Here is an 81,906-nt window from a genome sequence, read left to right on the forward strand (position 1 = left end):
TGAGTTTGCATGTGGTATTCCTGGTTCTGTAGGCGGTGCTTTATATATGAATGCTGGTGCATATGGTGGTGAGATCTCCTATGTATTAACAAAGGCACTTGCGATGACAGAAGCGGGAGAACTTATAACTCTTACAAAAGATGACTTTGAATTTGGATATCGTAAAAGCACATTTGCTAATAATCATTACATTATATTGGAAGGTACATTTGAGCTTGAAAAAGGTAATTACGCAGAGATTAAAGCGAAAATGGATGATCTGACATATAAAAGAGAATCTAAGCAACCGTTAGAATATCCTTCATGTGGTAGTGTTTTCAAACGTCCACCGAATCACTTTGCAGGAAAGTTAATTCAAGATTCTGGACTGCAAGGAAAGAGAATCGGTGGTGTAGAAGTTTCTACAAAACATGCTGGATTTATGGTCAATGTTGATAACGGAACAGCACAGGATTATATCGATTTAATTCATTTTGTGCAAAAAACAGTAGAAGAGAAGTTTGGTGTAAAGTTAGAAAGAGAAGTAAGAATTATTGGGGAAGATTTATAAAGTGAAACGCTATAGTCAGCGGTGATTCATTCGCGTGATGGGAAACTACTGCAAAGCCAGAAGTTACGACAGTTATCCTTTCACTTATTGATGTACCTTTATCAAGTGAATAGATACATGTTCATCTTTATTTGAGATGATAAAAAGTATTGAAAGGAAAAGTAGGAGTGAGGAATAATCCTTGCTTCTATTTTTTATACACAATTTCGACACAAAAAATCAGTATATTAGGACAATTTTGGAGGGTTATTCTATTTTTATGACGAATAAAGCTATGTATATAAAAAAGCCTAAATCATAAGAGGTATGATTTAGGCTCATGAAAGGATTAGTAAGCTAAGCTGAATAATCCTTTAATGTGTGATAAGTAACGAACGTTACTTGCTTCTTTCATTAATGATGCTGGTAAGCCTTTAAGTGGAGTTGAGCTTGCGCCAATAATAGCAACAGCATCTTTACGTCCTAGGCTTGCAAGTGTACCAGAGTTTACTGGTTTAAACTCTTCAAGAGCTTTTCCTTCTAGTGCTGCGTATAAGTTGTATCCAATTAGTTCACCCATTTGCCAAGCGATTTGTGCAGTTGGTGGGTATGGGCGGCCTTCTGGACCGAATACAACAGCGCTGTCTCCAGCAACGAATACATTTTTATGAGAAGTAGATTGTAAGTAGTCATCAACAGTTGCACGGCCACGGTTCACTTCAAGACCAGATTCGCCAATTAATGGGTTACCTTGTACGCCACCTGTCCAAACGAATGTGTTCGCAACAATCTTTTGACCGTCTTTTAAGTCGATTGTGTTACCTTCAACATTCGTTACAGGAAGACCTGTTAAGAATGTAACACCGCGTGCTTCTAAGCTAGTTGTCGCACGTTCAATTAAATCGTCTGGTAATACTGGAAGGATTTTTGGACCTGCTTCAACAAGAAGTAATTTTACTTCTTTTGGATTTACGCCGTAGCTTTTTGCAAGTTTAGGCATAATATCAGCAAGTTCACCCACTAGCTCAACGCCAGTTAATCCGCCACCGCCGATTAAGATTGTTGCATCAGCTTCATTTTTCGTTTTTGCGTATTCACGAATGCGATCTTCCACATGTTTAAAGATTTTGTTTGCATCGGCAGCAGATTTTAATACCATGCTGTTTTCTTCTAATCCTGGAATACCGAAGTAAGCAGTTTTACTTCCTAAAGCAACTACAAGTGCATCATAAGATAAAGTAGTGCCTCCAACTAGTTTTACTTCTTTTTTATCTACTGAGAAAGATTCAACTGTTGCAATTTTAAGATCGATATCTTTTCCTTTGAAAAGTTTTGTAAGCGGCATTGCAATTGCTTGCTCAGAAACATTACCTGCTGCTAAGCGGTGTAGTTCTGTGATGATTTGGTGTGTTGGATATTGGTTAATTACTGTAACTTGTGCTTCTGATTTGCTGTAATATTTGCGTACATTTAAAGCGGCAAGAAGCCCGCCATAACCAGCGCCTAAGATGACAATTTGTTTTGACATAGTATGATATCCCCCGTCTTTACTAATTGTTGTTATAAGATAAATTATTTATTATTGCGTTCTGCACTAATTTGAAGATAAGCATTTACAAAGCGGAACATTTTTTGTGCTTGTGGATCTTTTAGTAACTTTAATAAACCAAAAAGACCGATAACTTCAGTGCTTTCTTCAGCACGATCTTTTGCTTCAATAGCAGTTGCTGCCATTGTTTTTACAGTATCTTTTACAGGTTCTACAATCTCTTGAATTGCACCAACAGTGTCGCTTTTTAATACTTCATCATTTGCAACAGTTTGTGCGAAATCATAAGACTTAGTTAAAATGTTAACAAGCTCAGTTAATTTTGGAAGCTGTTCTACTAGCGTAGTTAATGATTGCTGCACTTCAGGTTTTAATAACTGGTCAAGTACATCTAGTTGTTCTTGGCTAGCAGAAATTTGTACAGATTCTTGTTCAGGCTTTGTTTGAGTGATAGTTTCTGGCATCTCCAATTCTCCTTTACGATAACAATACTCTTATTTTGTGGAATAAGTATCCCGAATATAGGTAAGAACAGCAAAAAAATGCAAAACTTTATACAAAGCTTCACAAAATGAGATCAATGCCTTTAAATTTCTAATTACAGTTGAAGAAATTTAAAATCATAAGGTCTTACCTATTATTTATGAACTTGTCCGATACATGACTTGTCCGCATAATAGAAAAGTTCCTTTATCGGCAAGTGTATAATATATATATCTTTTATTATATACTATATACACTTATGTTAACATAAAAAATGATTCGTAACTATATGGATTTGATTCCATAACTTAGTGATGACAACGGAAGAGAGCAGACATTTTATTTTAGAATTCTTTAAAATATAGTCGAATATAGAGAAGAAAGAGGAAAAATGAGTAAGTTTTGTTTATTTTTCTTTTTTTGATTATAGTTCGCGCGTTACATAAAAAGAATGAAGAGGCTTTTGACGCGAGTAAAATATGGAGAGAAGATTTAAGGATAGTTATATCATTTTATATTGATGTTAAAAATAAGAAGTGGTATGAAAAGATGAGTTTTTTGACACAAGATTATAGTTCAAGTAAAGGCGAAGAGCGGAACCTATCAAGTGCAAGCAACTGGTTAAAGGTCGTAAATGAAAAAGGGGATAGCTCATAAGGGAACGGCGACAATTCAAAATGCAGTTGTACTACGTGAAAGGAGCAAGGAAAAAACAGGCTCAGAATTAGCTATGAGCTAGAAAAAATCTGAAGCGCAAAATCATCTACACCTTACAAGAGATAAATGAGTGGATGGTTTTGGATGGAAACTATTATATAAGAAGTAAAACTCCCACCTCAAGATTTTAGGTGGGAGTTTTACTTTATTATTCTGCTTCAGAAACAACTGTGAAGCGTTCGTTTTCGTGTTTTGGATTTTCGATTTCATCAAGTGTTGCTACAGCGAAATCTTCATAACTTACATAGCTATCGCCTTTTGAGTTAACAAGAAGGTGATCTTTACCAGCTTTATAAGAACCAGTACGTTTTCCTAATGTGAATAGAGCAGAAGGGCTAATGAATGTCCAAGTGATATCATTTGTTTGTTGTAAAATTTCTAAGTTTTTGCCTTGGTTTTGAGCAGTTGGAAGATATTCTGCTGGGAAACCTGGTGTTTCAAATACTCGTGTTGTTTTTGCTTCGTCTACAAATAGACTACCAGCGCCGCCGACAACAATTAATTTTGTATGTGGTGCACCTTTCATTGCTTCAATTAATACGTTTCCGGCATCAACGTGAAGATGCTCTTTACCAGCTGGAGCGCCAAATGCGTTCACAACTACATCGAATACTTGAAGGTCATTGGAAGTAAGATCGAATACGTCTTTTTCTAATACTTTTACATTCTTGTCTGTAATTTTTGATGCACTTCGTACGATTGCAGTAACTTCATGACCGCGATCAAGTGCTTCTTTCATAATGCGACTTCCAGCTTTTCCGTTTGCTCCGATAATTCCAATTTTCATAAGAAATCCCTCCGAAATTTTATAAAATAAGTAGTAACGCTATATATCTAAAGGTGGATAGATAGTTTTATGCTCAGGTTGTTTTATCAATCTGATGTAATCATTATAGTTACAGCTTTATTGTTTGTCAATTCCATTGTATGAAAAATAATTATGCCCAGTTTGTTTAGAAAATAAACGATGTTATAAATAATTACACTATCATGTCATAAAACCTAACATTTTTTTGTCGAAACTTGTTGATTCTTAAAATTTTTTAGAATATAATTTTCTTATTGTTAAGAGAGGGGAAGTGATTTGATGGAAATGTTAGCGAGATTGATTACGGATATAAATAATGTTCTTTGGACATATATTATGATTGGGATGTTAATTAGTATTGGTATTTATTTTTCTTTACGAGTTAATTTTGTTCAAATTCGCTATTTTGGTGAAATGATTCGCTTACTAGGAGATGGAGCGAGTTCGAAAACACGTAAAGCACAAAAGGAAAAGAGTGGTGTTTCTTCGTTCCAAGCGTTTTGTATGAGTACAGCTTCTCGTGTAGGTACAGGTAATTTAGCAGGTGTAGCAATTGCAATTTCAACTGGTGGACCTGGGGCTGTGTTTTGGATGTGGCTGATTGCGGTAATTGGTGGTGCATCTGCTTTTGTAGAAAGTACATTAGCGCAAATTTATAAAGTGAAAGATGGAAATACGTTCCGTGGGGGACCGGCGTATTATATGGAAAAAGGGCTAAATAAGCGCTGGCTAGGTGCTATTTTCTCTATTTTAATTACAGTTAGTTTTGGTTTGATTTTTAATGCTGTACAGTCAAATACTGTAGCAGCAGCATTTGATGGCGCATTTCATACAGATAGTAGATTAGTCGGGGTTGTAATGGCTGGGCTGTTAGCAATTATTATTTTTGGTGGGGTAAAACGAATTGCTCGCGCCGTCGAAATGATTGTTCCTGTTATGGCACTTATTTATATAGGAGTTGCCCTGTTTGTAGTCATTACAAATATTACAGAGATTCCAAGCTTATTTAAAGAAATTATTTTACATGCTTTTGGGATTAAAGAAGTTGTTGGTGGTGGATTTGGAGCGGCTATTTTATTAGGGGTAAAACGTGGATTATTTTCAAATGAAGCTGGTATGGGGAGTGCGCCAAACGCAGCAGCAACTGCGAATGTAACACATCCAGTCAAACAAGGATTTATCCAAACATTAGGGGTATTTACAGATACATTGTTAATTTGTAGTTGTACAGCATTTATTATTTTATTATCAGATGTATCAGGATTAGCTCATACAAATGGTATCCAATTAACACAACAAGCATTAAGTCAACATATTGGACCTTGGGCATCTATTTTTGTAGCAGTCGCGATTTTCTTATTTGCATTTAGTTCACTTGTTGGGAATTACTATTATGGTGAAACAAATATTGAATTCTTAAATGGAAGTAAAGGGATATTAATCGTTTACCGAATTGCAGTGCTTGGTATGGTTATACTTGGTTCTGTAGCTACAATTCAAATTGTGTGGGATTTAGCAGATTTATTTATGGGAATTATGGCTGTTATTAACTTAGTGGCGATTGTATTTCTATCTAAGTTTGCCTTTACAGCATTATCAGACTATGTAAAACAAAAGAAACAAGGAAAAGACCCAGTGTTTCATGCAAGTTCGATTCCAGGGCTAGAAAATACAGAGTGCTGGGAAGATTCTAAAGTAGAAGGAAAAGAACAAACTATGTAATAAGGAGGTATCAGAGAAAATCTGATACCTTTTTTGTGGATTTATAAAAGACGAACATTAATAAGTTTTTTATGTTTATTGTAATTTTTTTCGGAAATATAAGGATGTGAATTTAAATTTATGTTAGAATGGTTAAGGCCTTTGTAAATAGGAGATAAATTGATTTTTATTGATATCATATTCGTTTTTATGTAAAAGATAAAAGTTCGGATTATTGATTATTTTGTATGGTCAGACGTTCAATGTTTAATAATTTACTAAAATGTTGAATAAGTTTTAAACGGAGGATTTTATATATGAAATTTGTTATGTTTCTTGTAGGATTACTTGTTGTATTTATACTTGGTTTTCTTATAAGTACAGATCGAAAGAAAATTAAGTATAAACCAATTGCGGTGATGCTTATGGTTCAATTGGCATTATCATATTTCCTATTAAGTACACAGATTGGGTATATTTTAGTAAAAGGAATTTCTGATGGATTTGGAGCATTGCTCACATATGCTGAATCTGGAATCGTTTTCGTATTTGGAGGTCTTGTGAATAAGGGGGAAACGACATTCTTCCTCACAGCGTTATTACCAATTGTATTCTTCGCTGTATTAATTGGGATTTTGCAACACTTTAAAATTTTACCGCTATTCATTCGTTCTGTTGGTTTTCTGTTGAGTAAAGTAAATGGTTTAGGAAAACTAGAATCATATAATGCAGTAGCAGCTGCAATCGTTGGTCAGGCGGAAGTATTTATTACGGTAAAAGATCAATTAAGTAAAATTCCAAAGCATCGTTTATACACACTTTGTGCATCTTCCATGTCAACAGTATCGATGTCAATTGTTGGTTCTTATATGAAAATGATTGAGCCAAAATATGTAGTAACAGCACTTGTACTAAACTTATTTAGCGGATTTATTATTATTCATATTATTAATCCGTATGATGTTACAGAAGAAGAAAACACGTTAAAATTAGAAAATAAAAAGAAGCAGTCATTCTTTGAAATGTTAGGCGAATATATTATGCTTGGCTTTACAATTGCAGTAACAGTAGCAGCGATGTTACTTGGTTTCGTTGCATTAATTACAGCAATTAATAGCTTGTTCGATGCGATTTTTGGAATTACATTCCAAGCTATTTTAGGATATATTTTCTCTCCTCTTGCATTTGTAATGGGTATTCCAAAATCGGAAGTGGTAACAGCGGGTCAAATTATGGCAACAAAATTAGTATCAAATGAGTTTGTTGCGATGCTTGATCTTGGCAAAGTGGGAGGGGAATTATCTGCTCGTACAGTCGGAATTCTCTCTGTATTTCTCGTATCTTTTGCAAACTTTTCATCCATTGGAATTATCGCAGGAGCCACGAAAGGAATCGACGAAAATCAATCAAATGTTGTGTCATCGTTTGGATTACGCCTTGTATATGGCGCAACCTTAGTAAGTATTTTATCAGCAATTATTGTTGGTGTAATGTTATAAAGGACAAAAGCAGTGAGCATAAACTCACTGCTTTTGTCTATAAGGGAAAAATTATGTTGCATTTCTGTTAGATAACGCTTACAATTTGTGTTGTAGGTGGTATCCATTTCAGACTTTGAGTAAGGTAGGGAAGAAGAGACCGCTATTTGTAAATTGCAATTTATGTAAACGCTTACTGATTTTGAGTTTTTTTATTTTTTAACATTAGTAGTCAGACGTCATTCGTTGGACAACCGATAACACATGGGAAGTGGGGATTCACATATGAAACTAGTAATGTTTCTAATTGGTTTACTGGTAGTATTTGTACTAGGCTTTCTTGTAAGTTCCGATCGTAAGAAAATTAAATATAAACCAATTGCAATTATGCTTGTCATTCAATTAGCGTTAGCCTATTTCTTACTAAATACAAAAATAGGATATGTGTTAGTAAAAGGAATTGCAGATGGTTTCGGCGCTATTTTAAAATATGCAGAAGAAGGGGTTAATTTTGTATTCGGTGGTCTAGCAAATGATGGACAAGCACCATTCTTTTTGACAGTACTATTACCAATTATTTTCTTAGCTGTATTAATTGGAATTTTGCAGCACATTAAAATTTTACCGATTATCATTCGTGCAGTCGGTTTCGTATTAAGTAAGATTAATGGTTTAGGAAAACTAGAATCATATAATGCAGTAGCAGCTGCAATTGTTGGTCAAGGTGAAGTGTTTATTACAGTAAAAGATCAATTAAGTAAATTACCGAAAAATCGTTTATATACACTTTGTGCATCTTCCATGTCAACAGTATCGATGTCAATCGTCGGTTCTTATATGAAAATGATTGATCCGAAATATGTAGTAACAGCACTTGTATTAAACTTATTTAGTGGATTCATTATCGTTCATATTATTAATCCATATGATGTAAAAGAAGAGGACGATATTTTAGAATTACAAGAAGATAAGAAACAAACATTCTTTGAAATGTTAGGCGAATATATTATGCTTGGTTTCTCTATCGCTGTAACAGTAGCGGCAATGTTAATCGGTTTCGTAGCATTAATTACAGCAATTAACGGTGTATTCGATTCGATTTTCGGAATCACATTCCAAAGCATTTTAGGATATATCTTCTCACCATTAGCATTTATTATGGGTATTCCAACATCAGAGATGCTAACAGCAGGACAAATTATGGCAACAAAATTAGTAACGAACGAATTCGTGGCAATGCTTGACCTTGGAAAAGTAGCTGGTGATTTATCAGCTCGTACAGTAGGTATTTTATCAATCTTCCTTGTATCATTTGCGAACTTCTCATCTATCGGAATTATCGCAGGTGCAACGAAGAGTATTGATGGCAAACAAGCGAACGTTGTATCATCATTCGGATTAAAACTTGTATATGGTGCAACATTAGTAAGTATCTTATCAGCGGTTATCGTTGGGGTTATGCTTTAATTCGTAAGAAAAGCAATGGGCGTGGGCTCATTGCTTTTTGGTTTGGCGTCTTCTCATTTAGATGTTTCGAACCTTTTGGAAAGCTTTGTGACATGTGCTTCCATAATATCTTGTAAATCAAGGTCGTATTTCTGTGAAAGAATAATAAGGTTCGCTAGTACATCTCCAAGTTCTTCTTTTAGTTCTCGTGCTAATTCTTCTTGTCCTTTTGTTTGTTCATCAGGGCGATCTCGTCCAATTTCAATGGCACGCACAACGCGGGACACTTCACCTACTTCTTCTGTTAAGAAATTTAAGCGAATAAAGGCATTATATTGTAACCAGTTTCGTTTTTCATAAAATTCCTCGATCCATCTTTGAAATTCAACTATATTCAATTCTTTCCCATCCCCTCAATATGTTGTACAATGTTTATTGTATCATAACAATATATAGCTTTGGGGTGTAGGTATGAGAAAGATTTGTGTATTTGCAGGTTCGAACTTAGGAGAGAGACCCGAATTTAAAGAGCAGGCTATTAAACTTGGACAAATGCTTGTCCAAAATAATTATGAGCTAGTATATGGCGGCTCACGTGTAGGGTTAATGGGAGAAGTAGCAAATGAAGTGTTACGTCTAGGTGGACATGTTACAGGTGTTATGCCTCGTGGATTATTTCGTGGAGAGATTGTTCATGAAGGATTAACAGAATTCATTGAAGTAGAAACAATGCATGAGCGCAAAGCGAAAATGGGAGAACTTGCAGATGCATTTATTGCGTTACCTGGTGGATATGGAACGTTTGAAGAATTATTTGAAGTGGTATGCTGGTCGCAAATTGGAATTCATGATAAACCAGTTGGCTTATTAAATGTGAAAGGTTTTTATGAGCCGATTTTGCAAATGGTAGATCGTGCAGCAGAAGAAGGATTTATGAATCCATCTAATAAAGAATTAATCGTTTCAGCAGATGATGCAGAAGAATTGTTGCGACATTTGAAACAGTATCAGCGCCCTGTAATGGGGAATAAGTGGAAACAATTATCATAAATAACGAATTCAAAAACGCATGTTTTTTAACATGCGTTTTTGAATAGAGAGATAAGATAGAAAGGGGAGGAGAGCTCTTCAGTAGAATCAATGAGAATATGAATCACAATGAAACGCCCCAAAAAATTTGGGAGCGTTTCATTGTGAAGTGTATTTTCATGACCTAGCGGCCGGCTCTTTGTGTCTAAGGTTCTTCCGTATGAGAAAGTAAAGAGCGCTTTCTGTACGAAAGAACCTTATCTGTCAGGGCTGGTCAGTCGGATCCGCGTTTCGTGTATTATTTGTTTAAGAATGCACGTAGCATCCAAGCGTGTTTTTCTAGTTCTGTGTAAATACCGAGTAGTAAGTCAGATGTTGTTTCGTCGTTTGCGTTTTCAGCAATTTCCATGCCTTTTTTGAGTTCGTCTAACATCATTTCATAGTCTTTCAAGATTGATTCAACCATCCCTTCTGCAGTTTCTCCATAAGAAGCTTCTTGAACAGAAGATAGTGTTAAGTATTCTTTCATTGTTGCTACTGGTTTGCCGCCGATTGCTAAAATACGTTCTGCGATTTCATCAATGTGTTCAGCTGCTTCTGTATAATATTGTTCGAATTTTTCATGTAGGACGAAGAATTGAGGTCCTTTTACGTACCAATGGAAGTTGTGTAGTTTTGTAAATAGTACGTTCCAGTCTGCTACTTGTTTGTTTAATACTTCGATTACTTGTGTATTCATATGATCAATCTCCTTTTTAATTATTATTTTATATCGATTACTAATTTATAATTATTATAATCTAGTAATTGGTATAAATCAAGCTTTTAAAACAATATTTTAAAAGATTTTTTGAATGAGATGCAATGTTATATAGGAATATACGTTTATTTTTCTTCTTGTGGTGGCATATATATAGAAAAAGGGGATGTAGAAAGGGGAATGGAGGAAGATGGAACTCCAGTTTCAAAATGTGTATCAGCAAGCTGGAAATTGGTACGTGCTGGATGCAGAGTTTCCTTGGGATATTCAACAAGTGAAAAGCGATGTTTTTTCACTCATTGATAAGTGTGAAATTCCTGTTATTTTTTGCGATACGTGTGAGACGAATGAAGTTCTTTTAATGTTAGGAGAAGAGGAAGAAGAATTTTTATTTCCTTTGAACGGATTTTATCATAAAGAAAAAAGACTCATTTTTATATGTAGGTGGGAACAATATGAACAAGTGCTCAAAACGTTGTTACATGAGTTTCGACACTCTATGCAGCATGAACAGAATGTTTTATATATAGATACAGAGGCATATGAACGACGATGGATAGAAAGAGATGCTCGTACATTTGCTGAACGAAAAATGAATGAGTATATAAGAAGGAAAATAAACTAAGGCATAGTGATAAAATCTACTATGCTTTCGTTTTACTTATTAAACTTTAGTAATTGACATTTTTAAAGTTTAGTTCTAAACTAATGATATGAAATGAGCGAGGTGATGGAATGAAAACAGAGGATAGACTTGGTTTGTTATTATGGTTCCGTTTATCGCGCTTTTATAACAAAAGTATTCGTGAAACAAATCAGCATTTAAAGAAATGGAGTTTGTCTGCTGCACAGTTTGATGTTTTGGCTCAAATTGGTGGACAAGAACGATTAACACAACAGGAACTTGGAAAGAAGTTATTTGTTACGAAAGGGAATATTACGCAGCTTTTAAGTAAGATGGAAAAGTTAGGATGGATTCAGCGGGAACGGGAAGGGACGACTAAATATCTTTCGTTAACAGAAAAGGGAAGAGCGTTATATCAAGAAACTGTTCCACCGCAAGAAACATTTCAAGCAGAACAATTTGGAAAGTTAAATCATAAGGAACAACAACAATTATTAGAACTACTTCGAAAGTTACAATAAAAAATTTTAAGAAAATATCTCGAATATGAGATAAAATGAGGTGAAGAATATGTTTCAAAAAATTGATCATAAAAATATGGGAAGAGCAAATCACGGTTGGTTAAATACACATTTTCATTTTTCATTTGCAGACTACTATAATCCAAATAATATGAACTTCGGTGTGCTTCGCGTTATAAATGATGATTTAGTAGCAGCACAAACAGGATTTGATATGCACCCACACCGTGATATGGAGATTATTTCTTACGTTGTAGATGGAGCGCTAACGCACCAAGATAGTATGGGAAACCGCGGTACAATTGAGCGTGGGCATGTTCAATATATGAGTGCTGGTACAGGGGTATTTCATAGTGAACATAATTTAGGAAATGAAACATTGCGTCTATTACAAATTTGGATTCTACCAGACTATGCTGGCCATAAGCCAAACTATGGAGAGTTTAAATTTGATTGGAATAAGCGTGAAAATACATGGTTCCATATGGTGTCCCCAGTTGATGGTGATGCACCAATTACCATTCACCAAGATGCAAATGTATATTCTTTATCATTAGAAGCAGGAAAAGAGATTCGTTTCCCTGTAAAGGAAGGACGTCAAGTTTATCTTGTACAAATTGAAGGAAGCGGTATTGTAAATGGTGAAACACTTGTCATGCGAGATGCAGCGGAAGTTGTTGAGGAGGACATCCGTATTCAAGCAAAAGAGCAATCACATTATTTGGCGATTGAGATGAAAAAACAATAAGAGATATGACTTATAAAAAGAAGTAGGGCATGAAAAAGATGCGCTACTTCTTTTATTTTCTGTTTGGTATGGAATTGTAAGAAAATTGTTTCTCAACATTTGGTGAAAGGATATATTTTCCTTTTTTTGAAATATATAAGGGTGTCAAAAAATTTTTGGGGAATGGGGAGTGCTCGTTTGAAAAAGAAAATTGTTTCGTCCGCATTAGCTCTATCTGTTATTGCTTTAGGATTTGGGGGATTAGGGACACCAAAAGCACAGGCAGAAGAACAAATTCAATATCACCAAAAATTTAAAACGCCTGCTTACATAGGTGAAGAATGGAAAGCACCAGAAGGAGTAGATAAAAAAGAATCTGTCTTTCAATATTTAGAGAGTAAGAAAGCAATGTTCAAATTAGCCGGAAATGTAGAAAAACATTTCAATATTGTTGGGGAAGAGAAAGATGAGAACTCGGGGACAACTCATGTGAAGCTAGTTGAGAAATATAATAACATTCCTGTATATGGGTCAGATCAAACGATCACATTTGATAAAGAAAATAATGTGAAGGCTTTTTTCGGACAAGTCATTCCGAATTTAGAGGATAAAAATATTCCAACTGCAACAAGTATTACGGATGAACAAGCTGTAAATATTGCAAAGGCAAATATTGAAAAAGAAATTGGAAAAGTGAGTCACTATGATGGTGTGAAAAAAGATTTATACGTGTATGAAAAAGACGGAAACTACTATCTTACTTATCTTGTAAAAGCATCTATTTCTAAACCAGCTCCAGGATATTGGCATTATTTTATTGATGCAACAAATGGAAACGTGATTGAGAAATATAATGCAATCGATCATATTACAGGCTTTGGATATGGTGTATTAGGAAACAAAGAATCATTTGAAATTGCTCAAGATGAGAAAACAGGTGCATATAACTTGTTTGATGGTAAACGTGGGCAAGGTGTTCATACATTTGACGCAAAAAATATGGATGAGAATTTATTTATGATTTTATCACAGTGGCTTGGTTATACAGGAGAGGAAATAGAGAGTAAATCCAAGTTCTTTGAGGATAAAGCTGCAGTTGACGCACATGTAAATGCCGGAAAAGTATATGATTATTATAAAAAGACTTTTAATCGCAATTCTTTCGACAATAAAGGTGCAAAGCTCATTTCTGCTGTTCACGTAGGTGAGGCTTGGAATAATGCAGCATGGAATGGTGTACAAATGGTATATGGTGATGGAGATGGAAAAACATTTATTCCATTATCTGCAGGATTAGATGTAATTGGTCATGAATTAACACATGCTGTAACAGAATATACAGCGAATTTAGTTTATCAAAATGAATCAGGTGCATTGAACGAATCGATATCGGATATTATGGGCGTTATGGTTGAGAAGAAAAGCTGGGATATAGGGGCTGATATTTACACGCCTGATATTGAAGGAGATGCTCTTCGTTCTCTGAAAGATCCAGCTTCGATTCCAAATCCGTTAAAACCAGGTGAAGGGTACCCAGATCATTATAGCAAACGTTATGTAGGGCCATATGATAACGGTGGCGTTCATATTAATAGTAGTATTAATAATAAAGCGGCATATTTAGTTTCTGAGGGCGGAGAGCATTACGGTGTAAAAGTAACTGGCATTGGCCGCGAAGCGACAGAAAAAATTTACTATCATGCGCTTACGAAATATTTAACTGCAAATGCTGATTTTAAAATGATGCGTCAAGCTGCCCTGCAAGCTGCTGAAGATTTATATGGTGAAAATTCTAAAGCGGTACAAGCTGTAGACAAAGCTTATGAGGCGGTAGGTGTAAAATAATAGGGGAAAAGACCTGACTCAGCTGAGTCAGGTCTTTTGTACATTAGTCACGAATGCCAAGAGCGATTTTTGCCATACGGGACATACGTTCTTTAGACCAAGGCGGATTCCAAACAACATTTACTTCTATTTCGTTTACTTCAGGTACATTTGTTGATAGTACTTTTTTTACATCGGATACAATTTGCCCAGCCATCGGGCAACCGATAGAAGTCATCGTCATGGTAATAACAACGTTATTTTGTTCGTCAGCGGTAACATCGTATACTAAACCAAGATTGATGATATCAACGCCTAATTCAGGATCAATCACAGCTTCCAAGTTTGCATATATCTTATCTTCAAATTCTTTTGACATGCAGCACACTCCTAATATTAGTGATAGTCATTCTCATTATAAAGGAAAAAAGATAAAGATGCAGTGAAATAGCTCACACTGTTTCATGGAACCCTTTCTATAATGGTGGTAAGTAGCAGAAAGGAGCATACATATAGATTATATGGGAAATAACGCGAGCTTGTGAATATCGCTACATATGTGGAGAATCTCGTGCGAGAGCATCTGCAGTAATAGAAAGTGTTTAAGAAAGTAAAAAAATCCAGGCTTCTTTAAAAGGAATACCTGGATAAGAGGGGAATTATTCTGTTTTAAATCGCGATACGAGCGTATCTAATTCTTCTACTGTTCGTTTCATTTGACTTGCTGTAGAAGTCATTTCATTCATAACAATTACTTTTCTTTCCGCTGATTTTGCAGTTTGAGTCGTTTCTGCTGATACTTCATTAGCGATAGAAGCAATGTTGTTAAGAGATGCATTCATTTCTTCGGCACTTGCTGCCATCTCTTCCGCTGTTGCAGAGATATCTTGTATTTGTGTAGAAACATGGTTTACTTGTTCCACAATTGTTGTAAAGGAATCTCCAGCTTTGCGAATGACATGAATTCCTTCTGAGGATTCTGTTTGTCCTCGTGACATCATAGAACTTGCTGCTTCTGTATCATTTTGAATTTGATGCAATAGCGTGTTAATATCAGTTGCAGCTGTTTTAGATTGTTCCGCAAGTTTGCGGACCTCATCTGCGACAACCGCAAATCCTTTTCCTTGTTCCCCAGCGCGAGCAGCCTCGATAGAAGCATTGAGAGCAAGTAAATTTGTTTGTTCCGCAATGTTAGAAATAGATTGCAATGCTGTATCGATATGTTTTGTATGAGTGATTAGACGTTCGACAACTTCTGATGTAGCATTGACTGCTTCATGAATTGTTGTCATTTGTGTAATCGATTTCTGAATAACGGCAGTACCGTTATTGGCATGATCTGAAGTAGTAACAGCTAACTCTGCAACAGAAGAAGCGGCTTCCGCAATGCGCTGCACATTAATGGACATATCATCCATAGCAGTAGAACTTTCTTCCATGCTAGAAGTTTGAGATTGAATACTTGTTTCTAATTCAGACATGGTCCGCTGAACTTTTAATGTAGCTTCTCGTGATGTATTCGTTTTTTCGAGCATATTTTCAGAAGCTGTTTGAACTTCCTTAGATGTTTTTTGTACTCGATGAATAATGTGCTGTAAATTTTCTAACAACTTATTAAAGGAAGTAGCAATTTCGCCAACTTCATCATTACTGTTTACTTGTAAACGACCTGTTAAGTCCCCTTCTTGAGATGCTAATTCTTTTAACTTTATATCAATTTGTTTAATTGGTTTAACCAGTTTATCAGAGAACCACCATGCAAGAATAATGGCAACAATACTACAGATAATAAGAGATAACAATACAACATATTCAATGATCGATGAGAATTGGTCGATTTTTTGAATAGATTGTTCACGTAGTTTTGCTTGTTCATTGCTATAGTTTGTGAAATCACCTATTACTTTATAGACAGTAGCATTTTCTGTTTCAGCAAGTTTAATCGCTTCTTCCCACTTCTCCTCTTTTGCAAGTGGAAAGACTTTTGTTGCAATAAACTCTCTCCATTTCGCCCCTAGTTGCATTGTATCTTTTAGCTGTTGAGTGGCATGAGAGTCCGCAAGAAGTTTGTCCTTTGTACTTTCAATGTATTTACTCATTTCATGAAATTTGTCGATTTCCACTTGATCATGTTGTAACAAATAACCACGTAGAGCAGAAAGTTGCACTTGATAAGCCTCTCCATGTTCCTTTAATTCTGTTGCTAAAGGGGAGATATCTGTTTGTAATGTCTCGGCTTTTTCGGATTGATCGGTAGCGAAAAATAAAATAAGAGCTAATGCAATACCGAATAAAGCACAAGTTGCTATCATCATGAATATCAATTTTTTGCGAATACTGATAAAACTCATATGATAAAACCTCCTTTTAATCATTCTATTAAGATTTTTTTATATAAGAATTTAAAAAGCTTTATTCCGTATCTTTTGGAATAAAGCGTTCTTTCCATTAGGAATTATAGCAGACAGTCATTCAAAGAGGAAAGCATAAGATATTTCTTTTCGAGATATATGTAAATCAATGATAAATAATAAAAAAGAGAGACAAATGAAAAGTCTCTCTTTCAATCTATTATGAAGTTGTTTTAAAATGTGCAACAAGTGCTTCAAGTTCCTCTACAGTAGCTTTCATCTCGGATGACTTTGTAGCGACTTCTTTCATTACATGAACTTGCTCGCCAGCTGAATTGGATGTTTGGGTTGTATCAGCTGCCACCTCATTTGAAATGGAGGCGATATTATTTAAGGATGCATTCATTTCTTCAGCACTTGCAGCCATTTCTTCAGCAGTAGCAGACATTTCTTGCATTTGTGTAGAAACGCCATTTATATGGTTAACAATTGCTGAAAAAGAAGAACCAGCAGTACGAATGACCGTAATTCCTTGAGATGCTTCTGACTGCCCTTGTGTCATCATATCATTTGCAGCTTGTGTATCATTTTGAATTTGACGTAATAAATGGTTAATATCAGTTGCTGCTGTTTTAGATTGTTCAGCCAGTTTACGAACTTCATCTGCGACAACCGCAAATCCTTTTCCTTGTTCCCCAGCACGAGCAGCTTCAATGGAAGCATTTAAAGCTAATAAGTTTGTTTGTTCCGCAATATTAGAAATGGATTGTACAGCTGTATCAATATGTTTTGTATGTGTAATTAGGCGTTCTACAACTTGTGATGTAGCATTGACTGCTTCATGTATTGTATTCATTTGTGAAATTGATTTTTCAATCACTTTGCCACCATCGTCTGCTTTTTCAGCGGTTGTCATTGCTAATTCTGCGACAGATGAAGCAGATTCCGCAATGCGCTGCACGCTTTTCGACATGTCGTCCATAGCAGTGGAGCTTTCTTCTATACTAGAAACTTGTGAACGAATACTATCATCAAGAGATACCATTGTATCTTGGATTTGTGAAGACGCATCCATAGAAGCAATGGTGCTAGAATACATGCTTAGCGATGCTTCTTTTACGTTCATAGATGTTTGTTGTACCTGTTGAATAATATGTTGTAAATTTGCGAGCATTTGATTGAAAGAATGAGCGATGTTGCCAATTTCATCTTTACTATTTACGTCTAATCTTGCTGTTAAATCACCATCTTTAGAAGCTAATTCTTTTAATTTAGAATCAATTTTTTGGATCGGTTTAACAAGCTGGCCGGAGAACCACCAAGCTAATAAGATAGAAATAATCGTACATGCAATAAGCGAGAAGAAAATAATATATTGGATGAATTCGGATGAAGTATGAATATCTTCAATTAATTGATTTTGTTTTTCTTTTTCTTTATTTGCATATTTCGTAAAGCGATCCAATAAATCATTGACGTAATCCGTTTGTTCTATTGCAATTTTGGAGGCCTCCTCCCATTTTCCTTCACGTGCAAGCGGAAGAACTTCATTATCAATCACACTGCGCCATTTTCCCCCCATTAAAATAGCTTCTTTCATCCCTTCTGACAGTTTTTTATCACTTGTCACTTCTTTGCGTGTATCTGCTAATTTTTTGCCTTCTCGATTAAATTTATCTAATCCTTTTTGATCATGAGATAGTAAGTATTCCTGCAGGCCAGCAACTTGTGCTTGAAACCAATCTCCTCTCTCTTTTAAAATAATAGCTCGTTTTGATACTTCGGATTTTAAGGTTTCAGCCTTGTGCGTCTCACTTATTGCATAGGAAAGAATAATAATGAGTGCAATACTAAATAAAGAACATATACCTAAAAACATGAAGAGAAGCTTTTTACGAATTCCGATCTGTTTCATAATTCCCCCACCTTTAAAACCGATTATTATAATTAATTGATATATATGAAAAAGAATTGAAACACTTTAAATGAAGAAGTGCTTCATATTCTAGTACAAGTATAGCAGATTATAGGGATTCAATACCTAATTTATGGGAATGTTCGTAAAATGTTTACATTTCTATAGTAAAAAATATAAATAAAAAACTATTGTATTTCTAGAACACATCATGTATACTTCTAATTAGTTGATATTGATAATCGTTATCAATGTCGATTGAAACATTACTCTTCGTTATGTTAGTCATACCCCTTTTGACTACGTAAAGTCAGAGACAAAATGTTGAAATACCTTGTGTCCTATTCTACAGAATTATGGTAATCTCCAACCTCAACTTATATGCGTTAAGCATGCAAAAAAGGATCCTATCCGTGAAGGGATAGGATCCTTTTTTGCATGATATAGTAACAAGGTTTTTCAATTTCCTTTCTACATACTTTGATTGAATGAACGTGTTTTAAGAAACTGCGGTGTGAAAATACCAATCAATATAAAAATGATGCCAAGCCACTGAAGTGGAGACACGACTTCATGAACAAGTGTGATAGAAGCGATGATTGCTGTTGGTAGTTCAGCAGCTCCTAAAATGGTACCGAGTCCGGTTCCTACTTTTGGAACACCGATTGAAAAACAAATGACTGGTACAATGACCCCGAAAAATCCAAGGAAGAAAGCATATTTCCACAATCCTGCTTGTAAGGTGCCATCGATTAAAAAGGCTGGTGGGAAGAATAGACAAATAATAAATGTCGCACTTGTTGTCATGAGAAAGCTTTTTGTATAAGGTGATACATGATTTGCTACACGTCCGCTTACAAATATATATAAGGAAAAAGAAAGAGCGGCCGATAATCCAAAGATAATGCCCTTTGTAGAGAAAGTTTGACCAAGACCTTCAAATACCCCACCAGCAAATAAGGTTCCAGTAAATAAAATGATAATGGAAATTACCTTTTCACGACTTGGAAATGCTTTGTTAGCAATTGCTTCAATGACTACCCCAATCCATGTAAATTGAAAGAGTAATACAACGGCGATAGAAGCTGGTAATTCTTCTACTGAAATAGCGTAAAAAATGCCAGTCATGCTCATTGTTGTTCCGACAGCTAGTAAGGAAAATATTTGTTTTTTTGAGATTTTATGACGTGAAAAGAAGAGGACGAGAAGTAAAAGTCCAATCCAGCCAAATATATATTGTCCACCTAATAGTTCGTGTGCGCAAAAACCATTCATAAAACCGAGTTTGAAAATTGTAGAAAGTACACCGTAACTACATGCTCCCAATAAAACTAATAATGAAAACTTAAATTTTTCCATACAAAATCTCCTTTCTAAATAAAAAAACGCCCGTTGTCCAAGTTAGGACAACGGGCGAACGAAACAGAGTAAAGCTCTGCAAAATTCCGCCTCTCATAAAGACATATGAGTTTGAATATGAAATTCTCTTTCTATTATGTTTCGAAGCGATTGTAGAGTCAAGGGATGCTACAAAGCTTTTGGAAACACAATCGAACATTTTACACCTTGAGGCGTATTTTGAATGCCGTAAGGGAATTGGTGCTTATCTAATATTTGTTTTACAATATACAAGCCTAAACCGCTTCCATGTACTAGACCATGTTTGCTAGGATTGGCACGATAAAACGGTTCAAATAGATGAGCTAATTTTTCCTCTTCAATTTGTGTACCTGTATTTAATACTTCTAAAGCATAAGCATTTGGCTTTTCATAAAGTTTTATATATACATGTTGATGATCGATTGTATAGTTAATCGCATTTGAAACAATATTAAAAATGGCTGTTTGAATAAATTTATGGTCAGCTAAAATTTGTACGTCTGGTTTGATATTAGATTGAACATTTAATTGCTTTACATTTACAAAATAATCTACCTTCTTCATAATATCTTCAAGTATGTTAGATAGGCAAATGATTTGTAGATTCGGTTTGAACTGAGGATTTTGTATTTTGGATAATTCCGACATTTCTTCCGTTAAATTGTTAATATCCTGCATCATCTCATAAGAACGTTTTAAATATTTATCGCGATCTTTATAAGCGCCGATTCCGTGAATCATCCCATCTAATTGCCCCATAACAGCTGTAATTGGTGTTTTTAATTCATGAGACAGCATGGACATAAATTCTTTACGCGATCTCTCGAGTTCTTGTTCTCTTTTCAGTTCGTTTCTTAAATCTTTATTTGTTTCATGTAATCTTTTAACAATTTGCTGTGCTCCAACAGCTAAAGTTTCTAAACCATAATTTTCTTTTTGCACATTTGTATTTGCAGATGGTTTATCAGCAAAATCGAGATTCATAATTTCTCGCAATGTTTCGCTCATATATTGAAATGGTTTCGCTATTAATGTTGTATAAATGAAAGAGCCAAGGAGTGAGACGGTCAACATTGTTAGCGCGATATGAGGAGCGAGCTGCTTGAATACCTCTGCAAGGCTCATATCATCTTTTGATTTGTCTTCTTGTTTTGTTGCATCTGAGTTAGCAGTTTGGCTAGCTTGTTGTTCAGAGTGTAAAGGTGATACATATTTACTATTTACATGAGAAGGGCTTTGCGCATTTTCTTTTGCCTCTTGATTATGATGTAAAACATGATTAAGTGCAGTATAGAGCGATTGAATATCTACACTAGAAGGTGGAAGGTTTGATAGACTTCCGGAAAATGCTTTATTTTGTTCGCTTTTATTTTGAACATCCTTTGCATTCGAAAACGCGTCCTGCGTTGTCTGTAATTCCTTTGAATGAATAGAATGCCTGTGATGCTCTTTATCATAGTTTGATAATAGAAAATAAATAACTTGATAAAGACATAGTGATAAAAGGATACAAAATAACATGGTTTTAATAAAAATATTTCTGGTGATGTTCCCTTTTTTAAGAGTCGATTTTGTAGCCAATGCCTTTCACCGTTTTAATATAAGGAATACATAATTTTTTCCTTAAATTTTTAATATGTGTATCAATTACCCTCACATCACCGTAATGTTCATAGCCCCATACTTTATTTAACAAATCACTTCTTGATAATACTTTCCCACGGTTTTGTAATAACGTATATATAATTTCAAACTCTTTTGTTGTAAGTTCCACTTGATCACCATTTACATATGCAGCATATGCAGTGGAATTTAGCATCAGTTCATGGAATTGTAGTATATTTGCATTTTCAACCTCTGTTGAAGCCGCTCTTCGCAATACTGCTTCAACTCGTTTGATAAAAATGGCATAATGAAAAGGCTTTGTAATGTAATCATCGACTCCTAGCTCAAAACCTTTAATTTCATTTTCTTCATTTTGTAGACCTGTCAGCATAATAATCGGTACGTCTGACTGACCACGGATAATTTTACAAATACTATATCCATCTATATCTGGTAACATTACATCTAACAGAACAAGATCGTATAAATTCTTTTGGAATAGAAGAATGCCTTCTGTTCCTGCACCTACAACATCAACTTCATAATTTTGTGCAGTCAAAAATTCTCGTATAAGCTCTTGTATATCTGGATTATCTTCAATCACTAGTATATGCGTCATAGTAACACCTCCTAAATAACGCTTTTTACTAAAATATTCAAATGCAACATTTATCCCGCTATTTTAGGGCAGTAAGGCTCACACTTCAAGGCTTAGTGAAAGCAAGAAGTTAGGTGAGAGGTGAACTACCCGTAAAAAGCCGATTGACGAAGCCTCATAATCAGTGGGGATGAAGCCCGCATTGATTAAAGGTTCACTTTATAATCAATTTCTATTGCTCGTATACATAATAAGCCCTCCGCTATTACAGTACAGTGAAAGTATGTAATATGTGGGAAGATATATGGGGTTAAAAAATTCATTCACGATAATTCTATTATAGTATGTAATAGGAAATTTATGAAACAATACAACTGTATAATTTTAATATTTGTTTTTATAAATGTTAATAGCCTTTTTTAATAAAGTTATTTTTATTATATATGTAAAGACAACTGCTTTGCTACTGTAAACAAAGAAATAAAGGAAATAAAAGAAGCCAAGATAAGTTCTTGGCTAATACAAGGGTTTTCTCTTGTTTCAGTATATAAACTAGTTTTTTACAATGACAGTGGCTTTTTCATGAATTTGTTCAAATAACCAATGAATATCGTTATTATACATACGAATGCAACCAAGCGTTGTAGATTTACCGATGGCTTGATTGTTATTTGTTCCATGGATCGCATATGTTGTTCCCCATGTGCCTGCCATATTTAATCCGAGCCAACGATCACCGAGCGGGTTACGTGGATCGCCACCTTTAATATGGCCAGTATAGTAAGGACGATTTTTAATTTTGTTAACAATAATAAAAGACCCTGTTGGAGTAGGTGTTGTCGATTTTCCAGTAGCGACAGTAAAGCTTCTTATTAATACTCCATTTTGATAGAATGCCATCTTATGTGTATTCGTGTTAACAATTAGTTGTTGAGATGGTGAAGCTGCTTTTACTTCAGTAGTTTTGAAAGGAAATGCCCAAACCGATATAGATAACACAACTAATAATAACTTCTTCATCATTATACTCCTCTTGCTCATTTTATCAGTTAAAATAATAAGTACGGATAAATTATTTATGACTGTACTACATACATTGAATTTGGAAAGTACGTAACGTTTGAATAATATTCTCATTTAAAGCTTCAAAAAAGGTAGTGATTTTCGTACTATTCTTGCGGTTATTTTTATTGATTAGCAATCTCTCGTTAAGTAGAAGTTCACCGCTTGTGCCAAAGCTTTGTACTTGAATAATCATTTCTTCTTCATTTTCACAAATAATAGGTAGAAGATAGTGAAATGCTTGAGTTGGAATAATATAACTTTTACCAATCATACTTTCTTGCCGAGAATTGATCCACTTTCTAGTAATAATTTTGATATTTCTTTTTGTAACAATAAAGGATAATGTTGTTGATTTTGTTAAATTTACATCAAATTCATTTGCTTCGCATATGTGTAGATTGAAAGTTGTTTCATGCGGCTGAGATTCAATTTCTGTATTGATAAAATTGTGCATGTTATACGCTTCCATTTCTATTCTCCTTTGCTCCTTTTTTTGGAATTATTTATATTTATTCAATTTAATATATTGCACATTCACTAGTTATACTTTTCAACAAATTCCGATATAATTTTACAATATGTATATGAAGCTAATATGAAGTTGAGATGAGTTTAATATGGTTTTTTATATAGAACGTTTTTTTAAAAAATAGAAAGGGTATTTATATAAAAATGGATAAAGTCTTGTAAATGAAGTGTTTATAAGAACGTGTATTTTTTGAAATAGTTTTTTATATAGAACAAATGGATGCGATTTAAGTTAGCGCGGATGTGATTTGGAAATATATAGAATGGAATTCGTGGAAATAAGTTGATGTATATCTTACAAAAATGTAATAAAAATGTAAGCTGTTATGATAGTTATTTCGACAATTTTTTTATACAATAATAGTAACAATGAGTACGTGATTCCTGTTGATAGGATTAGAAAAGGAGAGATGACATGGAATGGATTCATGAGTTATTTCAGCAATATGGCTACTATGTTGTACTTGTTGGATTACTATTAGAATATATTGCTCTTCCATTTCCAGGAGAGCCGACATTAGCTTATGCAGGATATTTAGCACATACAGGAGATTTAAACTTATTCGTGTTAATTACTTTATCATTTATTGGGACGAGTATTGGAATGACGATTCAATACTTTTTAGGAAATAAGCTTGGGATGCCTTTTGTACAAAAGTATGGAAAGTATGTCTTTTTAACACAAAGAAAAATTGATTTAACGAGAATGTGGTTTGATAAGTATGGATATTTCTTAATCTTTATTGGCTTCTTTATCCCAGGTGTACGTCACTTTACCGGATATTTTGGAGGAATTATTAATCTACCATTTCGTCGCTTTGCAATTACAATTTATTCAGGTGCTTTATTCTGGGTAATGTTCTTTTTAATTGGTGGCTATTGGTTAGGTGGAAATTTACATGATATCTTTGGTGCACTGGGACAACATAGTGGGAAGATCATTTTTGTGATTGCTTTGATTGTAGCAATTACCTTATGTATTCGTTTCCGTAAGCAATTGAAACGTGTATTTGTTCAAAATGAAAATTAATGTGAGGACCATTCCATGTTAAAACTTAGAAAAGGCAAGATATTTCTGAAATCCCCCGTATAGAGGATAAATAAGGATAGGTGAGCAGTAGCAATCATGCTCTACCTATCCTTTGTCGTAATTTGTTGGTAAATCGATATTCTATGTCGAATCGCCGATAAAATACGATTTGCGCCGATAAATGGAGAAGAATCGCCGATATATTTCAAGTTGCGCCGATATATTTTTATGAAAAGGGAAAAAACAAAAAGCTGGAAGAGGAATCTTCCAGCTTAAGAATTGCTCTCGATTCCTTCAGGAGGGTCTTGTAATAGGTTAAACACATCCGCTAAGCAAAATGCGATAAACCAAGTCCAAAGACCGTGGAAGAAAGCAGAGCTTAATTGAAGTGGTAATGTATAGTTTGTCATGGAGTAGGAGATACAGCCCCCTACAATTCCAATCATTGTTAGTAGCATTGTTTTTTGGGCGTTTTCTTCTGGATTGAAGAGGAAGTAAATATATCCGCCTAATATTGCAGCGCTTACAAGCGATTCTATTCCATTAAAAATGATATGTTCTCCAAGCTGAATGTTTGTCCAAAAGCAAATGGCAGCGCCGATCATCGCAAACAAGACAGCTATTGTATATCGTATATATTGATTCATATATTCATCTCCTTATGTAATAAGATGATTTGGAAGTCAACAAGGTAGGTATAATAGAAAGAAGTTCTTTTCAAAAAAGAATAATGAAGAATAACTAAGATGATTCGATAAGGTGTGTAAATAATAGTTATTTTGCAAAGTTGTATTTGAAATATACCTGACTTCTCGTTTCGTTTTGCTTATAAAAGTAAGAGAAACTCCCAAGTCTATACATTCTTTTTGTAAATCTTGCTCACTATATTATAACATATTTTCGCTTATAATAATAGAATTATCTGATTTTACGATAAGTGATAATAAAATAAAACCGCAAGGAAAGTAAATTCCTTGCGGTTTCTTATATGCGCTTGAAACGGCCAACGATTTCGACAGTTTCAGTAATATTCATAAATGCATGATTGTCTACGTGACGAATAATGCGTTTGATTTCTCCTAACTCATAGCGAGTTACGACAGTGTAAATGATTTTCTTCTTATGGTTGGTATAGCCGCCGACAGCGTCTACCATTGTTACACCACGGATGCCATGATGCAGTAGTGAGCTTTTGATTTCTTCGCCTTTTTCTGTAATTGTCATAATTGTTAATTTGATATGTTTCGTATGCACAGCATCAATTACTTTGCTGACAACAAAACGGCTAATCAACGTATACAATGTAATATCCCAACCGAAAATAAAGCCAGCAACAACAAGTAGAACGAGGTTGAACACGAAAATGATAGCTCCAATTGAGATATCTTTATATTTCGCTACAATCAACCCAACAATATCAAATCCACCAGTTGAAGAAGCGAATCGGAAAATAATTCCCGTTGCAGCTCCGCAGAGGACTCCGCCAAATACAGAAGAAAGCAAAATATCTTCTGATACTTGATGCACTGGAATAATGTTCATAGCGATCGACGATACTGCTACGAAATAAGCTGTTAAAAAGGTTGTTTTCTTACCTAAGTAAAAATGACTTAAAATAAGAAGTGGGACATTGAGTAGAAAGATAAGTGCACCAATATTGTAGTGCATTAAATAACCAATAATCATCCCTACTCCAGCAAATCCACCGCTAATCATATTGTGCGGGATAAAAAACATATTCATCGAAATTGCATACAAGATAGAAGCTACAAAAATAACAATCAATTGTATGATAAATTCTAAGTGAAATGTTTTAGCCGCTGGGAAGGATAAAAAGGCGGTATCGGGAACGTAATCGGCGTCTCCTAATTGACCCATAGTATGTTTCATCTCCATATTCATTTTTGATTACAAGAAGAGAATAAAGCTTTTTTCAGAAACTGGCAACCGTTTTAGTATAATACAAAAATTTTATAAATTTCTAAAAAAACAACCTATTCAATTGCATGTGTGAATATACTAAAGAAAGCGAATACAATGATGTTTTAGACTATTTTTGTGAGGGAATATACAAAACTTGTTTTGAAATTATAAGGAAATAGAGAATATTTGTTGAATGTGCTAAAATGACGTTACTAAGGATGTGAAGCGATGGACTTTTTATTGCAAGATATTGCTTTATATATATCTGTTGTAACGACAGCATTATGTTTATTAGAAGTTTTTCTCCTCACTAATATTTCTCGTTTTGTACGTCAACAAGCATCGAGCAGTAGACAAAGGGCTTCTGCATTTGTTGATACATGTGAGGAGAGTATAGATCATTTTCTGTTTTTTTCTATTTTTTATAAATACGGAATGGTTCATTCTGTTCGTAGACAGGAATCAAGCGATGAGAGTGAGGAAGCTGGTCCGTATACACCAATGTTTCGCTAATTCATTACGAAACATTGGAGGAATGAACATGTTAAAATCATATCGAGCTGTGCTCATTCGTTTATCATTGTTACTTGTTTTTGTTTTATCTGGTTGCAGTCATGCAAGTCCTATTGATGCAAACAGTACTGGAATTTGGGATCACTATTTTGTTTATCCCATTTCACTTATGCTTCAATTTGCCCATAACCATATAGCTGGCGGGAGTTTTGGGATTGCGATTATTTTTATTACGCTTTTGGTTCGCTTCGCAATGATTCCATTAGCTATTTCGCAATATCGCAGTCAAATGAAAATGAAACAAATGCAACCTAAGCTTCAAAAGTTGAAGGACAAATATGGTGATGTAAGCAAGGATATTGAAAAACAAAAAGAGTATCAAAAAGAAATGTCAGAACTAATGAAATCAGGCGGTTGGAATCCACTAGCTGGGTGCTGGCCACTCTTGATTCAATTGCCTATTTTTTCGGCGCTATATTATGCGATTAGCCGCACAGAAGAGATTCGTACCTCTTCGTTTTTATGGGTCAATTTAGGACATGCAGATCCGTACTATATATTACCGATTCTTGCAGCGTTCACAACATTTGTTCAAATGAAGGTGATGCAATCCAGTGTGACACCTAAAGACCAAGTTCAAATGCTCAAAATTCAGCAGTTTATGATGCCGGCATTGATCTTATTTATGGGATTTGCTGCACCATCAGGGCTTGTGTTGTACTGGGTTACTGGGAATACCTTTACAATGATGCAAACAATGATATTAAGAAAATTCATAGAACGTGAACAAGGCCAACTACAAAGCGCCTAGAGGAAAACGCCGCTCTAATTGAGAGCGGCGCTTTTGTATTGTACAGCTAGTATCTCTCTATGGCGATGAAATAAAAAGTATAGGAGAAAGTGCTTAAAAATGAATGGCATTGATTTGTTGAACTTGTTTTTTTGTTTACTTCGGCCTCTATAATCGAGATATTTACTATGTAGTAATACAAGGAATAGATAACATACTGTTTTATGGAGATTCGAAAAATAGGATAGCTTTTGTTATACTATAAGAAGAGATATTTTTATATATTATATCAGTAATATTATTGATTTTTTTGAAAAATCCAATATAATGAACAGTAACTACAAAATTCGACATCAAGAAGTGATGATGAGGACATGATTTATTTTTTACGATTCTCAGAGAGGGAGGCCTTAGGCTGTAAGCTTCCTAATACGAAAGAATGAATTACCACCTCTGAACTGCAGCAATGAATCAGTGAGTAATTGCTTGCCGGTGAAAGCCGTTATGGAAACTTGAGAAGTTGGTGAAGTGTATCGCTTTGCTAATTAAACAAGGGTGGAACCACGAATAAAACACTCGTCCCTTTTTGAGGGAGGAGTGTTTTTTATTTCATTTTGCATCACACTAGAATTGGAAGGAGGATACATAATATGCATCATGATGAGAAGAACAAAATTGGATTAACGGTGGCGTTATCCATCGTTGTTGGAACAATTATTGGTTCTGGTGTATTTATGAAACCAGGGAGTGTATTGGATTATACCGGTAGTTCCAATATGGCGATTGCTGCTTGGGTCATTGGAGGTTTATTAACTTTAGCTAGTGGTTTAACGGTAGCTGAAATTGGAGCGCAAATTCCAAAAAATGGTGGGTTGTATACATATTTAGAAGAAATTTATGGGAGTTTCTTAGGGTATTTATCGGGATGGATGCAAACAATTGTATATGGACCAGCTATTATTGGAACGTTAGGTTTGTACTTTAGTTCTTTAATCATTAACTTCTTTTATTTAGATACATCGTGGAATTTACCAATTGCAATTGGTACAGTCATATTCCTTGGCGCTGTAAATAGTGTTGGAACAAAGTATGGAGGCATTGTTCAAACGGTTACAACGGTGGGGAAACTGATTCCCGTCGTATTAATTGTTTTGTTAGGTTTTTGGAAAGGGAATAGTGATATTTTTAATGTAGTTGTGCCATTATCGGAAAATCAAAGTATTGGTATGGCGATTTTAGCAACTTTATTTGCTTATGATGGATGGATCTTGCTTGCTTCTATTGGCGGTGAAATGAAGAATCCAACAAAGTTATTACCAAAGGCGATGACGTTAGGGATATTAATTGTAACATTTGCTTATGTATTAATTAATTTGGCTTTATTAAAAGTATTGCCAGCTATGCAAATTGTAAATCTTGGTGAAAACGCGACTGCAACAGCTGCTGGGATGTTGTTAGGAGAATATGGCGGAAAAATTATTAGTATCGGTATTATTGTTTCCATTTTTGGATGTTTGAACGGAAAGATTTTAACATTTCCGCGTATTCCAATGTCCATGGCTGAACGTGGACAGCTTCCGTTTTCGAAATTTATCGCGAAAGAAAATGAAAAGTTTAAAACACCAGCTAATGCAATTACGTTTGAAATTATTTTAGGGATTATTTTAATGATTATAAGTGATCCAAATAAATTATCGGAGATTTCCGTATTTATTATTTATATTTTTTATGTGATGACATTTATTGGAGTTTTTATTTTACGAAAACGTAATGAAGGAAAAGAACGTGCTTATAGTGTACCGTTATTTCCAATTGTACCGATTGTTGCTATTTTCGGGTCGTTATTTGTAATTGGCAGTGCGATTATGAATGATCCTATAAGTTGTTTTTTGTCAATTGGAATCGTCGTGACAGGACTTCCTGTTTATTGGTATTTAAATAAGAAAAAAGAAATATAATCTTACAGAAGCAAGTGAAGGAATCGCTTGCTTCTTTTTTGTGAAAAATTTTCTCTTAAAAGATAAGGAATCTTCTCTTGCTTGCTTCTTTTATTTTGGTTACTATTATTGTGGTAACTTTATAGGAGACGAAAGAAAGTGAGGGGGAAAATTGAATTTTCGAGTATATATTTTAGCGATTGCAGCATTTGTAGTCGGAACGGTTGAATTAATAATTGGAGGAACACTCGACTTAGTTGCGAATGATTTAGGTGTCTCCATTCGTGCAGCAGGGCAACTGATTACTATTTTTTCTATTGTCTTTGCTCTTTCAGGGCCTTTGTTATTAGCGATGACGGGGAAGATTGAGCGAAAAACACTATACATCGGGTCATTATCTATTTTCTTAATTGGGAATCTTATTTCATCTTTAAGTATAAATTATGGAATGTTAATGTTTTCAAGGGTCATTTGTGCGGCAAGTGGATCACTGATTATTGCATTATCTGTCACATTAGCATCTAGTGTAGTAGAACCACATTTTCGTGCGCGAGCAATTGGAATCATTTTTATGGGGATTAGCGGATCGCTCGTTCTCGGCGTACCATTAGGTCTTGTTCTCGGAAATGCATATGGTTGGAGGGCACCCTTTGTATTGATTTCAGTGCTAACAGTTATTGCAATTGTAAGCATTTCTCTGTTCTTAACAAAAGTTCCTCCAGTAGCTGTTTTATCTATAAAAGAGCAAATTGCTACCTTGAAAAACAAAAAAATTGTAAGTGCACAGTTAACGTCATTCCTATTTTTAACAGGACATTTAACACTGTATGCATATTTAACACCGTTTTTAAAAGATATTATGCATGTTGAAGCAAACTGGATTAGTTTGTTTTACTTTATTTTTGGTATTGCAGCAGTTATTGGTGGTGGATTTGGCGGCTGGCTTGCAGATAAGTGGGGATCAAAGAAAAGTATCATTTCTATTATTATCGTCTTTGCATGTGCTCTCTTTATCTTACCGATGATGGCCTTCTCTTTCCCGCTATTTATTACGGTAATGGGACTATGGAGTATGTTAAGCTGGGCAATTTCTCCAGCTCAGCAAAGTTATTTAATTGAAATTGCACCACAATCAGCTGGTATCCAGCAAAGTTTAAATAATTCAGCGCTTCATTTAGGGATTGCGCTCGGTTCAACAGTAGGTGGCATTGTTATTGAAAAGTCATCTGTTATGTATAACGCTTGGGTGGGTGGTGGATTTATCATCTTAGCATTGCTATGTGCAATCTTCTCAATTACGAGAGACCAATCTACTCATGTAGCTAAAAAGGAATCTATCGTGTGATAGATTCTTTTTTATTTTGGAAGAAATAGAGGTTTTACTACGGTGTTATAGAAGGGTATTAATTATTGAGGTGAAAAATATGGATGATTCCATTATCGGTTTTTTCTTCACAGTATTACTGTTATTTATCGCTATATTTGTATTTAGATGGATTCGTTTTCTTTATCATAATTCGGAGAAGCAAGTTGAGCAAAATGAAAGGATTATTGCGTTGTTAAATGAAATAAAGAGGCAGAATGAGAAATAGCAAAGGGAGCCTAGCCTTTGCTATTTCTCATTTGATCGTTTATATAATCGCATAGAGTAGTTTTGTAATGAATAAGCGGATTTAGAAGAAAATTTAATTTCATTGTAAGTGACGTAAAAAAGTTTCAATAGGAGAAGGGATGGTTTTAACATTAACAACTTGTTATCCATTTGAATATATTGGTAATACTCCGGATAGATATATCATTGAAGCAAACTTATTATCTATTATTTAAAAAGATAAGGATATTTTCATTTTCTTATAATGAAAAAAGGAATGCTTTATTATGTGTACAAGCATTCCTTTTCATATGTTTAATACCTCAACTTCATTAAAATGCTTCGAATTTCCTCATCATTCATAAAGAGTTCATGATGTTTTTGGGTAATTTTAGCGAGTGCCACATCATGATAGAAAAATTCAGTAAAGAATTTTACAAATGGCTGAGACATTGTTTTCATTGCTTGCCAAGATTCTTGTTCGACACCAGCAAATAAAATTTCATGATCATCAACGATAAGGAGTAAATAACGCTCTAATGCATTTGGCTCTTCTGTTGGGATGAGAAAATGAATGTTCTTTAGTTCTGTTTCAGCTTTTCCTACTATAAGGCCTTCAATCTCAACACCTTGTTCCGCCTTCTGCTCCAGTAATGGAAGATATTCTAAGAAGGTGTCATTCCAAGCAGAAATACGGATAGATTTTTTTGCATCTTCAATTATCTGTTTACTTTGCACTTGAATAGAAGACTGCATTTTTAAGCTCCAAACACGGTCATCTATAAATGATTTTTTTGAAATATTTGTTTCAAGCTCTTTAATATTCGTTTGGAATTCTGCTGTTAGTTTTTCAATCGCGAGCTTGAGTGGTAATGCTGTATATAGCTTTTTCTTTTCTGAAACGGAATCCATTACCATTCCTTTATCGATTAGGCGTGCTAATATTTCATATATCTTTGCTTTTGGAACACCGGAATGTTTGACAATTGTTGTTGCATCTAATGGTTCATTGCTTGAGACTACGACTTCATAAGCTTGACTTTCATATTGTGAGAAACCAAATTTTTGTAACATAATGCCTCCCGAACAAATTAGATTCTATATTAAGAATAAAGAACGATTTGTATTTAGACAAGTACTCTTAAACAATCTCTTCTAGAGGGTATAGTGAAATATATACAAATAAGTATAAATTTTTGAAATTATATAGATTGAGGTTTTCTCATTATCTATTATACTTAATATATCGATTGATATAATTGAATTTCATCGAGAAGGGGATGTTTCAAAGGAATGTGGAGAAGTTTACGTTTGAAAATTACAGTCGTGTTTTCAGTGCTTATTACGATGCTGTTTGCAATTTTAGGGACAACTGTATATCAATTACAGCAAGAGAGCGCGCAAGATACACTCAATCAATATTCTCAAAATACAATGGATCTTGTCACTGAGCAACTTCATACATTTATACAAGGAATTGAAGAAGATATAGGGCATTATGGAACAAATAGCTTAGTGCAAGGAGCGTTGCAAAGTGGTCTAACTCCAGAAAGTGAGGATGCTATCTTAAAAGAGTTTTTACAATTCAAAAAGAATCATCCAGATATTTTAGATTTATATATTGGGACGAAAGATAAGAGAACGTTAAGCGCAAATCTTGCTGGGGGAGGAACATTACCAGAGGGATATGATCCAACTTCTAGACCGTGGTACAAAAATGCTGAAGCAGATACGAAATCAATTCATTGGGGGCAGCCCTTATATGAGATTGCAACAGGTAAATTAAGTATTGGGGTTTCAAAAGCGATTATTGGTGAGGATGGTTCTGTATTAGGGGTTGTAGCGATGGATGTATCGCTGGGAACGATTCAAAAATTACTACACAATATTCAATATAATTATGCTGGGGAAATGTTCATCATTAACGATAAAAACATTGCGCTTGTATATCCAAAAAAAGTAGGAAAAGATGTTTCAAAAGAGCCGCTTATCCAAAGTTTGAAAAAAGATACAACGAAATTTGCTGAATCTCAATTAGAAGGAAACGAGATAGTAGCTTATAGCCAATCATTTGATAAGATGAAATGGAAAATAGGAATCGTCTATCCTAAAGAAACAATTAATCGTGTATTATCTGAAACACGTAATACAGTAATTGGGATGACATGTATGAGTTTATTGGTTGCGATTACTGTATCTTTTTTATTCGCAAGAAAATTAGCAAGACCTTTGCAGTTATTAACAAAGCATGTCCAACGAGTAGCTGAAGGTGATTTAACATTGAAAATGGAAGTGATGAGTAAAGATGAGGTAGGAACGCTTACCACTCATTTTAATCGTATGGTTGAGCAGATGAATGAAATGGTAAGTAGCATTAAACATAATGTACAGACCGTTCAACAATCTACGCATCATCTTCGTTATTTAACGAATGAAACTGTTGCTGCAAGTAAAGAAGTTTCCGGGGCGATGGAAGATGTAACAGGCGGAGCATCAACACTCGCAAATGGTGTAGAGGAAGTTTCCACTCAACTTGGAAATATGAATGATTCGGTGGAACAAATGATTGAATCAGTAGAAGCGATTAAGGAAGTAACAAATAAGGCAGAACAAGCATCTAAACAAGGACTTGATACGATGCATCATTTAGTTCACGCAAGAGGACAATCATCATCTATTGTGGGTGGTACAGAAGAAGCCTCTTGTAAACTAGAGCGGAGAGTACAATCTATTCAAAATGTAGTAGAAATCATTAAAGAAATTTCGGATCAAACAAATTTACTTGCTTTAAATGCATCGATTGAAGCGGCGAGAGCAGGCGAACAAGGAAAAGGATTTGCAGTAGTCGCAGAAGAGGTGAGAAAGTTAGCGGAACAATCAAAAGGAGCAACAGAGGAAATCGCTATGATGATAAGAGATGTCCAGTTAGAAGTTGCGCGTGTTGTAGAAGTTGTAAGTAAATTGAAAGACATTGCAGATATACAAAATAAAGTTACAGAAGAAGCAGAAACAGAGTTCCGTATCATTATGTCCGTAGTAGATACGATTATTACTTCGGTTGAAAAAATTGTTAAGGAGGTAAAAAATATAGGGGATGAGCAAGAAGAAATTACAGAAGTTATGCAAACAATTGCAGGGACAAGTCAAGAAAGTGCCGCAGTTTCTGAGGAGGTAAATGCATCTACTGAATCGCAAGTGGCTCATTTAGAAAAAGTATCCGATACGATGCGAATGTTAGGCGAGGAAATGAAAGGTTTAGAAAAATTAGTAACACAGTTTAAAGTAGAAGAATAAGCGAAAGATTAGTAAATAAAGATATATTTCGGTACAATAAAAAAATATAAATATATATTTTATTAGGAGGAAAATGATCATGGCAATTGTTGATGTATCCATCATTCCAGTTGGAACAGGGGATCCAAGTGTAAGTGAATACGTAGCAGAAGTACAGAAAGTATTAGCAAAAAATGCAGATCGCGTGAAGTATCAATTGACACCAATGAATACAGTAATTGAAGGAGATCTTCCTGTCATTTTAGAAGTCATTCAACAAATGCATGAAGTGCCATATACGAAAGGTGCACAGCGTGTTGCAACAACAATTCGTATTGATGACCGTCGCGATAAAGAAAGTACAATGGAGAAGAAATTAAACTCTGTTCGATCAAAATTATAGAAAAAAGTAGCGGGTTTCGCTACTTTTTTTATATGTAGGGAAGATTAAGCGCCAAGAGAAGAGTTTAAAGTATGAGAAGGAGGAAAAGAGATGAACGAGAAGTTTAATGAGCAATTTGATGGCTTACTTGAAAAGTATACAGAATTACTGCTGGGGGAAAGTAGCGAAGAGAGAAAAGAACAAGTGAAAAAATGGGCACTGTACTCATACATTGCTAAAACAATGCCGGCTCTAGTGAAGCATTGGAATGAAACGTATCCAGAGGCAAAAGAAGAGATGGTAACATTAATTGCTGATATTAAGAAGGTAAATGAAGAACATCGTAGTCAAAAGTAATAAAAACTACTCATAGGGTGGTTTTTATTATTTTCTATCTTACATTTGAATTGGAAGGGTTTGTAAGTTCTCGTACTTATGATAAATTTGATGTAAAAGATAAAGGAAAGAGGGAACAAATTTATGGACCTAAGGCTGGTTTTACAGTCGTCCAAGCTAACATAGAATGAGAGAATATTGGAGGGAGTAAATTAGGAACTGAGAGAAAAGTAGCACGTACTATTAAGGAATAAAGGGGATAAATAGTATGAATAAGAAAGCCAAAAATTTAAAATATATTATGGTTATATTAGCTTGTATTGCAATTTTGGGTACAGTTTTACCAAGTGTATTAGACCCGAATGAAACATTAGCAGGTAAAATTTCAATTGTAGCTTTGGGTACAATAGGCACCTGTTTCCTACTATCTATCATTTATTTTTTTATAAAAAAGCTATTTTAAGAGGGAACAAACTTTAGAGTGAGTATTATTTCCAGTAGATTCTGGTAATATTTTTGCGAAGTATACGATCTTTTTGAATTATAAAGATATTTCTAGTGTATAGCTCCTTGGTTTTATAAATGAAACAGCATTTAGTGTTTCAAAAATGATTTAAAAAAGAAGTTGAAGAAAAATGTTGCTTCTTTTAAGCTATAAATGTTTTTGAAATAGTGAAAGAACCAACCTTAATACATATATGGGCCCTTTTTGAACTGTACCTTCTAAAATGGACAGTTTAGTAAAATAATTAAGCATCTAAAAGATAGTTTCGATATTGTATCGGAACTATTTTTTTGCAGTATTTGAGTAAAATCCTATATTTTGGACTTATTCAAATACAACTTCCCTTGGCGCATTTTGTATGAAGACTTTGGAATGGAGGAAAAGATTTGGGTGGAATTGTTATTTAACGATAACTGATAACCTATATGATATCCTCATCCTTTCAACGCAATAAACTACCGTAAATCTACCTATTTTCCTAGTTTTTTTTTAAATGTCGAAAAATTTCGGGGGATATTTAAAAGCGAGAATATAGGGTTTTTAACATTTTTATAGTATATTAGTAATTATCTAAATAATTATTTGTATCAAATAATTTCAAACAATGATATAATTTAGAAGAGGGGTAAAAAAACAGACAAAGTACAGTCATAGGGGTGAATTACATGGAACAATTAATGCGAAATTCGTTTCTTTTCTTGTCAAAAAATAAAGCGCTAACAAAACTTGCTAAAAAGTATGGTTTACGCTTTGGAGCAGGTCGCTTTGTCGCGGGAGAGACAATCGATTTAGCAGCAGCTACTATTAAAAAGTTAAACAAACAAGGGCTTTGCGTAACAATCGACTATTTAGGTGAATTCGTTGATAATGAGGCAGAAGCGAATGAAATGGCAAATCAATCAATTGAAGCAATTCGCGCAATTGGGCGTGAAAAGCTTGATTCCCAGCTTTCTTTAAAAATGACTTCTATGGGATTAGATATCTCGGATGATCTCGTAATGAATAATATGCGCCGTATTTTAGAGGCAGCAAAAGAAAATGGTGTATTTGTTACGATTGATATGGAAGACTATTCACGTTGTGGGAAAACAATTGAGGTCTTTAAGCAATTAAAATCTGAGTACGATAATATTGGGACTGTAATTCAAGCGTACTTATATCGTACAGAAAAAGACATTGAAGATTTAAATGCGTATAGTCCGAACTTACGTCTTGTAAAAGGAGCTTATAAGGAATCACCAGAGGTTGCATTCCCAGAAAAGAAAGATGTAGATGAGAACTATAAAAAAATTATTAAAATGCACTTATTAAATGGAAATTATACTGCAATTGCTTCGCATGATGACGCAATTATTGAATATACAAAGGAACTTGTGAAAGAACATAATATTTCACGTGATCAATTTGAATTTCAAATGCTATATGGAATTCGTACAGAACGTCAACTAGAGCTTGTGAAAGAAGGATACAAAATGCGCGTTTATGTACCGTATGGAAATGACTGGTATGGTTATTTTATGCGTCGTCTCGCAGAGCGTCCAGCAAATGTTGCGTTCGTTTTAAAAGGAATTATGAAAAAATAACCCAGGGAGAAAAAATCTCCTGGGTTATTTTAATTGTTCCAGTGCATAATGTGCCATCTTTTTTGTATCGGGATATAGCTCATGACGAGTAGAAGAAAGAACAACGGTAATAACACGTTTTCCTTCTTTTTCATCAACAGTTACGACCGTATATTTTCCTAAAGCAGACAAGCCACTTTTACTTCCAATTGCATATGGATCATCATATAATTCTTCTCGGCCATAGTTCGCTAGTTTCACAGTACGTTCTGAAGTATGTAGTGTTGTACGCGTTGAATTCATATATTGTAAAACAATTGGATATTTCAATGCTTCTTTTGTAAGGATGGCAATATCGTAAGGTGATACTTTATTACCAAGTGTATCGGCACCGCTTGCATTTTTAAAAGTTGCATGTTTTGTTCCGAGTTCTTTCGCTCTTGTATTCATCATTTTAACGAACTCTTCTTTTGACCCCGCAATATGTTCAGCAATAGATTCAGAAACAGGATCTGCACTAATGATAAGCATAAGTTTTAATGCTTCATCTCGTTTTAACTTTTCACCAGCGTGCAGCTTAATCTTCTTACTTTGACTTTCCGTTTTAATTGCATTTTCTGTAATTGTAATCTCTTCATCTTTTTTTACATTCTCTAACAACAGAATAGTTGTCATGATTTTTGCGATACTAGCGGGATAAGAACGTTCATGTTCTCGTTTTCCATATAAAATTTCACCAGTATCTGCGTCGATTGTAATGCCGTATTTTCCTGTAATAGGAGGTTGATCAGCTCTTATATTTTTTTGCCTTTGTGCATAAGAAAAGAAAATCATGCCGATAAATAGTGTGGAAATCATTACAATCATGATTATTGTTCGTTTCATCATCTTTCCCTCTTTTGTTACAAATAAATTGGGCAGAAAAAGCAGCCAATATTCATTATGCCACGTTTTCTGCCCAAAAATATAGCGTTATTTTTCACCCATGTTATGTTTTTTATATTGCTGATTGTTACCTTGGCGCCCTTTTTCAATACCGCGATCAGTAGGGCCGGCATTTCCTGTTACACTTGCTGCGCTTACGCCAGCTTTTGAAGGATCTTTCTTTAACTTTGCCATATATATTCCTCCCGTTTTGTCATATTCTATTAAAGAAACTATGCATTTGTAGCATAACCGAATAAAAGAAAAATATTTATTTCAGAAAATTTTATCATTAAATATATTGCGAAAATTTAAACAGTATCATATATTTATTAGTAGAGGCTCACTCATTGATTGCGACGTATGTCGAAAAATTGAATGAGCATTCATTCAAGAATAGGGGGAGAAATGGATGTTCCAAATTAAAAAGGCTGCTGTTCTCGGTTCTGGCGTAATGGGCTCAGGGATTGCGGCACATTTAGCCAATATCGGTATACCAACATTATTGCTTGACATTGTGCCACAGGCAATGACAAAAGAAGAGGAAGCAAAGGGACTTACACTAGAGCATACAAGTGTAAGAAATCGATTTAGTAATGGAGCTTTGCAAAAATTAGTGAAACAAAAACCAGCTCCTCTTGCTGTGAAGGATAACTTGGCGCTGATTGAAACGGGAAATTTAGAAGATGATTTTGAGCGTCTTGCTGAAGTAGACTGGATTATTGAAGTTGTTGTTGAAAATTTAGATATAAAAAAACAACTATTTGAAAAAGTAGATGCAGTTCGTAAACTTGGTACGATTGTAAGTTCTAATACATCCGGTATTTCCGTTGAAAAAATGGCAGAAGGTCGTTCGGACGACTTCAAAAAACACTTCTTAGGAACGCACTTCTTTAACCCACCACGATATTTAAAACTTCTAGAGATTATACCGACAAAAGATACAGACCCACAAGTGTTGAACTTCATGAAACAATTTGGCGAAGATGTTCTTGGAAAAGGCGTTGTTATCGCAAAAGATACACCGAATTTTATCGGAAACCGCATCGGAACGTACGGGTTACTTGTAACACTTCGTGAAATGATGGAGCGCGGATATAGCGTTGGCGAAGTGGATTCTGTAACAGGACCATTAATTGGACGACCAAAGAGTGCAACATTCCGTACATTAGATGTTGTCGGATTAGATACGTTTGTTCATGTTGCAAATAATGTATATGAAAATGTGCAGGAAGAAGAAAGAGATGTCTTTAAGGTGCCTACTTTCATGCATGAAATGCTCGATAAAAAATGGCTTGGAAGCAAAACGGGGCAAGGGTTCTTCTTAAAGAAAGGAAAAGAGATTTTAGAATTAAATCCTAAAACGATGGAATATGAAGAGCGTAAAAAATTAAAAGCTGCATCTGTAGAATTAAGTAAACAAGAAAAAGGATTAACAAATAAATTGAAAGCGCTTGTATATGCAAAAGACCGTGCAGGAGAGTTGTTATGGAATATTATTACACCAACTCTTTTATATTCTGCGAAACTTTATAAGGAAATCGCTGATGATATCGTAGCAATTGACCAAGCGATGAAATGGGGCTTCGGTTGGGAGCAAGGTCCATTTGAAATTTGGGATGCAATAGGAGTAGAAAAATCTGTTCAAAAGATGGAGGACAGCGGTAAGGTCGTTCCTGCATGGGTGAAAGAAATGTTACAGAATGGTTTTGCTACTTTCTATAAGCATGATAGCGGTGAAAGTTATTATTACGATAATGGAGAATACAAGCGAATTGAGCGAAATAAAAAAGCAATTTCTCTGAAACAATTAAAAGAAAAACATGGTGTTATTAAGAAAAATAGCGGAGCGAGTTTAATTGATTTAGGTGACGGTATTCTTTGCCTAGAATTCCATTCAAAGAGCAATGCAATCGGCATGGATATTACGCAAATGATTAACTACGCTGTTGATGAAGTAGAGAAAAATTATAAAGGGCTTGTGATTGGAAACCAATCGAAAAACTTCTGCGTTGGTGCAAACTTAGCGATGATTTTAATGGAAGCACAAGATGATAATTATTTTGAAATTGAGTGGGTTGTGAAAAGCTTCCAAGATGCAATGATGAAAATCAAATACTGTTCTAAGCCAGTAGTTGCAGCGCCTTACGGTATGACGCTTGGCGGCGGTACAGAGGTTTGCTTGCCGGCAGCTAGCATTCAAGCTTCTAGTGAAACATATATGGGATTAGTGGAAGTTGGTGTAGGCCTTATCCCTGGCGGAGGCGGTAATAAAGAGTTATATATAAAACATTTAAATAAAATGGCAAAAGGCATAGAATTTGATTTGCAAAAGGTTGCAAATAAAGTGTTTGAAACAGTAGCAATGGCGAAAGTTTCGACATCTGGACAAGAAGCAGTTTCTTATAATTTTTTAGGGGATAAAGACGGCATTAGTGTGAATGGCGATCACTTATTATATGATGCAAAACAAAAAGCTCTTGCACTGTATGAAGCGGGTTATAAACCGCCAGTTCGTAAAAAGGTTCCAGTTGTCGGTGAAACAGGATATGCAACGCTCGTACTAGGTGCAGAGGCAATGCATTTATCTGGTTATATTTCAGAATATGATCTCCATATTGCGAAAAAGCTTGCATACGTCATTGCAGGTGGAAAGGTACCTTATGGAACAGAAGTTGATGAGCAATATTTATTAGATATAGAGCGTGAAGCATTTATGAGTTTAATAAGTGAGATGAAATCACAAGCAAGAATGCAGCACATGCTTGTAAAAGGAAAGCCATTACGTAATTAATAACGAGGGGAGATATCTTTCATGAGAGAAGCTGTCATTGTTGCAGGAGCAAGAACTCCGGTTGGAAAAGCAAAAAAAGGTTCGTTAAAAACAGTTCGTCCAGATGATTTAGGAGCGTTAGTCGTAAAAGAAACGTTAAAACGTGCGAATTATGAAGGACCAATTGATGATTTAATTTTTGGATGTGCGATGCCAGAAGCTGAACAAGGCTTAAACATGGCACGGAATATCGGTGGGTTAGCAGGACTTTCTTATGATGTTCCAGCTATTACAATTAACCGCTACTGCTCTTCAGGCTTGCAAAGTATCGCCTACGGTGCAGAGCGCATTATGCTAGGACATTCTGAGGCCGTATTATCTGGCGGAGCTGAATCGATGAGTTTAGTTCCGATGATGGGGCATGTTGTTCGTCCAAATAGCCGACTTGTTGAAACAGCACCAGAATATTATATGGGAATGGGACATACAGCAGAGCAAGTTGCGATAAAATACGGAATTTCCCGCGAGGAGCAAGATGCGTTTGCAGTTAGAAGTCATCAACGTGCAGCAAAGGCATTAGCTGAAGGGAAATTTACGGATGAAACAGTGCCTGTAGAGGTAACATTGCGCACTGTTAACGAAAATAACAAATTGGAAGAAGAAACCATTACGTTTTCACAAGATGAAGGAGTAAGAGCAGATACAACGCTAGATGTACTTGGGAAATTACGTCCGGCTTTCAACGTCCGTGGTTCCGTAACGGCTGGTAATTCATCGCAAATGAGCGATGGTGCAGCATCTGTACTACTAATGGATCGTGAAAAAGCAGTGAGCGATGGCATGAAGCCAATGGCGAAATTCCGCTCTTTTGCAGTAGCCGGTGTACCGCCAGAAGTAATGGGAATCGGTCCAATTGCGGCGATTCCAAAGGCTTTAAAATTAGCGGGATTAGAGCTATCTGATATTGGTTTATTTGAACTAAACGAAGCTTTTGCTTCTCAATCGATTCAAGTCATTCGTGAGCTTGGATTAGATGAAGAAAAAGTAAACGTAAACGGCGGTGCAATTGCACTTGGACATCCACTCGGTTGTACAGGAGCGAAATTAACATTATCTCTTATTCATGAGATGAAACGACGTAACGAACAATTCGGTATCGTAACGATGTGTATCGGCGGCGGAATGGGAGCTGCGGGAGTGTTTGAACTTCTATAAAATGTGGAAGCGATGTAACGGTTAGAAAAAATAAAGGGAGAGCTAGTATCTCTCGTTACAGGAGAGATACGGCTTATGAAAATATGAAGGAGGAGATTTTCATGGAAAAAACAGTGGGGAATGCAGTAAAAGGTGGTAGCTTTTTAATTGATGAGATTACAATCGATCAAGTATTTACACCAGAGGATTATACAGATGAACATAAAATGATAGCAAAAACAACAGAAGATTTTATAGTAAATGAAGTTTTGCCAGAGCTTGAATATTTAGAGCAACACGAGTTTGATCGCTCTGTTCGTCTTTTAAAAGAAGCTGGTGAACTAGGATTATTAGGTGCTGACGTACCAGAAGAGTATGGCGGAATTGGTCTTGATAAAGTGAGTTCAGCTTTAATCGCCGAGAAATTTGCGCGCGCTGGCGGTTTTGCTATTACACATGGTGCTCACGTTGGTATCGGATCATTACCAATCGTATTATTTGGCAACGAAGAGCAAAAGAAAAAATATTTACCGCTGCTTGCAACTGGTGAAAAGTTAGCTGCATATGCATTAACTGAGCCAGGATCTGGGTCTGATGCATTAGGTGCAAAAACAACTGCACGTTTAAATGCAGAAGGTACGCACTATGTGTTAAATGGAGAAAAACAATGGATTACAAACTCAGCCTTTGCGGATGTGTTTATCGTATATGCAAAAGTAGATGGTGAGCACTTTTCAGCATTTATCGTAGAAAAAGAATATCCAGGTGTATCGACAAGCCCTGAAGAAAAGAAAATGGGTATTAAATGTTCATCAACTCGTACATTAATTTTAGAAGATGCATTAGTACCAAAAGAAAATGTTCTTGGCGAAATTGGTAAAGGGCATGTGATTGCATTTAACATTTTAAATATCGGCCGTTATAAATTAGGTGTTGGTACAGTTGGATCGGCAAAGCGCGCAATAGAAATTTCAGCAGAATATGCGAACCAACGTCAACAATTTAAGCAACCAATTGCTCGCTTCCCATTAATTCAAGAAAAGCTTGCGAATATGGCAGCGAAAACATATGCAGCGGAAAGTTCTGTTTATCGTACAGTGGGCTTATTTGAAAGTCGTATGAGCACATTAACGGAGGAAGAAGTAAAAGATGGGAAAGCGGTAGCAGCTTCAATTGCAGAATATGCAATTGAGTGTTCATTAAATAAAGTATTCGGTTCTGAAGTATTAGATTATGTAGTAGATGAAGGAGTACAAATTCATGGTGGTTACGGATTTATGGCAGAGTATGAGATTGAAAGAATGTATCGTGATTCTCGTATTAACCGTATTTTCGAAGGAACGAACGAAATTAACCGTTTAATCGTACCGGGTACGTTCTTACGTAAAGCAATGAAAGGAGAACTACCACTGCTGCAACAAGCACAAAAACTACAAGAAGAATTAATGATGATGATGCCAGAAGAAGTAGGCGATGAGCCATTAGCGCTTCAAAAACATTTAGTCAAGAATGCGAAAAAAATCGGCTTAATGGTAGCTGGATTAGCAGCTCAAAAATACGGTAAAGCGCTCGATAAAGAACAAGAAATTCTTGTGAATATTGCTGATATTGTAAGCAATTTATACGCAATGGAATCAGCCTTACTCCGTACGGAAAAAGCAATCAAGGCAACGGGTCTTGAAAAGAATAAACAAAAAGTATTATACACGGAAGTATTCTGTCAAGAAGCATTCAACCAAATTGAAGCAGATGCAAAAGAAACAATTATCGCAGTGGAAAACGGCGATATGTTGCGCATGATGCTATCAGCACTTCGCAAACTAACTCGCCACACGCCAATGAATGTCATTCCGAAGAAGCGTGAAATTGCGGCGAAGATTTTAGCGGATGAGCGTTATACAGTTTAATACGTAACAAAAAAATAGTCACTTATGTGACTGTTTTTTGTTTTGATCAGAAAATTCAAATAAAATAATTGCAAAAAACTAATGGTATTAGTTATATTAAAACTAATACCATTAGTTTAATGGAGGGATGATGATGAAACTGACGCAAATAAATAATATATATCAATTGGCATTTTTACCGAATCTATTTCCTGTTAACTGTTATTTGGTGGAAGAAAGTGATGGGTTAACATTAATTGATGCAGCTTTACCATACTGTGCGAAAGGCATTTTACAGGCAGCTGAGAGAATCGGAAAACCGATTACGAATATTGTATTAACTCATGCGCACGATGATCATGTAGGGGCACTTGATGCTTTAAAACGAGTGCTTACGGATGTACCTGTTTTTATCTCAAAAAGAGATGCTCGTTTAATGGCTGGAGATATGACGTTAGAGCAAGAGGAACCAAATACACCGATTAAAGGTAGCGTATCAACTAAAATAAAGACGAGAGCAGATATCTTATTAGAAGATGGGCAACAAATTGGCTCGCTTCAGGCGATTGAAACACCAGGGCATACGCCAGGGTCTATGTCATTTTTAGATACAAGAAACGATGCACTAATCGCCGGTGATGCTTTCCAAACTCGTGGAGGAGTCGCGGTAGCAGGGCAATTGAAATGGCTATTTCCATTTCCTGCGTTTGGAACATGGCACGCAGAAACAGCATTAAAGAGTGCGCAAAAATTGTTGCATTATAAGCCGTCTGTATTAGCAACAGGGCACGGGAAGATGATTGAAAATCCAATCTCACATATACAACAAGCGATTGAACAAGCAAATCACTATCTAGCAAGAAAGGAAGGATAAAATGTCGCCAAGAATAGGACTTACAATACAGGATATTACAGAAGCTGCAGCACAAATTGCTGATACGAAAGGAATAGAGGAAGTAACATTAGCTGCACTGGCACAACATCTTGGGGTTAAGTCGCCGTCTTTATACAATCATGTGAAGGGGCTGCCAGATGTTCGGAAAAAGCTAGGTATATATGCGATGGAGAAACTGTATCATTTGCTCGAACAAGAGGTCGAGAACAAACAGAAAGATGATGCAATTCAGGCATTAGGATTCGCTTACGTGTCGTTTGTTCGAGAGCATCCCGGATTATATGAAGCTACTTTCTTAAGGGATGAAGATGTACAAAAAGCGGGAGATGGCATTGTATCAATTTGTTTACGTGTGCTACAGGAATACGATTTAAAAGGAGAACAAGCTTTGCATGCGACGCGTGGATTGCGCAGCATTTGTCATGGATTCGCGTCCCTTGAGCAGCACGGTGGATTTGGTTTGCCAATAGATGTAGATAAGAGTTTTCATTTACTATTGCGTTCGTTTATTGAAGGGATTCGTGTGATGAAGTAATAAATATTTGAATGCAAAGGAGAAGAGGGAAATGAATTTTGTGTTGTTCATGATTCTGTTTACGGTTGGTTGTGGATTGCTAGAAGCGAAGTTGCAAAAGGGTGTGAAATAAAATGTTTGCAGGACATTTTGGCTGAGCTGCAGCAGTGAAAGCAAAGTCACCGAAGATACCGCTTTGGGCTCTTATGTTAAGTACACAACTGTTGGATGTTATTTTTGTCCCTCTTTACGTATTGGGAATAGAGACCATGATACCTGTTGGGAATCATGGATATGGTGAAGTTGTAATACATGCGGATTATTCACATTCTTTTGTAGGAGCACTAAGTATTGCATGGTTGGCAAGTATTGTAGCAGGGAGGTGTTGGGAAAGGCGGGGTGGTTACGTTATTGGAGCGGTTGTTTTTAGTCATTGGATTTTAGACTTGCTTGTACATCGCATAGATTTGCCACTATTTCCAGGAAACTTTGGAAACCTTCCTTTGCTAGGATTAGGGCTGTGGAAAATTCCAGAAATCAGTATGGTGCTAGAATGTTTACTTATTATATTGGGCGGCTTTTTATATTTTCGATTTGTTGTTTCAAGTGCTACAAAATATAAAAAGCCTATAGCACAACTTGCTGGTGGTATAGTCGTAACTTTACTCATTCTGTCTTTTATTACGGATATATTTGGATTTGCCTCTTGAAAGAAACAATAAGATTGTAAGTGTAGCTATTATGACTCTAATAAAAGAAGAATTTCTGTATATAGGGTTTTAGAGAAGAAGCATAGTTTTCTCAATCGTGTTCGGGATTTAGGCAATACGTTTCAAAATCAATATGTCAATTTTGAAAAAAGATGAATGTAACGATTCATCTTTTTTTCGTGAATGATTATCGAATGTCGTAACTTTATATGTATACAATCCAAAAACAAATAAATACTAAATGAAGAATGAGCAATGAAAGGAAGATCTTAGTTATGCCAAATTTAACAGAGCTTGAGTTAGAAAATTTACGCCATATTATTGGGGGACACGCAACAATTGCAAATAAGTTAGATCAGTACGCGCAACAATGCACAGATCCTCAATTAAAGCAAATACTGCAACAAGATGCGCAAGCGGCAAGAAATACAAAACAACAATTAATGTCTTTTTTAGGATAGGAGGAAATGACAGATGAATGAAAAAGATATGGTAAATGATTATTTAGCAGGATTAAATGCAAGCTTAGCGAGTTATGCTCATTACATAGCGGAGTCCAATAATGAACAGTTACGTCAAACGTTAATTCATATTCGAAATCAAGATGAATTAAGACAACGCAAGGTATTTGAATATGCAAAGCAAAAAAATTACTACAAACCAGCGGCTCCTGCAAATCCAATGATTGTTCAGCAATTGAAAAATGAATTAAGTGCACAGTAGAGTGAAAAAACCGGGTAACATTTACCCGGTTTTTTGTATTTGGATATGTCAATAAATATGTAGAAAATATTTTTTTATATGTAACAAATATGACGAAAATAAAGGTGGATATTTCACGAAATATTCATAAAAAATGCTCAACATTTCACAGAGTATCCATGTTTTCTATATTGGAAGTCTTTATAATAATAAGTGTAAGCAGTAAAAATAGATGACATATTCAATTAGGAGAGATCACTATGAATAGAAACACAAGAAAGATCGCAATTATTGGAACTGGATTAGTTGGATCAAGCTGTGCGTATTCAATTGTGAATCAAGGCATCTGTGAAGAATTAGCATTAATTGATATAAATCATGAACGTGCAGTTGGTGAAGCGATGGATTTATCACACTGTATTAATTTTACAAATACAAGAACAAAAGTATATGCAGGTACGTATGAAAACTGCAAAGACATGGACATTGTTATTATTACAGCAGGTCCAGCGCCAAAGCCTGGACAAAGTCGATTAGATACTTTAGGGGCAAGTGCAAAAATTATGGAAAGTGTTGTAGCTTGTGTTATGAAAAGTGGATTTGATGGTATTTTCTTAATTGCTTCAAACCCAGTTGATATTATTACGTATCAAGTTTGGAAATTATCTGGTTTACCAAGAAATCGTGTGATTGGCACTGGAACATCGTTAGATTCCTCTCGATTAAGAACGATTTTATCTGAAATGTTAGAAGTGGATCCTCGTAGTATTCACGGTTATTCATTAGGGGAACACGGTGATTCTCAAATGGTTGCTTGGTCTCATGTAACAGTGGGAGGGAAACCGATTTTACAAATTTTAAAAGAAGGAAAAGAGCGTTTTGGTGAAATTGACTTAGATGAAATTGTGGAAAAAACTGCAAAAGCTGGTTGGGAAATTTATAAACGAAAAGGAACTACTTATTATGGTATTGGAAACTCATTAGCTTATATTGCTAAATCTATCTTTAATGATGACCATCGTGTAATCGCCGTTTCGGCTATTTTAGATGGTGAATATGGTGAGTATGATATTTGTACAGGTGTACCAGCAATTATTACAAGAGATGGTGTGAAAGAGGTTGTTGAACTAAACTTAACAGAAACTGAAGAAAACCGATTTGCAAAGTCAAACGATATTTTACGTGATTATATGAAAACAATTGGTTACTAAACTAGGAGAAGGTGAAACAGATGAAGGAATATATTATGTCTCGTGTTTTTAAAGGTTCTGCCGGAATTGCACAAGGTATTTTTGTATCCCTCGGAATTGGTTTGCTGATTGAAAATATTGGACGAATAGTTGATATACCGATGTTAATTACAATTGGAGTGGTTGCAAAATCACTTATGGCCCCAGCGATTGGAGCCGGAATTGCCTTTATGTTAGGAGCAAATGGGCTTGTCATTTTCTCAGCGATGATTGCTGGAGCCATTGGAGCTGGATCGATTTCAATCACTGCAGCTGGCCTAATGATTAACACTGGTGAACCGATTGGTGCACTATTAACAGCAACTTTGGCCGTTTATATCGGAAAACGATTAAGTGGAAAAACGGCTTTAGATATGATGCTTGTTCCTTCTGCTGCAATATTAGGTTCTGGTATTGTTGGGATTTGGTTATCTCAAAATATTAGCCCGGTCTTAAATGCAGTTGGTGCTTTTATTAAAGAAAGTTCAGCTGGTAGCCCATTTCTGGCTTCTATCGTACTAGCAGTTGCTTGGGGATTATTACTTATTTCTCCAGCTTCATCGGCAGCTTTAGCAATTGCGCTTAGTTTAGATGGAGTAGCAGGCGGTGCAGCGCTGGCAGGGTGTGTTGCACAATTTATTGGATTTTCTGTGATTTCAGCAAAAGAAAATAATTTAGGTGGCATTTTAGCACAAGCACTTTGTACTCCAAAAGTACAACTTCCTAATATCACTAAAAATCCAATCATTCTTCTCCCAACTGTTGTTGCAAGTGCAATTGTTGGTCCTGTTTCTGCACTCATTTTCCAACTGGAAGCAGGAAAAGAAATTGCTGGTCTTGGATTAAGCTCTTTCATCGCACCTATTAATTTAATTTCTAGCCAAGGATTTGATGTTGTACCAGCGATGGTAATCACTTATATCGTAATTCCAGTAGCAGTTTCATATGTCATTTATATCGCGTTACGAAAAGCAGGTCGTATTCATTCTGGAGATATGACTGTGCCGCAATCTTAAACGAAGGCTAAAAATCTCCTTTATATATAGATAAAAGCAGACTGAGGAAGCCACAGTCTGCTTTTCATTTATATGTTATGGGCAGTAAAATTCTTACCTCAAGATGCAAAATAGGTGGGAGTAGGGGAATCGGTGAGATAGTAGAAAATCACTATTGATTTGTTTTATAAGATTGCTTGACTGAAATAGTTATCCTGCTATATCTGTTTCCTAATAATAGCTGGATACTGAAATAGAGTATGCTTGCTAGTGTTATGCCAGATACAGCGTCGATAAAGGCATGTTGCTTTGTAAATAGTGTGGATAAAATGATGAGCATGCCAAAGAAAGTAAGCAAGTAATATTCCCATTTATGTTGCTCTCTTCGCTTCAAGGCAGCTAACATAATCACAAATGTTGTGAGAACATGAATGCTAGGGAAACAATTGACAGGCTGATCAATGCTATAAATGTAGCGAACTAAGTTAGAAAATAGATCAGTGCCAGCGACTGCCGGACGTGGTACAGTTGTTTGCCAAAGATAATAAATGGAAAAACAAGTTAATTTTCCAAGAATAATGCTACTTAATGTTACATAATATTGTTTTCTGTCGGCAAAGCAATAGTAGATGAGTGCACCATATAAATATGGAAACCAAATTAAATATGGGATAATAAATACTTTTACAAATGGAATCCAATCATCAATGATAGTTGTAGCATCGACAGCATGGACACTAGATTTATTCAGTACATCGTAAAGGGGACTTACGAGTACAAGTAGAAGTATATAAGTTAATGGAAGAAACGATGAAAGTTTATATTTTCTCATGATGATCTCCTATTATTTTGTAATGTAAGTAAACCTTGTTGATTATAATATAGAAACTTCAAATGAGCCATTGATTTTACTTACATTTTTGTCATTTGATTTAAAAATGGAGGGGTGCGGGATGAAGCATTTGTATTTCTTGTTCTTTTTTATACTTTTATGTTTAGTAGGAACTGGATGTACAAAGGGGGCAGAGGGAGGAGCATTAGAGTATAACGGCAGAGCGCTTGTCATTGGTGTTATTGGTGGAAAGCCAAAAGATACATTCAGAAATGTAAGGTTTGAAAATATAACATTAAACGAAATGAAACGAAAATCAGAGGAAGTAGATGGCTTTCTTGTGATGAAGGAGAAGTTTCAAGAAGCATCAAACGAACGGTATAAAGAATTGTTTTTATCAATAAAGAAACCAGTGTTTTTTATTGGCTTACAAGATAAATCTTATTCGCTTTTTATAAAGAAGAAGCTAGATTATAACCATGCACCGAAGGATGAAAATGCAATGTATACGCAAGGATTTGTAAATATCGGAAGCGGTGAAGGGCAGCAGTGGGGGATCGGTTTAACAAACGGTGGCGCTGCAGAGGAAAGTGTTCATAATATGTATATCATTGTGTTTCAGGCGATTGCAGATTATTTAAATAGATAATGAGAGGAGCCTTTAAATAAGGCTTCTTAATTTTGTCTAAACAAACGTTTGTTTAAGATGTATGTTCGCTCTATATACATTTGAAAATTAAATAAACGTTTGTTTAATATATATGTTCGCCCTAAATAAGATAAAAATATTTGTTTTTTGTTATATTATTGTCTTTAAATAGTGAAAAAAATAAAGAGATTTGCAGGATTATTAAAAATTATCACGAAATAAGTTAAAGTTTGAAGAAATAATGGTTTGAAATAATAAAACGTTTTCTATATGATAAAGGTAAAGGTTAGTAAAAAAGTAGGTGAATTTATGACAGTAACATTTTATTCATACCCAAAATGTGGCACATGTCAAAAAGCAAAGAAATGGTTTGAGGCAAACGATGTAGCATATGAGATGATTCATATTGTTGAAAATCCACCGTCACAAGAAGAATTACGCAATTTGCATACGAAAAGTGAATTGCCGTTAAAGAAGTTTTTTAACACAAGCGGTATGCGTTATCGTGAGCTTGGTTTAAAAGATAAGTTAAAAGATGCGAGTGAAGACGAAATGTTTGAACTTTTAGCGTCTGATGGTATGTTAATTAAACGTCCGATTGTAACAGATGGAACAAATGTAACACTTGGCTTTAATGAAGAGCAGTTTGAAAGTATGTGGAAAAAGTACCAATAAGGTATTTTTACATAATTAATACATTCACTGGAGGTACAGTCATGAGCATTCCAAATCATTTACGTTACTCTGAAGAACACGAATGGGTAAAAACTGAAGGTAATCAAGTTGTTATCGGTATTACTCATTTCGCACAAAGTGAGCTAGGCGATATCGTATTCGTTGAACTTCCTGAAGTAGGTGCAACACTTGAAGCTAATGAGCCATTCGGAAGCGTAGAATCTGTTAAAACAGTTTCTGAATTATACGCACCTGTAAGTGGTAAAGTTGTAGCAGTAAACGAAGAATTAAGCGATCAACCAGAACTTGTTAACGATTCTCCATACGAAGGTGCATGGATGGTGAAAGTTGAACTTTCTGATGCAAGTGAAGTTGAAAAACTATTAACTGCAGAAAAATACGCAGAAATGACAAACCAAGACTAATTTTATTTTAGATAAAAGAGGCAGCCTATGTGCTGTCTTTTTTAATTTTTATAGCACATTGTCATCAAAGGAATGAGAAACCATATCTACCTCACCTTCTGAGTAAGCCGCTTTCGCTTTTCGTATTGTCTAGCTCCAGCGGCTAGAATGTTCGGTGGCTTCGCTTCTTCCTACGAGGCAAAAATACGCCTCTACGTCAGAAGCTCCATCCCCCTCAAATTCTGAGCGAGCCGCTTGCGCTTTTCTTTGTAAAAATAAACAGGAAACAAGATGGAAATATCGAATATACTATATACTAAAGTAAGGTTGTTTTATAGTATATGGTGATCGGGTGATGACGCATGGTTTATGTAGAAAAGGTCATTATTGTAGAAGGAAAATCAGATAGAAGAAAGATTGAATCTATTATTCGAGAGCCGGTGGAAATTGTTTGTACAAATGGTACAATTGGTTTGTCGAAAATGGATGAGCTCATTGATCAGTTTTTTGATAAAGAAGTATATGTGCTAGTGGATGCTGATGATGCAGGAGAAAAGCTTCGCAAGCAATTTCGTAAGGAATTTCCGCAAGCTGAACATATTTATATTGATCGTTCATATCGTGAAGTAGCAACTGCACCGTCTTCACATTTAGCAAATGTATTATGGGGAGCTGACATTGACGTTTATACAGAATATTTACGGTAAGGAATGATGATAGAAGTGATTGACTGGACAGGTGCTGAAGCCGCAGATTTCATAGTGAATCAAGAAAAAACAGTGTTATATGTATATACTCCAATGTGTGGTACATGCCAATTGGCGAAAAAAATGTTAACTGTTGTAGAAGCAGCGATTGTTGACTTAGAAGTTGGCATGTTAGATTTAAATTATGCTCCGCATTTAGCACGTGAATATGAGATAGAAAGTGTTCCTTGTTTACTCATATTTGAAAATGGAACTTTGAAGAAGAAAATATATGCATTTCATTCAGTTGAATATTTATATAAGGAACTACAGTAGGCGGCAAAAAATTTGCCGCCTCGACACATTTCTTGGGAAATATGTTGAAATGGCAGAGGCAATACAGTATTTGTCGAGCGAAAGTAAGAGGATTGATGTTTAGGGAATGGAAAGGTATTAGTAGAAAGTGATATGAAGGATGTGATGAGAATGAATGTATATTCAATGCTTCAATCATTTGTAACACATGCTAATAAACAATATCATTTAGAACCTCTTCTGCGTCAAGAAGGAAAAGTCATTAGTATTCATTTTGGAGATGAGTGTCATTCCCTCCAAATTTCAAGGGATTATATACAGCTTTTAAAAGGAGATAGAGGAACCGAACAAATCCATTGCTTTAAAGAAGAAGATTTACAACAATTAGTTACGGGGAATGTTCGTTTGCAAAAGCTGATTCATGAAGGCCGTGTACACTATGCTGGGACATATCGCACGATGCTATTATTGGAGTCTATGTTTCATATTTGTAAACCAATGCCAATGGGTGCTTAATATTCTGAAATTTTTCTTTTTAAGAAATTTTCTATTGACAGAGTGAATGTATGTTGATAAAATTCAAGTCATAAAATATAGACAATTTCATAAATTTTGAATCAGAAGAAAATTGAATCTGATTTCTCTTATCAAGAGAGGTGGAGGGACTGTGCCCTATGAAGCCCGGCAACCGTCAACGATTTTGTTGAAATGGTGCCAATTCCTGCAAAGCAAATGCTTTGAGAGATGAGAGAAAGGATTATGTTGATATATGCATAAAAACCTTTCTGCTCATTGTAAAGCAGAAAGGTTTTTTGTTGTTTGAATGAGGAGGACATTCGAACGACAAGAAGAGCTAACAAAAAAATTAGCTATAGCAACAGTTAGGTTTAATTAATTCTCACATCAAAAATAAAAAATTGTGGGAGGAAATCTAAACGAGCCGCTTGCGCTTTTTAAATCAAAAAGGGGTGATACACCATGATTCTATTAGAGAACGTAAAGAAAATATATAAATCAAAAAGCGGTGATGTCACTGCTGTAGATAACGCCAACTTAAAAATAGAGAAAGGTGAGATTTTTGGTGTTATCGGATATAGTGGTGCTGGAAAAAGTTCTTTAATCAGATTGTTTAATCAATTAGAGAAACCGACTTCCGGACAGATTAAGGTAGCTAGTCGCGTGATTTCAGCGATTACAGGGAATGAACTTCGAAAGGCAAGACAAGAAATCGGAATGATTTTTCAGCATTTTAACCTACTTTGGTCACGAACTGTACGTGAAAATATTGCTTTTCCACTTGAAATTGCAGGTGTGGATAAAGAACAGCGAAAGAAACGTGTAGACGAGCTTATTCGTCTTGTCGGATTAGAAGGGAGAGGCGATGCCTACCCATCTCAACTGAGCGGCGGCCAAAAGCAACGTGTTGGGATTGCAAGAGCATTGGCTAACAATCCGAAAGTACTTTTATGTGATGAAGCAACATCAGCGCTCGATCCAGAAACAACAGATCAAATTTTAGATTTATTACTAGATATTAATAAGCGCCTTAACTTAACCATTGTGCTTATTACTCATGAAATGCATGTGATTCAAAAGATTTGTAATCGTGTTGCAGTGATGGAAAAAGGGAAAATTGTAGAGACAGGTCCTGTACTGGAGGTATTTCGTAATCCGCAGCAAGAGATTACAAAGCGATTTGTTCAGCAATTAACAGATTCTGAAGATACGAATGAAACAATTGAAAATTTATTAGAGAAATACCCAGATGGTAAAGTCATTCGTTTGCAATTTATTGGAGATTCTGTAGAGCGCCCAGTGTTACAAGGGTTAATGAGGCGAGATGATGTAGAAGTGAGCGTGCTTCAAGGGAATATCGCACAGACAAATAATGGAGCGTACGGAAGCTTAATTGTTCATTTAAATGGTGAAGAGGCAGCCATTCAGCAGGCAATAGCAGGAATCCATCAAGAGAAAGTGGAGCTGGAGGTGATTGCACATGGATAAATTGCTCACAAATGTCGATTGGAATCAAATGCTAGAAGCCACAGGAGAAACATTATACATGACGGCAATCGCAGCAATTGCCACATTTATTTTAGGACTTATGTTAGGATTATTGCTCTTTATGACAGCGAAGGATAACTTGTGGGAAAACAAAGTGATTCATACAGTAATCGGGGCATTCGTAAATATTTTTAGATCGATCCCGTTCATCATTTTAATTATTCTACTTATTCCGTTTACAAAGATTCTGCTTGGAACCATTCTTGGGGCAAGTGCAGCATTGCCTGCTTTAATCATTGGCGCAGCACCATTCTATGCGAGAATGGTTGAAATCGCGCTTCGTGAAATTGATAAAGGTGTGATTGAAGCTTCAAAGGCAATGGGAGCGAAAACAAGCACAATTATTTGGAAAGTATTAATTCCAGAATCTTTGCCAGCACTTGTATCTGGTATTACCGTAACGACAATTGCACTTGTTGGTTATACAGCAATGGCAGGTGTTGTTGGCGCTGGCGGACTTGGTACACTAGCATATTTAGAAGGATTTCAGCGGGGAAACAATGATGTGACAATTGTTGCGACAATTTGTGTATTGCTTGTTGTGTTCTTCATTCAATTTATTGGAGATTTTGCGACAACTCGAATTGATAAACGATAAATCAATTAAAAAATGGAAGGATGTTAACAGCATGAAAAAATTATTACTTTCAGCACTTATTATGACATCAATTTTTGGATTAGCCGCTTGCGGCGGGAAAAGTGAAGATAAGCTTGTTATCGGTGCTTCTAATGTACCGCATGCTGAAATTTTAGAGAAGGCAAAACCATTGCTTGAGAAAAAAGGTATTGAGCTCAAAATTGAAAAATTTCAAGACTATGTATTACCGAATAAATCATTAGCAGATAAAGAATTGGATGCAAACTACTTCCAGCATATTCCGTATTTGGAGAAAGAAATAAAGGATAAAGGGTATAAGTTTGAAATCGCGGGTAAAATTCATTTAGAACCGATTGGAGTATACTCTCAAAAATATAAAAGTTTAAAAGAACTTCCAGATGGAGCGACAGTAATTATGAGTAACTCTGTTGCTGATCATGGGCGCGGATTAGCAATCTTACAAAAAGAGGGCGTTTTAAAAATTAAAGATGGCGTAGATCCTGTGAAAGCAACAACAAAAGATATTGCAGAGAATCCAAAGAATTTGAAGTTTAAAACAGATATCGAACCAGGTCTATTGCCACAAGTGTATAACAATAAGGAAGGCGATGCGGTTTTAATTAATTCAAACTATGCAATTGATGCAAAATTAGACCCAGGAAAAGATGCGATTGCGCTTGAAGGCAACGATTCTCCATATGCAAACGTAGTGGTAGTTCGTAAAGGGGATAAAGATAAAAAAGAGATTAAAGCGCTTGTAGAAGTATTGCACTCGAAAGAAATTGAAGATTTCATCAATAAAGAATATAAGGGAGCAGTTGTTCCTGTAAAAGAATAATGGCAAGAAAAAAAGGCTGAGAAATTCTCGGTCTTTTTTCTTTATATATATAAGAAGAAAGGTGTATCATAATAAAATGTGAGGGAAAAATCTATACACATTTGTGAAAAAATTATTACTTTTTTTAAGCGTTTGCGATATCATTTTATTTGATATAAAATTAGAATGAGAATAAAATGAGAATGTGAATGTTTTAGGAATTTTTAAAATGTATATAGAGGATTAATGGAGGTATTGAGATGGCTGGTTCTACATTAACGGTTAAAGACTTACATGTATCAATCGATGGCAAAGAGATTTTAAAAGGTGTAAACCTGGAAGTGAAAGGTGGAGAAATCCACGCAATTATGGGACCTAATGGAACAGGTAAATCAACTTTATCTTCTGCAATTATGGGTCACCCAAAATATGAAGTAACAGAAGGAAGCATCATCATCGACGGTGAAGATGTATTAGAAATGGAAGTAGATGAGCGTGCACAAGCAGGTCTATTCCTAGCAATGCAATATCCAAGTGAAATTAGCGGAGTAACAAACGCTGACTTCTTACGTTCGGCAATTAACGCACGCCGCGAGGAAGGCGATGAAATTTCTCTTATGAAATTTATCCGTAAATTGGATAAAAACATGGAATTTCTAGAAATGGATCCAGAAATGGCACAACGTTACTTAAACGAAGGTTTCTCTGGCGGTGAGAAAAAACGTAACGAAATTCTTCAATTAATGATGATTGAGCCAAAAATTGCAATCTTAGATGAAATCGACTCTGGTCTTGATATCGATGCATTAAAAGTTGTATCTAAAGGTATTAACGAAATGCGCGGCGAAGAGTTTGGTTGCTTAATGATTACGCATTACCAACGTTTATTAAACTACATTACTCCAGACTTCGTTCACGTTATGATGAACGGTCGTATTGTAAAATCTGGTGGCCCTGAGCTTGCTCAACGTCTAGAAGCTGAAGGTTATGACTGGATCAAAAAAGAATTAGGTATTGAAGACGAAACAGCAGAGCAAGAAGCGTAAGAGAGGAGCATAAATATGACAATCGGTACATTACCTTTCGATCAAGAAACAATCCGTCAGCGCGCAAGCGAAGGAAACGAAGCTGCTTGGTTGACTGAGTTCCGCTTACAAGCTCTTGCACAAGCAACTGAACTTCCAATGCCAACGCCTGATAAAACAAAAATCGATAAATGGGACTTTATCGGAAAAGGCACTACTCCTAAGCAAGAGCCTGTAAGTTCTTTAGCGGAACTTCCAGAAGCAGTGAAAAACTTAATTGATGAAAATAATAACGTACTAGTGGGACGCACTGGCACAAAAGCATTTGTTTCTTTAGCGGATGAAGCAAAAGAAAAAGGTGTTATTTTTACAGATATCGTAACGGCTGCAACTGAGCATGCTGAATTAGTACAAAAGTACTTAATGAAAGATGGCGTGAAAGTGGATGAGCATCGTTTAACAGCACTTCACGCAGCATTAATCAATGGCGGGGCATTTGTATATGTTCCGAAAAATGTTGTACTTGAAACACCACTTCAAGCAGTATTCTTAGTAGATGGCGAAGAAGCAAACTTATATAACCATGTATTATTCGTAGCTGATGAAAACAGTTCTGCAACTTACGTGGAAAACTATGTAGCAAATGAAAATGTTACTGGTATTGCAAATATCGTAGCAGAAGTAATCGTAGAACAAGGTGCACAGGTGAAATTTGGTGCGGTGGACCTATTAGCGAAAGATGTAACAACGTATGTAAATCGTCGCGGTGTTGTAGGACGCGATGCTCGTATTGAATGGGCATTAGGTCTTATGAACGACGGTGATACAATTTCAGAGAACGTAACGAATTTAATGGGTGACGGATCATTTGCTGATACAAAAACAGTAACAATTGGTCGCGGCAATCAAACACAAAACTTTACAACAAAAGTTGTTCATTTTGGTAAACACTCTGAAGGTTATATTTTAAAACACGGTGTACAAAAGGATAGCGCAACTTCTATCTTTAACGGAATTGGTAAGATTGAACACGGTGCATCTAAATCAAATGCGCAACAATCTTCTCGCGTTCTTATGTTAAATGAAAAAGCACGCGGTGATGCAAACCCAATTCTTTTAATTGACGAAGATGATGTAATGGCAGGTCACGCAGCTTCTGTTGGCCGCGTAGATCCAGTACAACTATACTACTTGATGAGTCGTGGTATTCCGAAGAAAGAAGCGGAGCGCTTAGTCATCCATGGATTCTTAGCACCTGTAGTAAATGAGCTTCCAATTGAAGGAGTAAAAGCACAGCTTGTTGAGGTAATCGAAAGGAAAGTTCGCTAATGAATATTCATGAAATACGCAAACAGTTTCCAATTCTTGATCAAAAAGTGAACGGCAAACAACTTGTTTATTTCGATAGTGCAGCAACTTCTCAAAAACCAATTCAAGTGATTGAAACGTTAGAACGTTATTATAAAGAATATAATTCTAACGTGCATCGCGGTGTTCATACGCTCGGTACAAAAGCTACCGATGCGTATGAAGGTGCACGTGAGAAAGTTCGCAAGTTTATTAATGCGAAATCAATGGAAGAAATTATTTTCACACGCGGAACGACAACTGCATTAAATACAGTAGCAGCAAGCTATGGCCGTGAAAATGTAAAAGAAGGCGATGAAATCGTCATCTCTTACATGGAGCACCATAGTAACATTATTCCGTGGCAACAAGTTGCGAAGAAAACAGGGGCAACGTTAAAATATCTTCCGCTTCAGCCAGATGGAACAATCTCTATTGAAGATGCCCGTCAAACCATTACACCAAATACGAAAATTGTTTCTATCATGTATGTATCAAACGTACTTGGAACGATTAACCCTGTAAAAGAAATTGCAGAAATCGCTCATCAAAACGGTGCCATTATGGTCGTTGACGGTGCACAAAGTACACCTCATATGAAAGTAGATGTACAAGATTTAAACTGCGATTTCTATGCGTTATCCGCTCATAAAATGTGCGGGCCTACAGGTATCGGTGTATTATACGGTAAGAAGGAATTGCTAGAAAATATGGAGCCAATTGAATTTGGCGGTGAAATGATTGATTTTGTAGATTTACAAGATTCTACATGGAAAGAGCTTCCGTGGAAGTTTGAAGCCGGTACACCGATTATCGGTAATGCAATCGGACTTGGAGCAGCAATTGATTTCCTAGAAGAAATCGGTCTTGATAATATTGAAAAGCATGAACATGAATTAGCGCAGTACGCTTTAGAAAGACTATCAGAAGTAGATGGCGTTACAATTTATGGTCCAAAGCATCGCGCTGGTCTTGTTACATTTAATATTGATGAAGTACATCCACACGATGTTGCGACAGTATTAGATGTAGAAGGCATTGCGGTTCGCGCAGGACATCACTGTGCACAACCGCTTATGAAGTGGTTAAAAGCTTCTTCTACAGCACGTGCAAGCTTCTATTTATATAATACAAAAGAAGAAATTGATACATTTGTTGAAGCGCTAACGAAAACAAAGGAGTATTTCACAAATGTCTTTTAATAATTTAGATACGTTATATCGTCAAGTTATTATGGATCATTATAAGAATCCACGTAACCATGGCGTGTTAGAAGATAGTGTTACAGTTAACTTAAACAACCCAACTTGCGGCGATCGTATTCAACTTACGATGAAAGTAGAAGAGGGAATCGTGAAAGAAGCGAAGTTTGAGGGGGAAGGATGTTCCATTTCAATGTCTTCAGCTTCGATGATGACGCAAGCGGTAAAAGGAAAGAAAATTGAAGAGGCACTTAAGCTTTCGAAAATTTTCTCTGACATGATGCTAGGAAAAGAGTATGATGACAGCGTAGATTTAGGAGATATTGAAGCATTACAAGGTGTATGCAAGTTTCCAGCGCGTATTAAATGTGCAACATTAGCTTGGAAAGCGTTAGAAAAAGGCTTAAACGAAGAAAAGTAATGTGAGAAGTTCCTAAAGACGGAGTTATCTAAGGAGGGACATACCAACATGGCGAAACAAATGCCAGATATCGGCGATTACAAATATGGTTTCAAGGATAAAGACGTTTCGATTTTCCGTGCAGGTCGCGGTTTAACAAAAGAAATCGTAGAAGAGATTTCACATATGAAAGAAGAACCACAGTGGATGTTAGACTTCCGTTTAAAAGCACTGGATAAGTTCTATGAAATGCCAATGCCACAATGGGGCGGCGACTTAAATGATTTAGATTTCGATGAAATTACGTATTACGTAAAACCATCTGAGAAATCTGAGAAGTCTTGGGATGAAGTACCTGATGAAATTAAAGCAACATTTGATAAATTAGGTATTCCAGAAGCTGAGCAAAAATATTTAGCGGGTGTATCAGCGCAGTATGAATCTGAAGTTGTATATCACAACATGAAAGAAGACCTAGAAGCACTAGGAATTGTCTTCAAAGATACAGATAGCGCATTAAAAGAAAACGAAGATATTTTCCGTGAGCATTTCGGAAAAGTAATTCCGCCAACTGACAACAAATTTGCAGCATTGAACTCTGCAGTTTGGTCTGGTGGATCATTTATCTACGTTCCAAAAGGTGTAAAAGTAGATACACCACTTCAAGCGTATTTCCGTATTAACTCTGAAAATATGGGACAATTCGAGCGTACGCTTATTATCGTAGATGAAGGTGCACACGTACACTACGTTGAAGGATGTACAGCTCCTGTTTACACGACTAACTCACTTCACAGTGCGGTAGTAGAAATCATCATTAAGAAAGATGCATATTGCCGTTATACAACAATTCAAAACTGGGCAAATAACGTATACAATCTCGTTACAAAACGTGCGGTTTGTGAAGAAAACGCAACGATGGAATGGATTGACGGTAACATCGGTTCTAAATTAACGATGAAATACCCAGCTGTTATTTTAAAAGGTGAAGGTGCACGCGGTTTAACATTATCTATCGCGATTGCTGGTAAAGGCCAACACCAAGATGCTGGTGCGAAAATGATTCACTTAGCACCAAACACATCTTCAACAATCGTATCTAAATCGATTGCAAAACATGGTGGTAAAGTAACATACCGTGGTATCGTACACTTCGGACCGAAAGCGAAAAACTCTCGCTCTAACATCGAGTGTGATACATTAATTATGGATAACCAATCTACATCTGATACAATTCCTTACAACGAAATCAAAAACGATTACGTTTCACTTGAGCACGAAGCGAAAGTATCAAAAGTATCAGAAGAACAATTATTCTATTTAATGAGCCGCGGTATTTCTGAGCAAGAAGCAACAGAAATGATCGTAATGGGCTTCATCGAGCCATTCACTCGCGAACTTCCAATGGAATACGCAGTAGAAATGAACCGTCTCATCAAGTTCGAGATGGAAGGTTCTATCGGTTAATTTAAAAGTAAGAGCGTCCTGCTTGGCAGGGCGCTTTTTTATATGTAGTAAGAATTTTTGCCTCTTATAGGGATATCATCAATATTCTATTTTAAATATTAATATCTGAATTTTTACTATATTTTAGAAAAAGTTATTATTTGTATAAAATGTTAAATATTATAAAAATAGAAGGCGATTTAGAGCGAAAGATAGAATGTATTGTAGGTAGTTATCAATAAAACAAGAAGAAAGGGGAAATGAGTAGCTATGAAAAAGGTTTTAGGAGTTATTATGAGTTTTCTATTTGTTTTTATGTTTATGGGAGGAAACACGACGTTCGCAAAAGAAACATCAGAGAATTTTAGTTTTTCTCTTGAACAGGGAAAATCGTATCAATGGATGCCTGGGATGAACGATTTATTTTTGTTCGATCATCCAGTAAATGATGTAACTATTGGAGCGATGCAATATACTGGGGATGGAAGTGAGGCTAAAGTGACATATGAATTAGTTCCACTTAGTCCGCTCGGAAAATCTCATGCAAAAACATTAACGGGTACGTATACGAAAGAACAAGGAAAACTATATTTTTATAATGTTTCACGTGGAATCTACGTCATGAAAGTTACAAATCACTCTAGCAGTCCTGTATATGGAAATTTTTATGCGTTTTATTAAGTCGAATAAGCGATAAGAAAAAAGGTTCTCCCTATGTAGAGAACCTTTTTATAAATTTACCAATATATTCAAATTTCACTTCGTTATATAATGCGAGAAATTTTGAATTAAAACACTTTACGTTGATAAATAAATAACGATACACTCCATGAAATGAGATAAATACATGCGGTACTAATCGTAGCTATGGCATACAAAGTAGGGATAGATAAGCTGAAAAGAGCATTGGTAACAGTACTAAACTCTATTGCAAGAAATTGTATGGCACCTGGACCAAAAGCAGTTAATACTAAAAATGAGACTATAATAATTAAGAACATACGCTCTTGTTTAAATAGATAAAATAGTGGAAATGTAAAGGCTGAAAATAGTAAAAATAATGCATTGCTCATTACAATATGTTCTACAGTAAATGACTTTTGAAAGATAATAAGCATTGCGCTCGTTACAACAACTGCTAACAACATGTGAATGATTGTTCCAATATAACGTGAAGCGACAATTTCCTTGCGTGTATAGGGTAAAGAATTTAATAAAATATTTGTTTCTGTCTTTGCATCGTAGGCAGGCGTACTAAATGGGATTAAAATACTTGCAATCGTAAATGTTAAAATAGGGTGCTTGTTCATCACAATAAAAAAGATAATGAGACCTAAATACATGAGTAATTGCTTCTTCTGTAAAATGAAATCGCGTTTAATTAAATTAAGCATGGTGCCCTACTCCTTTCGAGTAATACATAATATCTTCTAATGAAGCACGTTCAATCAAAACCTCATTTCCAAAAATCCCTTCCACTTCGGCAACATTATTTGTTAATGCCTCAAAGCCAGTCGGGGCATGGTGAACATGTATAAAAGCTTTTTCTGTATCGCGGTCTAATAAATCTGTACTGCCTTTTACGAGAGCATAATTTTCCTCGATTTCATGAATCGACTGATTGAAGAGTAATTGTCCGTTTTTTAAAAAAGCGATAAAATCAGCGATGCGATCTAAATCTGTCGTAATATGTGTAGAGAAGAAAATGGTGCGATTGCCATCCAGCATTAATTCGTGCAGTAGATCAAGTAACTCACGTCTAAATATAGGGTCTAATCCTGCTGTTGGCTCATCCATAATAATCAACTCGGCATGATGCGATAGCGCAAGGGCTAATGAAACTTTCATTTGCATTCCTTTTGAAAATGTTTTAATCGGTTTATTCATCGGCAATTCGAACCGCTCTACATAGCGTTTAAATTGTATTTCATCCCAATTGTTATAAGCGGGTGCGACGATTCGCTTAATATCCTTTAGATTTAATCCCTCATAAAATACATTACTATCAAAAACAAAGCCGATACGCTCTTTAATTTCCTTTTCATGCGATGCGTAGTCTAAGCCAAATATTTTCACTTCACCTGCATCTGGTTTTAATAAGTTCATCATCATTTTAATGACTGTTGATTTTCCTGCACCATTTGAACCGATGAAACCTGTTACAAACCCCTTTTTGATTTGTAAATTTAATTGTTTGATCGAAAAGCCTTGAAAAGTTTTATGAACATCTCGTAGTTCTACTATATTTTCCATCTCTTTTACTCCTCATATAAAATAGTTAATAATTCATGAAGCTCGGCTAAAGGTACACCAATTTCTTTACTATTCGCAACAACAGCTAATAATTGTTCTTCAATCACTTTTAATTTTTTCTCACGTACTACGTCTAAATTTTGTTCAGCAACAAAAGATCCTTTCCCTACAATTGAATAAATAAAGCCTGCTTTTTCTAACTCTTCATACGCTCTTTTCGTTGTAATAATACTGACTTGTAAATCTTTAGCGAGCTGGCGCATGGAGGGGAGTGTCATTCCCTCCTTTAAATCACCATTTAAAATGAGTGATTTTATTTGATTCGTAATTTGTTCGTAAATCGGTTCCTTACTATTATTTGAAATAATTATTTGCATGCAAATCCCTCTTAGTATTCATATTGTATATATACTTTATATACAATATATATTTTTTATATTAAAAATGCAACGATTTTTCTGATTTTTTGGAGCGGAGTCATTTATAATCATTTCGGTTTAAAAATAAATTTTATCCCGCTATTTTAGGGCAGTAAGACTCCCACCTCAAGATGCAGAGAGAAGCAAGGAAGATAGGTGGGAGTAGGGCTGCCCGTAACAGCCCGATTGGTGAGGGCTCATAATCAGTGGGGGATGAAGAAAACCCCCACTGATTAAAGTTTCACTTTATATGAAAAGGGGAATCTTTTGCTTTTTCCTTTAATGAGAGTACAATGTAAAATAGCAAGAAAGGGCGAAAAGTATTTACAGGATTATTGTATACGCGTAGCGTAAAAGGCAGTAAGGATTTGAGAGGAGGTTTTTTCTCTGAATAGAAAGAAAGAAACAATCATCCACCTTTATCATACAAACGATATACATAGCCATTTTGAAAATTGGCCTCAAATTTCTCGGTTTGTATTAGAAGAGAAAAAGCGAAGACAAGAAGCTGGAGAGTCTGTTTTTACGTTAGATATCGGCGATCACGTGGATCGTTTTCATAGTATTACAGAAGCGACAAATGGGCGCGGGAATACGCAGTTATTAAATGAAGCGCTATATGATTATGTCACGATTGGAAATAATGAAGGAATTACACTAGCGAAGGAGCATTTAGACGATCTATACGATGATGCTGAATTTGAAGTGCTTGTAGCGAATTTATTTGAAAAAGAGGGCGTGCGTCCTAATTGGGCACAGCCGTATAAACTTCATACAACTACAGATGGCATTACCATTGCTTTTATCGGTTTAACGGTAGCCTATCCAGAGTTTTATAACATGTTAGGATGGCATATTGAAGAGCCGATGATACATTTAGAAGCGATCTTAGATGAAGTAAAAGATAAAGCGCATATTACGGTTGTCCTTTCGCATCTTGGGAAACATGCTGATGAATATATGGCAAATAATTATGATATAGATGTTATTTTAGGAGCGCATACACATCATTTATTTGAGCGTGGCATGCTCGTAAATGGAACGTTGCTTTGTTGCTGTGAGAAGTGGGGACATTATGTTGGACATGTACAACTTACTGTAGATAAGGAAACAAAACGATTATTGAAAAAAGACGGTAGAGCGATTAAAACAGAGCGTTTAAGCGCGTATAGTAAACCATTATCCACAATCGAGCTGTTGCAGGCAGAATGTACACATATTATGGAAGAGCCTGTTGTCCAATTAAAAGAGTCGCTGCCAATAGATTGGTTTAAAGAAACAGCATTTTCTCATATGTTAGCAAATGCGTTACGAAAATGGTGCGGGGCAGAAATTGGAATGGTAAATGCCGGAGTATTATTGGAAGGACTAGAAGCAGGAATTGTAACGCGCGGAGATATTCACCGAATTTGTCCACATCCGATTAATCCATGTGCATTACGAGTACCGGGGAAAACATTAAAGGAAGTTATTTTAAAAGCGCGTCGTCCGAATATGGAACAGCTTGAAGTAAAGGGATTTGGTTTTCGTGGGAAAGTAATGGGGAAGATGGTTTATGATGGACTAGAGGTGATATTTGATACGGTTCCTGGGAATAAAATTTTGATTGAGGATATATTAATTAACGGCGAATCAATCGAATTAGATCGTATCTATACGGTAGGGACAATTGATATGTACACATTTGGTTACTTATACCCAGAACTATCCACAATTTCTCATAAACAATACTATATGCCAGAACTGCTTAGAGATGTGTTAGCAAATATGTTGATAACTTCTACATCGTTTAATCAAACGATAGGCTAGTTAACCTGTAACACACATTTCTCTCTCCTCATACAGATAAGAAAGAGAGGAGTGGGTGAATGATGGTGAGTATAGAGCCTATTATTATTGATCAATATACGTTTATAGGAGTTAGCGTAAAGCTACCAAAGACAAATTTGCTAGCTATTATGAGCGATAAAGGATACATTATGTGCGGGGCATTAGATGTCGGTTTATTAAATGAGAAATTAAAAGACCGCGGGATTGTTGCTGGTCGTGCAGTTGGTGTTAGAACAATGGAACAACTGCTTGAAGCCCCGCTGGAATCGGTAACAGCTGAGGCAGAGAAATTAGGCATTACAGCAGGAACAATTGGAAAAGATGCACTATTAAAAATGATATAAGTATATATCGTCCCTCTTTCTTGCATAGAAATAATATAAGAAGGAGGGTTTCTTATGCGCACATTTCGTCCGAAGAATTCGCGGTTTAGACGTGGACCGCTTCCTTTTCGCCATGTACTACTTATCTCATTTATTATTTTTTTATTGTTGACATTTCAAGGATTGTGGATTGTGAATAAAAGTATACAGCCAACACTTATAAAGTATGGAGAAACACAAACGCATAAAATGGCAACAGTAGTAATGACAAAGGCGGTAAAAGATCGTATAAATGAAGGATTTAATGTGGATTCATTAATGAAGGTACAAAATGATAAGAATGGAAAAGTATCCACAATTGATTTAAATACGAAACAAGTAAATGAGATTTTAACATCCACAACGGCATACATAGAAAAGTATTTACATCAGGTGGAAAATGGGAATATGAAAGCGCTCGGCCTTCCAGAAGAGAGCGGAGTATCGATGTCCGTTCCGCTCGGACGCATAACAGATAATGCACTTCTTGGAAATATAGGACCCGATATTCCAATTGATTTTACAACGATTGGGCATGTTAGCACAGATATTAAGCAAAAAATCGAACCGCAAGGAATTAATAATACAGCTATTAAAATTATGATGGAGGTAGAGGTAACGTTACAAGTTATTATCCCATTTCGAACGAAAGATATTACAGTGAAGCAAGATATTCCAATTGCAACGCGAATTGTCCAAGGAGAAGTACCAGCTTATTATGGAAATGGCGGGATTGTAATACCTGATAAAAAGAAAACGGATGATTAATGGAATGAATATCATTTTGAGTTGTCTCAGTATGATTCAAGTGGCAACTAGATAGAAAGAAATAACCGTGGCAATTCGCCACGGTCATTTCTTTAAGCTAGCGCGTTCTTTTCGTTCCCATAAGCTTAAGTGCATATATGGATCAAAAGCCCATTCCGTGTAACCATTATCTTTATATAGCCCAAAGTGTAAATGAGGAGGAAATTTACCAGCTGTGCCGGGTGGCCCATATCCTGTATTTCCAACGAAGCCAAGAACTGTGCCAGGTTCTACAATTTGACCAAGCTGTATGTCTTTTGAAAATCCACCTAAATGAGCGTAATAATGATAGTTATTATACAGGTCGCGTATTCCAATACGCCATCCACCAAGACGATTCCAGCCTTTTGTTTCAATAATGCCGTAACAAGTCGATCGCACCGGGACGCCATGTCTTGCGAAAATATCAGTTCCTTCATGAATCCGTCTTCCGCCAAAGCTTCGTCCCGCACCAAAAGTACTGCGGTAGCTATGATCGCTGTGAATGGGAAGCGGGAAGGCATTTCCTTCTAAATTTATGCGTCCATAATGTTTATAAATTCGAGCATATTCCGTAATTAACTCCACGGTCTTGGCACGTCTATAATATTCCCAAAGCATAATTTTTATATGGTCTTCAGAAGTTCCTTGTTTTGTTATAATTGTTGCTATTGTGTGCAACAAATCACGGTCATGATTTGCATCTGCTCGTCCATCTTGATTACCATCTAAACCGATTCCAGCAAATAAAGAAATAGTATAAGGTAGAGTATCATGAGGAGCAGGATTAGCAGGCCCCGACCATATTTCTGGCTTGAAATAAATAGAAATAATCGCATCAGGTTTTTTCGGAATATCACGCCTAACGCTTCGTATATTACGTTCATATTGATCGATGGCAGCTAGATAATACCACGGAACACCCAAGGATTGCTCAGTCTCTTTGTAGAGTTCCATCCGTTTATCATATATGCTTTGTTTCTCTTCACCATAAGCAATGCCTTGCTGAAGAAGAAAGAAAATCGAAAGTAAGAGAGAAATTTTTCGAAGCATGAAATAGACTCCTTTCACAACATCACTCTCTTTAGTGTTAGATATACGGAATATTTCATTATAGTAAATCATTGGTAAAAAATCTTGCAATCTTCATTTGAGCAAATCGCTTTCATACGTTAAAATAGATATGTTACATTGAAAGAAGCGAACACGGTAAACTATTTCATATTGTGCGGAGTTGATAACATGACAAAACAAACAGAATATAAGCGCAAGCCCGAATGGTTGAAAATTAAGTTAAATACAAATGAAAACTATACAGGCTTAAAGAAAATGATGCGTTCTAAGCAGCTTCATACAGTTTGTGAAGAGGCAAAATGTCCGAACATTCATGAATGTTGGGCAGTAAGAAAAACAGCAACATTTATGATTTTAGGTGCAGTTTGTACACGTGCTTGCCGCTTCTGTGCGGTTAAAACAGGCTTACCAACAGAGCTTGATTTACAAGAGCCAGAACGCGTAGCGGATTCTGTTGTACAAATGGGATTAAAACACGTTGTTATAACAGCGGTTGCACGCGATGATTTAAAGGACGGAGGAGCTGCTGTTTTTGCTGAAACAGTGCGCGCAGTCCGCCGCAAAAATCCATTTACATCGATTGAAGTGTTACCATCTGATATGGGTGGGGTAGAAGAGAATTTAAGAATGTTAATGGATGCAAAACCAGATATTTTAAACCATAACATTGAAACGGTACGTCGATTATCTGACCGAGTTCGCGCAAGAGCAAAATATGATCGTTCCTTAGAATTTTTACGTCGTGCAAAAGAAATGCAACCTGATATTCCAACTAAATCGAGTATTATGGTGGGGTTAGGAGAAACAAGAGAAGATTTACTTGAAGCAATGGACGATTTACGTGCGAACAATGTGGATATTTTAACGCTTGGGCAATATCTGCAACCATCTAAGAAACACTTACCAGTTATTCGATATTACACACCGGCTGAATTTGCAGAGCTGAAAGAGATTGCGCTTAGCAAAGGATTCAGTCACTGTGAAGCTGGTCCACTTGTACGTTCTTCTTACCATGCAGATGAGCAAGTTCGCTCTGCAAAAGAGAATACAGTAGAAGCAAAATAATACAAAAAGGAGAGCAAATGATTAGCTCTCTTTTTTGTATTCTAAAACAGTATTTTGACATGTGGATAAAATTTTCTTTAATTCTTCTGTGGATAATTCAATTGTAAAGTCTGGAACACCTGGTGATATTAAAATTTTATCATAGTTATAGACAGAGCGATCCACAATAATTGTTACATCCTTCGAATAGCCAAAAGGAGCGACGCATCCAGGAATACATCCAGTTTGTTCTCTTAGTTCATCTGGTGAACAAAGAGAGAGATGTTGTCCGGTTATTGCTTTCATTTTGTTTTGATCTAGACGAGTTCCTTCTATTGTGAAGAATACATAATAAGAATTAGATTTTGATTTTAAAAATAGGCTTTTGCTTGGAGCCCCTTGCAAACCAAGGCGCTCGCGAACAACTCGATCTGTTTCGTAATCGAGAACTGGCTCATGTTCAAACTTTTCGTAAGAAGCGTTTGTTTTATGTAGTAAAGATATTACTTCTTCATACATACTTTGTGATACCCCTTCCTATGTTTGTTACAAGTTCATCTCATTTTTCATACATGTTGTAAAACAATAATGAGCATGTTTAAGCATCTTCTCGTGATGTCAACTGAATGAATTTGAAAGGGATGTTTTTTGTGAGTACTATGTTATATACTATTGTTTCCACAGTCTGTGGATTGTCGGTTGTTCAGAAATTGTAATTTCATAAACATCAGGGTTGCTTATGTTTTTCCATTCTTGAAAGCCAATCTGATGATGAAAGTACTTTAGAATAAGCGTTAGCAGATTTCCATGTGTAACAAGTATCGTTACTTGATGCTCTTTTTCTAAAACATGCTTGATTAATGAAGCTACACGTTCCATCGCTTGTTTTGTTGACTCTCCGCCTAAGAAGGCGATATCTATATTTGTAAAAGTATATTCTAATTTCTGTAGCCAATCTTCCATGGGCCTATTACTCAGTATACGTTCGGCTAAGCGTTCATCTTGCTCAATTTGTAGGTTTGCTAGTGATGCAAACGGTGTAATGGACTGAATCGCTCTTTTAAAAGGACTCGAAATAATGGAATCGATTTGTAAGCGACTTGTCATAAGAAATTCGGCAAGGGCAGATGATTGCTTTTCGCCTTCAATTGTGAGCGTTGCATCACGATTTTGTCCTGTTGCAGAGCAGTGCCGGATTACAATTAACTTCTTCAAATTTCATCCCTCACTTTTCAAGTTGACGCTACATAACTTCGACAAATGGAAGAAAAATTCCTCTATTCAAAAAAAGCTAAGCATTTTTTCGCTTAGCTTTTTGAAGGTTCTATTGTCAGTTTTTCTTTCATTTTTCGAATTAGAATGAATGCAAAAATAGTAAAAATAAAGAAAATACTTTCTGTAACAAATATATTCAGCACTTGTTTTTGATAAAGGGCTGCAAAGAAATCAACGAGTGCATGAAACAGTACAGCATATACGACGAAAATATATTTTTTTTGTTTTACACCATACAACACAAGCATTGTAAAGGAAATTTGTAGAACGAGTGCCATGATTCTTTCTACCCCGCCGAGTAAATATAGATACGAAGGAGCAGAAAGTAAGGCATCTTGTACTTGACTCAGTTGAGGTGTTTTTTCAATGAGTTGTGCAAAGCTACCATTATTAATAGAAGTAGCAAAAATAAGAGCTTGCAGCCCAGCAAGTCCTCCAATTAAGATGGATTCAATCCCCCCATGACCGATTCCGTAGGCAAAGCCGTCTTTATATTCTTGGTATTTCTTTAATAGGAAAAAGAAGGCGATAAAGCGTCCTACTTCTTCAAAGATACCAGCGGCAAGTCCACCATAGAGTGCATATAGAAATGGATTTTCTAATATTTTAGAAGTTGTCGGATTTCCTAGCATGAATACATGAAGAGGTGTTTCAAGAATTTGAGCGAATCCGATAAAGACGAGAATACCTATCCCAACTACTTTCCAGTTTATACGATATTTTTTTCGTAAATAGATAAAAGTAATAATAGGCACGAAAATCGAAAGAACAAGTTGAATAATGATGCTTGTAATGACAGCATTTGAAACCATAAATTTCACCGCTTTCTAATATATATACATTTATATTATGCCTGAATTTTTCTGGAATGTGGAGTAGTCTCCATTTTTAACATAAAAAAGAGGAATTTCTGGTTGACTCTCACGTTGCGTGATACTTTATTGTAGAAGCTAAGGGAGGCAAGATTAATGAGAGTAAAAGAAGTAGCCGATTTAGTTGGTATTAGTGTGCGCACGCTCCATCATTATGATGAGATTGGACTATTAATTCCAGATGAGGTAACAGAATCAGGATATCGCCTATATTCCAATCAAAATTTAGAAACATTGCAGCAAATTTTATTTTTTAAAGAGCTTGGCTTCCCTTTAAAGAAGATTAAGGAAATTATCATGAGTCCGTCATTTAATCGTGAGGAGGCACTTCAGGTACACCGGAAAATGCTGCTTGAGAAACGTGAGCGGTTAGATAAGATGATTGCGACGATTGATAAAACAATAAAACATGCAAAAGGAGAGATTCAAATGACGAATAAAGAGAAGTTTGAAGGATTTGATTTCAGTCATAACCCATATGAACAAGAAGCGCGAGAACGATGGGGAGACGAAGCAGTTGATAAGGCGAATAAAGCGGCTGCTAGTATGTCTAAAGAAAAGCAAGAAGAGTTGAATCATATATACCGAAAGCTTGCTACTCTTCGGCATCATGCGCCCGATTCAAAAGAAGCACAAGAAGCAATGCAAGAATGGTATGATTATTTACAAAGCTTTGGCCATTATTCATTAGAGGCGTTTAAAGGTTTAGGGCAAATGTATGTGGATGATGAACGTTTTACGAAAAACATTGATCAGTTTGGAAAAGGTTTGGCTCAGTTTATGTGCGATGCTATGGCAATATATGCAGATCGTCATTAAAAAGAAGAAAAATAGAGGATGCCTAAAGATAGGCGTCCTCTATTTTTACTTTTTAATCATATCATGTAACGTCTCATTTTGCGTATTGTTTAAATGTGGATTTTTGCTCATTTCACGCTTTAACATAGTAATACTTTGTTCATATTCGGTATCGTTTAATTGACCAGATTGAAGTCCTTGAATTTGAGAAATCAACTTTTGGTCTGTTGAGACATATGCTTTATAATAGCGAGGAACGACGGACAAAGCTGTTCGGTATACTTGATCTGTCACAAGCTTATGATTATTTGTATTTGCACGATATACAACGAATACTTCATCGTCAGTTACAAGTGTAGCAGCATTTGTTACGTCGGGAAGTTTCACAGTCATACTTGTAATCATTTCAGCGACTTTCTCTCGGTTTATACTACCCACCTGATTATTGGATACTTCATGCTTTTGTTTCGAAGAATATCCAACCCTTGTAAGTCTCGTATTTGTATTTTCTGAATGATACATGTCATTTTTATCGGAAACAAGGATACGGCTTCCTTCCTCACGTTCCATTTCGGCCTTATTTGCTACTTGGCATCCTGCAAATAAAGAAAGGGTGAGAAACGAAAGAATCATTTGTTTTTTCATAATGTATCACCTCCTTCTTTATAGCATTTACTACTTTTCAATTTTTTGTATTTGAAATTGTTGGTTGTAAGCCTTTGTGATACGATAAAAAGAAGAATGCTTAGAAAGGAAGTTAATGATGGAGCAAAAGCAAGAGATTCATGCTACGGTGAGCATTAATAATGTTCAATACGAAGTAATTAAAGACTATCGTGACGGTTTTCGTGAAGAAGCATTTAAAGAGCGCTATGCAGAAATTTTAAATAAATATGATTATATCGTTGGTGACTGGGGGTACGATCAACTGAGATTGCGCGGCTTTTTTGATGATAGTAACCAACGTGCGACATATGATACGAAAATTAGCACAGTATCGGAGTACCTATACGAATATTGTAACTTTGGTTGTGCATACTTTGTATTGCGAAAAGTGAAGAAATAAAAAGAAATCCTCTTACGATAGAAGTAAGAGGATTTCTTTTTTGTGCATTTATAAAATTTGATTGCTATATTTTTTATTTCGTCTTCAGGTAAAAAATGTATTTCCTTACTTTTGTTAACTTGATGGCTATGCTCCTTAAGGGAGCTTTTTTATGCTGCAGGTTCTGTTGGAGCTAATTGAGGAGTTATTTCCCCGCCATCCATTCCGTCATTCATCATAGATTGATTCATAAATTTATTAATCATTTTTTGCAGCTCATCCATTGGAACAATGTTCTTTTCAGAAGTATCGAATGTGAATTTGATTGGTTTATCGATAGATTTGATATTGGAATGAATATTCACATCAAATTTAATTGTTTCATTTTTATCTTTAGGGTTTTTTGCTTCGATATGAATTACTGCATCCTGTTTTTTAATTGTGTTTCCATCCATTGTATAAGTTAAAGAAACAGAAGATTTACCAAGGTTTCCATCTTTCAATTCTTTCTTAAAGTCTTCAATTTCTTGTTTTGTTCCAGTGAAGTTTTTCATTTTAGACATTTCATCAAATACCTTTTCAATCACTGTTTTTAAATCTTTACCTGCTAATTTCACAGTATATACATCGTTTTCTTTTGTAAATTTGTCTTCAGGAAGCGATTTGATTGCATCTAATAACGCTTTTTGTACTTTCGCCTGGATTTCCATAGATTCTTTTGTATCTACTTCTCCTAAATCTTTCATATCCATTTTGATAACTTTTCCTTCTAGAGTAGAAAAACTATCACCAGGAATGCCAGCTAATTGTAAAAGCGATTTTACATTATTCGCTTTTACATATAAAGCCTTTTTCCCTTCATCCATAAACATTGGAATCGATATATCCATTTTCATTGCATCTGTTTTAATATTTGCACCAATTGTTATTTCATCTTTTTTTGCATCTTTATCTGTTTTTGAATCAACTGTAATTGATACGTTTTTTAACATATCCATTGCCGCTTTATCTTCTGGTTTCATATCTTTCGCATTAGAATCAAATTTAAAAGAAACGGAACCGCTTGATTCCATTTGTTTTGCATTTAAAATGCTTTCTGTGGAAGAAACAACTGTTTCTTTTGCAGATTTTCCACACGCAGATAAAGCGAAAAGACTCAAACTTGCTGCAACCACTAATCCCATTTTCCCAAACTTCAAAAAAATCACCTTTTCTAATATATTCTTATTGTTCTTACATTAATATATTAACAAAATATTTAGAGTTTTAGAAGGTTTATTTTTCCTTTATTGTGAAAAAAATGATGGTGGATAGTTTGAATATTGTTGATTTCATAAGCTTAAAACGTGAAAAATTCAGTTGAAATAAAAGGTAACTCCTATCTTTCTTTTAATTACTAAATTTTGTGAGTAAAAGAATTGATTTTTACATATAAAGAGAAAATTTACGTTGTTTTAATAGTTATTTTAATTGAGGTTGCTGAACTTATTTCTCGTAAAGGAGCAAACTTGAAACGTCTAAAAGAGGCATGGCTTGCTCAGTTTGAACGAGATTTAACTTCTGAACGGACAAAAGAAGGGATTATGGCAGTAAAGAAATGTGAGAAATATACTGGGAGACTAAAAAACGATAAAGAAAAAATAAATGAAGCTTTATATTTGATAAAACAAGGAATGAATCGTACGGATGCGGCAGAAAAAGCGGGTGGCTTTTTTGAGACTGATGCTATTCAATTGCTGACCATTACAAAGTAAATGTTGGCATGTGTAGTAGACATCCTTTGGATAGAAATAGCTTTGTTCATACATACATAATGGGCCGGCAATTCAAAAAACACCAGCCACTAAAGTAGCTGGTGCCATAATATTAAATCAGTTCAAATAAGAATGAGCGCAGTTCTTCGGCAATTTCTTCAGAGACAGAAAAAGCATGCTCTAAGTAGCCGGGTTCGTTTAAATCGTCAGTTCCAATGATAGCGAATTTATTACGTTGCATATCAAGGACAATTGTTTTGCCATAATGACGATCGGAGTATAAAAGCGCTAAATCATGGCGTTCGTTTTCTCCCATAAAGCTAACGAAACGAGTTTTTGTAGCGACTGTATCGTCGTACAGAAAGAAACGTTCTTCCATACTGTGCATGCACGCTCCTTTTTAAATATCTAAGTTTAAATGAGGCTTATGGTCTAAATGGTGATGTGTTTTAATAAAGCGTACCGTTCTTGTTTTATAACGCATAACGATAGAATATGTTTCTGCTAAATCACCGCCGAGGAATTTTACACCATCTAATAACTCGCCAGCAGATACACCTGTTGCTGAGAAAATTGCATCATCGCCAGATACTAAATCTTCTAACATAAGAAGTTGACGAGGATCTTCTAGGCCCATTTTACGGCAACGCATTTCCTCTTCCTCATTCATTGGTACTAAGCGCGCTTGCATTTCTCCGCCAAGACACTTTAATGCGGCTGCAGAGATAACACCTTCTGGAGCGCCTCCAATACCGACAAATAAGTCGATTCCTGTTCCTGGTAAAGCGGTAGCGATAGAGGCACCAACGTCACCATCACCAAATAATTTTACACGTGCTCCTTTTGCACGCACACGATCAATAATATCTTGATGACGTTCCCGTTCTTGGACGATAACCGTTAGGTCACGAATTTTTTTATTGTTTGCTTCTGCTACAATTTCAATTGTTTTTTCAATTGGATCATCTAAGCTAATTTTACCAGCTGCGTTTGGACCAACCGCGATCTTTTCCATGTACATATCTGGAGCATGAAGAAGATTTCCTTTATCTGCAATTGCAATAACTGCCATTGCATTTGCAAGGCCTTTTGCAACGATATTTGTACCTTCTAATGGGTCAACGGCAATATCTACTTCTGGACCGTTTCCTGTTCCTAATTTTTCACCAATATATAACATTGGTGCTTCATCAAGCTCTCCTTCACCAATTACAACAGTACCTGCCATGTTTACTGAATCAAACATATTACGCATAGCAGTAGTTGCTGCATCATCTGCTTCATTTTTTTTTCCGCGTCCCATCCATTGTGCGGATGCTAATGCTGCGGCTTCTGTTACACGGACAATTTCTAATGCGAGTTCACGTTCCAAGGTGACATTCCTCCAATTTCAAAAATCATACAATTATAACTATAACAAATTACAGGGAAAAGGTGAATTCGAAAAATTGTCGATTTTTTCAGAAGAAAAGGTTACAATTAAAATGTAAATGCTTTAATTTCCAGGTAGGTGACCTTTTATGTACTTTGTAGATAGAAAAAAGATTGAGAAAATGTTAACGTGTTTAGAACAAGTTGTAGATACATTTCAAGAGAAAAAAAAATATGAAACAAATTTTGAATATTATGCGTTAGAACGCATGTCTCATCTTATCATTGACTGTATATTAGATGTTGGTAACGCAATGATTGATGGATTTATTATGCGTGATCCAGGAAGTTATGAAGATATTATTGATATTTTAATGGATGAAAAAGTAATAAGCGGAGCGGAAGGAGAAGGACTGAAAGAAGTGATTCTTCTTCGAAAAATGCTTATGCAAGATTATATTGAAATGAATCATAAAAAATTATATGAAACAATTCAAAGACAGATTGCATTCGTACAAACATACCCTGCGAATATTCGCCGTTATTTAGAAAAGGAATTAGGACCTGTATCTGCATTTGTTGCAGAATAAATGGGTAGATAATATCCCTACTTTTTAGGGATATTATCATGGTTATCATAGTGAGAAACAAGGGAGAAGGGTGAGAAAGAGAAATGGGGGAAACGCGTACAACAAAAGAAGAAATTGTACAGCTTTTAAAAATCAACGGGGAGCACACCGTTGCGGAGTTAGCAGAGTCATTGGAAATTACGGAAATGGCAGTACGTCGACATTTAAGTAAACTAGAGAAAGAGCAACTGATTGATTCCAAAATGGTAAGACAACATGTTGGACGACCGACATATTTATACGGTCTTAGTCAAAAAGGAGAAGATACATTTCCGAAAGAATATAAGCAATTTGCAATCGATATGCTGAAAGATTTAGCGAGCAGTGGCAATGAAGAGCTACTTCGGCAAGTGTTAAAAGCACGAACAAACAGAATGAAAGAGCATCTTCAAAAACGAGTGGATGGAAAAGGGAGTTTGGCATATAAATTGCAAGAAGTAGCTGCAATTCAAGAGAAAAATGGTTATATGGTACAAGTGGAACAAGAAGATGAACAATCGTTTATCTTGAAAAAACAAAATTGTCCATTGATGGCCATTGCAGAAAAATTTCCACAGCTATGTGAAGATGAAAAAGATATGTACAAACAATTGTTTTCTGAAGCAGATGTAAAGATATTAACCAATATGTGTGATGGGGACTGCAATTGCTCTTATCGAATTCAAGAGAAAAAATAAACGTAATGAGACGCTTTAGAGTAAAGCGTTTTTTTCTTTTGGAAAAGAGGTTAATATAAGAAAGGTATGGACGCTATGATAAAAGGAGAGACAGAATAGATGTATAAAGGTTATTTAATTGACTTAGATGGTACGATGTATCGCGGTGAAGAACAAATTGAAGAAGCAAGTGACTTTGTAAAAGCATTACAAGAGCATGGTATCCCATATTTATTCGTAACGAATAATTCAACGCGAAAACCGAAGCAAGTTGCTGAAAAACTTGTTCGTTTCGATATTCCAGCTGAACCAGAGCAAGTATTTACAACGAGTATGGCGACAGCGAACTTTATTTATGAACGTAAACAAGATGCCACTGTGTATATGATTGGAGAAGAAGGCTTACATGATGCACTTGTGGAAAAAGGGTTTAAGCTTGTGGATGAAAGTCCTGACTTTGTCGTTGTTGGATTAGACCGCGACATCACATATGAAAAATTGGCAAAAGCATGTCTTGCTGTACGTAATGGCGCAACGTTTATTTCCACAAACGGAGACATTGCCATTCCGACTGAGCGCGGGTTACTACCTGGGAACGGTTCACTAACATCTGTTGTAGCAGTATCCACAGGTGTAGATCCAATCTTTATTGGGAAACCAGAATCCATTATTATGGAACAAGCCTTGAAAGTACTTGCTGTGACGAAGGAAGAGGCAATCATGGTTGGGGATAACTATGATACCGACATATTAGCAGGAATAAATGCTGGTATGGATACGCTTCTTGTCCACACTGGAGTCACAACTGTGGAAAAATTAAAAGATTATGAAGTGCAACCAACGCATGTTGTGCATAACTTGACGGAGTGGATTGAGAAAATGTAATGAGGGGCAGGTAACGAAATGGTTGCCTGTTTTTTACTTTTTAATGCAGAAATTTTGTGGATGTGAATGATTTTATATCCATTTTTCCTTACAGTAAAAATGGATTTCATAACAAATATAGAATATACATGATTAGCGTATTGGGAGGAGGAGAAAATGAATATACACAAACTAACAAAAACAGAAGCAAGAGAAATTGGTAGATGGAAATATGAGGAACCATATTCGTTATACGATTTTTCGGAAGAGGAAGAAACAATGAAAGAGCTACTAAATGGTACATATTATGGATGTTGTAATGAGAATGGCGAGCTCATTGGTTATTTTTGCTTTGGAGAAAGTGCACAAGTGCCAGGGGGAAGAGAGGCTAATTTATATGGGGGAGAAGGTGTAATAGATATTGGTCTGGGTATGAAGCCAGAATTAACGGGGCAAGGAAGAGGGAAAGAATTTTTTCAGGCTGGAATACAGTTTGCTATTCATGCATTTCAGCCGCAAAAAATTCGCTTAAGTGTTGCAGCGTTTAATGAAAGGGCCATTATGTTATATAAGAATGTTGGATTTAAACAGCAAGTTGTATTCATAAGCAGAGAAAAGAAGTTCCTGCTTATGGTCCAGTCCAAATTAGATGGATAATATAACCGAAGAAAATCATGGTAAGATAGTATGGCGATAGAACATGCTCTAGCTACTGTACGAACAAACCCTCTTTCACCAATGAATGCTAAAACAATGGATAGAACACTACATGTAATTATAGTTGTTTCTAATGATGGGGTGAGACGCAGTGTTCATACAAAACATAGAAAAAATAGAGTGCTACTAATGAATGCAAGCAGTAGGGAAAACAAAGAAAAGGCTTGTTTATGAGTCATTTCAATCCACCCCTTTTTACAAGGAGTATATAATACCTTGAAATATATGTAAATTAAAAAAAGAACCTCCTTCTATCTTGAACTAGAAGGGAGGTTCTTTTCCTTTACTCTGCATGCTCAGCTCGGTGTGCCAAACGACTTGAAGCAGCGGCAGCGATTCCGCCAACGATATCATCAAGAAATGTATTAACTTTTCCAGTTGATTTATCATTTAAGTATTCTAAAATACCTGGTTTTAATTTATCGATATATCCAAAATTTGTGAAGCCAATAGAGCCATAGACGTTCACGATAGAAAGTGCGATTACTTCATCAATTCCGTATAATCCTTCATCGCGCTTTACAATATCTTGCAACGGTTCACTTAACAGACCTTTTTCAGCAAGGATATCTAATTCAATTCCTGTAATAAGGGCATTTTGAACTTCACGTTTCGATAATACACGTTCTACATTGTAACGACATTCTGCCATCTCTAAATTAGGATGGTATTTTTTTTGAAGAAAGTGAACGAGTTCAGCAATGTCATCGATTGTTACACCGCGCTCTTGTAAAAGTTGGAATGCTTTTTCTTGTAGTTGATTTGATTCTTTCATGTTTATCACCTTTTTTTCTTTTTATTATTTGTATACGTTTCTTAGCTTTATCATGTGCATAGGAATGAAAGGCGAGCACAAGCTCATATATATATAGAAAAAACATAGGTGGCGACTATGATGATTCAGCATATTTATGAGCATTATCAAATGCATGTCAAAGAATTAATTCCCCTTGGCCCCTATAAAAGTTTTTGGATTCGCAATAAAATTTATGTACTTCTTCCGATTGGAAATATGGAAGAGGAAGTACTTGTTGAAATGAAAAAGCTCAGTGATTATATGAACCAGCAAGGGGATATTACTGTTGCAACTTTCGTTCCAACGATACACGGTTACTATGTAAGTGAAATAGAAGAAAAAAATTATTGTTTATTAAAAGGTATACGCTTGCTTGAACGACATGCTGCTCCATTGGGAAGTGAACTTTCATTATTCCATAAACGCGGTGCCTTTTTCCCAGAGGAAATTGATAAATTAAGCCGCATTGGTGAATGGAAATCGCTATGGGAAAAGAGACTTGATCAATTAGAGCGTTTTTGGCAATCACAGGTTATGAATCATCCTTCAGACGTATTTGATCAATTGTTTATTGAATCATTCCCTTATTATTTAGGAATTGCTGAAAATGCTATTCAATATGTTGTTGATACAGAGATAGATGATACACCACAGCTTTCTGATTCCGCAACGATTTGCCAAGAAAGATTTACACCTTTATTATGGCAACAAACGAATCGGTTAAAAATTCCTATTGACTGGGTATATGATCATCCAACTAGAGATATAGCAGAATGGATGCGCTCTATAATAACAGAGAAAAAGAAAGATTCGGAACGACTAATTGTTCAATTTATTTCCGAGTATGAACGAAATTATTCGTTATCTTCTTTTGGATGGCGTTTATTATTTGCACGTTTACTGTTTCCGCTCCAATATTTTGAAACAGTAGAAAGTTACTATCAAACAGATAATGAAGAGCATAAAAGTGTATACAGGGATCGCTTAGAGGACATTTTACACGATATGAACCGTTCAGAGCAATTTATGAAGCATTTTTATGAATTTTTTCGATTACCTGTTAATAAGTTAGGGATTCGCAAATTAGATTGGTTATCGTAAACAATGGCGTAGAATCAAACAGAGATCTCTGTTTGATTCTACATATTGCGGTGAGGAAAAGGTGTCATTATTTGTCGAGCGGTCGATAAGTTGTGTCGAATCGCCGATAAATTGCAAGATGCGCCGATATTTTAGGTCGAATCGCCGATAAATTGCAAGATGCGTCGATATTTTAGGTCGAATCGCCGATATAATTTCAATTACCATTTGTTTTTCCAAAAAAAACAAAAAAGAGATCAGATTTGATCTCTTTTTTTGAGGCGATTCTGAGCGAGCCGCCTCGGCTTTTAAATATATCTAGCTCCGGCGGCTAGAACAGTCGGTCATTTCGCTTCTTCCTGCGAGGCAAAGAACGCCTCTACGTCAAAAGCTCCAATGTCCTCCTGTTCTGAGCGAGCCGCCTCGGCTTTTAAATATATCTAGCTCCGGCGGCTAGAACAGTCGGTCATTTCGCTTCTTCCTGCGAGGCAAAGAACGCCTCTACGTCAAAAGCTCCA

General features: G+C 35.7%; 89 protein-coding genes, 3 pseudogenes, 1 riboswitch and 1 other annotated feature (1 of these 94 cut by a window edge). Of the genes and pseudogenes, 61 read left to right on the forward strand and 31 right to left on the reverse strand.

Annotation, left to right across the window (positions count from 1 at the left end):
* Positions 1-550: the 3' portion of a UDP-N-acetylmuramate dehydrogenase gene (gene murB, locus MR063_RS13105; RefSeq protein ID WP_242143940.1), read on the forward strand. 365 nt of this gene lie to the left of the window's left edge; 550 of the gene's 915 nt are visible here — the last part of the coding sequence; its start codon lies beyond the left edge, outside the window; its stop codon occupies positions 548-550.
* 328 nt (positions 551-878) lie between these two features.
* Here the strand turns inward: murB and MR063_RS13110 are convergent, their stop codons facing one another.
* Positions 879-2,057, reverse strand: coding sequence for an NAD(P)/FAD-dependent oxidoreductase (locus MR063_RS13110; RefSeq protein ID WP_242143952.1), 1,179 nt, complete (start codon positions 2,055-2,057; stop codon positions 879-881).
* 44 nt (positions 2,058-2,101) lie between these two features.
* Positions 2,102-2,542, reverse strand: a complete 441-nt coding sequence (locus MR063_RS13115; protein ID WP_242143954.1) for a DUF1641 domain-containing protein — start codon at positions 2,540-2,542, stop codon at positions 2,102-2,104.
* Positions 2,543-2,981: 439 nt separating this feature from the next.
* Between MR063_RS13115 and MR063_RS22170 the strand changes: the two genes are divergently transcribed.
* Both MR063_RS22170 and MR063_RS22175 read left to right on the forward strand, forming a co-directional pair.
* Entirely contained in the window at positions 2,982-3,218 is a 237-nt protein-coding gene (locus MR063_RS22170; protein WP_396021839.1) for a hypothetical protein, read from the forward strand.
* Positions 3,202-3,300: pseudogene (locus MR063_RS22175) on the forward strand (thioester domain-containing protein); the annotation flags it as partial. The gene MR063_RS22170 and the pseudogene MR063_RS22175, both read left to right, overlap by 17 nt.
* 126 nt (positions 3,301-3,426) lie before the next feature.
* On the opposite strand, the gene MR063_RS13125 reads toward MR063_RS22175, so the two are convergent.
* The gene (locus tag MR063_RS13125) at positions 3,427-4,065 is read right to left on the reverse strand and encodes an NAD(P)-dependent oxidoreductase (protein ID WP_242198357.1); all 639 of its coding nucleotides are present in this window, start codon (positions 4,063-4,065) and stop codon (positions 3,427-3,429) included.
* 300 nt (positions 4,066-4,365) lie between these two features.
* On the opposite strand from MR063_RS13125, the gene MR063_RS13130 reads away from it, so the two are divergent.
* The 3 genes from MR063_RS13130 (at position 4,366) to MR063_RS13140 (ending at position 8,732) form a co-directional block, all read left to right on the forward strand.
* Positions 4,366-5,808 (forward strand): alanine/glycine:cation symporter family protein, encoded by a 1,443-nt coding sequence (locus MR063_RS13130; RefSeq protein ID WP_242198359.1) that lies wholly within the window; start codon positions 4,366-4,368, stop codon positions 5,806-5,808.
* A 296-nt stretch (positions 5,809-6,104) separates the two neighbouring features.
* Positions 6,105-7,286, forward strand: a complete 1,182-nt coding sequence (locus MR063_RS13135; protein WP_242198361.1) for a NupC/NupG family nucleoside CNT transporter — start codon at positions 6,105-6,107, stop codon at positions 7,284-7,286.
* Positions 7,287-7,550: 264 nt separating this feature from the next.
* Entirely contained in the window at positions 7,551-8,732 is a 1,182-nt protein-coding gene (locus MR063_RS13140) for a NupC/NupG family nucleoside CNT transporter (RefSeq protein ID WP_242143964.1), read from the forward strand.
* 53 nt (positions 8,733-8,785) lie between these two features.
* On the opposite strand, the gene MR063_RS13145 is transcribed toward MR063_RS13140, so the two are convergent.
* On the reverse strand, positions 8,786-9,109 hold the full coding sequence (locus MR063_RS13145) for a MazG-like family protein (RefSeq protein ID WP_242198364.1): 324 nt from the start codon (positions 9,107-9,109) through the stop codon (positions 8,786-8,788).
* A 73-nt stretch (positions 9,110-9,182) separates the two neighbouring features.
* On the opposite strand from MR063_RS13145, the gene MR063_RS13150 reads away from it, so the two are divergent.
* The gene (locus MR063_RS13150; RefSeq protein WP_242143966.1) at positions 9,183-9,761 is read left to right on the forward strand and encodes an LOG family protein; all 579 of its coding nucleotides are present in this window, start codon (positions 9,183-9,185) and stop codon (positions 9,759-9,761) included.
* A 277-nt stretch (positions 9,762-10,038) separates the two neighbouring features.
* On the opposite strand, the gene MR063_RS13155 is transcribed toward MR063_RS13150, so the two are convergent.
* Positions 10,039-10,479: a Dps family protein gene (locus tag MR063_RS13155; protein ID WP_242198367.1), complete on the reverse strand. Its 441-nt coding sequence runs from the start codon at positions 10,477-10,479 to the stop codon at positions 10,039-10,041.
* A 211-nt stretch (positions 10,480-10,690) separates the two neighbouring features.
* On the opposite strand from MR063_RS13155, the gene MR063_RS13160 reads away from it, so the two are divergent.
* The 4 genes from MR063_RS13160 to MR063_RS13175 all read left to right on the forward strand — a co-directional run bounded on the left by MR063_RS13160 (position 10,691) and on the right by MR063_RS13175 (position 14,218).
* Positions 10,691-11,125, forward strand: a complete 435-nt coding sequence (locus MR063_RS13160; RefSeq protein WP_242198370.1) for a DUF3920 family protein — start codon at positions 10,691-10,693, stop codon at positions 11,123-11,125.
* A 110-nt stretch (positions 11,126-11,235) separates the two neighbouring features.
* Entirely contained in the window at positions 11,236-11,646 is a 411-nt protein-coding gene (locus MR063_RS13165) for a MarR family winged helix-turn-helix transcriptional regulator (RefSeq protein WP_242198373.1), read from the forward strand.
* A gap of 49 nt (positions 11,647-11,695) precedes the next feature.
* On the forward strand, positions 11,696-12,394 hold the full coding sequence (locus tag MR063_RS13170) for a pirin family protein (protein ID WP_242198376.1): 699 nt from the start codon (positions 11,696-11,698) through the stop codon (positions 12,392-12,394).
* A 177-nt stretch (positions 12,395-12,571) separates the two neighbouring features.
* The gene (locus tag MR063_RS13175; protein WP_242198379.1) at positions 12,572-14,218 is read left to right on the forward strand and encodes a M4 family metallopeptidase; all 1,647 of its coding nucleotides are present in this window, start codon (positions 12,572-12,574) and stop codon (positions 14,216-14,218) included.
* A gap of 43 nt (positions 14,219-14,261) precedes the next feature.
* On the opposite strand, the gene MR063_RS13180 is transcribed toward MR063_RS13175, so the two are convergent.
* The 8 genes from MR063_RS13180 to MR063_RS13215 form a co-directional block, all read right to left on the reverse strand.
* Positions 14,262-14,576, reverse strand: coding sequence for a metal-sulfur cluster assembly factor (locus MR063_RS13180; protein ID WP_012096071.1), 315 nt, complete (start codon positions 14,574-14,576; stop codon positions 14,262-14,264).
* A 280-nt stretch (positions 14,577-14,856) separates the two neighbouring features.
* Entirely contained in the window at positions 14,857-16,548 is a 1,692-nt protein-coding gene (locus MR063_RS13185; protein ID WP_242198382.1) for a methyl-accepting chemotaxis protein, read from the reverse strand.
* Between the two features lie 220 nt (positions 16,549-16,768).
* Positions 16,769-18,463 carry a methyl-accepting chemotaxis protein gene (locus tag MR063_RS13190; protein ID WP_242198385.1) on the reverse strand — a complete coding sequence of 565 codons (1,695 nt, stop codon included), beginning with the start codon at positions 18,461-18,463 and terminating at the stop codon, positions 16,769-16,771.
* Positions 18,464-18,934: 471 nt separating this feature from the next.
* The gene (locus MR063_RS13195; protein WP_242198388.1) at positions 18,935-19,822 is read right to left on the reverse strand and encodes an EamA family transporter; all 888 of its coding nucleotides are present in this window, start codon (positions 19,820-19,822) and stop codon (positions 18,935-18,937) included.
* A gap of 168 nt (positions 19,823-19,990) precedes the next feature.
* Complete coding sequence (locus tag MR063_RS13200; protein WP_242198390.1) at positions 19,991-21,424, reverse strand: sensor histidine kinase; 1,434 nt, start codon at positions 21,422-21,424, stop codon at positions 19,991-19,993.
* The gene (locus MR063_RS13205; RefSeq protein WP_242143976.1) at positions 21,402-22,067 is read right to left on the reverse strand and encodes a response regulator transcription factor; all 666 of its coding nucleotides are present in this window, start codon (positions 22,065-22,067) and stop codon (positions 21,402-21,404) included. The genes MR063_RS13200 and MR063_RS13205 overlap by 23 nt, the downstream gene beginning before the upstream one ends.
* Positions 22,068-22,598: 531 nt before the next feature.
* Positions 22,599-23,066, reverse strand: coding sequence for a L,D-transpeptidase (locus tag MR063_RS13210; RefSeq protein ID WP_242198393.1), 468 nt, complete (start codon positions 23,064-23,066; stop codon positions 22,599-22,601).
* A gap of 67 nt (positions 23,067-23,133) precedes the next feature.
* Positions 23,134-23,580, reverse strand: a complete 447-nt coding sequence (locus MR063_RS13215) for a DUF3978 family protein (RefSeq protein WP_242143978.1) — start codon at positions 23,578-23,580, stop codon at positions 23,134-23,136.
* A 474-nt stretch (positions 23,581-24,054) separates the two neighbouring features.
* On the opposite strand from MR063_RS13215, the gene MR063_RS13220 reads away from it, so the two are divergent.
* A complete protein-coding gene (locus MR063_RS13220; protein WP_242198395.1) occupies positions 24,055-24,669 on the forward strand; it encodes a DedA family protein in 615 nt (204 codons plus the stop codon).
* Positions 24,670-24,941: 272 nt separating this feature from the next.
* On the opposite strand, the gene MR063_RS13225 is transcribed toward MR063_RS13220, so the two are convergent.
* The gene (locus MR063_RS13225; RefSeq protein ID WP_242143985.1) at positions 24,942-25,316 is read right to left on the reverse strand and encodes a DUF3938 domain-containing protein; all 375 of its coding nucleotides are present in this window, start codon (positions 25,314-25,316) and stop codon (positions 24,942-24,944) included.
* 337 nt (positions 25,317-25,653) lie between these two features.
* Complete coding sequence (locus MR063_RS13230; protein WP_242144091.1) at positions 25,654-26,547, reverse strand: YitT family protein; 894 nt, start codon at positions 26,545-26,547, stop codon at positions 25,654-25,656.
* Between the two features lie 273 nt (positions 26,548-26,820).
* On the opposite strand from MR063_RS13230, the gene MR063_RS13235 reads away from it, so the two are divergent.
* The 6 genes and pseudogenes from MR063_RS13235 to MR063_RS13260 all read left to right on the forward strand — a co-directional run.
* Entirely contained in the window at positions 26,821-27,105 is a 285-nt protein-coding gene (locus MR063_RS13235) for a hypothetical protein (RefSeq protein WP_242198398.1), read from the forward strand.
* Positions 27,106-27,133: 28 nt separating this feature from the next.
* Entirely contained in the window at positions 27,134-27,916 is a 783-nt protein-coding gene (locus tag MR063_RS13240; RefSeq protein WP_242198401.1) for a membrane protein insertase YidC, read from the forward strand.
* A gap of 333 nt (positions 27,917-28,249) precedes the next feature.
* Positions 28,250-28,482 (forward strand) — a binding site (T-box leader).
* A gap of 63 nt (positions 28,483-28,545) precedes the next feature.
* Complete coding sequence (locus tag MR063_RS13245) at positions 28,546-29,853, forward strand: APC family permease (protein ID WP_242198404.1); 1,308 nt, start codon at positions 28,546-28,548, stop codon at positions 29,851-29,853.
* Positions 29,854-30,004: 151 nt separating this feature from the next.
* The gene (locus MR063_RS13250; protein ID WP_242143989.1) at positions 30,005-31,177 is read left to right on the forward strand and encodes an MFS transporter; all 1,173 of its coding nucleotides are present in this window, start codon (positions 30,005-30,007) and stop codon (positions 31,175-31,177) included.
* Positions 31,178-31,256: 79 nt separating this feature from the next.
* On the forward strand, positions 31,257-31,424 hold the full coding sequence (locus MR063_RS13255) for a hypothetical protein (protein WP_242198406.1): 168 nt from the start codon (positions 31,257-31,259) through the stop codon (positions 31,422-31,424).
* 145 nt (positions 31,425-31,569) lie between these two features.
* Positions 31,570-31,659, forward strand: a pseudogene (locus tag MR063_RS13260) (class D sortase); the annotation flags it as partial.
* Between the two features lie 79 nt (positions 31,660-31,738).
* On the opposite strand, the gene MR063_RS13265 reads toward MR063_RS13260, so the two are convergent.
* On the reverse strand, positions 31,739-32,497 hold the full coding sequence (locus MR063_RS13265; protein WP_242198408.1) for a TrmB family transcriptional regulator: 759 nt from the start codon (positions 32,495-32,497) through the stop codon (positions 31,739-31,741).
* Positions 32,498-32,716: 219 nt separating this feature from the next.
* Here MR063_RS13265 and MR063_RS22305 point away from each other — a divergent pair, with 219 nt between their 5' ends.
* The 5 genes from MR063_RS22305 to MR063_RS13290 all read left to right on the forward strand — a co-directional run bounded on the left by MR063_RS22305 (position 32,717) and on the right by MR063_RS13290 (position 37,502).
* Complete coding sequence (locus MR063_RS22305; RefSeq protein WP_242198410.1) at positions 32,717-34,717, forward strand: methyl-accepting chemotaxis protein; 2,001 nt, start codon at positions 32,717-32,719, stop codon at positions 34,715-34,717.
* Positions 34,718-34,796: 79 nt separating this feature from the next.
* Positions 34,797-35,099, forward strand: coding sequence for an MTH1187 family thiamine-binding protein (locus MR063_RS13275; RefSeq protein ID WP_242198412.1), 303 nt, complete (start codon positions 34,797-34,799; stop codon positions 35,097-35,099).
* Positions 35,100-35,189: 90 nt separating this feature from the next.
* Positions 35,190-35,435 (forward strand): YusU family protein, encoded by a 246-nt coding sequence (locus tag MR063_RS13280; RefSeq protein WP_242198414.1) that lies wholly within the window; start codon positions 35,190-35,192, stop codon positions 35,433-35,435.
* Between the two features lie 247 nt (positions 35,436-35,682).
* Positions 35,683-35,877: a hypothetical protein gene (locus tag MR063_RS13285; RefSeq protein ID WP_242198416.1), complete on the forward strand. Its 195-nt coding sequence runs from the start codon at positions 35,683-35,685 to the stop codon at positions 35,875-35,877.
* A 707-nt stretch (positions 35,878-36,584) separates the two neighbouring features.
* Positions 36,585-37,502, forward strand: a complete 918-nt coding sequence (locus MR063_RS13290; protein ID WP_242143998.1) for a proline dehydrogenase family protein — start codon at positions 36,585-36,587, stop codon at positions 37,500-37,502.
* A gap of 24 nt (positions 37,503-37,526) precedes the next feature.
* Here the strand turns inward: MR063_RS13290 and MR063_RS13295 are convergent, their stop codons facing one another.
* Complete coding sequence (locus tag MR063_RS13295; protein WP_242198418.1) at positions 37,527-38,366, reverse strand: D-alanyl-D-alanine carboxypeptidase family protein; 840 nt, start codon at positions 38,364-38,366, stop codon at positions 37,527-37,529.
* A gap of 87 nt (positions 38,367-38,453) precedes the next feature.
* Positions 38,454-38,600, reverse strand: coding sequence for a YuzL family protein (locus MR063_RS13300; protein ID WP_012096049.1), 147 nt, complete (start codon positions 38,598-38,600; stop codon positions 38,454-38,456).
* 217 nt (positions 38,601-38,817) lie between these two features.
* On the opposite strand from MR063_RS13300, the gene MR063_RS13305 reads away from it, so the two are divergent.
* From MR063_RS13305 to MR063_RS13350, 10 genes are all read left to right on the forward strand, one after another.
* A complete protein-coding gene (locus MR063_RS13305; RefSeq protein WP_242198420.1) occupies positions 38,818-41,199 on the forward strand; it encodes a 3-hydroxyacyl-CoA dehydrogenase/enoyl-CoA hydratase family protein in 2,382 nt (793 codons plus the stop codon).
* A 21-nt stretch (positions 41,200-41,220) separates the two neighbouring features.
* Complete coding sequence (locus MR063_RS13310; RefSeq protein WP_242198422.1) at positions 41,221-42,393, forward strand: acetyl-CoA C-acetyltransferase; 1,173 nt, start codon at positions 41,221-41,223, stop codon at positions 42,391-42,393.
* A gap of 101 nt (positions 42,394-42,494) precedes the next feature.
* Complete coding sequence (locus MR063_RS13315) at positions 42,495-44,279, forward strand: acyl-CoA dehydrogenase family protein (protein WP_242198424.1); 1,785 nt, start codon at positions 42,495-42,497, stop codon at positions 44,277-44,279.
* Between the two features lie 133 nt (positions 44,280-44,412).
* Complete coding sequence (locus MR063_RS13320) at positions 44,413-45,132, forward strand: MBL fold metallo-hydrolase (protein ID WP_242198427.1); 720 nt, start codon at positions 44,413-44,415, stop codon at positions 45,130-45,132.
* Between the two features lies 1 nt (position 45,133).
* The gene (locus tag MR063_RS13325) at positions 45,134-45,688 is read left to right on the forward strand and encodes a TetR/AcrR family transcriptional regulator (protein WP_242198430.1); all 555 of its coding nucleotides are present in this window, start codon (positions 45,134-45,136) and stop codon (positions 45,686-45,688) included.
* Between the two features lie 146 nt (positions 45,689-45,834).
* Complete coding sequence (locus MR063_RS13330) at positions 45,835-46,377, forward strand: permease (protein ID WP_242198433.1); 543 nt, start codon at positions 45,835-45,837, stop codon at positions 46,375-46,377.
* 275 nt (positions 46,378-46,652) lie between these two features.
* Positions 46,653-46,838, forward strand: a complete 186-nt coding sequence (locus MR063_RS13335) for a hypothetical protein (protein WP_242198436.1) — start codon at positions 46,653-46,655, stop codon at positions 46,836-46,838.
* Positions 46,839-46,851: 13 nt separating this feature from the next.
* The gene (locus tag MR063_RS13340; protein ID WP_012096044.1) at positions 46,852-47,100 is read left to right on the forward strand and encodes a spore coat protein; all 249 of its coding nucleotides are present in this window, start codon (positions 46,852-46,854) and stop codon (positions 47,098-47,100) included.
* A 239-nt stretch (positions 47,101-47,339) separates the two neighbouring features.
* Positions 47,340-48,290 (forward strand): L-lactate dehydrogenase, encoded by a 951-nt coding sequence (locus tag MR063_RS13345; RefSeq protein WP_472927037.1) that lies wholly within the window; start codon positions 47,340-47,342, stop codon positions 48,288-48,290.
* A gap of 20 nt (positions 48,291-48,310) precedes the next feature.
* Positions 48,311-49,324 carry a PTS sugar transporter subunit IIC gene (locus MR063_RS13350; protein ID WP_242144006.1) on the forward strand — a complete coding sequence of 338 codons (1,014 nt, stop codon included), beginning with the start codon at positions 48,311-48,313 and terminating at the stop codon, positions 49,322-49,324.
* Positions 49,325-49,475: 151 nt separating this feature from the next.
* On the opposite strand, the gene MR063_RS13355 is transcribed toward MR063_RS13350, so the two are convergent.
* Positions 49,476-50,135 carry a phosphatase PAP2 family protein gene (locus MR063_RS13355; RefSeq protein ID WP_242198438.1) on the reverse strand — a complete coding sequence of 220 codons (660 nt, stop codon included), beginning with the start codon at positions 50,133-50,135 and terminating at the stop codon, positions 49,476-49,478.
* A 121-nt stretch (positions 50,136-50,256) separates the two neighbouring features.
* Between MR063_RS13355 and MR063_RS13360 the strand changes: the two genes are divergently transcribed.
* The 15 genes from MR063_RS13360 to MR063_RS13430 all read left to right on the forward strand — a co-directional run bounded on the left by MR063_RS13360 (position 50,257) and on the right by MR063_RS13430 (position 62,444).
* Positions 50,257-50,784, forward strand: a complete 528-nt coding sequence (locus MR063_RS13360) for a hypothetical protein (RefSeq protein ID WP_242198441.1) — start codon at positions 50,257-50,259, stop codon at positions 50,782-50,784.
* Positions 50,785-51,093: 309 nt separating this feature from the next.
* The gene (locus MR063_RS13365; RefSeq protein ID WP_242144009.1) at positions 51,094-51,459 is read left to right on the forward strand and encodes an arsenate reductase family protein; all 366 of its coding nucleotides are present in this window, start codon (positions 51,094-51,096) and stop codon (positions 51,457-51,459) included.
* A gap of 41 nt (positions 51,460-51,500) precedes the next feature.
* Positions 51,501-51,884 carry a glycine cleavage system protein GcvH gene (gene gcvH / locus MR063_RS13370; protein ID WP_242198443.1) on the forward strand — a complete coding sequence of 128 codons (384 nt, stop codon included), beginning with the start codon at positions 51,501-51,503 and terminating at the stop codon, positions 51,882-51,884.
* Between the two features lie 341 nt (positions 51,885-52,225).
* Positions 52,226-52,570, forward strand: a complete 345-nt coding sequence (locus tag MR063_RS13375) for a toprim domain-containing protein (RefSeq protein WP_012096037.1) — start codon at positions 52,226-52,228, stop codon at positions 52,568-52,570.
* Positions 52,571-52,576: 6 nt separating this feature from the next.
* Positions 52,577-52,885, forward strand: coding sequence for a thioredoxin family protein (locus MR063_RS13380; protein ID WP_242198446.1), 309 nt, complete (start codon positions 52,577-52,579; stop codon positions 52,883-52,885).
* A 150-nt stretch (positions 52,886-53,035) separates the two neighbouring features.
* Positions 53,036-53,380, forward strand: coding sequence for a hypothetical protein (locus MR063_RS13385; protein ID WP_242144011.1), 345 nt, complete (start codon positions 53,036-53,038; stop codon positions 53,378-53,380).
* Between the two features lie 125 nt (positions 53,381-53,505).
* A riboswitch (SAM riboswitch) is annotated at positions 53,506-53,615 on the forward strand.
* 227 nt (positions 53,616-53,842) lie between these two features.
* On the forward strand, positions 53,843-54,868 hold the full coding sequence (locus MR063_RS13390; RefSeq protein ID WP_242198448.1) for a methionine ABC transporter ATP-binding protein: 1,026 nt from the start codon (positions 53,843-53,845) through the stop codon (positions 54,866-54,868).
* A complete protein-coding gene (locus tag MR063_RS13395; RefSeq protein WP_087099317.1) occupies positions 54,861-55,526 on the forward strand; it encodes a methionine ABC transporter permease in 666 nt (221 codons plus the stop codon). Before MR063_RS13390 ends, MR063_RS13395 begins: the two co-directional genes overlap by 8 nt.
* 31 nt (positions 55,527-55,557) lie before the next feature.
* Positions 55,558-56,364 (forward strand): methionine ABC transporter substrate-binding lipoprotein MetQ, encoded by an 807-nt coding sequence (gene metQ / locus MR063_RS13400; protein WP_242198451.1) that lies wholly within the window; start codon positions 55,558-55,560, stop codon positions 56,362-56,364.
* A 239-nt stretch (positions 56,365-56,603) separates the two neighbouring features.
* Positions 56,604-57,389, forward strand: a complete 786-nt coding sequence (gene sufC, locus MR063_RS13405) for a Fe-S cluster assembly ATPase SufC (protein WP_017153244.1) — start codon at positions 56,604-56,606, stop codon at positions 57,387-57,389.
* Between the two features lie 15 nt (positions 57,390-57,404).
* Positions 57,405-58,697 (forward strand): Fe-S cluster assembly protein SufD, encoded by a 1,293-nt coding sequence (sufD, locus tag MR063_RS13410; RefSeq protein WP_242198454.1) that lies wholly within the window; start codon positions 57,405-57,407, stop codon positions 58,695-58,697.
* Positions 58,697-59,917 (forward strand): cysteine desulfurase SufS, encoded by a 1,221-nt coding sequence (gene sufS / locus MR063_RS13415; RefSeq protein ID WP_012096029.1) that lies wholly within the window; start codon positions 58,697-58,699, stop codon positions 59,915-59,917. The genes sufD and sufS overlap by 1 nt, the downstream gene beginning before the upstream one ends.
* Positions 59,907-60,338 carry a Fe-S cluster assembly sulfur transfer protein SufU gene (gene sufU / locus MR063_RS13420; protein WP_087099315.1) on the forward strand — a complete coding sequence of 144 codons (432 nt, stop codon included), beginning with the start codon at positions 59,907-59,909 and terminating at the stop codon, positions 60,336-60,338. The genes sufS and sufU overlap by 11 nt, the downstream gene beginning before the upstream one ends.
* 48 nt (positions 60,339-60,386) lie before the next feature.
* Positions 60,387-61,784, forward strand: a complete 1,398-nt coding sequence (sufB, locus tag MR063_RS13425; protein ID WP_087099313.1) for a Fe-S cluster assembly protein SufB — start codon at positions 60,387-60,389, stop codon at positions 61,782-61,784.
* A gap of 249 nt (positions 61,785-62,033) precedes the next feature.
* The gene (locus MR063_RS13430; RefSeq protein WP_242198457.1) at positions 62,034-62,444 is read left to right on the forward strand and encodes a hypothetical protein; all 411 of its coding nucleotides are present in this window, start codon (positions 62,034-62,036) and stop codon (positions 62,442-62,444) included.
* A 107-nt stretch (positions 62,445-62,551) separates the two neighbouring features.
* Here the strand turns inward: MR063_RS13430 and MR063_RS13435 are convergent, their stop codons facing one another.
* The 3 genes from MR063_RS13435 to MR063_RS13445 are packed head-to-tail and all read right to left on the reverse strand — an operon-like array spanning position 62,552 to position 64,393.
* Positions 62,552-63,157: an ABC-2 transporter permease gene (locus MR063_RS13435; RefSeq protein WP_242198460.1), complete on the reverse strand. Its 606-nt coding sequence runs from the start codon at positions 63,155-63,157 to the stop codon at positions 62,552-62,554.
* Positions 63,150-64,016 carry an ABC transporter ATP-binding protein gene (locus MR063_RS13440; protein WP_242198463.1) on the reverse strand — a complete coding sequence of 289 codons (867 nt, stop codon included), beginning with the start codon at positions 64,014-64,016 and terminating at the stop codon, positions 63,150-63,152. The genes MR063_RS13435 and MR063_RS13440 overlap by 8 nt, the downstream gene beginning before the upstream one ends.
* 5 nt (positions 64,017-64,021) lie before the next feature.
* Positions 64,022-64,393, reverse strand: coding sequence for a GntR family transcriptional regulator (locus MR063_RS13445; RefSeq protein ID WP_242144019.1), 372 nt, complete (start codon positions 64,391-64,393; stop codon positions 64,022-64,024).
* A 450-nt stretch (positions 64,394-64,843) separates the two neighbouring features.
* On the opposite strand from MR063_RS13445, the gene MR063_RS13450 reads away from it, so the two are divergent.
* The 3 genes from MR063_RS13450 (at position 64,844) to yunB (ending at position 67,395) form a co-directional block, all read left to right on the forward strand.
* Positions 64,844-66,244 carry a bifunctional metallophosphatase/5'-nucleotidase gene (locus MR063_RS13450; RefSeq protein ID WP_396021841.1) on the forward strand — a complete coding sequence of 467 codons (1,401 nt, stop codon included), beginning with the start codon at positions 64,844-64,846 and terminating at the stop codon, positions 66,242-66,244.
* 62 nt (positions 66,245-66,306) lie between these two features.
* Positions 66,307-66,609 carry a YunC family protein gene (locus MR063_RS13455; protein WP_242144020.1) on the forward strand — a complete coding sequence of 101 codons (303 nt, stop codon included), beginning with the start codon at positions 66,307-66,309 and terminating at the stop codon, positions 66,607-66,609.
* Between the two features lie 54 nt (positions 66,610-66,663).
* The gene (gene yunB, locus MR063_RS13460) at positions 66,664-67,395 is read left to right on the forward strand and encodes a sporulation protein YunB (RefSeq protein ID WP_242144021.1); all 732 of its coding nucleotides are present in this window, start codon (positions 66,664-66,666) and stop codon (positions 67,393-67,395) included.
* Between the two features lie 84 nt (positions 67,396-67,479).
* On the opposite strand, the gene MR063_RS13465 is transcribed toward yunB, so the two are convergent.
* Entirely contained in the window at positions 67,480-68,466 is a 987-nt protein-coding gene (locus tag MR063_RS13465) for a M23 family metallopeptidase (RefSeq protein WP_242198466.1), read from the reverse strand.
* A gap of 189 nt (positions 68,467-68,655) precedes the next feature.
* Here MR063_RS13465 and lipA point away from each other — a divergent pair, with 189 nt between their 5' ends.
* Entirely contained in the window at positions 68,656-69,552 is an 897-nt protein-coding gene (gene lipA, locus MR063_RS13470; RefSeq protein ID WP_242198469.1) for a lipoyl synthase, read from the forward strand.
* Between the two features lie 21 nt (positions 69,553-69,573).
* Here lipA and MR063_RS13475 read toward each other — a convergent pair whose 3' ends face one another.
* From MR063_RS13475 to MR063_RS13485, 3 genes are all read right to left on the reverse strand, one after another.
* Positions 69,574-70,050, reverse strand: a complete 477-nt coding sequence (locus tag MR063_RS13475; RefSeq protein ID WP_242198473.1) for a YbaK/EbsC family protein — start codon at positions 70,048-70,050, stop codon at positions 69,574-69,576.
* 150 nt (positions 70,051-70,200) lie between these two features.
* A complete protein-coding gene (locus MR063_RS13480) occupies positions 70,201-70,746 on the reverse strand; it encodes a histidine phosphatase family protein (protein ID WP_242198477.1) in 546 nt (181 codons plus the stop codon).
* Between the two features lie 92 nt (positions 70,747-70,838).
* Entirely contained in the window at positions 70,839-71,618 is a 780-nt protein-coding gene (locus tag MR063_RS13485; RefSeq protein ID WP_242198478.1) for a YhfC family intramembrane metalloprotease, read from the reverse strand.
* Positions 71,619-71,774: 156 nt separating this feature from the next.
* On the opposite strand from MR063_RS13485, the gene MR063_RS13490 reads away from it, so the two are divergent.
* Complete coding sequence (locus MR063_RS13490) at positions 71,775-72,497, forward strand: MerR family transcriptional regulator (protein ID WP_242198481.1); 723 nt, start codon at positions 71,775-71,777, stop codon at positions 72,495-72,497.
* 45 nt (positions 72,498-72,542) lie between these two features.
* Here the strand turns inward: MR063_RS13490 and MR063_RS13495 are convergent, their stop codons facing one another.
* Complete coding sequence (locus tag MR063_RS13495; protein WP_242198484.1) at positions 72,543-73,121, reverse strand: YhcN/YlaJ family sporulation lipoprotein; 579 nt, start codon at positions 73,119-73,121, stop codon at positions 72,543-72,545.
* Positions 73,122-73,239: 118 nt separating this feature from the next.
* Here MR063_RS13495 and MR063_RS13500 point away from each other — a divergent pair, with 118 nt between their 5' ends.
* A complete protein-coding gene (locus MR063_RS13500) occupies positions 73,240-73,542 on the forward strand; it encodes a YutD family protein (protein WP_242144028.1) in 303 nt (100 codons plus the stop codon).
* Positions 73,543-73,691: 149 nt separating this feature from the next.
* Here MR063_RS13500 and MR063_RS13505 read toward each other — a convergent pair whose 3' ends face one another.
* Complete coding sequence (locus MR063_RS13505) at positions 73,692-74,720, reverse strand: hypothetical protein (RefSeq protein ID WP_277927871.1); 1,029 nt, start codon at positions 74,718-74,720, stop codon at positions 73,692-73,694.
* A 267-nt stretch (positions 74,721-74,987) separates the two neighbouring features.
* Here MR063_RS13505 and MR063_RS13510 point away from each other — a divergent pair.
* Positions 74,988-75,275, forward strand: a pseudogene (locus MR063_RS13510) (hypothetical protein); the annotation flags it as partial.
* Positions 75,276-75,387: 112 nt separating this feature from the next.
* Here MR063_RS13510 and MR063_RS13515 read toward each other — a convergent pair.
* On the reverse strand, positions 75,388-75,654 hold the full coding sequence (locus MR063_RS13515; RefSeq protein ID WP_041810600.1) for a DUF3055 domain-containing protein: 267 nt from the start codon (positions 75,652-75,654) through the stop codon (positions 75,388-75,390).
* 21 nt (positions 75,655-75,675) lie between these two features.
* Positions 75,676-76,647, reverse strand: coding sequence for a class II fructose-bisphosphatase (gene glpX, locus MR063_RS13520; RefSeq protein WP_242198488.1), 972 nt, complete (start codon positions 76,645-76,647; stop codon positions 75,676-75,678).
* A 148-nt stretch (positions 76,648-76,795) separates the two neighbouring features.
* Between glpX and MR063_RS13525 the strand changes: the two genes are divergently transcribed.
* The 5 genes from MR063_RS13525 (at position 76,796) to MR063_RS13545 (ending at position 79,686) form a co-directional block, all read left to right on the forward strand.
* Complete coding sequence (locus MR063_RS13525) at positions 76,796-77,236, forward strand: DUF86 domain-containing protein (RefSeq protein WP_242144031.1); 441 nt, start codon at positions 76,796-76,798, stop codon at positions 77,234-77,236.
* Between the two features lie 83 nt (positions 77,237-77,319).
* Positions 77,320-77,952, forward strand: coding sequence for a helix-turn-helix transcriptional regulator (locus MR063_RS13530; protein ID WP_242144032.1), 633 nt, complete (start codon positions 77,320-77,322; stop codon positions 77,950-77,952).
* A gap of 99 nt (positions 77,953-78,051) precedes the next feature.
* On the forward strand, positions 78,052-78,816 hold the full coding sequence (locus tag MR063_RS13535) for a TIGR01457 family HAD-type hydrolase (protein WP_242198490.1): 765 nt from the start codon (positions 78,052-78,054) through the stop codon (positions 78,814-78,816).
* 156 nt (positions 78,817-78,972) lie between these two features.
* The gene (locus MR063_RS13540) at positions 78,973-79,452 is read left to right on the forward strand and encodes a GNAT family N-acetyltransferase (protein WP_242198492.1); all 480 of its coding nucleotides are present in this window, start codon (positions 78,973-78,975) and stop codon (positions 79,450-79,452) included.
* A 30-nt stretch (positions 79,453-79,482) separates the two neighbouring features.
* On the forward strand, positions 79,483-79,686 hold the full coding sequence (locus MR063_RS13545) for a hypothetical protein (RefSeq protein ID WP_242144036.1): 204 nt from the start codon (positions 79,483-79,485) through the stop codon (positions 79,684-79,686).
* A gap of 109 nt (positions 79,687-79,795) precedes the next feature.
* On the opposite strand, the gene MR063_RS13550 is transcribed toward MR063_RS13545, so the two are convergent.
* On the reverse strand, positions 79,796-80,287 hold the full coding sequence (locus MR063_RS13550) for a phosphatidylglycerophosphatase A family protein (protein WP_242144037.1): 492 nt from the start codon (positions 80,285-80,287) through the stop codon (positions 79,796-79,798).
* A gap of 120 nt (positions 80,288-80,407) precedes the next feature.
* Between MR063_RS13550 and yutH the strand changes: the two genes are divergently transcribed.
* Entirely contained in the window at positions 80,408-81,409 is a 1,002-nt protein-coding gene (yutH, locus tag MR063_RS13555; RefSeq protein WP_242198494.1) for a spore coat putative kinase YutH, read from the forward strand.
* Positions 81,410-81,906 lie beyond the last annotated feature (497 nt).

It is taken from the genome of Bacillus cereus group sp. BfR-BA-01492 (genome assembly GCF_022662815.1).
Classification (GTDB): Bacteria; Bacillota; Bacilli; order Bacillales; family Bacillaceae_G; genus Bacillus_A; species Bacillus_A cereus_BD.

Coding starts and splice junctions, on each gene's coding strand:
- MR063_RS13110 (WP_242143952.1), bottom strand. CDS start 2,057: ATGTCAAAACAAATTGTCATCTTAGGCGCTGGTTATGGCGGGCTTCTT.
- MR063_RS13115 (WP_242143954.1), bottom strand. CDS start 2,542: ATGCCAGAAACTATCACTCAAACAAAGCCTGAACAAGAATCTGTACAA.
- MR063_RS13125 (WP_242198357.1), bottom strand. CDS start 4,065: ATGAAAATTGGAATTATCGGAGCAAACGGAAAAGCTGGAAGTCGCATT.
- MR063_RS13130 (WP_242198359.1), top strand. CDS start 4,366: ATGGAAATGTTAGCGAGATTGATTACGGATATAAATAATGTTCTTTGG.
- MR063_RS13135 (WP_242198361.1), top strand. CDS start 6,105: ATGAAATTTGTTATGTTTCTTGTAGGATTACTTGTTGTATTTATACTT.
- MR063_RS13140 (WP_242143964.1), top strand. CDS start 7,551: ATGAAACTAGTAATGTTTCTAATTGGTTTACTGGTAGTATTTGTACTA.
- MR063_RS13150 (WP_242143966.1), top strand. CDS start 9,183: ATGAGAAAGATTTGTGTATTTGCAGGTTCGAACTTAGGAGAGAGACCC.
- MR063_RS13155 (WP_242198367.1), bottom strand. CDS start 10,479: ATGAATACACAAGTAATCGAAGTATTAAACAAACAAGTAGCAGACTGG.
- MR063_RS13160 (WP_242198370.1), top strand. CDS start 10,691: ATGGAACTCCAGTTTCAAAATGTGTATCAGCAAGCTGGAAATTGGTAC.
- MR063_RS13165 (WP_242198373.1), top strand. CDS start 11,236: ATGAAAACAGAGGATAGACTTGGTTTGTTATTATGGTTCCGTTTATCG.
- MR063_RS13170 (WP_242198376.1), top strand. CDS start 11,696: ATGTTTCAAAAAATTGATCATAAAAATATGGGAAGAGCAAATCACGGT.
- MR063_RS13180 (WP_012096071.1), bottom strand. CDS start 14,576: ATGTCAAAAGAATTTGAAGATAAGATATATGCAAACTTGGAAGCTGTG.
- MR063_RS13185 (WP_242198382.1), bottom strand. CDS start 16,548: ATGAGTTTTATCAGTATTCGCAAAAAATTGATATTCATGATGATAGCA.
- MR063_RS13190 (WP_242198385.1), bottom strand. CDS start 18,463: ATGAAACAGATCGGAATTCGTAAAAAGCTTCTCTTCATGTTTTTAGGT.
- MR063_RS13195 (WP_242198388.1), bottom strand. CDS start 19,822: ATGGAAAAATTTAAGTTTTCATTATTAGTTTTATTGGGAGCATGTAGT.
- MR063_RS13205 (WP_242143976.1), bottom strand. CDS start 22,067: ATGACGCATATACTAGTGATTGAAGATAATCCAGATATACAAGAGCTT.
- MR063_RS13210 (WP_242198393.1), bottom strand. CDS start 23,066: ATGAAGAAGTTATTATTAGTTGTGTTATCTATATCGGTTTGGGCATTT.
- MR063_RS13215 (WP_242143978.1), bottom strand. CDS start 23,580: ATGGAAGCGTATAACATGCACAATTTTATCAATACAGAAATTGAATCT.
- MR063_RS13220 (WP_242198395.1), top strand. CDS start 24,055: ATGGAATGGATTCATGAGTTATTTCAGCAATATGGCTACTATGTTGTA.
- MR063_RS13225 (WP_242143985.1), bottom strand. CDS start 25,316: ATGAATCAATATATACGATATACAATAGCTGTCTTGTTTGCGATGATC.
- MR063_RS13230 (WP_242144091.1), bottom strand. CDS start 26,547: ATGGGTCAATTAGGAGACGCCGATTACGTTCCCGATACCGCCTTTTTA.
- MR063_RS13235 (WP_242198398.1), top strand. CDS start 26,821: ATGGACTTTTTATTGCAAGATATTGCTTTATATATATCTGTTGTAACG.
- MR063_RS13240 (WP_242198401.1), top strand. CDS start 27,134: ATGTTAAAATCATATCGAGCTGTGCTCATTCGTTTATCATTGTTACTT.
- MR063_RS13245 (WP_242198404.1), top strand. CDS start 28,546: ATGCATCATGATGAGAAGAACAAAATTGGATTAACGGTGGCGTTATCC.
- MR063_RS13255 (WP_242198406.1), top strand. CDS start 31,257: ATGGATGATTCCATTATCGGTTTTTTCTTCACAGTATTACTGTTATTT.
- MR063_RS13265 (WP_242198408.1), bottom strand. CDS start 32,497: ATGTTACAAAAATTTGGTTTCTCACAATATGAAAGTCAAGCTTATGAA.
- MR063_RS22305 (WP_242198410.1), top strand. CDS start 32,717: ATGTGGAGAAGTTTACGTTTGAAAATTACAGTCGTGTTTTCAGTGCTT.
- MR063_RS13275 (WP_242198412.1), top strand. CDS start 34,797: ATGGCAATTGTTGATGTATCCATCATTCCAGTTGGAACAGGGGATCCA.
- MR063_RS13280 (WP_242198414.1), top strand. CDS start 35,190: ATGAACGAGAAGTTTAATGAGCAATTTGATGGCTTACTTGAAAAGTAT.
- MR063_RS13285 (WP_242198416.1), top strand. CDS start 35,683: ATGAATAAGAAAGCCAAAAATTTAAAATATATTATGGTTATATTAGCT.
- MR063_RS13290 (WP_242143998.1), top strand. CDS start 36,585: ATGGAACAATTAATGCGAAATTCGTTTCTTTTCTTGTCAAAAAATAAA.
- MR063_RS13295 (WP_242198418.1), bottom strand. CDS start 38,366: ATGAAACGAACAATAATCATGATTGTAATGATTTCCACACTATTTATC.
- MR063_RS13300 (WP_012096049.1), bottom strand. CDS start 38,600: ATGGCAAAGTTAAAGAAAGATCCTTCAAAAGCTGGCGTAAGCGCAGCA.
- MR063_RS13305 (WP_242198420.1), top strand. CDS start 38,818: ATGTTCCAAATTAAAAAGGCTGCTGTTCTCGGTTCTGGCGTAATGGGC.
- MR063_RS13310 (WP_242198422.1), top strand. CDS start 41,221: ATGAGAGAAGCTGTCATTGTTGCAGGAGCAAGAACTCCGGTTGGAAAA.
- MR063_RS13315 (WP_242198424.1), top strand. CDS start 42,495: ATGGAAAAAACAGTGGGGAATGCAGTAAAAGGTGGTAGCTTTTTAATT.
- MR063_RS13320 (WP_242198427.1), top strand. CDS start 44,413: ATGAAACTGACGCAAATAAATAATATATATCAATTGGCATTTTTACCG.
- MR063_RS13325 (WP_242198430.1), top strand. CDS start 45,134: ATGTCGCCAAGAATAGGACTTACAATACAGGATATTACAGAAGCTGCA.
- MR063_RS13335 (WP_242198436.1), top strand. CDS start 46,653: ATGCCAAATTTAACAGAGCTTGAGTTAGAAAATTTACGCCATATTATT.
- MR063_RS13340 (WP_012096044.1), top strand. CDS start 46,852: ATGAATGAAAAAGATATGGTAAATGATTATTTAGCAGGATTAAATGCA.
- MR063_RS13345 (WP_472927037.1), top strand. CDS start 47,340: ATGAATAGAAACACAAGAAAGATCGCAATTATTGGAACTGGATTAGTT.
- MR063_RS13350 (WP_242144006.1), top strand. CDS start 48,311: ATGAAGGAATATATTATGTCTCGTGTTTTTAAAGGTTCTGCCGGAATT.
- MR063_RS13355 (WP_242198438.1), bottom strand. CDS start 50,135: ATGAGAAAATATAAACTTTCATCGTTTCTTCCATTAACTTATATACTT.
- MR063_RS13360 (WP_242198441.1), top strand. CDS start 50,257: ATGAAGCATTTGTATTTCTTGTTCTTTTTTATACTTTTATGTTTAGTA.
- MR063_RS13365 (WP_242144009.1), top strand. CDS start 51,094: ATGACAGTAACATTTTATTCATACCCAAAATGTGGCACATGTCAAAAA.
- gcvH (WP_242198443.1), top strand. CDS start 51,501: ATGAGCATTCCAAATCATTTACGTTACTCTGAAGAACACGAATGGGTA.
- MR063_RS13375 (WP_012096037.1), top strand. CDS start 52,226: ATGGTTTATGTAGAAAAGGTCATTATTGTAGAAGGAAAATCAGATAGA.
- MR063_RS13380 (WP_242198446.1), top strand. CDS start 52,577: ATGATAGAAGTGATTGACTGGACAGGTGCTGAAGCCGCAGATTTCATA.
- MR063_RS13385 (WP_242144011.1), top strand. CDS start 53,036: ATGAATGTATATTCAATGCTTCAATCATTTGTAACACATGCTAATAAA.
- MR063_RS13390 (WP_242198448.1), top strand. CDS start 53,843: ATGATTCTATTAGAGAACGTAAAGAAAATATATAAATCAAAAAGCGGT.
- MR063_RS13395 (WP_087099317.1), top strand. CDS start 54,861: ATGGATAAATTGCTCACAAATGTCGATTGGAATCAAATGCTAGAAGCC.
- metQ (WP_242198451.1), top strand. CDS start 55,558: ATGAAAAAATTATTACTTTCAGCACTTATTATGACATCAATTTTTGGA.
- sufC (WP_017153244.1), top strand. CDS start 56,604: ATGGCTGGTTCTACATTAACGGTTAAAGACTTACATGTATCAATCGAT.
- sufD (WP_242198454.1), top strand. CDS start 57,405: ATGACAATCGGTACATTACCTTTCGATCAAGAAACAATCCGTCAGCGC.
- sufS (WP_012096029.1), top strand. CDS start 58,697: ATGAATATTCATGAAATACGCAAACAGTTTCCAATTCTTGATCAAAAA.
- sufU (WP_087099315.1), top strand. CDS start 59,907: ATGTCTTTTAATAATTTAGATACGTTATATCGTCAAGTTATTATGGAT.
- sufB (WP_087099313.1), top strand. CDS start 60,387: ATGGCGAAACAAATGCCAGATATCGGCGATTACAAATATGGTTTCAAG.
- MR063_RS13430 (WP_242198457.1), top strand. CDS start 62,034: ATGAAAAAGGTTTTAGGAGTTATTATGAGTTTTCTATTTGTTTTTATG.
- MR063_RS13435 (WP_242198460.1), bottom strand. CDS start 63,157: ATGCTTAATTTAATTAAACGCGATTTCATTTTACAGAAGAAGCAATTA.
- MR063_RS13440 (WP_242198463.1), bottom strand. CDS start 64,016: ATGGAAAATATAGTAGAACTACGAGATGTTCATAAAACTTTTCAAGGC.
- MR063_RS13445 (WP_242144019.1), bottom strand. CDS start 64,393: ATGCAAATAATTATTTCAAATAATAGTAAGGAACCGATTTACGAACAA.
- MR063_RS13455 (WP_242144020.1), top strand. CDS start 66,307: ATGGTGAGTATAGAGCCTATTATTATTGATCAATATACGTTTATAGGA.
- yunB (WP_242144021.1), top strand. CDS start 66,664: ATGCGCACATTTCGTCCGAAGAATTCGCGGTTTAGACGTGGACCGCTT.
- MR063_RS13465 (WP_242198466.1), bottom strand. CDS start 68,466: ATGCTTCGAAAAATTTCTCTCTTACTTTCGATTTTCTTTCTTCTTCAG.
- lipA (WP_242198469.1), top strand. CDS start 68,656: ATGACAAAACAAACAGAATATAAGCGCAAGCCCGAATGGTTGAAAATT.
- MR063_RS13475 (WP_242198473.1), bottom strand. CDS start 70,050: ATGTATGAAGAAGTAATATCTTTACTACATAAAACAAACGCTTCTTAC.
- MR063_RS13485 (WP_242198478.1), bottom strand. CDS start 71,618: ATGGTTTCAAATGCTGTCATTACAAGCATCATTATTCAACTTGTTCTT.
- MR063_RS13490 (WP_242198481.1), top strand. CDS start 71,775: ATGAGAGTAAAAGAAGTAGCCGATTTAGTTGGTATTAGTGTGCGCACG.
- MR063_RS13495 (WP_242198484.1), bottom strand. CDS start 73,121: ATGAAAAAACAAATGATTCTTTCGTTTCTCACCCTTTCTTTATTTGCA.
- MR063_RS13500 (WP_242144028.1), top strand. CDS start 73,240: ATGGAGCAAAAGCAAGAGATTCATGCTACGGTGAGCATTAATAATGTT.
- MR063_RS13515 (WP_041810600.1), bottom strand. CDS start 75,654: ATGGAAGAACGTTTCTTTCTGTACGACGATACAGTCGCTACAAAAACT.
- MR063_RS13525 (WP_242144031.1), top strand. CDS start 76,796: ATGTACTTTGTAGATAGAAAAAAGATTGAGAAAATGTTAACGTGTTTA.
- MR063_RS13530 (WP_242144032.1), top strand. CDS start 77,320: ATGGGGGAAACGCGTACAACAAAAGAAGAAATTGTACAGCTTTTAAAA.
- MR063_RS13535 (WP_242198490.1), top strand. CDS start 78,052: ATGTATAAAGGTTATTTAATTGACTTAGATGGTACGATGTATCGCGGT.
- MR063_RS13540 (WP_242198492.1), top strand. CDS start 78,973: ATGAATATACACAAACTAACAAAAACAGAAGCAAGAGAAATTGGTAGA.
- MR063_RS13545 (WP_242144036.1), top strand. CDS start 79,483: ATGGCGATAGAACATGCTCTAGCTACTGTACGAACAAACCCTCTTTCA.
- MR063_RS13550 (WP_242144037.1), bottom strand. CDS start 80,287: ATGAAAGAATCAAATCAACTACAAGAAAAAGCATTCCAACTTTTACAA.
- yutH (WP_242198494.1), top strand. CDS start 80,408: ATGATTCAGCATATTTATGAGCATTATCAAATGCATGTCAAAGAATTA.